The following is a 115,343-nucleotide window of genomic DNA, read 5'->3' as shown; positions in this document are numbered from 1 at the left end:
TAAATGTTTAATTAATTCACAGATTGTTTAAATATTTTTAATAGTCTACTAGATTAGTAGGCTTATATGATTTATCTCATACGCTCACTTGATTGAGTTCGTGAATAATTAAATACTTTTGACACAGTTAAAAAAAGTTAAAATTTATTCTCATGAATAAAAATTCGTTTAATCCTTACTTATGCATCAACAGAGCTGCATCCATTCAACAGAATTGTTGTGGAAGTGTATGCCTTTCACAACATCAACTTATCATTCACGATATGTGTTTTGACCTGATGATGGACAGAATGATGACCAAGGCATAAGCTTCAAAACACAGACATTACTGTAGGAATTAAAACGAAGTAATTTCAAAATTTCTTTAAGACAGGGAATTCTCCTGTCAGTTTCAACATTTTCTATCTGACAATCTCCCCGAAAAGGGAGAAGAGGATTCTTGTTCCTTGATCGGAAGGAAAAAACAGTAGTGCAGCCATTCAACTTTAAATCTAAAATTCATATAATGAGGAGAACACAATGTAAAATTGGTGCATTGGCCATGATTCTATTGGCAGAATTGGGCTTTGCACAGGAAAAAGACAGTATTTCGAAAGAACAAGCCATCAAGGAAGTGGTAGTTGTTGCTTTTGGAAAGCAGAAAAAAGAAGAAATAACAGGATCAGTACAATCCCTGAAAACCAAGGATCTGGCCAATCTTCAAAACGGAAATATTCTTCAGGGGCTTGGAGGGAAAGTAGCTGGAGTACAGGTGATATCATCCGGTCAACCGGGATCGCAGCCTGTCATTAGAATGAGGGGAATAGGTTCCATCAATGCATCAAGTGACCCACTCATTGTTCTTGATGGAATTCCTTACAACGGAAACCTGAACAGCATTCCAGGGTCGGATATCGAGAGTATTTCTTTTCTTGAAGATGCGTCTTCCAATGCCCTGTATGGTTCCAGAGGGGCAAACGGTGTCATCATCGTGAATACGAAAAGAGGAAAATCCAAAGGCCTTCACATCGAGGCAGATGTGAAAACAGGGGTGAATTTCAGATCCATTGAAGATTATTCGGTGTATACATCGCCACAGGATTATTATATGGCGTATTATAACCGCGCAAGAGTGGGTGAAGTGGCAAGATTAACGCAGCCGGGAGCAGTCCCTTCCGGAGCCAGCCCTCATGATGTAGGTCTTACAGCTTTGAATAAATTGGGGTATAATGCTTTTAGCGTGCCTTTTAGCCAACTGATAGGAAAGGATGGCGTTTTTAATCCTGATGCTAAATTATTATACCAGGACAACTGGAAAAAACTGATTTTTAAATCTGGACTACGAAGAGAAGCCAGTGTAGGAATCACAGCAAATGGGGATCAGGTAAAATCTTATACCTCATTAAATTACCTGGATGATAAGGGATATCTTATCGGGTCCGGGTTTGAAAGATTTGGAATAAGATCCAATCTTGATTATGCGATTACCCCAAAATTAAAACTAACCAGCAGTCTTTCCTATACTTACAGCAAACAGGATTTCGGTGAAACGGGAGGATTTTCCAATCCGTTTCAGTTTGCGAGAAATATAGCGCCTTTTTATCCTGTTTTTCTGAGGGATGACAGTTATAATGTTCTTTATGACAACAGCGGGCAAGTATTGTATGATTACGGAGATGGTCAGGGACCCAACGGAGCCACAAGATCTTATGCGGTTTTTGAAAATCCTGTTGGGAATCTTCAGTATGATAAATCTCAGACAACCAATAATATAACGAATATTAATTTAGGTCTGAATTATGAAATTATTAAAGGATTAGATTTCACGTATAATTTCGGAGGCTATCTGGAAAACACAAAAAACCTTCAGTTTGGAAACACATTGGGAGGAACTTCTTCATCGGTAGGAGGGAATATCAGCATGGGATCTGTTTTTAAATATACCTTAAACCATCAGCAATTGTTGACTTATCAGAAAAAATTTGATAAACACAGCTTCAATATTCTGGCGGGACATGAACTGAATAAAATAAAAAGTGATGGCTTTTCAGGAACCAAACAACAGCTTTTATTACCCAATTCGTTGTCTTTTGATAATGCTGTAAGAATCACCGACTTATCCGGAAACGGCTATGAATATGCTGTGGAAGGTTATTTTACGAGATTGCTCTATAATTATGACAGTAAATATTTCTTTAATGCCAATATCAGAAGAGATGGTTCTTCGGTGTTTTCTCCGGAGAGCAGATGGGGTAATTTTTATGGTTTGGGCGTAGCATGGAATGTGGCTAAGGAAGATTTCCTTAAAGATAATACAGTCATCAATTCATTAAGACTAAAAGCTTCTTACGGGCAGCAAGGAAATGATAATATTTTGCTGGATGGTTCTACAAGAGACTATTACGCCTATCAGGATATCTACGGAATCAACAATTTTGGAGATGACAAACCTGTTCTGTCCCTTAAAAAACAGGGAAATAAAGATCTGAAATGGGAAACTTCCAAAAACCTGAATGCCGGATTTGAAATCTCTCTTTTAAAAAACAGGATTAATCTGAATGCCGATTATTTTGAAAGGAAAGTATCAGATATGATCTATGCGCTTCCTTTGCCACCGTCCAACGCCGGTTCGTTTATAAAATACGGAAACATAGGAGATATGATCAACAAAGGGGTTCAGGCCAATCTGAGTCTGGAAATTCTCCGTTCAGATCAGCTCCAGTGGAATGTATACGGAAATGCAACCCATTACAAAAACAAAATCACCAAACTGCCTGCCGAACAAAGAAATACAGGTCTTGTAAGCGGTCTGTTTATTCTGTCGGAAGGCGGCGACAGATATACCTACTATCTGAAAGAATTTGCAGGCGTAAATCCTGAAAACGGGGATGCACAATGGTATAAAACTGCTTTTAACCCAGCCACACAGAAAGAGGAAAGAACGATTACCAATAATTATAAAGAGGCAACAGATTATAACACCGGAAAATCAGCGATTCCTAAAGTATATGGTGGTTTCGGGACCGATTTCGCGTATAAAGGAATCAGTCTGGCCGTTAATTTTGCCTATCAATTTGGAGGCTATGGATATGATGATATCTACAGATCTTTATTCCATTCCGATACGTATGCTTCCAATTATTCAACGGATTTAAGCAATACATGGACCCCGGAAAACCCGAATGCAGCCTTGCCAAGAGTAGATCTGACCTCAACCAATCAGAACGGGAATTCTACGCTTTATCTGATCAAATCTGATTACATCAGCCTTCAGGATGTTACTTTATCCTATCAGTTGCCGGAGAGTTTTGCACAACAGGCTGGCTTATCAGGTCTGAAAGTATATGTCACAGGAAACAATCTTTACTTATGGTCTAAAAGAAAAGGATATGATCCGAGAGCTTCATTAACCGGAGTATCAGATGCATACAGATATTCACTGCTGTCAAGCGTTTCTTTAGGCTTCAAATTAAACTTTTAAAAAACAGATGAAAACAATAAAATATTTTATAGCAGCTCTATCCATCAGCGTGATCACAAACAGCTGTGCCAATGATTTAAATACACTACCGGAAGGCGATATTTCCGGTGAACAGTTAAGTAACGACCAGTCCAAACCCGAAAAAATATTAGGCGGAATCTATCTGGATCTCCGTAGCAACGGGGCCGGAGGTTCTACAGCGCATTCTGACTTCGGAATTATGGCGATAAAAGGAGGTTCTGATCTGATGTCGAATGATGTGATACAGGCCACCAATCAGCATCTGGGAATGTTTTACAATTATGAAGCAACCAATGCGAGTAATTCTGCATCAGAATTTGTATGGACTACTTTTTATGCAAGGATATTTGTGATCAATAAACTCCTTGATGATTTAAAAAGCGACACTAAAAACAATAATGCAGCCATCAAAGGGCAGTTATTGGCACTGAGAGCATATTCTTATTTTTATCTGGTTCGTTTCTATGCTAAAAGCTACAAAGACAATCAGTCGGCTCCGGGACTTCCGCTGGTGCTGACGAGTAGTAACCAAAGTCAGGGTCTTGCAAGATCATCGGTGTCAGATGTTTATCAGCAGATTAAAAGAGATATTGAAGAATCTATCGTCCTTTTGGATACGTATGCACGTCCGTCCAGAGCTCAGATTGATCAAAGAACAGCGAAAGCCATTGCCTCTGAAATATACCTGGAAACGGGAGATTACACCAGAGCAGGAAAATACGCGAATGAAAGCAAGCAGGGAATTGCGTTGATGACTGAAAATGATTATACCACAACCGGATTCTCAAATATCAATAACCCTGAGGTTTTATGGGGTTTCCATAACACGGTATCTACCATGAGCATCGGAAACTACTATGCTTCCTTCTTCTCTATGTTTGATAATACCAATGAAGGTTATGCCGGTGCTGCAAAAATTTACAAGCTGATCGACAAACGTCTTTATGATGCGATACCCACCACCGATTACCGTAAAAAAGTGTTTAATGGAAGCCAAGGGGCTGCATATACTTTCAATGCCAAGACGAAAAACTATCCAGCTTATGTGAACTGGAAATTTAAAGATCCTACGCTTTTTGAAGGAGATTATATTTACATCAGGGCGTCCTCGCTTTATTATATAGAGGCGGAAGCATTGGCCAGACAGGGAAAAGAAGTAGAAGCGAGACAGGTTTTATATGAAATCACTTCTAAAAGAAACAGTGCATATACCTTATCCATCAAGACAGGAAACGAGCTGATCAACGAGATTCTTCTCCAAAAAAGAATTGAGCTTTGGGGCGAAGGTTACGCCTGGTTTGATATGAAAAGACTGGGAACACCACTGGAAAGAATATATCCGGGAACCAACCATACTTTCGGAAGGCTGAACCTTTCACCGGACAAATTTATATTTCAGATTCCTAACAAAGAGATTAATAACAATCCGCAGATTATACAGAATTGATAAAGCGGATCACAGATTTGTTTTAAAATGGATGGTGATTAAAAACATAAAAACCGGAGTCATTATATGCTCCGGTTTTTTTAATATCTTATTCTGAATCTTATCTTTTAGTTCTTAAAAAACAAATTCAAAGTAGCCTTTGCATTTAGTAGCGCTACCACCTTTGGAGACCAGGTATTCAGCAAAATACAAACCGTGGTTTTTTGTTTAGGGAAGTAGTATGCTCTACCTCCAAATCCGAATACATGGCCATCATGTCCAAGGGCAACTCCCTGATCAGTTTCCAGCTTCATCAGGCCAAGGCCATACTGTTTATTATACTTCAGATCAGGTTCAAGGTGGGTAGGATCATTATCAACGAAAGTTTCCAGCTGCTGCATGGATGCCGGAGAAAGGAGTTTGCCGGTGATCAAAGCTTCTACAAATCTGGTGATGTCCGATGCCGTAGAGATCATTCCGCCATCTAAGGCATCCTGGCCACCAATTCCGTTATTGTCTATTTGAGTGACGTCATTCAGGCTGTTTCCTGTAGGATCATCTGTATAATATGATCGGGTCAGTTTTTCCGGAAGTACAGTACTGGCAGAGGTATCAAGCAAACCAAGTGGATTGATAATCTTCTGATTTACGACCTCGTAAGAGGATTTGCCCGTGACCTTCGTGATAATTAAAGAGAGCAGAAGATAATTGGAGTTGCTGTAATATCCGCTTCCAACAGGGTCATCCGCCGGTTTATCGTAAATAAGACTAAGCGTTTGTGCTGCTGAATAATTCGCAATACTGCCATCAAAAACACCGGCTGAAATATCCTGCAGATAATTTCGGATACCTGATCTGTGATTGAGACATTGCTCGATGGTCACTTCATTAGCATTTGTAATATGGTCCGTGATACTTTTGGGAAGGTATTTATTAATTTTATCCTTGATGTTGAGCAGACCTTCCTCCTGTAATTTCAGAATTGTGGTTGCAGCAAACATCTTGGTCATACTCCCGATCCGTAGTTTCCTGTCGGGGCTCATGGCGATATTTTTTTCCCGGTCTGCCTTTCCTCCGGTTCCTGCCCAGGTTCCTTCAGGTGAAATGACAGCGATGCTTACGCCTACAGCTCCTGCAGCCATAAACTGATCTACAATTTTCTGATACTGATCAGAATTCGATGGGGTTGTAACAGATGGGACGGATGTGTTTTCGTCTTCACAGGAATTGGTTAATATAAAAACGGCCATTACGGCAGCGATAAACCTTAGTTTTTTCATAAGAAAATTTAATATTTTTTGATTAGGTGTTTAAATTTAAAGTCAAAATATTAATGATTAAAATGAGGATATGAACATGGTCGCTCAGTTTTTTATCTCGTTTTAAAGCTTTCTTATATAGGATTATTTTATGCTAATGTATTAAGAAAAACCCAACGCTGATCCATTGTTGTTTTAATAAATTTTTAATTCTATAAGAAGAGAATAAACGGTTTATATGGTATCGCTTTCTCAAAAGAATTTCTCCAAGTGTAATGATTCCGTTCACTCAAAACAGCTAGCCCCATTTCTTCTACACTTAATTAAAATCATGACACACTTAATAAGTCCTGATTGTGGGATTTTATAGCAAGAAGTAATTTCAGACAAAGAATATGTATATGAAACCAATTTTCAAAAAGCAGTATATGATGATACTGTGTTCGCTGTTTTTTCTCTGGAGTTGTGAAGATGAGCTTCAACAAAATAAGAAAACAGACAATGAGCTATTATTAAAAAACACCTCATCAAAGGTATCATTACCCTGTTCCAGCCCATCCATATACAACGGGATGCTGGAGTTTAACGATGAAAAGCAATTCAATTGTTACTACGACTATCTGGTAGATGTAGCTGCCACACCCAGTGAAGACATGAGTGAAAATGATTTTTTACTGGAAGTAGAACAAGTTTTGGGACTGAACTCCCTTAGAGCAGATGCTTTTACAAAATTTGAACAGAAAAATGCGATCGGTTGGAGTTCTTATAAGGAAATTCCTGAAGAACATTGGATTACTTCCAATATCCTCCGCTCTATTTTAAATGTAAACAGAGAAGTAAAAGTAGGGAACTATGTATTGAGGTATATCAATCCTGAATTTATAGTTTCTGTAAAGGCAGATCATCCAGAAGTACTGAAAAAAGTAGAAGCACTGGGGGATAATCCTTCATTGGAACAGCTATTAGAGCTCGATCTGGCCAGAGAAATTATATCAGTATCCTCGGCTAAAAATGTACAAAGGGAGTTCGGAACCGTTGATTTTGCAGATGCCAAAGGGATAAGAGGGACACCCATTCCTATTCAGATTTTCAGATTAAGCGGTACCGTTTATGAAAATTTTACCTGCGGAAGTCCCGGGAAAGTAAGATTTGAAGGATTTACATTAAGCCGTCTGTCGGTTCCCCAACAGGCCAGATACAGGATTGAATTTAATGATGGGACGAATGCTGCAGAGGAATTTATGCTCTTTCCTAATCAGTATATTTTACCGGTTATCGAGCACGTTTATCCAGCTACAAATACTACTTACCATCCTACAGTGAAAGTAAAGTCAATCAGCCCATACAGTAACGCAAGCGCATGGAATGTGGTTCAGACCTATAACGTTTATGTGAGGGCGATGGATCAATCCTGTTCTATGGCTACAAAGGGAGGATTACAGGATATGATCATTAACCAATCGAATGTATTGAGAGGAAAAATAGATTATTACAACTGGCATCCTTTTCCTATTGGTGGAAACAGGTCATCCCTGGCTGGCTGGACGGAATTGCATCATATTGACGGTAATGGCAACTGGAACAGAAGAAAGGATAAAAGCACAACTCTTTGTGTCAAATTTGTAGAGGGTACACTGTATCAGGGACAATTCAATTCTTCGTTCAGTTCCAGTTTTTGTTTGGATCCTATTTATCTGCCGAATGAGTACGAATGCAGATCAAATACCAATCAGAAGAGGGTAGAGAGACATATGGGAATGTACAATACGAATACCTACGCAACAGCAGCATTGTCTTCCTTTACGGTACAGCATGAAGTAGGAACATCGGATGGGGTAAACGGAAGTTTCAAGCAAACGATATACGGCTGCCCATAATCTGACCTGTTTTGATGTTTAATATAAAGACCTGACAATTGTCGGGTCTTTTTCAGTAAGATAGAGACAAAATAAAATATTCTTTCTATATTAATTCAAAATTTCTTCAGAATTGAGTATTTAGATTTGCATCATGAAGTTACTGATCATAGAAGACGAAACCGAGCTGGCGAAAAGTATCTCCGAATACCTTTCGGAAGAAAACTATTTGTGCGAATTTGCATCCACATTCAGTGAGGCGATGAGTAAAATTGAAGCCTTTCATTACGATTGCATTCTGTTGGATATCACATTACCGGATGGTAACGGGCTTACTATTTTAGAAGAACTCAAAAAGCAGAATAAGCAAGACGGAGTAATCATTATCTCTGCTAAAAATGCTTTGGACGACAAAATAAAAGGGCTGCAGCTGGGAGCAGATGATTATCTCACGAAACCCTTTCATCTCTCAGAATTGATGGCCAGGATTTACTCTATTATCCGCAGGAAGCAATTCAGCAACTCCAATATTATCAAGCAGAATGAATTACAGATCGATCTTCTGGCGAAAACAGTTTCCGTGAATGATCAGACCATTATTCTCACTAAAAAAGAATTTGATTTACTCATCTATTTTATTGGAAACAAAAACAGGGTGATTTCTAAAAGTACTTTAGCAGAAAATCTTTCAGGGGATTTTGCAGATATGCTGGACAATCATGATTTTGTATACGCCCATGTGAAAAATCTGAAGAAGAAATTATATGACGCGGGCTGCGACCATTATCTGAAAACGGTGTACGGAACAGGATATAAATGGGAAAGTAATTAAATAACGGACACATGAAACCATTATTAAGCAAAATCACGAAACCATTTCTGATCTATGTACTTTGTGTACTGGTCATCAGTATTCCTGTGTATTATCTGGTGGTGGATACCATCTGGAAAGCAGAACTGGATGAACACAATAAAATTATCGCTGAGAAAACAGCCTATGAACTGAACCGTTTAAAACTGACAGATCAGAAACTTGCTGAAAGTATAAAACTCTGGAACAGTATCCAACCCGGAACGGATATTCAAAATATAAAAAAAGAAGACCTGTTAAAAGACAGTATTTATACTTTTGAAAAACAGAAATCCTATACCAAAGAACCTAATATTGACCGTTTCAGAACACTTTCAACCGTTATTTACGTCAATAACAAACCATTCCGTTTTACCGTTGAAACCAATATCGAAGAATCTCAGGAAACCATTGTGGTCATTGCCATAACTACCGTTTTCTTCTTTATCATGATTGTTTTAGGACTTTTGTTCATCAACAGAAAGCTTTCGGATTCGGTATGGAAACCGTTCAGGGATACTTTGGAGAAATTAAAGAAATTTAACCTGAACAGTCAAACCAAAATTGAATTTAATCCTAGTGATACTACTGAATTTGAAGAATTAAATCAGTCATTGAGCAAATTGATAGAGCATACTATTTCGGCGTACAAAACCCAGAAAGAATTTACAGAAAATGCTTCTCACGAATTACAGACCCCATTAGCCATTCTGAAAAATAAATTAGATATTTTACTTCAGAGCGAAGATCTTACAGAAAAACAATACCGGATTGCTGAGGAAATGAATAAAGCTTTAACGAGAAGTTCCCGGATCAACAAAAATCTTTTACTCCTTGCCAAGATAGAAAACAACCAGTTTGATAACTCGGAGAAAATTCGGTTTGATGCCATCTTAGACCAAAGTATGGAGGCGGTACAGGAACACTTTGAACAGAAAAATATTTCGGTTGAGGAAGACAATTCATCACAAGTACAGGTGAATGGAAACAGCAGCCTTATTGAAATCCTGATCAATAATTTACTGTTGAATGCCATCCGTCATACGCCGGTTCATGGTTCAATTTCCGTGAAACTGACCAGCTCCGTTTTTGAAGTAGCCAATTCCGGGACAGAACCATTGAATGCAGATCTTTTGTTCAAAAGATTTTCAAAATTATCTTCGGAAAGTGGGGGAAGCGGCTTAGGATTGGCCATTATCAAAGAAATTTCTACATTCCACGGATGGAAAGTATCCTACAGATTTGAAAATGGTCACCATGTTTTTTCTGTAAAATTCTAAATTTCTTCTAAATCGGGTTGGAATTTTGTGTCATTAATTAATCTTAAAGACATCCACTCATGCAAAAAAAGAGTTTAGTTTTTACACTTTTTATTTCACTACTGTTTATCAATTTTTCTTTTGCACAGATATCTTCTGTCACTATTTCAGGTATCATTAAAGATAAAACAAACAAATCGGCTTTGGCCTATGTAAATATATTGGCAAAAACTGAAAAAGACACCGCATTTGTGGCGGGAACGATCACTAATGAAGAAGGCCGATTTTCCTTGGCCAATATAAAACCGGGAAATTACAAACTGGAAATATCGATTTCCGGATATCACACACAGAATCAGCCTCTTTTTATCGGAAGTCTTTCTGGATTTTTGGAAATTCCGCCCATTGAACTTGATCAGAATCAGGGAGGAACGGAAACGAAAATCGAAGAAGTGGTGGTGTCAGCTTCGAAAAAGAACGAAATAAGCAACCAGCTTGATAAAAAGACCTATTCCGTTGCGGATAATATCAGCCAGAGTGGAGGATCTGTGTTGCAGAGCATGCAGAATTTACCGGGAATTACCGTTCAGGACGGGAAAGTACAGCTACGCGGAAATGATAAGGTCACGGTTTTAATTGATGGCAAACAAACGGCATTAACGGGTTTCGGAAGTCAGACAGGGCTGGATAATATTCCATCCTCGGCCATTGATAAAATAGAGATCATCAACAATCCGTCTTCAAAATATGATGCGAACGGTAATGCGGGAATCATCAACATTATCATGAAGAAAAACAAGCAGAATGGCTGGAACGGTAAAGTAGGATTTACCGCCGGACTGGGCTCGCTTTGGGAAAGAAAGCAGAATCTGCCAACCATCAGACCACAATATACTTTAACGCCGAAAATCAATCCGTCGGTTTCGCTTAACTACAGAAAAGATAAGGTGAATGTCTTTTTGCAGGCAGATAATTTATATACCCAAACCCTTAATAAAAATGAATTTGTAACCAGAACTTATGATGATGGAACTGTTATTAATTCACAGTTAAAAAGAAACAGGAACACGAATTATCTTACCACCAAAGCAGGAATAGACTGGAATATTGACACTCAAAATACATTGACGGTTTCCGGGCTTTACGGAAGTGAAAAGATTATAGACCGTGGAGATCAGCCTTTTTTCAATGGCGATTATACTCAACGCCTACGCCTTTGGCAGTTTTTGGAAGATGAATTGAAAACGACGGTGATGGCTACGGCAGCCTATCAGCATAAATTTAAAGAAGCAGGACATTTGTTAAACGTAGGATTCAATTATACGTTCCACAGGGAAGATGAAAAATACTTTTATGACAATTATCTGCCGGCTTCTACGGGAACGGATGCTTTTAAACTGTTATCCGATGAACAAGTCTATGATTTCAATGTAGATTATGTAAAACCTTTGAAATATGGACGCATTGAGGCAGGAGTCAAACTTAGAAACAGAAGCATTCCTACCGATATGAATTTTATGCCGGGAACCAACTCCGTTCTGGATGTCAATGCAGGAGGAAAAGCAGCTTATAAAGAATTAATTCCCGCGGTCTATGGAAATTATATTTTCGAAAATGAAAAATGGGAAGCGGAACTTGGTGTACGACTGGAATATGTAAAAGTTCAGTATGATGTCAATCCAAACCATCCTACTTACAAAAGCGACAGTTATAATTATACACAGCCATTCCCCAATTTGAGATTAGCCTATAAACTAAATGATCATAATAAACTGTCTATATTTTATAACAGAAGAGTAGATCGCCCGAACGAAGTAGATATCAGGATTTTCCCGAAATACGACGATGCCGAAATTATTAAAGTAGGAAATCCAGGTCTGAGGCCCCAGTTTACCAACTCAATAGAGATGGGGCACAAATACAATTGGGATAACGGTTATCTGTACTCAGCTTTGTACCATCGTTTTGCAGATGGAACGATTACCAGGATTTCCAGTACGGCACCACAAAGTAATTTAATCTATGCTGTATTTCAGAATGCAGGAAAAAGCTACAATTCAGGTTTGGAAATGATCTGGAATCAGAAAGTGTCGAAGGTGTATTCATTCAATGTCAATGGAAATCTGTATCGTAATCAGATCAATGCTTTTTCGGTGGAAAATCTCTATCCACAGCCTGTTGTTTTCTCAGCGGACAGACAGACGGCGGTTTCCGGAAACTTAAAATTCAACAATACATTCAAATTTTCTAAAGGATTTGATGCTCAGGTTACTGCTGTTTATTTAGCTCCGGATATTATTCCGCAGGGGAAGATAAAATCAAGATTTTCAATAGATATGGGCGTGAAAAAATCTATTCAGAACGGAAAAGGAGAACTATTCCTGAACGCATCGGATCTTTTGAATACGATGGTGACTAAGAAACAGATTCAGGGCTCAGGATTTAAGTACACTAGCTATGATCATTACGAAACGCAAGTCGTAAGGCTGGGGTACAGCTATAAATTTTAATAACCAACTAATACTACTATCAAAATGTCAATTGTTCATCAGAAAATAACTGTCTGCTGTATTGTTTTATTGTCAGCATGTGGCAGACTCGCCGCTCAAAATGATTCGGTTCAGGTGCAGAAGCCTCAACAGGACAGTGCGGTTACACTGAATAAAAAGCCCGCTTTAAATTACAAAAGCTTGATCATCCCTGCCGCTTTTATCAGTTATGGAGTGGCCAGTTTAACGGTAAAAGACCTGAAGCAGCTCAACTTTTCTACCAGAGACGAGATCAATGAGCATAAGCCGGATCATATCAGGTTGGATAATTATACACAATATGCACCCGTAGTTCTGGTCTATGGCTTAAATGCAGCTGGAATTAAGGGGAAACATAATTTCAGAGACCGGACCATTATTTATGCTACATCGCAGATCATATCAGCAGCCATTACGCTTCCTCTGAAACATATTGTGAAAGAAGAAAGACCCGATCAGTCTAATAATCTTTCTTTTCCGTCCGGGCACACGGCGGCCGCTTTTTCTTCCGCCCAGTTTATGTTCCGGGAGTATAAAGACACCAATTTCTGGCTGAGTTTATCAGGTTATCCCATTGCTGTTTTTACAGGAGCCTACCGAATGCTGAATGATAAACACTGGGTAGGAGATGTCGTTGCAGGAGCAGGATTTGGTATTCTTTCCACAGAACTGGCTTACTGGCTTTTTCCTAAAATCGATACCCTGTTAAAAGGTAAAAACAAAAATACGGCGACCATGGTCATGCCTTTCTATCAGGATAAAAGCTTTGGAATAGGACTTGTTAAAACTTTTTAATATTGTAACCTGAGATTGGGGTAAAGATTAAAAATTCCATCTATACATTAATTGGGATAAGAACATTGAGATGATAAGATTGAAAAAATGCGGATTGGAATTATTTTTTTCCTTGCGACAATGCTCATCACCGTGATATACTGGTAGATATTTTCGGATGACTTTTTATATTCAATAGGGGCGGGCTTCAGCCCGCTTACAGGATATACGCACTGCAAAAGGCTTTAGCCAAAACTTACTGTCCAATAGTAACTTCCATCCTCCATCTTCCATCCTTTTTATCTCCTTCTTATCCCAGACTCAGGTTATTATACCAGATAAAGGCCCGGCAATTTGCCGGGCCTTACTAACAAGATTAAGTGTAAAATTTAGCCGTTAAGGCAAAAGGATAATTCAAATATTTTCAGATTTCTATTGAACTTAATCTATGTTCGGGGATTGATAGTATGAGGCATTTATTATTTGATATTTTTTGATGAGGTGAAAATTTTTCATCCTTCAAATTCAATACGGCAAAAGTAGGATAACAGGGTTCACTTCTTTATAAAAAAGCGGGTGATGTGACTGAATAAGGTGATGAAATGTATTTTTTTGATGATGAAACGTTGAGGTCATTCTAAACGGCTTATTGTACGTTTCACTGGCTCTTTTCGCGGGCTCGTTCAAAATAGAAAGATTTCCTATCAAATCAATTTTTATATTTACACTTACAAAGTCCCGAATATGAACAGGATTGCCACAATCAGAAAAAAAATAACCCGAAACAGGAAAATTATTTCCACCGCAAAAAGGAGGCTGGTGATCTGGCTGGTGGCCATCATTACCTTCTATATTTTTTCCTATCTGATCGACCCGTTTGATCCTGCGTGGATGGATTATCTAAACGGGCCGTGGCAGCTTATGGTAGAAGATTTGCTGTGGGTATTTCTTTTCTCTGTTCTTCTGTCAGAGGTGAGTATATTCATCGACAGGACCCTTAATAAACTCCTTCCCTGGAGCAACAGGACGGTTAAAAGACTTCTGATCCAATGCGTTATCCAGATTGTAGGAAGTGTACTGATCATCATCATCGTCAATTTTATCATAGAAAGCACCACAGAAAACCTGTCCAAACTGGATTATCGTAAGGAATTCACACTTTTAGGTCAATGGGTCGCGACGAATATCATGATATCACTTATTATCAGTGCTTTTAATACCGTTGAGTATTTGCTGGAAAACTGGAAAAAAACCGCAGAAGAAGCTGCCCAGCATAAACTCAGGGCTTCAAAACATAAGCAGGCCGCAATGGCTGCAGAACTTCAGGCGCTTAAACTACAGATAGATCCCCATTTTATTTTCAATAATCTCAGTGTACTTTCTGAACTCATTTTGGAAGATCAGCAGCTTGGCTATGAATATTCTGAGAAATTTGCCAGAGTCTATCGCTATCTTCTCGTCAATTCCGGGAAAGATGTCATCGCTGTAGAAGAAGAATTGAAATTTCTGGAATCCTATATTTTTCTGATTGAAAAGAGAATCGGCGACGGTGTTATATTTAAGATTGATGTCCGCGAAGAACATCGGAAAATGTACACCGTTCCGTTATCTCTTCAACTGTTGGTTGAAAATGCTATTAAACATAATCAAACCTCAAAAACAAATCCGCTGGAAATAGAAGTCTACACGCTTCCAACCGGAGAACTGGTGGTTGCGAATACCTTCCTGCCACTGATCAATAAACCGGATTCTTCGGGGGTCGGGTTGAGAAATATCAAAGCCAGATATGAGATTCTAGGCTACGGAAAGCCGGAAATAGAAAAGACAGAAAACAAATTCATTGTAAAACTTCCCCTGATATGAAGATTAATAAGATTTTAATCATCGAAGATGAAAAATTGAATGCAGACCGATTAAAAAGGCTTCTTTTAAAACTGAGGGTCCACGTGGAAATTATGTCGGTAGAAGAATCCATTACCTCAGCAGTAGAATGGCTGAATCATAATCCGGCTCCCGATATGATCATGATGGATGTGCGTCTGGCAGACGGCCTTAGCTTTGAAATCTTTAATAAATTTGAGATCCGCAGTCCGGTGATTTTTACAACAGCTTATGACGAATATGCCGTTCAGGCCTTTAAATATAACAGCATAGATTATCTTCTGAAACCCATAGACGAAGATGAGCTGGAAGCTGCACTGAGACGCTATGAAACCTTTATAGAAACCGTTCCGTTCGTAGGAACAGCGATTGAGGGGTTATTGAATTATATCCAACCCAAAGACTACAGAAAACGCTTCCTTCTTGCCCACCGCGACGGCTATAAAACCGTTTTGGCGGAAGACATTCTCTATTTCTACACAGAACTCGGAATAAGCAAAGCAGTATTGAATACGGGCACCATCGAAAATGTTCCTCAAACTCTCGAAGAACTGGAAAGACAGTTGGATCCGAAATTCTTTTTCCGTGCGAACAGGCAGTTCATTATTCACATAGACTCTGTAAAGCAGGTCTTGAATCACTTCAACGGAAAATTAAAACTGGAACTCCGAAAACAACAACCTGACATTGAAATCATCGTCAGCAGAGAAAAAGCCTCTGTCTTCAAGTCCTGGATGGATTATTAAAGCAGGTACGGGATACGGGTTTGAGAGTTTCGGGGTTCGGGTTCCGAGATACAGGTTTGAGAGTTTCAGGTCAGGAAGTTTGAGAGTCGGAGCGTTTGAGCGTTTCAGTATACGGGTTTTTGGCTGGTCTGAAATCTGATGTCTGACATCTAGTATCTGATATCTCCTCCAAAAATTCACCATTCACTTGCGAAGCAAAATTGACCATTCACTTTCCCCAATCTCTGCCTCAACCTAAAAATCTCATATCTGAAATCTTCTCCTGAGAGATTTTTTCATTTTCCTTAGCCTACGTTTCACCTGCGATTAATTACGTTTCACCGGATTTCTTCATCTGGATCCTTATTCTGTGCGCTTATTTTGCAAGTGTAAAATTTAAAAACAGATCATTATGAATTATAAAAAAGGATATTGGGTGCTGTCGTTAGCCGCTGTTGTCGGGCTTAGCTCCTGCAGCTCAGGAAACGGTCAGGAAACAGCTCAGCAGATGAGTGCGGTACCTACAGGTTTTATTCAGTTGAAATCCGGTGATGCAGATGTTTCTGCGGGATATCCGGGAAGTATTGAAGGGCAGGATAATGTAGATATTAAAGCTCAGGTCACAGGATATCTGGAAGCCGTTTATGTAAAAGAAGGTCAGTATGTGAATAAAGGTCAGACCCTTTTCAGAATCAATCCTTCCGTGTATAATGAGCAGGTGAATAATAATGAAGCTGCTTTGAAAGCCGCAATAGCCGCTCAGGAAACTGCAAGATTGGAGGTAGAAAAGCTAAAACCTCTGGTAGAAGGAAAAGTAGTTTCCGATATGCAGCTCAAAACCGCTCAGGCGAATTATAATGCAGCAGCGGCACAGGCGGCACAGGCCAGATCTTCATTAGGCTCATCACGAATCAATGCCAATTTCACTTACATCAAAGCGCCGGTAACCGGTTATATCGGGAGAATCCCGAACAGGGTAGGAAACCTCATCAGTCCTTCAGATGCAGCTCCGTTGACATCACTTTCGAATATCAATACGGTGAATGTCTACTTCTCAATGAATGAAGCTGATTTTATAACCTACACCAGAAAAACAGTATCAGGAGAAGAGACAGAAAATGTAGAACTGATCCTTGCTGATGGTTCAAAATATTCCTACAAAGGAAAAGTGGAAAATGCCAGCGGGAATTTTGACAAAAATACGGGAAGCATCCAGATGAAAGCCATTTTCCAGAATCCGGATAAATTATTGAGAGCAGGAGGAACAGCAAGAGTTTTATTACATCAGTCTCTGGACGGAATTGTAAAACTTCCCAAAACGGCAGTCAAAGATATTCAGGATAAATTCTTCGTATACAAACTGGAAGGGAAGGATAAAGTAAAAATGTCCCCGATTGAAATTTCAGGAAGCACATCTCAGGATTATTTCGTGAAAAACGGAGTCAAAGCCGGTGATAAAATCGCCGTGAACAGGATTGACGTGCTTACAGACGGAGCGCTGGTGTCAGCGGATGTGAAATAATAGATAATCATTCATTCTTAGAAAATTTAACATGTTAAAAAAGATAATAGACCGTCCGGTACTGGCAACGGTAATATCTCTGATCATTGTCATATTGGGGATTATAGGACTGAACCAGCTGGCGGTGACCAGATTTCCGGACATTTCGCCACCCACCATTACCGTTATGGGTTCTTATCCGGGTGGAAACAGTGAAACTGTAATACGTTCCGTGGTAACGCCTCTGGAAGAGCAGATCAATGGAGTGGAAGACATGGAATACATGAAATCGACTGCCAGTAACGACGGAAGTTTCTCCATTTCTATCATATTTAAACAGGGCGTTAATGCAGATCAGGCGGCCGTCAACGTACAAAACAGGGTTCAGCAGGCCACACCGATACTTCCTCAGGAAGTGGTAAGAATGGGACTGACGACTTCCAAGCAGCAGAACAGCATGGTGATGCTTTTCAATATTTATACCGATGATAACAGCAAATATGACGAAACGTTTCTGCAGAATTATGCCAATATCAACCTGATTCCACAGGTCAAAAGAGTAAAAGGAGTAGGACAGGCGCAGGTATTCGGAATTAAAGATTACTCCATGAGAATCTGGCTGAATCCTCAAAAAATGGCCTCGTATGGCCTTGATCCTGCTGATGTTTCCAATGCCATTGCAGATCACAGTTTAGAATCCGCTCCCGGAAAGCTGGGCGAGGAATCTGATGCAGCACTGGAATATGTGATCCGCTATAAAGGAAAAAAGAACAAACCGGAACAGTATGAAAATATCATCGTTAAAAACGACGGCACCAAGCTTATACGCCTGAAAGATGTCGCCCGCGTAGAATTCGGGTCGCTTTCTTACAGTGGAGACAATCTTTCCAATGGGAAAAATGCGGTGACCGTAGCGATTATGCAGACGACAGGTTCTAATGCCAACGCCATTGAAGTAGGGATCGACAAATCTATAGAACAGCTTTCGAAATCATTTCCTCCCGGGATAAAATATTCCAAGGTGATGAGTACAAAAGAAAGACTGGATGAAGCCACCGGACAGGTAAAATCTACTTTGATCGAAGCATTTATTCTCGTGTTTATTGTGGTATTTCTCTTTCTGCAGGACTTCAGATCTACCATCATTCCGGCAATAGCGGTTCCTGTTGCCATTATAGGAACCTTCTTTTTCCTTCTGGTATTAGGATTTACGATCAATGTACTGACGCTCTTCGCTTTGGTACTGGCCATCGGTATCGTGGTGGATGATGCCATTGTCGTCGTAGAAGCCGTTCATTCCAATATGGAAGGGACAGATCTTTCCGGAAGAGAAGCGACACATAAAGCGATGAGTGAAATTACTGGAGCAGTTATTTCCATTACACTGGTGATGTCTGCTGTATTTATTCCGATTGGGTTTATGTCCGGATCAGCGGGAATGTTTTATAAGCAGTTTGCCTATACATTGGCCATTGCCATCATTATTTCAGCAGTGAATGCCTTGACTTTAACACCTGCTTTATGCGCTGTATTCCTTAAAAACAACCATTCAGAGGGCGGAGAACATCCGAAGGGATTTGGGAAAAGATTTGCAGTAGCATTCAATGCCGGTTTTAATAATATGACCAACCGATATGTAAACGGTGTAAGATTTCTGATCGGACGTAAATGGATAGCAGGAGGTTTGGTAGTAGGCGTAATCGGTGTAGCAGCATGGCTGATGACCAGTACCCCAAAAAGTTTCGTTCCAATGGAGGATGACGGGCTTTTCATGTACACGTTAAGCATGCCGCCGGGAACAGGTTTGACCAAAACCACGGAAACAGCAGCCAAGATCAATGCTATCCTGAAAAATGTAGAAGGAATTCACGAAAATACATCCATCACAGGATACAATTTATTAAGTAACAGTGCCGGTCCTGCTTATGCGATGGGATTTGTGAAACTTAAACCTAAAAAAGAAAGAGGAAAAGTCCAGGATATTGATGAAATCTTAAACAGAGTGAATGAAAAGCTGGCTTCCATTAAAGAAGGAAGTGTAATGACCTTCAGAATGCCGCCTGTAGAAGGATACGGGATGACCAATGATGCGGAAATTGTGCTTCAGGACCGAATGGGAAGAGATCCACAGGCACTGAAAGCAAAAGCGGATGAGGTCATTGGGCAGCTGATGAAGGTACCGGAAGTAGGCTTCGCGTATACCATGTTCAGGGCAGATTATCCGCAGATGGAACTTGAAGTGGATGAAGATAAAGCCAAACAGTTGGGAGTAAGCATTTCTAACCTTTTGGGAACCGTTCAGACGTACTTTTCAGGAGATCAGTCTCAGAATTTTTCAAGATTCGGGAAATTTTACAGAGTCAATATCAAGGCGGATGGTATGTTCCGAATGGATGAGCAGGCTTTCAACGATATTTTTGTAAAAAATAACCAAGGTCAGATGGTTCCGGCCAACACCATGATCACCTTGCATAAAGTCTACGGACCTGAATCCACGCAACGATACAATCTTTATAATTCACTGAACATCAATGTGTCTCCAAAACCAGGCGTAAGTAACGGAGAACTGATGGGAAAACTGGAAAAAACACTGGATAAACTTCCTTCTGATTACAGCTATGAATGGACCGGATTAAGTCTGGAAGAAAAATCAGCCGGAAACCAAACGATTGCCATATTTGGATTGTGTCTGCTGTTTGTGTATCTGCTGCTTGCCGCACAGTACGAGAGCTACATCCTTCCTCTGGCAGTTATGCTGTCCATTCCCACAGGAGTTGTAGGAGCGTTTCTGGGAATAAAAGCAATTGGACTGGACAATAACATTTACGTGCAGGTAGGATTGATCATGCTGATTGGGCTTCTGGCGAAAAATGCCATCCTTATCGTAGAATTTGCGGTGCAGAGAAGAAAATCCGGGTTATCTATTCTGGAATCTGCATTAGACGGAGCAAAAGCAAGGCTACGACCGATCATTATGACTTCCCTGGCATTTATTGTAGGAATGATCCCCTTGATGATCTCGTCAGGAGGAATGGCTTCAGGAAACAGATCCATTAGTACAAGTGCGGCCATGGGAATGTTGAGCGGCGTGGTACTGGGTGTTTTTGTAATTCCAGTATTGTACATGTTTTTTCAATATCTGGATGAGAAGTTTTCATCAAAGAAATATAATGAGAAACCGGAAAATCAACCATCAAATGAAACGATTTAACATCAATAAAATATTTTTTTACGGCGCAATGGTATCTGTATTGACATCCTGCGCTGTAAGAAAACCTTATGCCGGAACGGATGCCAATATCCCGGCAGCATACAGAGATCCCGTAAAATTAACCGGAGATACCATCGTACTTCCCTGGAAAACGTTCTTCAAAGATCAGAAACTTCAGGGATTAATAGAAAAAGCACTGACTAAAAATAATGAAGTCTCCATAGCGCTTAAGAATATGGAACAGCTGGATCTTGCCTATAAACAGGCAAAAAATGCATTGCTACCAACCCTTGATTTTAGTGCGGGAGCCAACCGAAGCTGGGCCTCGAAAAACAGCCTTAATGGATCGCTTAATGAACAGTTCACCGGCAATAAATACATCGATGATTTCAGCGCCTCACTGAAACTGTCCTGGGAAGTAGATATCTGGGGGAAATCCAAAATGCAGAAAGAATCGGCTGCAGCTGGATATTTTGCACAGAAAGAAAATCTGGATGCCTTAAAAAGCAGGATTATTGTTCAGGTGGCACAGGCCTATTACAATTTAATAAGTCTGGATGAACAGCTGAAAATAGCGGAGAGAAATATTGAATTAAGCAATAACACGCTTCAGATGATGAATCTTCAGTTCAAGGCGGGGCAGATCAATTCATTGGCGGTACAGCAATCCGAAGCGCAGAAGAAAACGGCTGAGCTATTGATTCCATTGGCCAAACAGAATATTTCCGTTCAGGAAAATGCATTGAGTATTCTTTGCGGCGAATATCCCGGAAGCATTGAAAGAGAAGGTAATTTAGTAGAAATGATTCCTGAAAACAATCTGTCAGAAGGCATTCCTGCCCAATTATTGAGCCGTCGTCCGGATTTGAAAGCTGCAGAATTCAATGTAATCAGTCTGAATTCAAAAACAGGACTGGCAAAAGTAGCGATGTACCCAAGCATTAGCCTTTCCCCACAAATCGGGCTGAATTCGAATAAATTTAATACCTGGTTTGATCTGCCGGGATCGATTACCAAAACGCTGGCAGCCAATCTTGCCGTTCCTATTTTTCAAAAAAAAGAGATGAAAACGGCCTACGAAACGGCGGTGATAGAACAGGAAAAGGCTGTAATCACCTTTAAGCAATCCGTCATGACCGCTGTGGGAGAAGTTTCAGATGCTATGGCTAAATCCAGAGGGTCTTCCGAAAGGCTGGAATTGCTGGAGCAGAGAACGGCTATTTTAGATAAAGGCATCAACGATGCGCTGAAACTGTATAAAAGCGGGATGGCCACCTATCTGGAAGTCATCACAGCACAGAATAACAAACTTCAGAATGATCTGGAAGCCGTGAATGTTACTCTGGAAAAACTCAATGCCGAAGTTGATTTATACAGAGCATTAGGAGGAGGAACTCATTAATTTTACTTTTAAATAAATACAAACAAAAAAGAAGCTGCAAAATGTAGCTTCTTTTTTATTTTTTATACTTTAAATGTTTAAAAACGAAGTGTTTAGTTTTGAGTGGCTGTTGTCATGCCTGAATCTTTGAGAACTTTCTTTAAACTGTCTGAAAACAGCACCAGCCCGGCAGCCATCATGATAATATCTTTTACAACCAATCGTCCTGCTCCTGATAAATAAGGAAACCCGAATTGTGGAGTAGGAAAATCTCCACCCAGATCAGGAACATAGACCTCCGGAGTTGTCACAAGAAATGATAGCGTCACAAAAGACATGATGAACGTTAAAGCTCCACTCAAAGCTCCAATCTTGGGATACCATATGCCTAGTAGGACGAGAATAGCAATAATGACAATCATTGTTCCCAATCCGTATGAAAATATATAAGTTCCATTTTTAGTGTGCCAGTTGATGTTTTTCTTTACCGTTTTCCCTTCCGGATTTTTGTACAATGTATACTCTGAGACCAGTTTTTGGTCTTCGTTAAGTACTTTATGGCCAGCATTTTTATAAAAGAAACTCATAAAAGGACTGTTGGCCACGAAAGGAACAATTCCGTCAGCTTCATACTGAAAAGCTTTAAGCCCTCCGATCCAGGCCATCACGATGAATATGGAAATTCTTAAAAAATTAAGGAAATAAGAATCTAATCTAAGAAGCCGGGTGTAAAGTGTATTGGTTCGCATCTGATTTACTTTTTGACAAAGGTATATCGCTGCAGAATGTATAAAAATAGAGATATCAGGACATTACATGGACATTTTAGCCACAATGGAAATACCTACTTTCTCCCGGTACTTTTTGGGTGAGCAACCCACCGATTTCTTGAAATACCGACTGAAATAAAATTCATCACTAAATCCTAAGTCTGAAGCGATCTCCTTTACTGAACGGTAGGTCAAATGAAGAAGTCTTTTGGCTTCCAGGGTGATTCTTTCATTGATAAGCTTACTGGGACTTTTATCAAATTCTTTCTTAACGGCTTTGCTCAGGGTGCTGTTGGTAATATTCAGCTTTTCGCTGTAGAATGACAGTTCTTTTTCGTCCTTAAAATGAAGTTCCAGTAATTTTTGAAACTCAGTTGCGTTTTTATTGGGAAGTCTTCCGCTAGAAATTTTTTCCTCCATACGACCGCTTTTCTGTTTGCTGCAGATCGCCAGGATGAGTTGTATGTATGTTTTAATGATTGATTCCGAGAAAAGATGTTTTTCAGAAAGCTCATGTTGAATATGTTCAAAAATCCCAAGAATATATTGATAGCTATCTGAGGCCAGCTTAATACCTGGATTGAGATAAATATTATTGAACAGAAGTCCATTGCAGGCGACTTCCTCTTTATGATACTCTATGCAGTAATAATCGCCGTGAAAGAAGAGAATAAAAATTGGATCATCAGTTTCTGAAGCCAGCTTTAATTTCTGATAAGGAGTGAGAAAAAGAACAGTACAGCCTTCATAAGAATAATTAATCTGATCCACGGAAAAAACACCAGTTCCTTTCAATAAAACCACACCATAATTCTCAGTATTAAAATCTGAAGGAAAACCGGACGCGGGATAAGATTGTATTTGCACAGACATGGAATAAATATAGGGAATATTTTAGAAGTTATGAGTTTCGGGATGCGGGATGCGGGGTGCGGGTTTGAGAGTCGTAGTGTTTGAGAGTTTTGAGAGTTTATGAGTTATAAATTATGAGTGATGAGTTTTAGGATGTAGGTTTTGAATTGTCTGAAATCTGATGTCTGCTCAGAAATTCACTATTCACTTGCGAAGCAAAATTCACCATTGACGTTTCTCAACCTTAACCTTAGACTCAACTTAAAAATCTGACTCTTAATTTAATTTTTTTTTCAACACGTCAAGTTCTGTCGCTTCCGGTTCTGATATTTGCTTCAGAAAAACACACAAATGAAAACAGACTTTAAAACACAGGGTGGACATCTCCTGCCGGATACCACCTAAAAAAATAAGGCTCACTTAAGAAGTCATTATGATGCAAATGACATTCAATCTTATCAATTAATACAACCAAAATCAAATTACAAAATGAACAACATTGAAAACAATGCTGCCGGATTGCCGGTGGAAAACACACCCACGCAGACGCTTTTCAGATTCGTAAGCTTAAGAAGCCCACAACTGTCTGATGAAAATGAACAGGATAAAAGATTTGTACTTGCTCCTGAAGAATTAAAAAGCAGTCACTTTTATAAACATATTTTAGATAATCCGGGGCAGCCTAAGCAAAGATTATTAAGAGAGTATGCCGGGATTTTTCAGCAAAGTCCGGATTATGTTTCCGAAAAGGATTTTTTTAAAGAAAACTATACAAATTTGTATGAATTAGCTTCATGGATTGCAAAAAACAAAGAGACGTGTACAAATGATGAATTATTAGCAAAGATTGATGTCCACTTAGCTTTTACGGGTGATATTATGCAGTTGTGGAATAATCTTATTTATCAAGTCGTTGCTCAGAAAGATTTTTATATCAAAGAAACAGTTATGCAGATGCTTCTTGCAAAGCATATCCTTAATAATAAAGGAACGGAAGAGCGCAATAAAATTCTTCTTGGTGCAAGAATCGTTCTTCCTAAAAATTTAATGTTGGATGAAAATACCGTTTCAGGATCTCAAAGGCTTTCAAAAATAGCAGACAATGAGTTTAGGGCAACTCTTCCTAATGAGGAAATGAAGAAACAGCAACTGATCTCTGAAGGAAAGCTAAAGCTTGGCAGATATGAAAAACTGACCAAGAACTTTATTCTTTTGGAGAAGCAGTACCGTGATGATTATCAGAGAGAATATGAAATTCAGCACCAAAAATATCAGGAGGAGATCGCAAAAGCCATCGAAGAGTATAATGCAAAAGTTGCAGAAAACAGAGAAAAATACTGCCCGACAAGAACTCCAGGGATGCCCTATGATCCGAAAGATCCTTGCCAGCAAATTCCTGGTGTTCCCGAACCCGTATTACCTAAATTTAATTTTCAATTCCGTTCTGAAATTGAAGCAGAATATCTTACAAGGGCATTGAAACCTGAAAATATGGATACTTTATTGGATATTTTAGGCCACGATTTTCAACCCGAATCTACAGACAAAGAACGTGCGGAAATAAGTAGGGCACCTGATCTGAATCAGTTACTGGAAGGTAGAAATACGTTTTCAGAAATCAATTCTCTGATCACAGAATCCGGAGAAAAGAGCAACAAAATGATTGCTGAAAATACAGAAGCAAATACAGAAGTGTATACGAGTATCGGAGGTGTTATTGTTCCAATGGCAAAAGCTGCTGCTGTGCCATTTACTTTCCAGCTGTGTCCCAAAGGAATCTATAAGCTATTTGGACTTACCATGGCATTAAATGTTCCTGATGCTTCCTGGGATGTTTCAGACGTATATTATGAATTAGTTAGCGGAAGCCTACCCACTCAAACAGGATCTAATTTTGTAAAATCCAGAAACGGTAATACTATTTTCTTAAATGATCTTTTAGGACAGGGTGTAGAATTTGCCATGTTTGAGGGCGCTTCTTTTGATCTTAGAATATCTTTCACCAATGGTCGTGTAGCTCAGTTTAAGACACCCGGAATTACTATAAGAGGCTGTATTTCTTCCAAGTTTGAACTGGAAGTTGAAGAGACAGACAATCCTGTTGAGCCCATTAAGGAGGAAGAGAATTTTATTCCTTCAGGATTTGGCTTCAAACAGATAGGAATTGCAGATTATCTGAAAGTTGAGCAGAGCACCCATGCTTATGTAGAGGGGGAAGTGGCTCATATTGAGAATATCATGGCAAGAGAATACCGTGAGAAATCTACCCGAAAATTAAGACGAAGCGAAAATACGACCACTTCATCTTCTGATACCGAAAGAGAACAGCTTTCAGATACTACGACGGCTAACCGTTTTGAAATGCAGTCTGAAGTTTCCAAGGTCTTACAGGAATCCAATGATTTTGCGGGCTTTGTCAATGCAAGCTATGGTGGTAAAATGTTTTCCGTGAGCGCTGGCGCAAATTATGCCAACCACCGTTCGAAAGATGAAAGTACGAGGCAGGCTGTTACCCAGGCTCAGGATATTACAGCAAGAGCCATGGACAGGATCGTAACAAAAATCCATGAGGAAAGAATCGAAAAAATTATTGATGAATTTGAGGAAAACAATTCTCACGGATTTGATAACCGAAAAGGTGACAAAAATGTAGTAGGCGTTTACCGATGGGTAGATAAACTGATGAAAAATCAGATCTACAACTACGGTAAGCGAATGATGTTTGAATTTATGGTTCCTGAACCGGCTAAATTACATTTATTGGGAATGACGTCTCAGAAAGCCCCTGATCAGATCGACCTGATCAAGCCGGAAGATCCGAGAACATCGGTTGTCATGCCCATGAAAAACTATGACGCGCTCACGACAGATGCCGTTTTAAAATACTGGGTATCAAAATACAATGTGGAAGTTCCTGAAAAACCAGTAGAAAACTACAGCATAGGAAAACCATTAAGTGGACAATATACCAATGAAAATAATTCGATCCAGAATGTAGCTGTTAAAGATGAAATTCAGATTCCTGAAAATTATATTGCGGTAAGCTGCAGAGTAGGGTATAGTGCCGTGGGCGACAGCAGTGAGTCTGCAATGTGTATTCTGATAGGAGATATCCCATTCTATATGCGTGGTCGTTGGTCTCAGCTTGAAGTACGTCAAAGAGAAACTTTTGACAAGCCTTATTCCAAAACAGTTCCTATTTCAGCTACTTTTTATGAAATTTTTTCGGGAACAGCTAATTGTGTTGTTGATCTTAAATTGACACAGGATGCTAAAAATGCTTGGTATGAGAAAGTCTTTAAAGCCATTATTGACGCTTACGAAGATGCGTTGATAGAATATAACAATAAGCTTGCGGAAGAAAAGAGTAAGGCCGTAGAAATCAAAGGTTCAAACCCAACATTCTACCGTCAGATTGAAAATACGATTTTACGTAAAAACTGTATTTCTTATATGGCAGACAGAGCCTCAGGATCTACTCACGGATATGGTTTGGAAGGACTGACCAGTGGTTCTGCTTTCAGCAACTATGAAACCGTTTTAAATGGCAGTCTGGATAAATACACGGCTTTTGTTAAATTTATGGAACAGGCCTTTGAATGGGAAAACCTTTCATACAACCTATATCCATACTACTGGGGCAATAAGCAGAACTGGCTGAACCTTTACCAGTCAGAAGATACGGATCCTTTATTCAGAGCCTTCATGCAAAGTGGTATGGCCAGAGTAGTGGTAACGGTACGTCCGGGATTTGAAGAAACAGTACAGTTCTATTTGGCAACAGGAAAGATCTGGAATGGAGGAGAAGTTCCTGTCATTGGAGACGAGCTTTATCTATCTATTGCTGATGAAATGAAAGAGCCAAAGGGTCCGAAACAAGGAAAAGCATGGATCACAAGACTTCCTACTGCTCTGAATATTCTGCAGGCAGAAAGCATCGGGCTAAAAGTAAGACATGCGCTGCCGTTCAGTACAGAAAATCCGGATGATTTTGAAGTGCCTTCAGAAGTGATTACTGAGGAGAAATTCAATTTTGAGAAAGACAGCAGTTTATTAGGTGGTGGTACAGCAGAAAAATGGATTGAATTAAGTTTCAATCATATGGATTCATATCGATCAATTTCTGATATGGATTATGAAAAAATTTTCCCTAGAATTTATGAATGTTTAGGAAATACTATTAAAGTAGATAGAGATGCTTCATGGTCCGGAACAGAACATTCTACTATCTTCTATAAGGCTCTTGCAGACGAAATCTCTTCGGTTGAAGGAGTACAGGCAATACCTACGGGAGAGAATGGACTTACTTTTAGAATCAATATTTCTAAATTTAAAACATTCACATTCAGAAAGCCGGGTGGAGTAGATGACTTTGAATTACTAAAAATATCAACCGACGCGGAAACATATGTGAAAATTCATAATCCAACAGAATATAATACTGCGGATAGAATTCGAGATAAAGACGGAAAGGCTCTTTCTCAAGCCGACTTTACAAGCAGAGCTCCTCTTTCCAAATTTTTAGTTTAACCCTTAAATTTTAAAAATGAGCCGAGTAAAACTCGAGGCTATTTGGCAGCACGAAAAAGTGCTGCCTTATATCCTCACGACCTTAAAAGATAAGATCAGCGAGATTACTGCCGTAGAAAAGATTTTTCTTTTTGGAAGCAGAGGCCGGACTCCTTTTGAACAATGGAAGGATCTGGAAGGAAAAGACTGGGATGTTTTGGTTCAGGCAAAATGTAAACTTAAAAATGCCCATGTACTGGTAGACAAAGACTATTATCTGGATCTTCTTGTGCTGGATGAAGAACAGATCAAGAAATATTATTCTGAGGATAGACTGATGATGGTTTTTCCGGAGAATAAGTTAAAAATGAAACCATGAGTTTAGAAATATTAAGCAATCCTTCATTAAGGAATTCACAGAATTCCTTTTTTGAAAATGATGATTCTTCTTTTCCAGTTTTGGTCTCTCCTCCCGAGCTTAAACAGCTCACAGCAAAACAGATTGCTAATACCTATTATAGTGGCAAACCTGTAATGGAGGGCAATGGTTTTCAGATTTATTCAGACGAACCTGTATTCGGAGGAAATATAGAAGAAGTAGTTGTGTATAAAAGCAGGTTCAGTCAAATGATCGGAGGAATTGATGTTGTTCTTTTCGCTAGCAAAAATGGGGCATTCCTTCTTCAGCGCTATATGGAAGCCTTACCTGGCAGTAAACAGCTGATTCTTTTTCTTGAAATCAATGATGAATATAATTTCAATACAGTAATGCGCGTTGTGGCTGGAGCAGATGTTACAAAGAATAAAGACTTACTGTTCAATGATATACTTACTTTTACAAGAAAGCATGAAGTTACTGTTTCTCCAAAAGCACTTGAAGACCTGATAAAGAACGGGATATACCGAAATAAAGTGGGTTTCGTCAGCTGGCTTTTAGGTTTAAAAGATGCCAGTGTAGGAGAGATCTTCAGTTTTTTTAAACAGGAAATCCTGGAGGGAGCTGCTCATTTTTTTATTGAGGGTATCGCAGATAACGTTGCTAAGTTAAGAATTTCGGAAGATGGCTGGAACCCGGATGTGAAAGAAGGGGAATACGATCCTGCATTTATCCCTGATGTACTTTATGAAGAACTTAAAAAATTCTATGAACACAAGAGTTCTAGTAATCCATATGAAAATTTGGAAGGCCAGAAGAAAATAAATTCCAAACTAGTTAAATCCTTATTTGAAAGGATAAACGGAGTTAAAGCAGATTTTAATAACCTCCTGAATAATGCGGAGGATTTCTTCCCTGCTTTTATCTTTAAGAAAATAAAACAGTCTTTGAATTTATTTTTCAAGCAGATAGATAAGATGGAAGAATTTCTTATTGATCCGCTTACGGGAATGCAACATATCATCTATAGGAGCCATCAGATAGCGAATGCTTTTCTTTGTGGAATTTATAACAGTCTGATTGATATTATTGCCGGGATTTTTTCAATTATAGGCTTTATCTTCAAAGCGGTGGCTGCCATGGATAAAGTGAATGACCATAAAGTTGAATATGGTGAGATGTTTCTTGAACTGATGGAAGATCTGATGGAAGGAATCATGAAATTTGATTATCTTGATTTCTTTAAGCAATGCATCACATTTCAGATAAGAACTATTATTCGTCTTGTGATGTGGGTTGATCAAAAAGTACCTCAGTTTACTTTAGAGAAAGCGGCTTATTATTATGGCTATATCATTGGGATCATTATAGACATTATCGTTGAAACACTTCTTACTGGTGGAGCGGCAGCTGTGGCGAAGTTGGCTAAAACAGTGGAAAGTTTTATCTTAAACCCATTAGGAAAAATCTCCAAAGCGATTACACAGGCTGAAAACTTTCTGACAAGAATTATGGAGTTTATCAGTATGCTCCTTCGTGAATTTAAAAAAGGAACAAAAGAAATTTTTTCTAAATTAGAGAAATTTTTAGATGAAGTTTTTGGTTTTGGGGATGAAGTGGCGGATCATGCAGTGACGCCTGCGGAGAAAAGGGTGAAGGAGAAGAATGGGAGAAGACAGGAAAAACTTGATAGAAAGAATGATCCAACAAAAAGGAAGAGGACTAAGCAACACGAAGATTTTATCAAAAAATGGTCTGGAAAACCAATAAATGCTCTTGCCAAAACTGAAATAGCAAACGCTCTGAAAGGATTTACCGAGCAAGGGAATAAAATTGCAAAGCTTATTGAAGAAGAAAAAATAATTATTCATATTTTAGATGATGATGATTACATTAAATTATGTATGGAAGAATATGGAGACACTTTGAAACAGGCGACTAATACTCATGCTTTTGCTGATGGTGTAGATATGTATTTCAGATCTTCACGAAAACCAGATATATTCTTAAGTGAACTTATGCACGAAGGAACTCATGCTAAAGAGGCGTTTGAAATTATTAAAATGATTAAAAGTGGTAAAACTGAGACGGAAATTAGAAGTATTTTTGGAAATAACTGGTCCTCAGAAAAACGTGCATTTTTTCATGAACACGCTTGGCAGGAAGCTACTGGAAGAACAAAAGATTTCGATACAATAGAAGAAATGTTAGATAACATTTTTACAAACTATGATGAATATTAAAAATTATAAGATGAAAACAGATATAAAGGATTTGTTAGTAGAATTAACTTTGAATGGCAAACAACAATTTCAGTATAAAATATTAGTTAAGGCTGATGAAAAGATGGGAATAAGTGACACTGTCTCACTTACAAACTTGCTTATGCAATGGCATAAAAAGATAAAAAAAGGATTTCCCTTTGCACAATATCAAAATGATTATCTCCAGCTTTCTGAGTTAATGCAAGCAAAATATAAAATTTTATTTGAGAATTGTTCTGAGCTTTATGAGCTTTATGAGCTTAAAAATGATAAAATTTATTTTAACTCTTCCTTGACTGATGAAGAAAGACAGGAGATTTTAGATTATGTAGATGAAAATTATAAGATTATCAGGCATAGTTACGGAAGAAAATCATAGCAAGTACCGCCTTTTAAAGGGCGGTTTTTTCTTTCTAAATTAGAGAAAATTTTAGATGAGGTTTTTGGTTTTGTAGATGAAGAGGCTGATAATGTAGAGAGGTGCTTGAAAAGAAAAGATTATTTCAAGAATTGGGATATTAAAAAAGAGTTAGAACAAATTAAATATTAAAGTTATGATCTTAACGAAAGAACAAGCATTACATATTGCAAATGGAGTAATGAAATATATATCTAAAAAACTAAATTTAGAGATACTGGAAAATAAAGAGATTTTAGTTGAATATTCTGAAAATCTTTTAGAGTGGAAAAAGTTTAATATTGAGAGAGGATGGGATATCATTTTTCCTGCGTATAATTTTCAGTTCCAAAATGATGAGGGTTTTTATTCAATTACGATAAATGATGAAACACAACAGCCTATATATTTTATAAATAGCACAGGTGGAAGATCTTGCGTGGGATTTATTAAGAAAAGTAATGAAGAAAAATATTACATTGATTGGCAACCTTAAAGTAGTAAATGCTTCCAAGGAAACAATTCTTTTGGGCTAAAGAAAGGTTAAAAATAATTTATTCATACTAAATACCCCAAACCAGCGTGCATCCCACGCTGGTTTTTCATTTTCAAAAAAAAATCATGAAATTTTGTTCACAGTAAATCAATGTGTTATAATAAAATTTCATCCTTTTTTCAAAATCCCACGCAAGGTTTTCCAAAAAACGGATTTTATAGATGAGTACTCAATACAATAAATGTTTAATGTTAAAAAAATAATGAAATGAAGAATTTAATAGTACTTAAGGTTATTACCGCCGTTTTGATCATATCCATCATCTTCTCCCTGTTCTCATGCATGAATGAGGACAGGATAGAAGTACCACCGGTAAAACTGGAACATGTCAACGGAGATTATAAAGGAAGGCTAATTACCGCGCAGGGAGAGATCAGGGGTGAAAGAGTTGTGGATTTTAAAATAAAGAAAGACACCCTTACATTTCCGGAGTTTCCTATCAAAGAAATTGTGAAAGCGGTAGTGAAAGATCCGATAAAAACAGAAACTGCATTGGCTGCTATGGGAAAAGTGAAATATAAACTGAATTATACCTCGGTATTAAATGCTGATAAAAACTGGGTAGAACTTACTTTTGCACCCAAGGAGCTTGAGCTTCAGATCCCGGTAGACGGTGTCAATAAAAAGGCAGTAGTAACCCTTGCGAGCAAGCAGAAAGGTTATTTTATAGGATTGGATTATACACTGAGATTCGTTCTTGCGGCAGAAAAAATCACAGTAAACGGAACGGAACTGGCTCCTTTTGAAGCGATTTATTATAATTTTCCATACTGTATAAAGATTAATTAATAGATAGATTATATGAACAATAGATTGTGTTTTGCCGGATGCAGTCTATTTTTGCTTAAAATTTTAACCGGCTGCTAAACCGGACCTGACCCATACATGGAAGAAAACAAAGAGCAGATTTTGATAAGACGCCTTCTCACGAAGGAAGAAGCTGCCTGGAAAGAACTTTTCGGAACCTATTCCGGAAACCTTGCCGGGGTCTGCGCTCGTTATATTCCGGGAAAGGATGATGTTCATGACGTTCTTCAGAACAGTTTTATCAAAATGTTCCGGTCCATTGAAACATTCGAATACAGAGGCAGCGGTTCCCTTAAAGCATGGATGATGAGGATCACAGTCAATGAAGCTTTAAAACATATCAAGCAGCATTCCGGTATGACAACAGAGACGGATATGGCTGAGTTTCCCGATATCCCCAATGATGAAGAACCCGATCTGGAGGAAATTCCGCAGGCTGTCATTATGAAAATGATCAGGTCGCTCCCTGATGGTTACAGAACCGTTTTCAACCTGTTTGTTTTTGAGAAGAAAAGCCATAAGGAGATTGCAGGGCTTTTAGGTATAGCAGAAAATTCGTCCGCCTCCCAGTTTCACCGGGCGAAAGGGCTGCTTGTCCAGAAAATTAAAGAATATAAAATGTCAAAAAAAGCACAATATGAATAATCAGTGGCTAAATGACCTTCACAGGAAAATGGAAGACCACGAAGAGGATATTCCGGATGGGCTGTGGGAAGATATAAAAGACGAGCTTTTTTCTGAAGAGGAAGAAAACGGAATAGCTGGAGCTATGATATTTGGAGATGATGAAGAAAAAGAAAATATAAATCCTTCTACTCCAGGTAGAAGATCCCTGTGGTACCGTGTTGGAGGAATTGCGGCCGCTATTGCCATGCTGTTCTTTACCGGAAAATTATTACTGGACATGAATGCAGAGAAAGCCAATCCTCAGGTCACAAAAAGATCTGAAAACGTGGATAATACTAAGAAAACCGGAGAGGAAACTACAGATCCTGTATTGGCAGATACCCAAGATAAAACAAAAGCGGATCAAGTTGAAAAATACAGTACTATCGGAAATATACTGACTGGTAAAACAAACACTGAGCAAATTTTAAAAAATATATTAGGACAAGGAATTGATCATGATAAAGTGATTTCAGAATCTCAGGAAAAAGAAAAAGGAGCCGAACTTTTAACGAAAGAAACCCAACCCACGAATATCTTTCCTTCATCCAATGAGAATCCTGTACTGAAAGAGAAAAAAGAGGTTGAGGAAATCTTTAATACGACTGAAAATGAACTTCATGAAAAGATAGCTGCTACAGAAAAACCTAAACTTAAAGGCCGCCAGTCCAAAAAATGGATGCTGAGTATGCTTACCGGAAATGTTTCCTCAAACTCTTCCGAACAGAAGTTTCCGGGATACGCTTCCATCAGCGGAAGCCCGATGACTTTTAGTGATGTATGGATGTCAGGTACAGAAACGGATCCGCTTACGGAACTTCTGCTGGCCAATCAGAGTAAAGAAGTTGAAGCAAGAATCAGACATAAAATCCCTGTGACATTTGGATTGTCAATGTATTACAATATCGGGAAAAGATGGGGAATCGGAACCGGTGTCAATTATACGAAGCTTACCTCAGAGCTTCACTCCGGAAGCAATTCCAATTATATAAAAGGCGAACAAAGTGTCCACTATATCGGTATTCCTGTTCAGGTCAATTATAATGTGATTCAGAAAGGACGTTTTACGGGTTATGTAACTGGCGGAGTACTTGCAGAAAAAGCCGTGGCAGGAAAGCTTAGGACAAAATATATAGTTAATGATGAAGTGACGGAAACTCAGGAAGAACGCCTCGATGTTAAACCCGTACAGTTTTCAGTGAATTCTGCGGTAGGTCTTCAGGTGAAAATTATTGATAAAATCGGAATCTATGCTGAGCCGGGAATCGGGTATCATTTCAAAAACGACAGCCAGCTGAATACCATTTACAAAGAAAAACCTTTAAACTTTAATATGAAGTTCGGAATCAGGCTATTACTGAACTGACCGCTATAAAAAAACTAAATCCAACCATTAAATATTTAAATATGAAAACCAAACTGATTTTTTTGGCTTTACTATTCTTGACCCTAATGAATATGAAAGCACAGTGTAATCCTACCATTACAAGCCCGAGACTGGGCGTAAAATTCCCGGATAAAATCGTGTTCTGTAATACCGAAACAGAGACACTTTCTACCCAGACATTCGGGAATTATCAATGGTACAAACAGGAATGGACGTGGCAGACCCCCAACAACAACCCATGGACGGCAATTCCCGGAGCAACTTCACAAACATTGACGATCAATGGAAACGATGATCAGCTCTATTATTTTAAAGTGCAGGTTACGGAAGTTGACTGTATGGCACAAAGCCCGGCTGTGATGGCTGATGGATTTGCCTATGCTCTTCCCGCGATGCTAAGCACATTTACCCCCGGAACATACGAGGATTTGGGAGAAGGCGAGTACAATATTTGTGCGGGAGCATCCGTGAGATTTGATGATGTATTTCCTGATCTTTACGGGAACCATGTTTGGTACAGATGCATTCCCAGCAGCCCGCCGCCTTCACCGGGAGATCCTTGTGTGGTGAATGGAATAACCGGAGATTCCTATACAGCGGTAGATTCCGGATCATTCGGGTTCTATGCCTGTACCGAGTATTGCCCGGATCAGTGTGAATTTTTAGGAACAGGAAATTTTGTAAAGCTGAATTTCGGAAACTTTGAGTTCTGTACGCTGGCAACAGGCGAAACAAAACATAAAGACAACAGCCTGAAAATATACCCCAATCCTACGGCACAGTTCCTTTATATCGGGAAAGACTCCGACAAAACGTATAAGGAGATCACAATTATTGATATGTCCGGAAAAGTGGCCCTGCAGAAAAACAGCCATCGCTTTAGTGAACCCATTGACGTAAGCAGATTGGTTCCAGGAAATTATATTATTCTTTCCAAAGACACGGAAGGAAACACTTACAAGAACAAATTCATAAAAAAATAAATAGTACACATCCTGAGAGTTAGTTTTTTTAATCGCTGATAAGCCGGTATAGAGACAGTCTGTACCGGTTTGTCTTTTTATGGATTACAAAATTTTAGAAAAAATGTCTTATAAGATATTGAGATAAATACATATTAATTCTGCTTTATTACTCATATTTTGTTTTTATTCTATTAAATAATTAAATTGATAATCAGTGTGTTATGTGTTTTGTTAAATTTTTCAGGCAAGGATTTGAATTTGCTGCATTTATATAAATGAGTACTCAAAGAAAATATTTTTTAATCAACAATTAATTCAAATTTAAAATGAAAAAGTTCATACACTTCAAAACTTTATCCATGTTATTAATCTTGCTAAGTTTTACTTTTAGTGTCACAAGCTGTAGGGATGATGATGATAAAAAACCAAAACCTAATCCTGACACCCTTAAAGTTCAAGACGTAAATGGAGATTATTCAGGTAAAGTGGTTATATCAAAAGGAACTGTTACCGGTGAAACCAATCTGGTTTTCAGTGCCCAGAATAATATAATATCCTTTACGGAATTTCCGATAAAAGAGATCATTACAACGGTGATCACCGATCCTGTGAAAGCAAATCAAGCATTAACAGCTATTGGGAAGATTAAATATGAGCTGAATTATACGTCTGCTTTGAATAAAGAAAAAAAAGAAGTTGAACTTACTTTTTCTCCAAAGGAATTGACAATTCAGGTTCCGGTAGATGGGGTCAATAAAAAAGTAGTAGTAACATTTGTCCCGACAAAGAAAGGAGTGTTTAAAAAAGGAACAACGCAAAATCTAAACTTCGAACTGGAAGCAACTAAAATAACAGTTGAGGGAACGGTAATAACCCCATTCGAAAAAATAAAATATAATTTTCCAATGCTGAAGAAATAGCCGTAAGAAAGAATTGTTCAGGTGTGCTTGAGAGAGCACACCTTTTTACTCATATTAAATTTGGGATACGGTAAATGCCTGAAAAAGATAATCCAGAGATAAAACTGGTGACACGTTTGGTTAAAAAGGAACAATCGGCTTGGAAAGAATTCTATAATTCTTATTCAAGAGAGCTTACGTCTATATGCAGAAGATACCTGAAAGGAGATGATGACATTCATGATATACTTCAAAACAGCTTTATTAAAATGTTTCACCATATAGATTCTTTTAATTATATGGGACAAGGCTCCTTAAAAGCATGGATTGTACGTATTGTGATTAATGAAGTCCTGCAATACATAAGACGCTTTTCAAAGATGGAGTTTTCAACAATGGAAGAAGAAATAATAGTTAAGGAAGATGAAGAAGAGCCGGAGCTGTCAGATATTCCCCTGGAGGAACTTATGACCATGATAAAAATGCTTCCGGATGGATACAGGATTGTTTTTAATCTCTATGTGTTTGAGAATAAGTCTCATAAAGAGATTTCGCAATTGCTTTCCATAAGTGAAGGTTCTTCAGCGTCTCAACTGCATAAAGCTAAACGGAAACTTGTACATGAAATTAATATATACAAACAATTTAAAAAGGAGGCCCTATGAAAGATAAATGGTTAGCCGACCTGAAAAATAAGTTTGAAGGTCATGAGGATGATCCACCGGATGGCGTTTGGATGAGTATTGAAAAAGAATTGTTTCCGGAAGAAGAAGGCAATGTTTTTCCGTTGCTGCCTGCTGCTGACATTATAGAAAACAATGATGATAAAAAGCACAATAAAAAGAAGTTAGGCCGTATAATAGGGACATTTAGTATCGCAGCTGGAATTGCAGTTTTGGTTTCTGTAATATTTTTTCACGAAACGAAAGCTGATGCTGTTAAAAATCTTACAGAAAGCAGACAACAGAAAATAACTAAAGATAATTTGCTGTCATCTTCTTCACCGGATAGCGTAGATACAAACTCTATTGTTTTGAATAAAAGTCAGGCCGCTCTTGGAAATGAGTTGTTTAATGTCATTAAAGCCAATACAACAAATGTATCGCACAATGAACTTCATGACTATTTAAAAATACAGACTAAAGGGATCGAAACTGAGAATCGATATGAGCTTCAAAACAGTGTAGGCAACAGCTTAATGGCCGGAATGCTTGCTGCTTCAGAAAAAAATAGCAACAACTCTGATTCTATAGCCGCACTAGCATATTCAGGAGAAAACCTGGCTCAAATTGATATTTATAAGAAAAGTGAAAGATTGAATGCTGATCGCAAGTGGTCTCTAGGCCTTATTTCAGGGCCGCCCATATCCAGCTCTTCCCCTTCTTCCCATCAGCAGGAAGGTTATGTAATGATGAACGGAAATCAGCTGGAAATTCCGGCTGGCAGTGAAGAAGAAACGGAAGATGGTCCATTAGGGGCAATCTTTGCAGGCAACAGGGACGAAGATGTAAAAACAGACATCAGGCATCGGCTTCCTGTAAAACTCGGATTATCCGTTTTTTATCAGCTGGATGACCAATGGTCTGTCAGTACAGGAATAACATATGCGAGGCTTTCTTCAGATCTGTTATCAGGGACTGAAGCGAATATGATCAGAGGTGAGCAAACCGTGAAATATGTAGGAGTTCCTGTTCAGATCCATTATAAAATATGGCAGAAAGGAAATACATCTGTGTATGCCGGTGCCGGTGCTCAGATTGAAAAACCAATCTCCGGAAAAATGAAAACAAATTATATAGTCAACCATGAAGTAAAGGAGAGTTTTTCAGAGAGTTTTAAAGTAAACTCATTACAAATTTCTTTGAATGCAGGTGGAGGAGTTCAATATAAGATATTCAGAAACTTTGGGATCTATTTTGAACCCAGCCTGAGGTATAACTTTAAGGACGGAAGCGAGATCAGAACCCTCTACAGGGAAAAACCACTGAATCTGAACTTAGAATTTGGAGTAAGATATTCTATTCAATAAACATAAACTATTGAGCATGATGCAATTATGAACAAAAGAAATGATAAAAAATCAACCGAAATGCCTTTGATCTAGCCAATCTCAGATCACATCGCTGAGCTGTAAAATTATAGTTAATTAAACCCATATGTAATTAAATGAAGTTAAGTATTTAAGGATTTATTTTTTTTTGAGCCATTTCATTCCTTTTTGAAGTGGCTCTTTTTACCCAAAAAAGTTTCTTCCGAACTAAATGAGAGCGTGATGAAAAAAAACAGCAAAATAGAAAACTGTGCAAATAACCTATATAATGAATTTCCGAAAGCTGAAGTATTCATTAAATACGCTAAAAAGATCAACGTTAGCGAAGGAATATTATATGTTGCAGAACAGGAGGAATGTCATTGGTTTTTGGATATTATGGTTCAGAACTGCATCATGGTGAGTGAAATTAAATATCAAAAATGGAAGCTTTTAAAAAATCCGGATGGTGAAATTTTAGTGGTTGCATTAGACAGGAAGTGCAATAGATTGCTAGAGATCAATGTACCCGAAAAAGACTTTTATTTTTCAAGTCTGACGATCTGTAAAATAAGTAATAATCTGTTGATGCCCTGTGAACAATAAATGCGCTGGTTCATAAAGTAGTGCAAATCATGAGTTAGTTTTTTGTTAATCGCTGATAAGCCGGTATAGAGACAGTCTGTACCGGTTTGTCTTTTTTGTTGAAATTTTTTATAAAATGGATGAAGAAGCTTAAATCTGTCAATTTGAAAGAAGAAATTTTGAAAAATTATATTATTTATTTTTACAAAAAACACAATCATGCTGGTAAAAATTTATGGAAGTGCCATCCATGGAGTTGCGGCGCAGACCATTACTATTGAAGTGAATGTAGACACCGGAGGAGTAGGCTACCATCTGGTTGGCCTTCCCGATAATGCCATTAAAGAAAGCAGTTACAGGATCTCCGCTGCCTTAAGAAATGTAGGGTACAAAATCCCCGGAAAGAAAATTACCATCAATATGGCTCCCGCAGATCTCAGGAAAGAAGGTGCCGCGTACGACCTCAGCATAGCCATTGGAATTCTGGCCGCCTCAGACCAGATCCTTGCCGAACATATTCAGGACTACATCATCATGGGCGAGTTGTCATTAGACGGAAGCCTGCAGCCGATCAAAGGAGTGCTTCCTATCGCTATACAGGCTAGGGAAGAAGGTTTCAAAGGAATTATCCTTCCCATGCAGAATACACGGGAAGCGGCTATTGTAGATAGTCTTGAAGTATACGGCGCTGAAAATATTAAAGAAGTAATTGATTTCTTTAATGAAGGAAAACCGATTAAAAGAGTTGTATTAGACACGCGAAAAGAATTTCAGGAAAAAATCAACGATTTCCCGTTCGATTTTTCTGAAGTTAAAGGACAGGAAACTGCAAAAAGAGCCATGGAAGTCGCCGCGGCAGGAGGACATAACATCATCCTCATTGGTCCACCGGGCAGTGGAAAGACAATGCTGGCCAAAAGAGTTCCTGGGATTCTGCCTCCTCTTACCTTGAAGGAAGCTTTGGAAACCACTAAAATACATTCTGTGGCGGGCAAAATAGGAACAGAAACTTCACTCATGACCGTTCGCCCTTTCCGCTCACCTCATCACACGATATCTGATGTGGCGCTGGTTGGAGGCGGAAGTTATCCTCAGCCCGGAGAAATTTCATTGGCGCACAACGGAGTTTTATTTCTGGATGAAATGCCTGAGTTTAAAAGAACTGTTTTAGAAGTAATGAGGCAGCCGCTTGAAGATCGTGAAGTAACCATTTCACGAGCCAGATTTACCGTCAACTATCCTGCGAGTTTTATGCTCATTGCATCCATGAATCCTAGTCCCAGCGGCTTTTTTCCCGATGATCCGGGAAATACTTCGTCCGTTTACGAAATGCAGCGGTATATGAATAAACTGTCTGGACCTTTATTAGACAGGATCGATATCCACATTGAAGTACAGAAAGTTGAATTTGAACAGCTGGCCGAAAAAAGAAAAGGAGAGAAGAGTTCAGATATCCGGGACCGGGTTATGAAAGCACGCAGTATTCAGAATGAACGCTATAATGATCTTAATATCAGCTATAATGCTCAAATAGGGCCAAAAGAAATTGAGGCATTCTGTAGCCTGGATGAAACCTCACTTCACCTCATCAAGATGGCAATGGAAAAGCTGAATCTTTCTGCCAGAGCTTACGACAGGATCCTGAAAGTGGCCAGAACCGCCGCTGATCTGGAAGGATCTGAACAGATACTTTCCCATCACATTTCTGAAGCCATCCAATACAGAAGCCTGGATCGGGAATTTTGGAATATATAATTCTGAATTTTGCAATAAATAGCTAATCTGGAAAATTTTATTTTCTTTTTAATTTCCATTATTTTAAAGATTTTAATCCTGTTTAGTTTTGATAGTTTGATTTAATTTTCTTGTTTATATCTTTTTAAATGAATGATTTTAATATTTTAGTTTAATTCTCATATTTGGGAAAATTTATCTTTATTTAATCTGTGATGTAAAATATTATGTTAAATTTGATTACCAAATTTTTAAAAATATTGCATTATGGAAGAAAAATCAATTAACGGGACTTAAGATGACATAAGCTAAATAATAGTCCTGAAGAATTAATCATATTCTTTATCGATTGAATTATAATAAACTGTTTTTTTAACATGTTTAAGGTTCTGCTATACAAACAGATCACTCCGACCACTTATCATCAACCAAAACAAAAACTAATATGCCAAATACCCTATCAACACCATCGGGCCAACCCGCTGGTGCGCCGGTTCTTTTATCTTCAGAAGACCCTGAAAACCTTCTCAACGATTTCAATACGACAAGCTGGGATTATCCTAAGGAAGAAACATTGGTTTCCCTTTTCAGAAAGCAGGTATCCCTTCATCCTGAAAATACCGCTGCTGCCTATCAGGACGGACAGATCTCGTATCGGGAACTGGATCAGAAAAGCAACCAATTGGCCAACGCCCTTCTGGAAAAAGGAGTAAAAGAGGGAATGTATGTTCCGGTATGGCTGGATCGATCATTAGAATGGCTTGTCGCTATTCTGGGAGTCCTGAAAACCGGAGCCGCATATGTACCCGTAGATCCGGCCTATCCTGTAAAACGGGTTGAATATATTCTTACGGACACTTCAGCAAAAATAATAATTACCGATCAACCACGGGGAAATCTGCTGAAAAAAGGAATAAACATTGAAGTTCTTTATCTGGATCAAATGGAAAATTTTGCTCATTTATCTGCAGAGCAGCCAAAAATTAATCTTCATCAGGATGCTTTAGCCTATACGATCTACACCTCCGGTTCCACAGGAAATCCAAAAGGGGTAATGATTTCTCATCACAGCATTCAGCATCTTGTGACGTGGCACAATCATTATTTTCATGTTGATCATGCCTCACACCTTACCCTAGTTGCCGGATTGGCATTTGATATCTCTGTATGGGAAACCTGGTCTGCACTTACGGCCGGTGCTGTGATCTTTATCGCAGACAATGAAGATCGGGTAGAAGCTTCAGAATTGGTGAATTATTACCGCAAAAACCGCATTACACACGGATTCGTGCCATCTGTTCTTGCTCCCTCTGTCGTTGCTGAAACCAGAAAGTATACGGGTCTGGAACTTAAATATCTTTTTACAGGTGGAGAAAAATTAAAGCCTGTTCTCACAAGTGAATTGAGTTATGAACTGATCGATTATTACGGCCCAACGGAATGTACGGTTTATGCAACCTTTAAAAAAGTAAAAGATATCAATGGAGCCTATGTTTCTTCAATCGGAAAACCGGTTGCCAATGCAAAGGTGTATATTTTAGGGGGAAATAACGAACTTCTGCCTGTTGGAGCAGTCGGAGAATTATACATCGGAGGAAATATTCTTGCCAAAGGCTATCTTAATAATGAAGAGATGACCGCCTCCAAATTCATTGTCAGCCCATTCCGCGGAAACGAAAAACTGTACCGAACCGGAGATCTTGCCCGTTGGAAACCAGATGGAGATATTGAATTTTTGGGAAGAATAGACAATCAGGTGAAAATTCGTGGATTCCGTGTGGAACTTGGGGAAATAGAACGTACACTAGCCCGTTTGGAAGGGATACAGGAAGCGGCAGTGATCACCAAAGATAATGCGGGAAGCAATAAATACATCGTTGCTTTTATTGTATTTAAATCTGATTTAAAAGCAGATGCTGCATGGATAAGACAACAACTGAAAGAAGAATTGCCCGGATATATGATCCCTGCACAAATCGTAAGGGTAGATAAAATACCATTGACCGCCAATGGAAAAACCGACACCCATTTCCTGAAAGAACTTGCAGATAAAGAAGCAAAAGAACTTATTTCCACTGAACCTCCTACCAATGAGACCGAGAAAATTATCGCAGATATCTGGGCAGAAGAACTGGAACGTCCGGTGATTAATATTACGGATAATTTCTTTGATATAGGTGGAAATTCTCTGCTTGTGGCCATTGTTGCTACTGCGCTGAATTCAAAAATTGACACCAAAGTCTATATGCGGGATATTTATCAGTTTCCAGTGCTGAAGCAGTTAGCAGATGAATTGATTACCAGGGCCAAAGAAGCCCGTGAAGCCATTCCTGTAGAGGATGTTGAGCCATACGTCGCTCTTCAGCAGGATGTCTACCTGGCTCCAGGAACTGTTTTTGCAGGCGGCTTTGATCCGAAACAACTGGAAAATCCAAAGACGATCTTTTTAACAGGAGTCACCGGATTTGTAGGCATTCATCTGCTGCAGGAACTTTTAGACACGACTGATGCGGATATTTACTGTTTGGTAAGAGCTCAGGATGAATTTTATGCGGTGGAGAAAATAGACCGATGTTTTAAGCAATATCATATTGGCCGAAAAGAAGAACAGAAACCGAGAATCATTCCGGTAATAGGCGACCTTTCTCTTCCGTTACTGGGTCTTTCTGATGAGGTGTTCAAAAGTCTTGCGGGGATGCTGGATCTTATTTATCACTCCGGAAGTTCTGTGAATTTTATTGAGCCTTATTCCTATATGAAAGCGCCTAATGTAGAAGGATTAAGAGAGATTATTAAACTCGCAGGTGCAGAAAAGACCAAATGTCTTGCGCTGCTGTCCACTATTTCTGTTTACAGCTGGGGACATGTATTCACCGGTAAAACAGTGATGCTGGAAAGCGATGATATTGCCCAGAATCTGATGTCGGTAAGCAAAGATATTGGCTATGTAAGAAGCAAATGGGTGATGGAAGCCGTAGCTGATCTGGCTGCTAAAGACGGTCTTCCGTTGATCACTTACCGTCTTGGGTATGCCATGTGTCACAGTGAAACAGGTGCAAGTGCCCCTTATCAGTGGTGGTCCGGTTTGGTGAAAAACTGTGTGGAATTTAAATCCTATCCTTTGTTGACCGAGTTGAGAGAAGGATTGATCACAGTAGATTATATGACCAAAGCCATGGCGCATATCACAAAAAATAAAGAAGCAGTAGGGAAAAAGTTCAATCTGATCGCCAGACCTGAAACCAATCTTACCCTGGAAAGTTTCTTTGCTCTGCTGAAGAAATATTATCCGCTGACCCTCGAAGGGCTTCCTTATAAAGAATGGAGAAAACAGTGGGAAGATGACAGCAAAAACAGATTGTACCCATTGACCAGCCTCTTTAAGGACAATATGCATGAAGGACTTTCCACCGTGGAGCTGTATCAGAATACTTACGTCTGGGATTGCTCAAATGTGATAAAGTTCTTGGAAAATTCCGGAATTGAGGAACCTGCATTTGATAAGAATATGCTTGATGCTTACCTTACATATTTAGGAATTCCTATCTCATAGTTATTCTATTATTTAACATAAAATACCAGATAGCAAGACTGTCTGGTATTTTTTATGAGTTGAATTTAAAAGTCTTTAAATCGTTAATCGATCGTCACTTTGATAACATTCTGCACTGCAGTAACCGGGAAGATACTTCCCACTTTTGCAATAGGTTTGCTTTCGCTTTGCGGTGTTCCTCCGAATAAAGACTGTCTGTTTCCTGCACCGGGATATTGATCTACTCCCGTTCCGGAATCAAATAAGGTGGTTTTTGAAGTAAGATCACCTTTTGCATTGGCATCAATGCTTTGTTCATTAGCATAAAACCAGTCATTAGAGAAACCAAACATAGTAACATAAGCAATTTTATCTCCGGGAGAGGCTGTAAATTGAGTCATCACCTTACTGCCGGGAGCTACAGGTGCAGTTCCTGCCACATAAACACCTTTGACGTTCGGTAAAGCTTTTAGGCTGGTCTGAAGTTTTGAAACATTTCCAGACTGTGAAACCTCTTTCAAACCTTTTCCGGCATCCGTCTGCCCTAATTCATAGACAGGATTTTTATCACCGGTGTAAACAACTACCAAAGCTGGGGAGAGTCCCGTCATAATTCCCGTGTTTACATTAAGTTTCATCATCATTTTACTGATATTTCCCATCTGCGCTATATCTGTAATTTCAGGATTTGATAAAGCATTTGCGGTGAAAAATGGAGCACTGTTAAGAAGCTGAGATCCGTTGTAATTTGAAACCGCCCATACGCCTGGTGAAAATGGAGTTTCATTAGCTGTTCCTCCGGAATTGTTGCTGATGGTCAGGGTAAATTCAGAAGAAACGTCGTTGTACATGAGATTAAGTTTCATCAGTTGCGAGGCATTTACATTTGGAACCTGAGCAATAGGTTTGCTTTCCATCTGTCCCGAAGTATCATTTTTTGTTCCGTTGTCCCACAAGAGAACCTGTGAAGAAACGTCTCCAGTGACTGCATTTCCATTGTCATCAAAAAGTTTGATTCCAGGCTGCTTTGAAGCAAAAAACCAATCTTTAGAGGCGCCATACATCGTTGCCAACATCAGAGCCTGTGTTTTTCCCGCACTGAATGTAAAGGAAACCGACTGTCCAGGCAAAATCACTGGGCTACCTGTTCCCTGAAAACTTCCACTTTCCACAAAATCTTTTGGTGTGACCACATTTTCAAAGGTGATGGTTCTTTGGACAGCATTGTTGTCCATCATCATATTGTCATTGTCATCACAAGAGGTAAGAATAAACGCTGTCAGTATTCCCGCTGCTAACGACGCTGTTTTGAATAGGTTTTTTTTCATAAATAAAATTTTTGTTATTATTATTTGTTACACAAATACTGTCGGGGCGGTGGGTGAATCCTGACAGGGATTTTATTTATTTGTTTTTAATGTATTGAAAATCAGTGTATTTGTTTTTTTTAATTTTTAAAATATAACACGCCGAGTTCTGTCGCTGTGCGTGACGATATTTGCATCAGACAAAAAGAGAATATGGCCATATCATCTTTGTTCTGATCATTCACTTTAATCAAAAAATATTAACAAAATGAAATTTACGAACGATTTTTTTTCACCTACCTCTACAGATCCGGCAGATGATTTGGTACAGCTGGTAGACAGTTATTCTTTAGAAAATGTAAACTATCAGAAAGTGACTCACTGGTATCACGAAGCTAATCCGGTTGCTATGACAGACGCTTTATGTGACGGTATTATTTATAGAAAAAGAAACAGTGAATACTATGCACTGACAAGTTTCCTGGCCGGAAAACCTATTAATATTGAACTTTTTGGAGCAAAAGGAGATTCTACAACGGATGATACGCAGGCATTCTTAAAAGCCGCAGATTTTGTCAACAGACTTTATGATTTTGTGTCTGTGGATCCGAGTAATCCAAGTGAGCGGTTTTCTCTTGAACTGCAGTCTGTTACTTTAGTTGGAAACAGCCCGGTTGGATATAAAATCACAAATACGGTCTTATTTAAAAAGCCGGTAAACTTCATTGTAGATAGAATATTCTATAGAGGAACAAGTGATAAAACAGCACTGATCTTTCAGAATAGTTTTAAAAATACAATTACAACTAATATTTCAGGAACTCCTGTAGCCAATGCTTCTTCTGATAATTATGTAGGGATTTTACTTCAGGGTTCACAGCATTCTAAAATGTACCTGGGAGCTTCTTTCTTTACCAAAGGAATTGTTTGTGATGCCAATAATTCACCAGGCATATTTTCCGGTTTTGCCTGGAATGAAATTCAGCTAAAATCAATGCAGTCTAATCTTGATGCATTTGTAATCAGAAATAGTAATGATGGCTGGGCCAATGCAAACCGTGTTATTGGTGGTGAGTTTGGATCTTTTACAGGATTACTCGATGCCAGTACGGTGACCCGCAGAAGAACATTTGTGAAGTTTGAGAAAGATGCAGCGTCTAAAGGATGTAATTCCTGGCTTTTCCTTAATCAGGCTTTTGAATGGGGACATGACTTAGATCCTTGGGAAACCCTTTGTTTTGACTTTTCAGCAGCTCCATGCTATGGAATTTCTATTTCAGAACCAAGAATTGAAATTAAAACAGGAGAAAGAATTGGTATTTTCCACAGAGGTTCTGAGTTTAATTTTAATTCAAGTCAAATTCATTACCTTACTTATTTTACGGATCAGGACGGTGTTAAATACATTGGAGAAAAACCTGTTGTTTTATTAGACGAAGACTTAAGTGAAGACTTAAAGACCAATGGTTCAGACAGTCATTTTTATGTAAAGAACCTGGAGCCGTTTAATGAACTTACAGGCTTGTTCCCAAATGCTGATTATGATAATCAATTCTGTCAGGTTTTTAAAATCAATGATCACAATACCAACTTATGGGTACAATGGCACCGTTATCCGCAGTTTGTTCTTTTTGATGAAAATAGACAGATTATAACGGATATTACCTTATTGCAGGCTCAAAAAAATTTACTTGATTTTAGACCTCAGGATTATTGGATCGATGAGAATGGTCCAAGTCCGGAGGTGAGAATAATCAGAATCGGGGCCAAAGATGAAGGTGACTATGTAAATAATATGTATTTTATTCCGGAGGCAAAGTATGTAGGAATTATTCAGAGTCCTTTTGAAAATGCAAGACTGAAGGTGATGATCAACAGAGCGGACAGAGGAAAAATTGAGAAGGTGAAATTCCTTCAGATTCCTTCGGAAACCTATTCAACGGTTAATGATCCTTCAGATTCAAGTATGGTTGGATTCAACTTCAATACCGGCGAGAAATTCTACAATTTTAATACCCATAAAACTACGGTCATTAAAGAATCCGGAGTGGGAAGTGCATTGTCAGGATATACGGTAGATGCTGCTGTTGGATCAAGATCATTTATAGTAAAGACAGGAGATATGACTAAACTGTCTCTTGGAACAATATTCTACATCAATACAGCCGGAGGAACTGTTCGTTTTAAAATTGCATCAAAAGCAGGAAATGTGATCACCGCTAATATTCCTTCTCACGTCACAGTGACTGATGCGGATATTACTTTTCCGATCTGTACTTTTGATAGTTACTAAACCAATTCATTCAAAATAAACCCAAAGAGTTCAGGAAATCCTGAGCTCTTTTTATATGCCTTTCTTCCCCTCCAGAATCATTTCTATCATTTTAATTTTTCTGTTCTCTCTTGTTTCCGGTTTCTTAGCTTCTTCAATCCAGCGGATATATTCTTTCCGGTGCGTATAGCTCATCTTGTCAAACAGGGTTTTCGCATCACGATTTTCATTAAAGACAGAAGCAATATCATCAGCGATTTCCACTGTTCTTTCCTCCTTATCTTCAATTAAGGAAACAGAAACCTCATCTCCGAAACTTTTTCCAAGTTGCTTTCGTACTTCTTGTGTAAGTCCTAAAATATGACAATCGGTATTCATTTTAACAAGGCTTCCGCGGTATTCCACTTTATGATCAAATGTAGCTTTAATCCTAATTTGTCCTTTTTTGCTGAATAATTCCTCCGTAGAAAAAGGAAATTCCACAAAAGCAGCGTTGATTTCACCGTTTTGCTGTATAACTGCTGTAAATTCTGTAGGTTTCATAGGGAAAGATTTATAGTTCAAAAATAAAAAAACCGTGAACATACATTCACGGTTTTATATCCAAATCAAAAAAGATTATTTTTTGACCTTTGTTTTCTTAGGCATTTGAGTAGTCCCAGAATTTTTAGTCTTGGTATCAGCAGGAGTGTTTTCTCCTCTTACAAGCTTTAATTCGTCAACCAATCTTCTTGCACCGGCATATTTGTCGATAGTCCAAAGAACGAAACGTACATCTACGTTGATCGTTTTCTGCCACTCCTGTTCAAATACGATATCTCCGCTTAATGCTTCGCTGTTTCCATCGAATGCAATACCGATAAGGTTTCCGTCTCCGTCAATTACAGGAGAACCAGAGTTACCACCAGTAATATCATTGTTAGAAAGGAAGTTGACAGGCATATATCCTGCAGCATCAGCATACTGTCCGAAATCTTTAAGGTTATAAAGATCGATCACTCTTTGTGGAAGGTCGAATTCCTCATCACCTTTCTTGTATTTTCCAACAAGACCAGTCATATCAGTATAATAATTATCCGTAACACCGAAGTAGTTTCTGTCTTCTCTTACCGGAAGTTTATCTACAGTTCCGTATGTTAATCTCATCGTAGAGTTAGCATCCGGGTAGAATTTCTTTTCAGGCATAGCTTTCATTAATCCAGCTAAGAAAAGACGGTTGTTTTTGCTGAAATTGTCATCAACTTTAGCATATTTCTCAGTGCTCATTTTTTGGTCAGCAACGATTCCGTTTGCGATTTTCCAAAGTGGATCAGCATCCAGTTTCAATGCATCCGGGTTCAGTAAGAAGTTTGTAGCAGAAGTCTTATTCGCGAAGATTGAAGAATAAGCTACGTTAGAAAGCGTTTTAGCATCTAATCCTAAAATAGTAGCAGATGCCACTTCCTTGTTCTTTACTCTGGTTTGGTAAAGGTTAGCCATAGAAGCAAGCATTTCTCCTTCCAGAGATGGGTTGAAGTTTTCGTAAGCTCCTTTAAGTGCTGCTTCAGTCTTAGCTTTCATCGCAAGTCTTCCCTGCATGTCCTGAGCTGCGTAAGCTTTAAGGACAGATCCTACCTGCAAAGCAAGCGTGATATATTTTGCATTTCTTGAGAACTGGGAAGCATAGTTTCTTTCAACATTTCTTTCAGAAACCTGCTTGTAATACGTTTCAATATCTTCTAAGATACCGTCATAAGCCGTATTTCCTGGCATTGCAGACCATTTTCTGTAAGTATCCTCAATTTTTTGTTTGTCAGAGATCGTTCCGTTTTTATCTACGGCATCGATAGTTCCCTGTCTGTTTTTCCAGTAGTTCGCTACAGAAGCATATTGAGACGCATAGTTAAGCTGAGTCGCTTTATCTTTGTCCATATACTTTTTCATAACGTCCATAGCCAGTTTAGAAGATTCTACCCAAGCCGGATAGTCTTTGTTTACCATCTGCTGGATTCCGTAAGAAGTAAGGTAACGGTTGGTTCTGCCAGGATATCCAAGAATCATAGAGAAATCTCCAGGCTTAATTCCTTTAAGAGAAACCGGAAGGAAGTGCTTAGGCTTCAATGGAACGTTGGTTGGAGCAAATTCTGCAGGGTTTCCTGCTGCATCTCCATATACTCTGAATACTGTGAAGTCAGCCGTATGTCTTGGCCATTCCCAGTTATCTGTATCACCTCCGAATTTTCCTAATGATGATGGTGGTGCACCTACCAGTCTGATGTCTTTGTAATCCTGGTAAACGAAATAGTAGAATTCATTTCCGTTGAAGAAATCTCTTACCACTACAGTATATTTCCCGTTTTCAGAGTTTTCAGTCTGGATTACCTTTGTTTCAGCATCAATAACTGCTTTTCTCTCTGCCCCGGTCATATTGTTATTTAGCTTAGAATTGATTCTCTGCGTTGCATCATCCATTCTTACTAAAAATCTTACATAAAGATCTTTTGCATTAAATTCATCCTTCTGCTTCATTGCCCAGAATCCGTTTTTCAGATAATCTTTTTCCGGAGTAGAAGCGGCAGCTACCGCACCGTAACCACAGTGGTGATTGGTAAAAATTAGTCCTTTGTCAGAAACAATTTCCCCGGTACAGAAGCCTCCGAAGCTTACGATAGCATCTTTTAAGCTTGAATTGTTTACCGAATAAATTTCTTCAGGTGTCAAATGCAGTCCTTCTTTTTGCATATCGACCCCGTTAAGTCTTTTGATGAGCATTAACAGCCACATCCCCTCATCCGCTCTCATCTGAGCAAAGCCCAATAAGAAAGTGAACAGTAGAAATAGTCTTTTCATTTTATAAAATAATTTTTGTGTCGCTAATTTACTAATTTTTACGATATTCTGTCCCGGAATGGTATGAAAATGGAAGGATAATGCGCATGAAAAAAATACTCCTATCATTTTTTGCTGTTTTACTTCTCGGAGCCATTGCCAGTTGCTCTGTGGTCCCGGAAAAAAATCCAAGTCTCCAAAGACAGTGGATGCTCGTTTCTTTCGGTCAATTTTCCAGGGATGAACTGATTAAAAACAGAGCAGAAATCAATCTGACAGGGACAATGGAGAAAGGGAAAATAAAAGGGAGTGCTCATATGGGATGCAACGGAATGTTCTTTACTTCTGAATTTAAAAGCGGAGGAAAATTGAAGATTTCAGGAGTAGGAAGTACCATGAAAGCCTGCCAGAATATGGATCTGGAAACCGCATTTATTCAAAAGTTCGATAAAATGACCCAATATTCCGTAGAAGGACATTTTCTGACCTTATCGGATGACAGCGGAAATGTAATGAAATTTGTAGCAGCAGATTGGGATTAAGGAAGAAGTTTTGAATTAATAAAGTAAAGATTTTGAAAGCGAAACCTATAAGGTTTGAAAGGTTTCAATAAATAATATATAAAAAGTCCGCACTAGGCGGACTTTCTTTTTGAAATCTGGTTGGTTATCAGTTTTTTGGGATTGTTTTTTTTATTTCTTCCAAAGTTGCTGTATTGGGCAAACCTTGCACGTTTTTATTTGTGTTATTAGAAATCGGATGTGATGCCTGTCTGTTGGAAATTGAAGCTTTAATTTCAGCGAGACTTGCCGTATTGGGCAATAGTTTCCCTGAATTATTGGATGGAGCGGCCTGAGGTTTTGTCTCCTGCTTCTTCACTTCAAGTCCCTGTTCCGAAGCCAGAGTAGTTACAGTCTGCTTTTTTGGAGCATTTTCCTGAGCCGATTTGGCCACTTGAGCTTCCTGATCCCTAAGCTGTTTGACAACTTGAGCTTGATCTTCAGGTTCGGCAGCTTTCTTATTTTCCTGAGCATAAACACTTGCGCTTAATGCTAAAAATGCGATGATATATAGTGATTTCATGATATTTTATTTAATGTTTACCAGTACTTTAATTTTACCAACCGAGTTTTGGTCATAATCCTGAAGTGCTTTTCCTATCACCTGGCCGATTTTTACCTTTTTGGGATTTGCTTTCATGGCAGTTCCGGATATTGAAGAGGTCACCAAAAGATCTCCTCTCTTAATTTTTCCGCCTTCCAGACAGACTTTCGTAGGAATGACGCCGATGACACCCATCGGAACTTTTCCTGTTAATTCAGAATCTATATTTTCTTCCGTTAAAAGAACACCCGGTTTTGTTGCATAAACTCCGGCAACAAGCGTAGAATAGGGTTTTGATGATTTTTCTACGGTACGGTCGGAATCTGTTGAGATGATTAAGATATCTCCCGGTTCATATTCCGAAGTATGGCCTTCTACATCAAATGCTTCAGCAACGTCGGCTCCACTGCTTTGGGTTCCTCCATTGAAAAATCCACGTCCTGCAGAATTGATTCTCGCGACATTGACTGTTCCCGGAGTTCCGGACTTAAATATGGCCAAATTACCAGTACTGTGCGTTTCCACAGTAAGCACAGCATTCGTGTTGGCATCATTAAAATTAACAAACCTTGCCGCTTTACCATTACTGAAATTAGGAGTCCATGCAAAAATTGCGTTTCCTGTTCCGTCTGCAGTGGTTTCTATACCATCTCCTGTGTTTGTGGCATTAGCTGTTATACCATTGCCATTACCGTCAGCGATAGCGATCAGGGCAGGACCGTTTCCAGCCGGGTTGCTGGCGTGAAATAATCCGGCAAAACCACCGGTTCCTGAAGAAATACCGTAGATCCCGGCAGTTCCAAAATTGGAAAATTGTGAATTTACTTCTCCTTTTACAGCGGGAGAGGTACCAGTTACCCGGTCAACCTTAAAGTTTCCGGCAGTACCGTTACCCACAGTGGTTACCGTTATTACATCGCTCGTATTGGCGTCATTGAAGATATTAAACTTTCCAGCCCGGCCTGTAGCAAAAGTTGGCACCCATGCATAAAGAGCATTTCCTGCACCGTCGATATTGGTTTCAACACCGTTTCCGTCTTTACCGGCATTGGCGGTGATGGCATTTCCGTTTCCATCAGTTAAAGAAATTAATGCAGCTCCGTTTCCGGAAGGATTTGACGCATAGAATAATCCTGCGCGACCTCCTGTTCCTGAAGAAATCCCAAAAATAGCTGCGGCACCGAAGTTTCCGAAAATAGTATTTACTTCACCTCTTACCGCTGCTCCGACACTGTTGGTATTATCAACTAAGAAAGAAGCAGCATTACCCTGAGTGTTATCCGGAATATTTCCGTTACCGTTGGTTTCCACTTCAAATACATTATTGAGTTCATTGGAAGCATTAAAATTTTCAAAACGCCCAGCACGTCCTTTACTGTTATTCGATCCTACCTGTCCTAAAACCCCGACAGCTGTTCCTGTAGTATTTGTAGAGATAAAACCTCTTACCCCATAACCTCCACCATCGTTTCTTCCTACTACTGCTCCGGCAATATCACTGGTTGTTCTACCCACTACCGCTTCACCGGCTCCGGTATTGTCTCCGATAATACCTGCTGAAGTCTGTGCACTTGTGATACCATGTACCGCAAATCCGCTTCCTGTTGAACTGAAAACCCCTGTGCCGTTTCCTGATGAGGAAACATTGATGACTGTTCCGTTTCCAAGCGTATTGGCATTAAGCACATTATTACTGTTGGCATTGTTGAAAATAGATAGGCTGGCTGCAATTCCATTGTTACTGGTAGCAGTAAGACCTGTTCCGGTATTACTGTTGGCGTAAACACCTGTTCCGGAACCTGACGAATTTCCGTAAACTCCAAGACCTGTAGGAGTCACTCCATATATTCCCCATCCGCTTCCGGCCTGGCTTCCCCAGATTCCTATTCCAAGTCCGCCGGTTCCGTTATTGATACCTCTTACTGCACTGGAGAATCCTCCCGGTGCTACATTATTTACAATTCCACGTACAGCAGCTATGCTGGAAGATGTTGTATTGCTGATGCCTTCCACAGAAGTTCCATCCCCGTCATTGGTAAGGGAGAATAGAGTGGAAGCATTGTTGACCGTATTAGTGTAGGGGATGGCAAAGGTTCCACCGGTTCCGCCTGCAGATTTGGCGTACATAGCATAAGGCACACTTAATAGTTGGCTTGTTCCTGCTATGGTGTAGTTCGTACCACCGGCCGGATCAGTTTCTGTTTTTAGATAATAGCTGCCTGAAGGCCAGTTAATGGTAGAAAATGTTCCGGAAAGCACCGTCCCTGTTCCTATTTCCATGCTGATAAGTCCATTCGCGTTGGTAAGTCCGGTTAATCTTTCAGAATAGACCAGTGTCCCGGCAGGAGAGCCCTGTAACACACTTACTTTAACAGCGATATTTTGATTGACCAGAAGCTGGCCGGATCCGTTTCTCATGATAGCCTGGTAGCTCATTTTTTCCGGAGCCTGTGCATGCCCCATAAAGAGACCCAGCATGATCCCCAGCGAGAGTAATATTTTTTTCATGGCGTTATTTTTTTATGACTTTAAATGTTTTTAGGTTTTCTCCACTCTGATTGATCCGGATAATATATACTGCCGAAGGAAGAGAGGAAAAATCGAGTTCGGATTTTGACTGTGAGATCATGTCCTTTTTGATCAGCTTACCCTGAGCATCGAACACCTGGTATTCGGATCCTTTGTACGGAGCTGAATTAAAATCGATGTACAGATAATCTCTGACAGGATTAGGATAGAGTAGAATGCCTTCTTGCTTTGATGCGGTTTCACTGGCAGAGAGTGTCGTGATTTCGTAGGCCTGTTGTACCCCTTCCGTTACCTGGGAATTGATCCCCTTGTACAGATAGGTGGTTTGGCCGACACTGTAAGAAACCGAGCCGTTGCTTCCCGATGCATTTGTTCCCGTAGCCAGCACCACAGATTGGGCTTGTAACATACTGACGGAAAAGGAGAACAGGATGAGAAAGAAGCAGTGAATAGATGTTCTTTTCATGTAAATGGTTTTGTGGTTATTAATTGGTTTTCCAAGTTTTCAAAAGAAAATTTGTAGACACTAAATTACCACATATCACAACCGGATAGGAGGAAAATAGACTAACGGTAAAAAAAATCGACCAACGGCACTTTGTTGCAAAAATGTTGGTATTCAGGGGTTAAGGATCGAGAAAAGAGAGGCTTTCTTTGTAAGTTCTGCCTATAGGAAGCTTAATCTGATGGATCAGTTCAATTTCATGGCTGTTTTTTCCGCGGATGAAATGAAGGGGGACGGCATAGCTGCGGTGTATCCTTACAAAGGAGTCGAAAAAGCTTTTATGGAGCAGATTTCCCAGGGAATCCAGGATGCAGTGTTTCTTATCATGAGTAACGAGTAGGGTGTAATCTTTTAGGGCTTCAAGGTAGAGAATGTCAGTAAGCTTGATCTGAGAAATATGGCCACCTTCTTTTATTTTGATACAATTTTCACCAAGAAGAGCATCGAAGCAGTCACATTTTTCTTTTGTTTCAAAAAAATGGAAGACTTTCTGCATTGAAGTGTGAAAACGTTCGGGTTTAAGAGGTTTTGTGACGAAGTCAAGGGCATCAATTTCAAAAGCTTCTGCAGCCATTTCTGCGTGGGAACTTACAAAGATGCAGGCTGGGATTTTATGAGCCAGTTTCCTGAAATCCAGACCGCTCATGCCGGAAAGCCGGGTTTCGCAGATCAGAAGATCTATCGGGAACTCCAGATAGGGAACAGCCTTTTCCGCCGAATTAAAAGACGCAATAATTTCTATGTTGTCATATTGTCTGATGTGATGCTGAAGAACCAGTCTGTCCAGTTCATCATCATCAATGATCATACAGTTAATACGCGTAATCATGATTTGGATGTTAGTTTTTATAAGATTTACAATTTTTTATGTTTATCAATTATAAATCAGCTTTATAAAGTTATTGATTTTTTGCAAAAGAAAGTTATTGTAAACTTAAATTAACATTAAAAAATGGGGAATACTTAAAATTGATTTTGTTTTTTTTCCTGAAAATTGGTATCTTGTGAAAATCACAAACATAGACAGAAATTAATGCTAGATAAGAAAGAACATCATTACGAGAAGGCTATTTTGGTAGGGGTTGTCACCCAAAATCAGGATGAAGACAAGCTTACGGAATATATGGATGAATTGGAGTTTTTGGCGTTCACAGCAGGTGCAACGGTCCATAAACGATTTACACAAAAATTAACCCAGCCGGATTCCAAAACTTTTATCGGAAGTGGAAAAGCTCAGGAAATAAAAGAATATGTAAAGGAAAACGAGATCGGAACAGTCATTTTTGATGACGAATTATCTCCTTCCCAGCTTAAAAACCTTGAAAGAGAAATAGAAGTAAAAATTCTGGACAGAACCAATTTGATCCTCGATATTTTTGCACAGAGAGCACAGACTTCCTATGCGAGAACTCAGGTAGAACTGGCCCAATACCAATATCTTTTACCACGTCTGACAAGGATGTGGACTCACTTGGAGCGTCAGAAAGGGGGAATCGGGATGAGAGGTCCCGGAGAAACGGAGATTGAAACTGACCGTCGTATCATTCGTGACAGAATTTCCCTGTTAAAAGATAAACTCAAAACCATCGACAGACAGATGGCTACCCAGCGTAACAACCGCGGAAAAGTGGTGCGTGCAGCTTTGGTAGGGTATACCAACGTAGGAAAATCTACGCTGATGAATGCCCTTTCAAAGTCCGACGTTTTTGCAGAGAACAAATTATTTGCGACGCTGGATACTACGGTAAGAAAAGTGGTGATCGGAAATTTACCGTTCCTGCTTACGGATACGGTAGGATTTATCAGAAAACTTCCGACTCAGCTTGTAGAATCTTTTAAATCTACTTTGGATGAGGTTCGCGAGGCGGATCTGCTCATTCATGTGGTGGATATTTCCCATGAAAGCTTTGAAGACCAGGTAGAATCTGTGAATAATATTTTAATGGAGATCGATGCTCATCAGAAACCGATGATCATGGTGTTCAATAAAATCGATGATTTCAGCTACGATAAAAAAGATGAGGATGACCTTACGCCATCTACGAAAAAGAATGTTTCTTTAGAGGAATGGACTAAAACATGGATGGGTAAATCTAAATATCCTACAGTTTTCATCTCGGCCCTGACGAAAGAAAATTTCCCGGAAATGAAAAAAATGATCTACGATGAGGTGATGAAGATTCATATCTCCAGATTCCCATACAATGATTTCCTTTTCGAATATTTCGACAACGACGAGGTAGAAGAAAACAACGATTAATGAAGTGTCACTTTTTCCTGTTATTCGTTTTGTTTTCGGTTTTTGGATTCAGCCAGAAATCGAAAGTTGATTTGAAAGACATTGAAAAAAGCCTTACAAAAAAGGATTCTCCCTACAATTACGAGAAACTGATTTTTAAATACAAAGGATATCCGAAATCTCTGGACAGCATTGAAGCCCAGTACCTGTACTATGGCAGAAACTTCAGAAATGATAAAATTTCGACGTCTGATGACCGGTTTAAGAGTCTTGCGGATGCTTTTAAAGAAAGTAATTTTGAAGAATGCATCAAGCAGGGAAAGGTTCTCTATAATCAAGATCCTACGAATCTGGATATCCTTCTTGTCCTTCTCAGGGCATATGATTCTCAGAAAGACGGGAGCAATTTCATCCATCACCTGAACCAGTTCCGTTCATTGACGGAAGGCATGAAGAATTCCGGAGACGGAACTTCTGAAAAAACGGCCTATCTGGTGAATTCCGTAGGAGACGAATACATCCTTCTGAATATCCTGAATATCGGGAAAGATTATGTAAGAGGATCAAAGTCAACCAAGGAAGGGATGTTTGATATCTGGGAGAAAGATGGACATCAGTTATTTATTAAAATACTTTATTTAGACCTATAAATTAATTAAAAAAAACACTTAGTGGAGTTATATTATTCATTTTCAGCCTTAATAGTATTAGCATCAATTTTCGCCTATCTTAATTACAGATTTCTGAAACTTCCGAGCACGATCGGGATTATGGTGATTGCCATTGTCGTTTCTATTTTTCTGGTTATGTTTGGAGAAGCCGTGCTTCCACGTACTTTCGGGCATCTTAATAATTTAATGAATAGTATTGACTTCACGGAAGTTCTGATGGGCGCCATGCTTAATTTCCTGCTCTTTGCGGGAGGAATCCATATCAATATCAACGATCTCAAGGAACAGTTCCGGCCGGTCCTTATATTTTCTACGGCGGGCGTGGTTATTTCCACTTTTGTTGTAGGGTTCGGGATGTTTTATTTGCTGCCGTTTTTAGGAATTCAGTTGCCATTTATTTACTGTCTGGTTTTTGGAGCACTTATCTCGCCTACCGATCCGGTTGCGGTTTTAAGTATCCTGAAGCAAGCGAATGTATCCAAATCGCTGGAAACAAAAGTAGCCGGAGAATCTCTGTTCAACGATGGGATGGCCGTAGTGGTGTTTACCGTAGTGCTGCAGCTGGCCATCGGAAAAGAAGTGGATCTTGGTGTTGAAAGCATAGGATTACTCCTGATGAAAGAAGCCGGTGGAGGGATTCTTCTCGGTGTCGTATTGGGTTGGATTACTTCCAGACTGATGCGTGAGGTGGATGATTATATTATTTCCGTTCTGGTAACGCTTTCTGTGGTGATGGGAGGTTATCTTATCGCCAGACAGATGCATATTTCCGGACCGTTGACGATGGTTGCCGCAGGTTTATTTATGGGTAATTTTAATGTCAGGTTTAAAATGAAGTCTGTCACTCAGGATTATCTTATTAAATTCTGGGAGCTGATTGACGAAATTCTGAATGCCGTTTTATTCCTGTTCATTGGATTTGAATTATTGATGATCAAAGACTTAAAGCACTTTATGGTTCCAGGTCTTTTGGCCATCGCAGTCGTTCTGATTGCCCGATTGATTTCGATCTGGGTACCTACAAGATTCATGTCTTTAAGAACAAGATTTAGTCCGCAGACGATTAAAGTTCTGGTTTGGGGAGGAATCCGTGGAGGAGTTTCCATTGCACTGGCGATGTCTATCCCAAAAAGTGAATACAGCGAAATTATCTTAAGCATCACCTATTGTGTTGTTGTATTCTCCATTATTGTTCAGGGACTTACCATTGCTAAAGTCGCCAATCCGAAAGCGATTGCAAAAGAAGAGGAGGCGCAGGAGACCGTTGCTTTGGATGAGCATGCGTAATGGAAGATTATTTATATTTGTTTAAAATTTAATTAACTTCCATCCAACCAGGTTGCATCATATGGGCAATATCATCAAAGAAATACAGGAAGCTCTGGCCGTACTGTCCATTCCTGAAAAAGCTGAATTCTTTCCAAGGTTCTTCAAAACGGGAAAAGGAGAATATGGCGAGGGAGATTTGTTTCTGGGCGTAACCGTTCCGGATCAGAGATCGGTAGCCAAAGCATATTATTCCAAAATAAACTTAGAAGACTTAAGTATTATACTGTCTTCAAAATTCCACGAACACAGACTTACCGCGCTTTTCATGCTGATCTCCAAGTTTGAAAAAACAAAGGATAAAGCTCTCCAAGAAGAAATTATTCAATTTTATCTGAATCATCTTCCGTATGTCAATAACTGGGATCTTGTAGATTCAAGCTGTTATAAAATCCTGGGCCGATATGCCTTTGAAAACGGAAAGGAAGACCTGTTGAGAAACCTTTCAGACTCTGATGAAATGTGGCATAAGAGAATCGCTGTAGTAGGGACGATGCATTACGTGAAAAAAGGATCTTTTGAACTGACGAAAGAATTCGTGACCAAAAATCTGAAACATCCCCATGATCTGATGCACAAAGCCAACGGTTGGCTGCTACGCGAAATGGGTCAGAAAAATGAAACGGAGCTGATTTCTTTTTTGAACAAACACTATCAGGAGATGCCGAGAACCTGCCTGAGATACGCCATTGAAAAGCTTGATGAAGACCTGAGACAAGACTATCTGAAAGGCAGAATTTAAAAAAAATGGTTGTTTTCAGTGAAATAAGAGCGTCTATAAAGTATTTTCAAACGGAATTAAGTAGTTTTGTGTTTTAAAACTCAATTATGAAAAATTTTCTGAAGCTGTTGGCGCTGCTTCTGCCTTTATTATTCCTGAGCAGTTGTTTTGATATTCTGGATAAAGTGAATGTCAAGGCCGATGGAACCGGGGAATACACCATCATTCTTAATGCCAGTAAAAGCAAAACAAGGTTAGCTTCCATCTCTAAAATGGAAACCATTAACGGAAAAAAAGTTCCAAAAAAGTCTGAAATTGAGAATAAAATCAATGAAGCGGCTAAAATTTTTAAAGGAACGCCTGGAATCAGCAATGTAAAAACTTCCATGGATTTCGATAATTACATCATCAAATTAAGCTGTAATTTTAAAAAAATTGAAAATATCAATGCCGGACTGGAACAGCTGAAAGCTAAAAAGATCCTCGGCAAGATGATTCCTAGCCAAATTTACAGCCATAGCCTTGAGAAAAAATCACTGACCAGAAACAAGGTGAATACCTTCAAAGCAGATTACGACAAGATGGGCAAGGCAGACAGGGAAGTCTTCAATGATGCAAAATATACTTCCATCATGCAGTTTGAAAATATGGTAAAATCTCAAACCAATTCTTCTTATGTATTGGCGCCGAACAAAAAAGCGGTGAAGCTGGAAGCGGATATTTTAGACCTTATTTTTCAAAAGAAACAATTACAAAACACGATATTATTTCAATAAACTCTAACATTCAACCATGAAATCGATAGTATTAAAAACACAGATAATTACTTCCGTACTTTTTGGTTTTATGCTTGTTTTCGGACAGAAAAGCATGAAACTTCCAAGTGATGCCGTATTTTATATGGAAATCAACGGAAAGCAACTTAATCAGAAAATCAATTGGCAGAAGCTTAATCCATTGTTGCACGAACTAAGCAAGAAGGACAAAGAAAAGTTTTCGTGGAACGACTATTCCAAAACGGGAATTAAATATGATGCTACCCAGTATCATTATGCCAGTTTTAATGACTCTATACAAACCTACACGACTCATTTTATTGTAGATAATAAAGAGAAGTTTCAGGAATTCATCAATTCTACCAAGAAAAAAGGACTGGAAATTTCTAAGAAAAAGAATTATTCCTATGTAGACATAGATGATAATATTTTTGTAGCCTGGAGCAATGACCGTGCTGTTTTGAGTATGGTGAACTATACCAAACCTTATAAAGATATCTGGGCTGATACTGCTGTGGACAGTGCTGCAACTGTTGCGGACAGCGCTGCCGTAGTTGTGGATACTGCTTACGCCATAGAGCCGGAGAAACCTTTCGATTACAAGGAAGAAATAATCAGTCTGAAAGGAGATATCAAATATTTAAAAGAGAATATCAGAGAAAATAATAAGGAGATCACCAGAATTCAGAAGGATATCAAATATCTGGAAAAGAATCATAAATATCCGAAAGAAAACGTAGATACCCAGCATTCTGAAGGGGAAGCTGAAGTGTACCCGAAAGAGGAGGAGTATGAGGCGCCTGCAATAGATTCTGCATATCAGAAAGAGCTGGATTCTATGAATATTGAGAATTTCAAAATAGTCAAGAAAATTGCGGAAGACCGTTTCGATCTGTATTTCAGTTCTAACTTAGAGCTTGAAGTTCCTAAAGCGATGCTGAGCTTCAGAGATCCCAATTCGGATGCATACGTCTACACAGATTATGGAAAAATGGTGAATGACGGAATCTATGGGAAAATGATGAAGCGTTTTGAATTTGGACAGTTTTTCAGAAATGCATACGATTCCAATTCGTACTACAACTTATATTTTGATAAAGACAAAGTAAGGCTGGTGAACAATTATCAGCATAAAAATCCTGGTATTCAGAAGACTATTTCATCTGTTTATAAGGGGAAGAAAAACAAAAAACTGGCAGAGCTTATCAATGACAAAAGCATCGGTTATTACGTAATGAATGTCAATGGAGCGAAATCTTTTGATATGATGTACGACCTGCTTCAGGATACGGGAGATGGTGAATACAAAAAGGAAATGGAGCTGATGATGGAAACGATGAAAATTGTTCTGGATGAAGAAGCCATCACCAAAATTGCCCCGGGGAACGGAATTTTTGTTCTGAATGAATTAAAATCTAAAAAAGTAGACTACACAGACTACGAATATGATGCTGATTACAATGAAAAGGAAGTGAAGAAAACCAAAGATGTAGCTGTTCCTAATTTTACGTTTGCTTTTGCAACAGAGAATGAAGGCTATTGGAACCGTGTTTTCAATGTAATGGCTACCAATAAACATCTGTCTAAAAAATTCTCAAAAATTGGAAATTTCTACTCATTTAAGGATGAAAAAGGGGACGGATATATGGATCAGCTGTATATGACAGTAAAAGACGGAATCGTTTATCTGACGAGCGCTACAGAGAATGTCAATCCTCAAAGTCAGTCTGATATTTCTAAGCAGTGGGCCAAAGATTCTTCTAAATATCCGTTATCCGGAAGATTGGATATTCAGAGATTGGTAACCGGTTTGGAGAAAGAATTTAAAACCCCTTCCGAAAGAAAAACATTGGATTTGTTCAGAAAAAATGTGGGTGAAATGTATTTTAAGACTGAAGTAAAAGGAGAAAGTATAGAAACAGAAATGGATTATAAGATTAAAAATTCTTCAGAAAACAGCCTGATGTATTTCTTCGATTTGTTTGATGAGATTTATAAAATTAAAGAAGCAGACAAAAAGCCTCAAATATTATAGATGAATAAAAAGAAACTTATTGTCCCGTTAATTCTTGTACTCGCAGTTGCGCTCTATTTTGTGTGTTTTTATAAAGACAAAACATTAAAATTTGTCCCTAAAAATGCAGATGCAGTCGTTTTAATCGATGTGAAAAAATTAACGGGACAGTATATTTCAAGCTTTATTGTCCATCCCTCAAAATGGTCAGGAAGCAAAACCAAAGATAAAAAGGAGATTTCATTAAAAGACTCAGGGATCAGGATTCCGGATTTTTTACAGATTTTCCATCTCAAAGACACCAGATTTTCAGAATGGTACAGTGTGGTTGAACTCAAAGACCCGCAACAATTCTCAGCTTTTTTAAAGAGCCATCAGTTTATCAGCAAAGGAAAAGATCTCTTCCGCAAAGATCAGGTTTTCATTAAAATAGAAGGTAAAAATGCACTCATAGGAACTTCCGATCAGGCTTTTCCCGCTATTAATAAGCTCCTTTTTCAGTCTTCCGAAAAAAATACGCTGACAGCAGATCAGTTGATCAATCATGGTGTAGGAAGTATCTCATTCATTTCAGGACCGAAAATCCAGAACTTTTCCATTGAATTAAAAGCATATGAAATTGAGATAAAGAACACTTCAGAAACAGGAACTTTAGCTTCTATCATAGCCGATATTCAGAAAAATAATCACTTTTTAGACGTTGAACTGGATGCCCGGAATGTGAAACATTACGCCCGCCTTTTCGATAAAAACCTCGCAGATTCGGCTCAGATCAGTTATTTTAAAGCAACTGCCGATCTTGAACAGGTGAATGATACCATCATCAGCTATGAATATGACGATAATTTTAATGAAGTGGAGAAAAAGACCTTTCAGAAAATTATTCAGCCCAATTATGTGATGGATCTTCAAAGCCCAACATCTGAAAAGATCTGGGAATACTTTCAGCATAAAAAATGGATCAATGCTCAGGATCAGTTTACGGCCATTCCATTTCAGCCCAATCATATCGCAAGAAATAATGACGGACTTATTATAAAGTCTACCAGAAAACCGATACACTTATCCCCAAAACTCAAAGAAAACTATATCTTCATCAGAAACAGTCCGTTGCTGCTCTCTTCATTAAGTACTTTAACGCCTAAGGAAAAGGATGTACTTTCAGACCTAGAGTATATATTCTATGGGAATAAAGCACAAAACTATTGGGTGAAGATCAAAGCGAAGAAAGGAAAACTGCCTTTAATTTTAAGATGGTAGAAATTCTTCAGTTTTAAATATAAAAAATATTCATGAACCCATCTGACATTGCACTGCTGAAAACTTGTACCCATTATTTTTTACATCTGGTTTTTCCGGTTTTTATTGCCCTGATCTTTTTTCGCAAAAACTGGAAAAAGGCGTACTGCATTATGCTGGCTACTATGCTGGTAGATCTGGACCATCTTTTTGCCAATCCTGTTTTTGATCCATCAAGAAATAGCATTGGTTTTCACTTTTTACATTCCTATTATGCCATTGCGGTGTATTTTTTGCTGCTATTTTTCAAAGGAAATATCAGAATTATTGCCATCGGTCTTCTGTTTCATATGCTGACGGACTTTCTGGATTTTAACCTGTGGATGCACTAAGAGGAAGAAAGATGGAAGAGGGAGGCTGGAAGTTAATGTCTGGCTTCAATATCAATCGTGTTGTAATAAAGTAATAAAGTAGGATTTATAAGATTAAGAGTGGTGGTCTTCGTCGTTGATGACTTCGATAACTTCCTTCATCGAGCTTCTGACTTCCCTCTTTATTACATTAAAATATGATTAATATTTTCTTTTGGTATTTCAAATTTGATAGATTTTTTGTATTTTGTAGACACTTTATGAGATTAAAAGAACTTTTACATTATACGTATATTTTCCCTGTTCTGGCGGTGGGGTATTACTTTTCCGGCCTGATGGGAGGTGGAGTTATCAATGACATCATTGCAGGACTTCTGCTTACCGGAAGTGTGTTATCCGCAGTACATCACGCAGAAGTGGTAGCTCATAAAGTAGGAGAGCCGTTCGGAACCATTATCCTTGCTCTTTGTATTACCATTATTGAAGTCGCGCTTATCATCTCGCTCATGGTGGCCGGCGGAGATCAGGCGATCACGCTGGCCAGAGATACCGTTTTTGCGGCCGTCATGATTATTCTTAACGGAATTCTGGGGATTTGTATCCTTGTGGGTGGTGTGAAATACCACGAACAGTTCTTTGCAAGAACTTCTGCAACCACTTATCTGGTCAGTATTGTTTCCATTCTGGTGCTTACTCTTGTTCTTCCTAATTTTACTTCAAGTGTCAACGGACCTTTCTATAACGAAGCTCAACTTATATTTATTTCCATTGCCTGTCTCGTGATTTATGGAGTCTTCCTGATGGTACAGACGGTGCGTCACAGAAGCTACTTTATCGTTCCCGATGAACATCCGGAAGGACATTATATTCCTTCCCTGAACAAAACGCTGATCAGCTTCGGTTTCCTGGTGGTATGCCTTGTGATTGTAGTGTTGATGGCGAAAGGGCTTTCCGGAACCATTGAAGGCATGGTACAGAGCATAGGGGCTCCGAAATCTTTGGTTGGGGTGATTATTGCGGGCGTAGTACTTCTTCCTGAAGGCGTGGCTGCCATCCGTGCGGCGAGAAGCAATCAGATACAGTCCAGTTTAAATCTGGCGTTGGGATCTGCATTGGCTAGTATCGGACTTACGATTCCGGCGGTATCTGCCGTTTGTATCATGTATGATATTCCTTTGGTATTGGGACTTGATAAAAAAGATATTATCCTTCTTTCATTATCTGTATTTATTGTGATGCTTTCTTTAAGCCGGGGAAAAACGAATGTCCTGTACGGAACAGTTTTATTAGTGAATCTTGCCGCCTACATCTTTACGGTCATTGTTCCATAATTAGAGGTTAGAAATTAGAGTTTAGAAAAAGTCAGGTTTTCTGGAGTTTTCGTTTTTTTAATCCAAAATCTATAACTCGAATCCAAAAATATCGTATCCCGCACCTCGAAAACCCACATTCCGAAACTCTCAAACCCAAAACGCTCCGACTCTCAAACTTGTCTCACAGCCTCCTCGCCAGCTCCATTTTAAAAGCCATCAGCTTAGCGATATTTTCAGACTTATAAATAGCCATGTCCGCATTTTCTCCGACGAAATTTTCTTCAATGGTAGTGCTCCAGAGCTTAAGCCAGCGGTCAAAGTGTTGCTGTTCCATGGCCTGGATTTCATTGATTGGAAAATGAACGCCCATCGGGTTTCCTTTGTAGCTCATCTGCCCAAACAGAATAGACTCCCAGAATGAATACATTTTAGGAAGGTGTTTGTTCCAGTCTACTTTCGCTACATCAGTAAAGAAAAAACCAATCGTCTCATCTTTAACGACTTTTGCGTAAAATGAATTCACAAGATGCTCAATATCCTCTCTTGATTCCAATTTTTTCATATTTCAAATGTACTGTAAAATCAAATTAAAAACTGAATAGGCAGCTTGATAAATTTCATAAAAACAATATTTTATCTTTGCAGTGGGAACGGTGAAATAAGAGATTGAAAAATCATTTAATTCGCTTACTTTTAAAAGATAAATAGTATAAAAATGGCAAGAGGCTTCGGACAGAAAATCCGTCAGAAAAACACCGAAAACAGCGGTTTTGGAAGCAATTCATCCGGAAGGTTCATCAATAAAGACGGACTTCCGAATGTAAAGCGGAGAGGCGTGAATGTTTTCAACAGACTTAGCTGGTATCACACCATGTTGAACCTGTCGACTTTCCGGTTCTTAACCTATCTGGTGGTCGCCTATATTCTGATCAATCTCGTATTCGCAATGATTTATTATCTGATCGGAGTAGAGCATCTTACCGGAATTGATAAAAGTGATCCTCTGAACGAGTTCATTGATGTATTTTTCTTCAGTTCGCAGACCTTTACGACTGTAGGTTACGGAAGAATTGCACCTGTAGGATTTACAGCAAGTCTTGTGGCTACTTTTGAGGCTTTTCTGGGATTGCTTACCTTTGCCATTGCAACCGGTCTTTTTTACGGAAGATTTTCAAGGCCGAGAGCTTATCTCAGATTTTCGGATATCGCTGTAATTGCTCCGTTTAAACATTCACGGGCCCTGATGTTCAGACTGGCACCTTTTAAAAATAATGCTTTAACAGATGCGGATGTCATTGTTTCTACAGCGATTGAAGTGATCGAGAATGGAGTTCCGAAAAGTAATTTCTACTCTTTAAAGACCCATTTAAGTAAGATCAATACACTGGCACTGAACTGGACAGTTGTTCATGAAATCAAGGAGGATTCACCGTTTTACGGCTTTTCTGAGGATGATTTTAAGAATACGGATATTGAGATTATTGTTCAGGTGCGTGCATTTGACGAAGTCTTTTCCAATACGGTGGTTCAGAGATCTTCATATGTCTCGGCAGAAATTGTGTACGGAGCTAAATTTGCCCCGATGTACTATCCCGACCAGCATGATCTGACCACGATACTGGATCTGGATAAAATTAACGAATATCAAAAAACAGATCTTCCGGCTACGGCTGGAAATAACGAATAAATGAATTTAGACCTCTATAAAAAGCAGGCTTTACAGAAGCAAAAGGAACACAAAAAGTTTCTGGACGGATTGAAAAAGAAACCGCCCAAAAACCTCGATTATGTCGTTCAGGAGACTCATGATGAAGTTTTTGATGAAGTAGACTGCCTTCAGTGCGCCAACTGCTGCAAAACTACAGGACCTTTATACACCGAGAAAGACATCGAGCGTATTTCAAAGCATCTGAGGATGAAGCAGGCCGATTTTGAAGCTAAATTTCTAAGGGTAGATGAAGATAACGATAAGGTGCTACAGAATCTTCCGTGTTATTTCCTGAATAATGACAATACCTGCTCCATTTATGAAGTAAGGCCAAAAGCCTGCCGGGAATATCCACACACAGACCGTAAAAAGATCTATCAGATCAATGATTTGATGTTGAAAAATACCGTTATCTGTCCCGCTGCATTTGAATTCGTGGAAAGGATGATGAAGAATATCACAAGGTAAGGCAAACCTTGTAAAAACTCTTAAATAATGATAAAGTACGTTAAATAAGACTATTACGCATAATTTAATATCCTATGAGTCGTTTAATTTAAACAACCATTTAAAATATTGTATTATGAAAAAGTTAGTTTTAACAGCAGCGTTTACTTTAGTCGGCGTAATCGCAGTATCGGCACAGACCCAGACCCAACAGCAGAAGCCAGCCGAGACACCTAATAACCAGACCACTCAAACCAAACAGCAGACTACACCGGGAAATTCAACCCAAAAACAAAATACTCCGGTAACGACAACGACTACAGCTACGGTAGATGCAGCTGCCACTCCGGCTGCAACAGTTGATGCAGCCACCGTAAATGCGGAGACCACCGCCGATGCTACGAAACCATCAGAGGTAACAAAGGCAGAAAAAAAAGCTAAGAAAAAAGCAAAGTCATCTAAGTAAATATTGAACAAAGCAGAAAGGAAATCCTGAGACATCATGTTTCAGGATTTTTTTGATCTATTTCAAGGCTTCTGAACTGTAGCATTTTCATCAGCGGTTCCAACGGAATAGCTTTTTGTGCAGGAAACAAAAAGAAGTTACTCGTTAATATTTATGGCGAAATTTTATTCTATTAAAATAAAAAAGCGCTGTACAGGTACAGCGCTTTCTCCTTTCACTTTTTACTTTTTTCCCATTATCCCGGGAACAGGCTGTATCAAAAAAGGCTGGGAATTTACCCAACCTTTGTTTATTTTTATACCACTCCCTGAGCTAGCATTGCTTCCGCTACTTTCACGAAGCCGGCAATGTTTGCCCCTTTCACGTAGTTTACGTAGCCATCTTCATCTTTTCCGTAGTCTCTACAAGCCTTGTGGATTCCGATCATAATTTCTTTCAGTCTTGCGTCAACTTCCTCAGAAGTCCAGTTAAGACGGATAGAGTTCTGTGTCATCTCAAGACCTGAAGTGGCAACACCTCCTGCATTGGAAGCCTTACCAGGTGAGAATAAGATTTTATTGTCTAAGAAATAGTTAATTGCATCTAAAGTAGAAGGCATATTCGCAGCCTCAGTAACGCAAAGACATCCGTTTCCTACCAAAACTTTAGCATCTTCAAGATCCAGTTCGTTTTGAGTTGCAGATGGGAATGCTACATCACATTTGATTTCCCAAGGACGTTTTCCAGCGTGGAATTCAGCAGAAGGATATTTTTTAGCATAGTCTTCAGCTCTGTTGTTTCCAGAAGATCTAAGTTCTAATAAATAATCGATTTTGTCTCCACTGATACCATCTTTATCATAGATATAACCGTCCGGACCAGAGATTGTCACTACTTTAGCGCCAAGCTCAGTTGCCTTTTTGATTACTCCCCAGGCTACGTTTCCGAAACCTGATACACTTACCGTTTTGCCTTTGAAAGTTTCGTTGATCGTCTTAAGCATCTGCTCGGCGAAGTAAACTACACCGTATCCTGTAGCTTCAGGACGGATGAGTGAACCACCATAAGCAAGACCTTTTCCTGTAAGTACTCCGGTAAATTCGTTTCTTACTTTTTTGTACTGTCCGAAAAGATATCCGATTTCTCTTGCTCCTACACCGATGTCTCCTGCAGGGACGTCTGTTTCAGGACCGATATGCTTGCATAATTCAGTCATGAATGCCTGGCAGAAACGCATTACTTCCATGTCAGATTTTCCTTGTGGGTCAAAATCTGATCCTCCTTTACCTCCTCCCATTGGAAGAGTAGTCAATGAGTTTTTAAATACCTGCTCGAAAGCTAGGAACTTAAGAACTGAAAGGTTTACAGTAGGATGGAAACGAATTCCTCCTTTGTATGGTCCGATCGCAGAGTTCATTTGGATTCTGAAACCTCTGTTTACCTGGATCTCTCCTTTATCATCAACCCATGGAACTCTGAAAATTATAACTCTTTCAGGTTCAGCCATTCTCTCTAGAAGCTTCATTCCTGTGTATTCCTTTTTGGTCATAATAAACGGAATTACAGTCACAGCTACTTCTTTTACGGCTTGTAAAAATTCTGGTTCATTAGGATTTTTTGCTTCAATCTTGGCAATAAACTCCTGGATTTTCTGGTCAATATTATATTGTTCCATATATTAGGGTTGAATATTATTGTCAACAAATTTAATTTTTTTTTCAAGATTCACAATACTCTATTTCAACATTGTTAAAAATTAAATAATAATGTCCCGAAATATTATTAAATTGATAATTTATGTTCAAATTTTGTTGAAAATTAAAAGTAACGTCTCAAATAATGCAATATTAAGAAATCGTTAATTCTCAAATTGCCCTAAATTGCCTCCCGGAAAATGATTTTACTTTCCCCAAAAGCTCCAATTCTAAAATTATAGGAAGAATTTTGTAAGAGGCCATTGAAATCATCTGCGCAAGATCGTCCAGAGATACCTGCGGATGGGCCTTGATCGATTGGTAAACCGTTTCCTGACTGTCAGTAAGTTGGATATTTAATTCACTATACGGGAACAGTTCTGCCGCTTTCTCTTTGGAAGCGTTGAATCCCAATGAATCCATGAGGTCTTTTATCGTGGAAATGGATGATGCTTTATTCTGGAAAATCAGCTGATTACACCCTTGGCTGTATGGATCTGTGATCTTTCCCGGCAATGCAAAAACTTCACGGTTATAGTCGTTGGCAAATGAAGCAGTACTTACAGATCCGCCACCAAATCCGGTCTCCACGACAATGGTTGAGGGAGAAAGTCCGGCTATAATTCTGTTTCTCTGAATGAAGTTTTCACGGTCAGGTTTTCTGGAAGAATTGAATTCGGTAACCAATGCGCCGTTATCTTCCAGAATTTTCTCGGACAGTTTTTTATTTTTGGAAGGGTACAGGGTATGAAATCCGTGGGCAAGAACAGCAATTGTCGGAATTTTATGTTGAATTGATTGTTCATGAATTTCTTTATCAACTCCAAGTGCTAATCCACTGACAGATACGCATTTGTAGCCTTTTGTTACCTCGAAGAAGTCACTGATAAACTGCTTCCCATAAGAAGTCATATTCCGCGTTCCGACAAGACTGATCTTCGGTAATGCATCCTCAAAACTTCCTTTCTGATAAAGAATGGCTGGTGCGTCATCACATTCGTTGAGCAAATAGGGAAGTTCATTAAGGTGTCTCAGTCTGACCATAATCTGATTCTTTTCACAGAATTTTATTTCCTTTTCCGCAAATTTCAGATAATCTTCATTTCCGATATCGGCGACTGTTTTTCTTCCAACGCCGTCGGCTTTGCTGTACTCTTTTTTTGCTCTTTTCCAGGCTTCTTCAGCACTTCCAAAGGTTCTTACAAGTTTGTGAAAATTAATGTCGCCTACCAGGCTGCACTCGCGCAAGGCGATGGCATAGAGATATTCTTCAGAAATCATTGTGTGTTTTTCCCCAAATGTAATAAAATAACCTGAGTTGTTTGTGTTGGAGAGTAATTGAGTTTGAGAGTTTTAGAGTTGGGTTGCCGGTTCTAACCACGAAACCCGCATCCCGGAATTTTATTTCCTTCTCAATTCCTCCAGATGATCCCAGATATCATCTCTCTTTTTATAGGGCAGCTCCAGAAAGTCATCAGGATGGTTTTCCTTGTATTCCTGCCACAGTTTATCGTCTTTTTCGCTGTAGTAATTTGGAAATTCCCAGATATACTTTTTTTTTCTTTCGCCTACATTTTTAAACGCAAAAGCAATGATACTTCCTACGACAGCTCCTGAAAGATGGGCTTGCCATGAGATTTTACTTGGCTCCTGAAGATTATAGAAGAGTTCCTCAGGAAACATCCCCCAAATTAAACTTCCATAATATAGAACGACAAGGAGTGATATCGTCAGCAGCTTCATATTCCATTTGAAAACACCGCTGAAGAACAGGAAGAAGGCGAGGACGTAGACTACACCACTGGCACCAATGGTACAGGTGTACATATAATCGCCGGTGAGAATGTCTATAGGGGGCAGCATCCAGACTAAAAGACCGGTTGCGAGCCATCCAATAATAAATACTTTATTGGCGACTAAAGGATAGAATTGGTATAAAAGAAAAAGAAGAATCGCTATCGGAATAGAGTTCCCTACAATATGATCAATATTTCCATGCAGAAGAGGAGCGGTGATGATTCCCAGCAAACCTTCCGGCAATAACGGTATAATGGCCCCAAAACAGCTTTGGAAAAAGCCCTGCATCTGCAGAAAGTAGCCGAACCACATAGCCGAAAGCATCAGCAATGGGGTGATAACAGCCCTTTTGGAAATTATATTTTTAAACATGTGGAGGGTACGTCAAATCAAAAGCCAATGATAAATTTCGGAAAATTTGGCGATGTATGGTGTGGAGATCTGTTTATTTTCAGACAAAAGGTTTCAATTTTAAAATGTTAAGCTTAATATTTTGACATTGAACGTATTAAACTGGCCTGTTTTTGGTTGCTTGAAGAGAATTTAGCGTGTTTAAGGCTTTTTATGGGGTAAGATTTGCTTTAAAAAAAATTATATTAATATTTTTGTAATGAAAATCATGTAAAAGAATGAAGAAGTTTTTATTGATTCTTTCCTTTTCTATAGGGATTTATGCAAGTGCACAAGAAGAATTGAAAAGAGATTCAGTAGTCGTGGATACGGTAAAATACTGGGCGGTATTAGGAAAAAACAGTTTAATGATCAATCAGGCGGCCTTTTCAAACTGGGTTGGTGGAGGAGCCAACAATGTGGGATGGCTTGCCGGAGTGAATTACAACCTTACTTATGAAAAAGACAATGATCTTTGGGAAAACATTATTGTCCTGGATTATGGGCAGAATGACACCAAAGGTCTTGGTATAAGGAAAACACAGGACGTTATCAATGTTTCTACCAATTACGGGCGTAAATTTTCCAAAAGCTGGTATTTCTCACTAGGAGCAGGCCTACAGTCGCAGTTTGCAGCCGGATACGAGGACGGAAATAATCCTGCTGCCAAAAAGATCTCCAATTTCATGGCTCCCGGGTACCTCAATCTCGGTATGGGTATCACGTACAGGCCTAATGATAATCTGACGGTTACACTTCGCCCTACCAACGGCAGGTGGACTTTTGTCTTAGATAAAGATCTTCAGTTTGCAGGAAGCTATGGTCTTAAAAATGATGGGGACACTTCACTATTACAGTTTGGTTTTCTGGGAACGGCACAGTACAAAGTGAAATTAATGGACAATGTTCACATCACCAATACCGCTTCTGTATTTTCGAATTATCTGGATCATCCTGAAAGACTGGTACTTGCTTACGGAGCTTTGATCAACTTTAAAGTGAATAAATTTATTTCATCCAATATCACGGTGGATCTTCTGTATGATCATAACCAGATCCAGAAAACGCAGCTTAAACAGACCCTTGGAATAGGATTTGCCTATACGCTGAATAATGGGGTGAAACGCTCCGACCGTAAAGACAGCCAATGGTGGATCAAAAAATAAAGACTCAATTATAATAGCAATATAAAATCACTTCCATCCGAGGTGATTTTTTCGTTTTGAGTAATTTGGATAAATATTTTAAACAGCATTTTCTTATTTGACGGTTTTTATTCTTTTATTTTGGGGATTTAAGTGACTGTTTAATGCATTAAATAACAATTAACATATTTCATAAATGAGTGATTAGTTTTTTACCAAAAAATATATGTATATTTTTGTAACGAAAAATCCTTACTTATGAAAAAACTTTTATTAGCCTTTTCCATATCTATTGGAATAAGCACGGTGGCTCAGGAGGCCAAAGCAGACGCTGCTACGACGGATACTGTAAAAGCCTGGTCTATTCAGGGGCAAAATACATTAATGCTCAATCAGGCCGCGTTCTCGAACTGGGTCGGAGGTGGAGCCAATAATGTAGGATGGCTTGCCGGAGTGAATTACAACCTTACCTATGAAAAAGGGAAAGACCTTTGGGAAAATGTCATTATTCTGGGCTATGGACAGAATAATACAAAAGGGATCGGAACCAGAAAAACACAGGATGTGATCAACATTTCTACGAACTACGGACGTGAATTTGCCAAGAACTGGTATCTTTCCGGAGGTATAGGTCTTCAGACCCAGTTTGCCGGCGGTTATGAGGATGGCAATAATCCTGATGCCAAGAAGATTTCCAATTTTATGGCTCCTGGATACCTTAATGTGGGTGTGGGTGTTACTTATCGTCCAAATGACAATTTTACAGCGACGCTGCGCCCAGCTAATGCCAGAGTGACCTTTGTTCTGGATGAAGCTCTTCAGACGGCAGGAACTTATGGACTGAAAAATAACGGAGATTCTTCTCTGTTCCAGTTCGGTTTCCTGGGGACGGCGATATACAAAATCAAGATCATGGATAACATCAACCTGACGAATACGGCTTCCGTATTTTCAAACTATCTTGATAAACCTGACCATCTGGTGCTTGGATACAGCGGAATTCTTAATATGAAGATCAATAAGTTTATCTCAACAAATATTACACTGGATCTGATGTATGACCATAACCAGATTCAGAAAACACAGCTTAAACAGACTCTGGGAGTAGGATTCGCGTATAATATCGATAACGGTAAGAAGCGTTCCGATAAGAAGGAGAATCAATCCTGGTTGAAATAGTTATAAGGCTGGAAGCTGGAAGAGGGAGGCTGGAAGTTACTAGTAGACCTATGATTTCTGACAGTTATAGTAAGAAGTCGTCTCAAAAAACAATAGAGTCTAGATTTGGACTCAATAAGTTTCTTCTTCCAGCTTCGGGCTTCCATTCCTGATAGGATATCAATAAAAAAGCACTTCGAGAAGAAGTGCTTTTTTTGGTATCAATTTATATTAGTCTTAAAATTCTAAATCCACCTGTAGCTTTTCAGCTAAAAGTTTCGAAATTTTTTCTTTAAGCGGTTCAATATCGATGTTCTGCATCGCATCATTAGCAAAAGCATATAAAAGCAAAGCCTGAGCTTTTTTCTTAGAAATACCTCTTGCTCTTAGATAAAACAGCGCATCTTCATTCAGCTGACCTACGGTACAGCCGTGAGAACATTTTACATCATCAGCAAAGATTTCCAACTGAGGTTTGGTATCAATGCTGGCACCCTCACTTAGCAATACATTATTGTTCTGCTGGTAAGCATTTGTTTTCTGGGCAATTTTATCTACGAAAACCTTCCCGTTGAAAACACCATGAGCATTTCCATCGAAAATACCTTTGTAGTTCTGGTAGCTTTCACAGTTAGGGAAATTGTGGTGAACCGCCGTGTGGTGGTCTACCAGCTGATCTTTTCCAATAATTGTGATTCCGTTCATAAACGAATTGATATTGCTTCCATTATGAATGAAGTCCAGGTTGTTTCTTATCAGTTTTCCTCCAAAAGAGAAGGTGTTTACAGTCGTTAAACTGTCTTTTTCCTGTCTTGCGAAAGTACTGTCGATAAGATACGACGTGTTGTTGTCGTTCTGAAGTTTATGCCAGTCTGCCTTTGCATTTGGATAAGTAAAGATCTCCGTTACAGAATTCGTCAGCACATAAGTACTGTCGAAATTGTGGTGACTTTCTATAACCTCTACTTTTGCTCCTTCCTCTACAATCAGCAAATTTCTTGTATTGTAGAATGTATTTTCTTCCTGATTCTGAGAAATATAAAAAACGTGAATCGGTTTCTCGATCACTACATTTTTAGGAACTTTCAGAAAGAAACCGTATTTGCAGTAAGCAAGGTTTAAGTTCGTGAAAGCAGTATCTTTAGAAGCAATGGTATTGAAATACTTTTCAAATACTTCTTTGTGTTTCTCATCATTCAAAGCATAGTTGAATGAAAGAAATTCTACGTTTTCAATAGAAACTTTTGAAAGTTCTTTATGAAGTTTACCATTCACAAAAACGATCCAGTCAAAATTTTCTTCCCCTAAGTGCAACTGATCCAGCTGTTCTTTGGTGATATTATGACTTTCTTTCGGAAAAAAATTATAGTTTTTCTCCGTGATTTCTTTGATGCTGGTATATTTATATTCTTCGTCTTTTTTTGTCGGAAAACCTAAGTTTTCGAAATTCTGAAGAGCAGATTTTCTTTCTTCATCCAGAAATCTGTGACGAAGGCTCTCCAAAAATTCACCGTGATTGTCAATAATCTGATCGTATAAAGCCATTACTGATATTTCGGCCATCACACCTTATTTTATATATTTAAAAATAATATTATGTATTGCGGGTTTTCCGCATCTTCAGAAAGGATTGATAAAATCCCTGCTGAAATAGTTTCTTCTTAGTTAAGAAGCCAGTCGTATCCTTTTGCTTCCAGTTCTAAAGCAAGAGATTTATCACCTGTTTTGATGATTTTTCCATTAGCAAGAACGTGAACAAAGTCAGGCTGAATATAGTTAAGCAATCTCTGATAGTGAGTAATCAGAAGTACTGCATTCCCTTCGTTTTTAAAATGGTTCACACCGTCTGCAACAATTCTTAGGGCATCGATATCAAGACCTGAATCGGTTTCATCAAGAATAGCCAGTTTCGGATTAAGCATCATCATCTGGAAGATCTCGTTTCTTTTCTTTTCACCTCCGGAGAATCCTTCGTTCAGTGATCTTGAGAGGAAGTCTTTTTTTATACCTAATTGCTCAGACTTTTCACGGATAAGGGCAAGCATTTCTTTTGCCGGCATTTCCTCAAGTCCGTTTGCTTTTCTTGTTTCGTTTAAAGCAGCTTTAATAAAGTTGGTTACAGAAACTCCCGGAATTTCCACTGGGTACTGGAAAGAAAGGAATATTCCTTTATGTGCTCTTTCTTCAGGAGTATCTTCACTGATGTTTTCCCCCTGGAAAAGAATTTCTCCGTCCGTTACTTCATAATCTTCTTTTCCTGCAATTACAGAAGAAAGAGTAGATTTTCCAGCTCCGTTCGGTCCCATGATAGCATGAACTTCGCCCGGCTTTATTTCAAGATTAATACCTTTTAAAATTTCTGCGCCGTCTTCAATTTTGGCGTGCAAGTTTTTTATCTCTAACATATATTTTAGTTTATCGCAAGATCAGACTGACATTTTTGTCTTTTGTAATCCTAAACCACTAATCACAAATGTTCCGGGGCCCGCGAATGAAATACTATTTTTAATTTATTTTAAACATTAAGAAGTTAAGTTTTTCTTAATGTATTATTTTTTTTAAGCAAACCAATACAATTGATTTGAATGAAGGACTTTAAGGTTTGCAAATCTACTTAATTCCACAATGCTTTATTCTTATTCTGCAAGTTTTGTAAAATATTCATTTATTAAAGGAACCATAGATTTGGTAATATTATCCGTATAAAAATTAATTAGAAGACCTTGAGGCTTTTTCAAAATTTTCATATAAGTCATCAATTGAGCCTGATGAACCGGTAATAAACTTTCAACCGTTTTGATTTCTATAATAATTGTGTTATTCACAAGCAGATCAACTTTCAATGGAGTTTCAATCTCAATTTTTCCATAATTGATTTTGGCACTAATTTGCTGATCAACTAAAAATCCCCTTTCTTTTAATTCATAAGCCAAACACAATTCGTAAACACTCTCCAGCAGACCAGGCCCCAATTCTTTGTGGACTTTGATTGCACATCCTATGATGTCATAAGAAAGCTGTGTTACTTCTGCTTTGGTCATCTTTAATTTTCTTCAAAAATTGATTTATCAATTCCTTAATTCTTTAACATTAAGATTTTAAGAAAGCAAAATACTTAACTTCTTAATGTTTAAATTATTATCCTACACTTCCCTCAAGAGAGATCTCCAATAATTTTTGAGCTTCAATGGCAAATTCCATTGGAAGTTTATTCAATACTTCTTTACTGAAACCGTTCACGATTAAAGCAATTGCTTTTTCTGTACTGATCCCTCTCTGGTTACAGTAGAAGATCTGATCTTCCCCGATTTTTGAAGTCGTTGCTTCGTGCTCCAGCTGAGCAGTTGGATCTTTGATTTCAATATATGGGAAGGTATGTGCACCACATTCATTACCCATCAACAGAGAGTCACACTGTGAAAAGTTTCTTGCTCCCTTTGCAGAAGGCATTACTTTCACCTGACCTCTGTATGAATTCTGAGATTTTCCTGCGGAAATACCTTTTGAAATAATCGTTGATCTTGTATTCTTTCCGATGTGGATCATTTTTGTCCCTGTATCTGCATATTGGTGATTGTTGGTCACTGCGATAGAGTAGAACTCTCCGATTGATCCGTCACCTTTTAAGATACAAGAAGGATATTTCCATGTTACTGCAGAACCTGTTTCCACCTGTGTCCATGAGATTTTTGCTTTCTTTTCACATAATCCTCTTTTGGTTACGAAATTGAAAACGCCTCCTTTTCCTTCTTCATTTCCCGGATACCAGTTCTGAACAGTTGAGTATTTAATCTCAGCGTTGTCCATGGCAATCAGTTCCACAACAGCTGCGTGAAGCTGATTTTCATCTCTTGAAGGGGCTGTACATCCCTCAAGATAAGATACATAACTTCCTTCATCTGCGATCACAAGCGTTCTTTCAAACTGTCCTGTTCCTGCCTGATTGATACGGAAGTAAGTGGAAAGTTCCATCGGGCATCTTACGCCTTTTGGAATATAGCAGAAACTTCCGTCAGAAAATACTGCGGAATTCAGTGCTGAATAAAAATTATCTCCTCTCGGAACTACTTTTCCAAGATATTTTCTTACCAAATCAGGATGGTTTTTAATCGCCTCCGAAATAGAACAGAAAATAATTCCTTTCTCCATTAAGGTATCCTGAAAAGTTGTTTTTACGGAAACCGAATCTATTACGATGTCTACAGCAACTCCTGAAAGTCTTTTCTGCTCCTCGATATTGATTCCCAGTTTTGCAAAAGTCTTTAATAATTCAGGGTCTACCTCGTCAAGGCTTTCCAGTTCCGGCTTCGTTTTTGGCGCAGCATAGTAACGGATCGCTTGAAAATCAGGCTTTTGATATTTAATGTTAGCCCAGGTAGGTTCTGTCATTTTCAGCCAGATTCTGAAAGATTCCAAACGCCATTCTGTCATCCATTCCGGCTCCTCTTTTTTAGCAGAGATCGCACGAACGATATCTTCATTTAAACCGATTGGAAACTCTTCATATTCTAGTTTCGTTTCCCACCCGAATTCATATTTTTTATTTTCTAGATCGACTCTTAAATCGTCTTCAGTATATTTACTCATTGTTTTTTTTGATTTCAGATATCAGACTACAGATCTCAGAAACAGATCTGACATCTACTATCTAATGTCTTTTCTATAAAGAAAAACTCTCTCCACAACCACACGTTCTGGATGCATTAGGATTGTTGAAAACAAACCCCTTTCCGTTTAATCCTCCTGAATATTCAAGGACTGTTCCTGCTAAATAAAGGATAGATTTTTTCTCAACAATAATTTTCACATTATTGTCTTCAAAAACTTGATCTGTGTCTGTTTTTTGATTGTCAAACCCCAAAACATACTCTAAACCAGAACATCCTCCACTTTTTACCCCTACTCTTATATAATCTTCAGCAGGGTTGAAGCCATCTTCCGACATAAGTTGGATGGCTTTTGCCTTTGCTTGGTCCGATACTTTTATCATTGTATTTATTTAGAATGATTTAATGATGCAAAAATACGAACTAATTTCCGCAATCTCAAATTGAAGATATCTATTTTAATGATTCCGATGTTATTAACGTCATTATCGATATGATTGTGAATGTTAAATTTAGATAAATTCGACCCTGTAAATTCTAAAATTCTGTTTTTGGTTTAACTTTGAGCAGGTTTTATGATCTATAAAAGAAATAATAATGAGAAACAAATTTCTTATTTTTTTTGGATTGTTTTTATTAACAATGTACCATGGGCAGACGATAAGATACATTTATCAGACTTCAGTAAATCCGGATTCAATTAATCTGGTAAGCATGAAAAGTGAAAAAACTTTTTTGGATGTCCGAGGAAAGCAGTCTTTATTCATCAGTGAAAATAAATTAATTAAAGATTCTTTATGGAGTGCGAATAAAGGAGAAGAAATAAAAAAAGAAAAAAAAGATATTTCAAAGTCAGGCATAAGAAAACATCCCGAACCTACTTTTTTTGACTATTATATCACTAAAAACATTCCTGAGCAGAAAGTTTATTTTTATGACAGAGTATTTGGAAAACAGATTTACTATCAGGAAGACAGGCCAGTGAAGTGGGAAATAACAGATGTTACTGAAGTGCAAAATGGTTATAAGGCTCAAAAGGCTCTTACAAATTTTGGAGGCAGAATCTGGACCGCATGGTTTACAAAAGATATTAATGTTTCTGACGGACCTTATAAATTCTCAGGATTACCGGGGCTTATTGTAAAGCTGGAAGATGATAAAGGAGATTATAAGTTTGATCTTGTAAAACAAATGATGATTAAAAATTCTTTTGAAGAACCAATCAACTCCGATGCAAGGCAAAGCACGAGAGTTAATTTTAATGGAGATAAAGTAGCCCTTGAACTGGAGTTTTCAAAAAACCGGAGAATAGCACCGGGCAGTGATGGAGGAATGCAGAATTTTGGCAGTGGTGGAAAACATGGTGGCGGAATGGGCGGAATGAGAGGAGGAAATCACTCAGGCAACGGGATGTCGCCCAGAGGAATGGATGGAATTGATATGTCTGGGCCAAGTTCCGGAATGAGCAGTAATTCTTCTTTTAAAAATGAAGTCAGTCAGAACCCAATTGAATTAAAATAAAATTTAAAAATGAAAAAAATAGGCATTCTTGCTTTAGCGCTGTTGATGCAGCATATTTCCGCACAAAACAACAGATTTGTGTACCAGGTAACCATGAAACCTGATGCGGAAAATAAAACGGATATTAAAACTGAAAATGCATATTTAGATATTTCCGGTGAAAAGTCTCTTTTTTATTCCGAAAACAGATACAAGAGAGATTCTATCCTGCAAAAGGCCTTTCAGGGGGGCGTTGGAAGAGCTTCAATCAATAGAGAACAGATGGAAGGATTGAGGAGCAATATCAATTATTCGGTGGAAAAAGATAAATCCAGTCAGGCCATCTCCTTTAAAGACAGGATCGGAAGAGATATTTATGTGTATGAGGAAGATCGTCCTCTGAATTGGAAAATGTCTTCTGAAACAACGAAGATAGGAGAGTATAAGGTTCAAAAGGCGACAACGGATTTTGCAGGAAGGAAATGGACCGCGTGGTTTACAACGGATCTTCCTTACCAGGACGGACCGTATAAATTTGGAGGACTTCCAGGCCTGATCGTTAAAGTAGAAGATGATAAGGGAGAATATTCTTTTGACCTGATGAAAAATTATAAAATTGCTGAACTCGTTACTTTAAACCAGTTTGGAAATACGATAAAAGTAAAAAGGGCAGATTATGTAAAGCAGCAGGAAAAATTTAAAAAAGATCCGATGTCATTTATGCAGAGTGGCGGGGGAGGAGGTTTCCCGAGCCCACCCAGATCATCCGGTGGTGGAGGAAATCAAAATCCGGCAGACATGAGAAAGAGAATGGAAGAGAGAGCAAAAGAGGAAGCTAAAAGAAACAGCAATCCTATCGAATTACAATAAAAAATAAACCCTGAAGAAGCTCTTCAGGGTTTATTTTTGTTTTATAAGACTTGTTTATTTCAAAAGCTGGTTGAACGTATCTCCCTGCTTAATATCTCCTGTATTATAGCCTTTCATAAACCATTCCTTACGCTGGGCAGAGGAGCCATGAGTAAAGCTTTCCTGATTAACATAGCCTTGCGATCTTTTTTGAATATTGTCATCGCCTACAGCTTCAGCCGCTTCTATCGCTGACTGAATATCGCCGGGTTCCAGAATCTGTTCTCTGCTGTCGGTCTGTTTAGCCCAAACCCCGGCGTAGAAATCCGCCTGTAATTCTGTAGCTACAGAAACACGGTTCATATCTGCTTCGGAATATCTTCCGCTTCTTCTTAAAGCATCTACTTTCTGGGTAGTTCCCAAAAGAGTCTGCACATGGTGTCCCATTTCGTGGGCCATGACATAAGCAATTGAAAATTCTGTCACTTTTGCTCCAAATTGCTGTTCCAGCTCTTTAAAGAAACTCATGTCCATATATACCTTATGATCTGCAGGGCAGTAAAAAGGACCCATAGCAGATTGTGCTGTTCCGCAGTCGGAGTGTGTGGTATTGTCAAATAAAACAACCTCTGCAGGCTGATACTGCATTCCATTTTCAGCAAAAATTTTAGTCCAGGTCTGCTCATTTTCGGCGGTCACCATTCGCACAAACTCACGTATTTTAAGCTCACCGGGACTTAACTCTCTCTGTTCAGTTTGAGCAGAACTGTTTCCGCCCGAAGAAGAAAGTAGTGATGACGGGTCGCCTCCTAAAAAAAATATGATTGCGGCGATGATCAGTGTTCCCAACCCGCCACCTACAATAGCTCCGCCTCCGCCAGATCCACGTCTGTCATCTACATTGTCGCTTCTATCGTCTGTCCATTTCATAATAAAAATTTTTGCCTTGTAAATTTAAAATAATATCATTACTAAATTACTACTTTTGTGAAAAATTACTGCCCGCGTGAAAAAAATTAAACTTTGCCTGTTATCAGTTGGGATAATGGCATTTACAGCCTGTAAAAAAGAAAAAGAAGATGAAGTAAACAGCGTAGACAAGACTGGTTCTATTGAAACAGAACTTTCCGTTGAACATATCGATAACGCTGATATTCTTATTACCAAACACAAGATATGGAAGGATAAACAGCTGTTCAAAGAAATTGTAAAAAAGGATACCATTCCAAGTCTTGGAGATACTCTTGTAGGTGGAGAAGACAGTGATGGCAACGACCATATTGCCAAAACGAAAAAAGACTATCAATTTTTTATAACGGTTCAATAATGAAAAAGTCCAGTTCTATCAAATTACTTTTCGTCACAAGTATATTGGCTGCCTGCTCTCAGGAAAAACCTAAAGATAAAGCCGAAAAGAAAGTCTATATGAGGTCGGATACTACGGCTTCTTATTCCAGGTCGCATGGTTTTATGGCAGGAATTCTCCTCTACCATGCCTTCAGACCATATGGGGCTTACAGCTATGGATCTTATCAGAAAGCCGGCTATTACAGTGATGCGATAAGCACCAAATCCAATGTCGGAAGAAATAATTACAAAGGAAATGTAGTAAGAGGCCAATTGGGAAGAAGCGGTTTCAGTGCATCATCATAAGCTATGGAAAGAATTCAATCACAGTTCAGGAAGGACTGGCAGCATAAGCTTGAAAATCTAGGGTTCGGATATCATTCTCTGGATGGGCTTTATTGGGATGAAAGCCATTATTACCAATTTACCACAGAAGAGATTAATACTATAGAAACAGCCACTGCCGAGCTTTGGCAGATGTGTCTGGAAGCGGTAGATTATATTATTGCAAAAAATCTTTGGGATAAATTTAATATTCCTGAATGGTTTAGGAATTATATCATCACAAGCTGGGAAGAAGATCATCCTTCTATTTACGGAAGATTTGATTTCGGTTTTGATGGTAAAAACCTGAAGTTACTTGAATTTAATGCTGATACACCGACATCGCTTTACGAAGGGTCTGTCATTCAATGGTATTGGCTTCAGGAATTGTATCCTTATAAAGATCAGTTTAATTCGATCCACGAGAAACTGGTGGGCTACTGGAAACATCTGAAAAATTATATGAATCCGCATCATATTTATTTTGCATCCCTTACCAATATTGAAGATGTCACCAATGTGGAATATATGCGTGATTGTGCTTCACAGGCGGGTTTTGATACGGAATTTATTCCCGTTCAGGACATCGGCTGGGCGGAGGATATTTCAGAGTTTGTGGCTGGAGACCGCTCGGTGATGGAATATATTTTCAAGTTGTATCCTTATGAATGGATTCTTGCAGACGGTTTTGGAGAAAAACTTGTGAAAAACGGCTTCAGATCTCAATGGATAGAACCTGCGTGGAAAATTTTACTTTCATCCAAAGCGCTTCTGCCGATCCTTTGGGAAATGTATCCTAATCATCCGTATCTGCTGGAATCTTATTTTGACCCCAGACACCTGAAAGATTTTGCTAAAAAACCAATTTATTCGAGAGAGGGAGCAAATGTGATCCTTCACAAAAATAATATTCCGGTTGAGCAGAACGATGGCATATATGGGAAAGAGGGTTTTATTTATCAGCAGTTATTTGACCTTCCCAATTTTAACGGGAATTATCCAGTCATAGGCAGCTGGGTTATCGGGCAGGAGCCTGCGGGCATTGGGATCAGAGAGAGTGTTCACCTGATCACCAATAACCAGAGCCGTTTTGTTCCTCACCTTATCGGTTAAGTTTCTTTTCTTTTAACCAGAATGAAGTGGACTGATAGGCAGAAACAGCGTCATTGACCAGTTTCTGATCAGGATCCTTCATCAGTTTTTCATCATAATGCAGTTTGAATTCAGGAGCCAGGCTGCTGGATTCCAGCTGTAAAGAATACTGTTTTACCTTTTTAACAGGTGAAATGATCGTCAGACGTCCGTCTTTTACCAATCCAAGGTCCTGGTAAGTTGCGATATAAGCTTTTGGCTGGAATTCTTTTTTGAAGACATCCTGGCCAAGGAATTTAGATTGATAATTGAAATTCAATAGTCCGAACAGGGTAGGCATCAAATCGATCTGTGACATCAGCTTATCAAATTTCTGAGGCTCAATAAATCCTTCAGAGAAGATCATCGCAGGAATTCTGTATTTGTCCATTGGAAGCTCTGTTTTCCCTGCACTGGATGCGCAGTGATCGGCAATGATGACGAAGACTGTATTTTTGTACCAATCCTGTTTTTTAGCCATTTCAAAGAACATTCTGAGTGAATAATCGGTGTATTTTACACCGCCATCACGTGATTTTGCTGTTCCCGGAATATCAATCCTTCCGTCAGGATAAGTAAAAGGTCTGTGGTTGGAAACAGTCATCCAATGGTTGAAAAACGGTTTCCCGGATTTAGCTTCAGCATTCATCGTCTGGATCGCTTTTTTAGCCATATCTTCATCGGCAACGCCCCAAACATTAGCGAAAGTGATTTCTTCAGGTTTGAAATTATTTCTGTCAACAATTCCGTAGCCGTTTCCAGCGAAAAAGTCCTGCATATTATCGAAATAGCTGTAGCCTCCGTACAGGAATTTCACATCGTATCCTTTAGATTTAAATACACTTCCTGTTGTGAATTTATTTTTATTGTCATCTCTTTTGATCACGCTTTCCCCTGCAGTAGGAGGAATACAAAGCGTTAATGCCTCCAATCCTCTTACGGTTCTGTTTCCGGTCGCATAAAGATTTGTGAACATCATGGAACGATCAGCAAGACTATCCAGGAAAGGAGTAATCTTTAAAGTTCCCCCATAATGTGCCATGAAGTCTGCGGATAAGCTTTCAATAGAGATGAGAACTACATTTTTCTTCAGTTCAGGCTGTTCTGAAACAATATTTCTGGATAATGAAGGTTCAGAATACTGGCTTAGAAATTTCTTTTCAGCTTCCTGCTGCCCGATCTGCGGATAAAACTGGAAATAATCCAGTTCATTGTGAGTAAAAGCCCAGTAGAATTTAGGAAGTCCGTTGTTTTCAATTTCGTCGGCAAAAACATTGTCCGATCTGAGCTGCATTAATGAAGATAACCCGAAAAGACTGATGCCCGCAAGAACCACGAAAGATCCCAGAAGGATCATTTTCTGTTTGAAATTCGGAAGCTCTAAAAGCTCGTCTTTTGTTTTTTTATAGATAAACCATGTCACGGCTAACGTAACGATAAGGATTGCCGAAAATAAAGGAACAACCGGATAGCTTTCCATAATGTTTCCGATGACCTCATTGGTATAGATCAGATAATCTACAGCGATAAAGTTGTAGCGCACTCCAAATTCATTATAGAAGAAATACTCACTTACCGCATTGAAGATGATCAGAAGGACATATAACAATAACGTAATGAAGTACAGTATATTTCTGATTTTGATCCTTTTTGAAGGAAGGAAAAGCATTAATCCAAAGAAAATAGTCTTGATTCCTACGAATGCAAGTGCCACTTCAGAAATGGAACCTCCATATTGGTTAAAGATATTATTCGGAATGAGCAGAATGTACAGGAAAAACAATACCAGCGCTCCAAAAATAATAGAGCCGTAGGGCTTTTTGTATTTAGAATTTGAGAGAAATAAAAAGTACACCGCCAAAAGGGTACTGGCTAGCGTAAAAGCAAAAATGTCATTCAAAAGACCGATAGACAGAACTTTGATGACTTCAAAAAATCCAAAGCTGGCCGTAGTGATCGGATGAAAAAAGAATACAATCCGGATGATCAGTGAGATAATCAGATAAAAAATCCCTAGATACAAGAATGGTTTTATTTTACTTGGAAACATGCACGTAATGTATAAGTTAATTTCCGCAAAGATAGTTTTTGTATATAACTTACAGTTAAAAAAAATAGAAACATGACATTTCTTATCGTTTTTTTGAATTATTAATGAAGGATTAACTTATTATATAGTTAAAAGAATGCATAAAAAGAATAATAGAAAAAGGATGTTCATAAAAAAGGACTATTAAAAAATAGTCCTGTATATTGTTAAGATGTATTAAAATTAAGAGTGTCCGAAACCGATGTTTCCTTTTTTGTCAGAAAGATTCTTTTTAAAATCAATCATTCTCAAAGCGGTTACGGCTGCTTCTACACCTTTGTTTCCTAAATCACCGCCGCTTCTGGCAATAGACTGTTCCTTGGTATCATCTGTCAAAACGCAGAAAATAGTGGGCGTGTCCGTTAAGATATTGCAGTCTTTGATTCCCTGTGCTACTGCTGAGCATACAAAGTCGAAGTGAGGAGTCTCACCACGGATTACGCATCCGATAGCAATCACTGCATCATATTTTCTTTCTTTGCAAAGCTGCATGCTTGCGTAGTTCAGCTCAAATGCACCCGGAACCGGGAATAGTCTGATGTTTTCTGGTTTTACCCCTTCTTTTTCAAGAATTTCCAGGGCTGCATCACGAAGATTGTAAGTTACAAAATCATTCCACTCAGAAAAAACAATGCCGATAGAAAAATCTTCGGCATTTGTTATATGAAGTGGCTTGTAATCGGATAGATTAACTGTTGCCATTTTTTAAAAATATTTAGTCATTTCAATATAAGAATCAGACATTCCGTTATCGTAGTCCTGATATTTCTCGTCAATTGCTGAGAAGTATTTCTTAGCTTCTGCATTTTTCTTTAAACCTAATGCTACTAGACCTGCTTTTCTTGTGAAATAGTAAGTGGTGTAAGCATCGTTAGAAGCAGTTGATGCTTTGTCTAATAAAGACAACGCTTCATCGTTTTTGTTAAGACCTGATTTTGCATCTGCCATAGCACCGAATTTCAATGCCATTAATGTTTTGTTGTCAGATGAAAATTTGTCTAAAAGATCGTAAGCTTCCTGGAATTTTCCTGCTTTGAATTTCAGTAAACCTGCATTGTAAGCAGAAAGTTCACCAATCTTCGTACTTGAATATTCGTTATATGTTCCTACAAAACCTGGATTAGCTGCAGAATTTCCACCTAAGGCTTCTTTATCTTTACCAGATGTTTGGTTCTTCTGAGCAGCAAGGAAACCTTTTACGGCTTCAACGTTCTTAGGAGCCACTACAAACTGTTTGTAAGCAAAGAATCCTAAAACACCCAAAACCAATACCCCGAATACAATACCCAATTGTTTTGAATATTTCTCAAGGAATCTCTCAGTGTTTAAAGCCTCTCTGTCAAGGTCTTTAAAGAACTCAACTGTTTCTTTACCTTCTTGCTCGTTCTGAGCATTGTTTCCCAATTTTGCCATAAATTCTTAAAAATTGAACTGCAAATTTAATTGTTTCTGAATGATTTACAAAATACTTTGAAGTATTATTGTGAAAATGTTGTGAATTGTCAGATGTTAATGGTAAAAACGCTTCGACTCCGCTCAGCGTGACATCTCTAATACCAATCTTTTTTAGTTTTAGATCAGAGTTTAATATTCCAGGATGCTGTAAACTTCTGCCCCGAATTTACTAAGCTTTTCCGTTCCGTTAAGATCTTTTAATCCGATAAGGAAGCTGAACTGTGAAACGGTTGCGCCTTGTTTTTCTACCAATTTAGCAGCAGCTTCTGTAGTTCCTCCGGTTGCCAGAAGATCGTCATGAATGAGGATTCTCTGTCCTTTTTTGATCTGTCCGTCACGGGTTTCTATGATGGCACTTCCGTATTCAAGATCATATTTTTCTGAAATGACCGGTGGGGGAAGTTTTCCTGCTTTTCTGATTAAAATAAACGGAACCTCCAAAGCAACAGCGATGGCAATCCCGAAGAGATAACCACGGCTTTCTATTCCGCATACGGCATCTATTTTCCCTTTGCTGAAAGCGGCCAGTTCTGTGATGACGTCCTCATAAAGCTTCGGGTCCAGGAAAATAGGTGAAATATCCTTGAATTGGATTCCCGGGATGGGAAAATCAGGAATATTTTCAATAGTTTGTTCGAGTCTTTTGATCAGTTCTTGTGAAGCCATTAAGGGTTTATTTTATAGCTGGAAATTTTCCAGTCTCCATTTACATTTTTAAGTCCGAAGGTTACTTTTAAAGAAGTTGTTTTTCCGTTCTTATCCGTTACATCATACGTTGCGTTTACGCTGGCACCGCTGGAGTTGGTCGCATTGGTTGTAATGTTTTTTACACTTACATTTTTCACCGATCCAAAACCTGAAGTAGGGTTGGAGAATGATTCATAGCTTCCCCAGCTTGGATTACTTGAATTATCGTACGCCGCTTTAAGGTTCTGAGAGCTTACACTGCTTAAAAACTTACTCACTGTATTTTTTGGATCTGCAGCCGGTTGTTTTGGTCCAGCCGGAGTAGTTGTCGTTGCGTTTGGATCTGTAGGCGTTGGTGTTGCTGCAGGATTATTTGGATCGATGGCAGCACTTGGATCCTGTGTTACAGATGTGGAATCCGTTTTTGGTGGAGCAGGAACTTTCAGAGCTGATGGGTTTACATCAAGTCCGATTTTAGACATTTTGAATGTCTTTGCTGTCGTTTTTACTGAAACCGTAATATCGATTTTGTTGTCTACCACTTTTGCCGCAGGAATAGAAGAGAATTTTAAATTAAATCCTTTGAAATTATTATCCTGCATCAGGTTTTTTGCGGTAGAAAGTTTTACTCCGTTGCTGAAGACCTCCAAAGTAGCTTCCAGACCTGCACCGGTAAATGAAACAGGATTTCCTGCAGCATCTACAAGTCTCGGAACGATCTGAATAGAAGTAGGAGCGCCATTTCCATCGTCGCCTGTAGGTCTGGTAACAATGCTTAATGAGTTTGCTTTTACATCATTGGCATCGGTTTCTTTGGCTTTGTCATCCCCGAAAATGTTCATTTCTCCAAGAGAAGGGGGAGATGTACTGGCCCATTCGATTCCGTTTTTCTGTGCCACCTGATCGGCAAGGGTAAGGATCTCAGGAACTTTTTTTCCGTCGATAAGCTTTCCAAGGGCTTTCAGTTCTTCTACATCACCTTCTGCATCCACACCAAAAGTCTTTAGGATATAAAGAGCTTCACTGAATTTGATCTGTTTAATTGTTGAAAGGCTGGAAGTCATATCGTTGATACTGGACTGCAGCGTTTTAGTATTCGTAGCATCTACGTGATCCTTCCTGCATGCCGTAAAAAGCAACAGACTGAGAACAAGTAGAAAAGAAAACTTTTTCATTTTATTTTGTTTACTGCAAATTTAGTAAAACCTTTAATAATAGCTGGTTTTTATTTTTATTTTGTGTTTTTTAGAATTTTACTTTTTTTTCAGAAGATTTTTCTTTTTATAAAATTAAAATAGGAGTCCTGTAAATAAGTATTCATGATGGTCTTTCATCAGAATTATGATCTATAGGACTCACTTTAATGTCTTGTTCAGAAGCTTAATAGGAGAAAGCTGCTTGTTTTAGGAAATTTTTCTTATTTCTCGTTAATTGCTTTCTGTAGTTTCTGTTTTGAATTTTCTCCATCAATGAGTTTATGGGTAATAATCCCGTTTTTAATCACGAAATGAGTGGGGTATGCCGCAATATTGTATTTTTTTGAGATATCCAAAGCATTTGGAACAATATGATAAGAAAACTGATGTTTTCCGAGGAACTTCTTCAGCTTGTCTGCTTTGTCTGTAGCAAATGCAATAAAAACGACATCAGGATTCGCTTTAACGAGTTCGTTGAGCTCCGGAATTTCTTTGACACAAGGCAGGCAGTTGGTAAACCAGAAATTTAATACTACAGTTTTATTTTTAAGTTTGGATAACTGATGTTTTTTTCCTTTGATATCAGTGACTGTAAAATCGATGGCCGGTCTTGGCTTATAATCCAGAGTTTCAATCAGCTGTTGTATTCCCTCGGGAACTTTATAGGCAATTTCTTCTGGACCCATGGGTTTAAGTTTAACTTCTGTTATTTGGTCATTCTTGATGACCGGATCGAAGATGTATTTTAAGGTGTACAAAGAATCTGTAAATTGTGCAGTGGTAAGAACATTTCCTTTCTGATCTTTTTTAATACTTTCTGCTGGGATTTGTAACAGATCCAATAAGGTTTTTTTTGCGCTCCCTTCCTGTTGAGCAGACAATCCAATGCTACCAAGTAGCAAAAAATAAAGGATAATAAATTTAGATTTCATAAGTGTGTTTTTTTATTATTTATGGTTTAGAAAAATTCAAATGAGGGTAAAGTATTGTTAAAGGGTTGTTTTATGTTTTTCATATCATTTAATTCTTAATTTTATTGATCACATCTTATTTCTTATTTTCCTGTTCCTTCAGATCATCTTTGAAAAACGAGCTGAAAATGGTTTGCATATTAGGAAATGAAGAGTCTTGCCAATATTTTGTGGTATAATTGCTGTTATCCTTGTCAAATTTTACTTTTTCAATATCGTTGTCATTGCTGAAGTTGAATTCTGTAGGATAAAAATTATTGTAGAGGATAATCTGATTGTACTCCGGTTCACTTTTGTGTTTCAGTTTTACGAATGCTACTTCATTGTATTCAAGGAAGTCTTTCAGGGTTTTGTCTGATCCTTTTTCAAAAGACATATTCAGAATGGTTCTGATATCAAAGAATCTAAACCCAAATAGTGAAAACTCTTTCTCCTGAAGAGCAGCACCGGTTACTTCTATCTGATCTTTGCGGTCTCCTTTTAATTCTTTGATCGTGTTTCTTTTTGTTTTGTATTCTTCTGGATTTCCGACATTTTTAAGTTTGGGAAGCTGTAAAGAATTACCATAATTCCATGATGAAGTTTCTTTTTTCTCAATTTTCTGTTCCGCGATTCTGAAAACTCTGTATTGTTCCACGTTGGTGCTTTTCAGTTTTTTGGATTTATTGTCGAAAATGTAAGTTACTATTCCGTCAGTATAAGCATTCAGTTTATTATTGACGGTTACATAAGCATTGAAATTTCCTTTAATGAAGATGTATTTTGCCGGTTTTGAATTTTTAATGACAACCGTTTCTATTTCCTTTACCTGATCGTTTATTTTAATTACGTCCTGGTTGAAGTCGGAGTAAGAGAGTGTAGCTACAGAAAAGTTATTGTAAACCAGCTGGAATTTTTCCTGAGAAGGGATGATGGCCTGTTTGTCTATTTTTCCGTCAATATCAGAAAAAGCCAGGATACTTCCATCTTTTCCGAAAACGGAAACTTTAGGGAGAGGCTTGTTCGTGCGTTCAGAAATAAAAGTTATAGTTTGTGCCTGAATAAAGCTGAACAGAAAAATGAACAACGTGAAGAGCAGATAATTTCGTTTCATAATGATATTTTGTTTTGTTGGTTTATTGAAATCATACATCAATCTCATTATATAGACACACAAAATTCAAAATGGTTGCCTGAGCAGATTAAAATGTTCAGTTGTCTGCATAAAAAAAGACTGATCATTACAATCAGTCTTTTTTATTTTATTTCTGTTACAAGTTCTTAGAAAGGATACTCATAAATTTCAGATTCGTGAAGGTAAGGGTTACCTGTAGGGATCAGTTTCAGTTTAGACAATGCTGTCAGTACTGTGAACATGAATAATCCAACTACAAAAAGAAGCGCACCTAATATTAAGATGAATACTTCAGGAGTTTTCCAGTATGGACCTACCGTTCCCGGCATTACCATGTTGAAGTAGTCTAAGATGTGTCCTAAAATAACCACAACAGCCATAACGGTTACTACTTTGTAATTTCTCTTGATGCTGCTGCTCACTAATACCAATAGTGGTAATAAGAAGTTTACGATCAGCATTGGTAAGAAAGTAATTCCGTAGTGTTGGAATCTTCCGAAGAAGTAGTTCACCTCTTCCGGAACGTTCGCATACCAGTAAAGCATGAACTGAGCAAACCATGTATATGTCCAAAGCATACTTGTAGCGAAAAGGAATACTCCTAAATCGTGTAAGTGGTTGTCATTGAACTGAGGTAGGAATCCGTTTTTCTTCAGGTAAACACTTAGAAGGATAATCACAGCGATTCCACTTGAAAGACAGCTTACCATTGAATACCAGATATACATTGTAGAATACCAGTGAGGGTCAATAGACATCAACCAGTCCCAAGCCCAGGCTGCAGAAGCAAATCCGAAGAATGCGATATATCCTACTGCCCATCTGTAAAGGAACTGATACTCAACCAAAGATTTTGTATCGTCCACTTTTTTAGACTGTGCTTTCAGTTTCCATGCAAAGAATGAAGCTCCTACTACATAGATTAATGTTCTGATCGCATAGAAAGGGATGTTTAAGAATCTTTTCTTTTCGAATAAGATCACGTCGAAATGTGCAGAATTAGGATCTGTCAAATCCGGATCCATCCAGTGGAAAATATGACCCTGGTGGAAGATATTCAGTAACATTAATATTACTAAAATAGCACCTCCATAAGGAATATAAGAAGCAATAGCTTCCATTACTCTTGTAATAATGATTGGCCATCCTGCATGAGCTGCATGCTGAATACAGTAGAAAAATAATACTGCACAACTTACTCCGAAGAAAAATACAGCTACGAAATGTATTGATGCTAAAGGCGAATTATGAATCTGCATTGTCGCATGCTCTAAATGAGAAGCTTCATCCTGAGGTCCTACCATTTCACTAGAGTGAGTAGGTGCTGTGTGACCTGCAGAGTGAACTGCCTCCATCATTTCTTTAATTCTCTCTGTACTGATTCCATGATTCATGAAATAACCAATACCAAACAGAACTAAACCTGCAACAAGAAGTATTAGAGAAGTTGATTTTAATTTTGGTGAAAAACTATACATTTCTTTTCTTATTTTTTAGTTTCGGTAGTCGTCTCTGTTGCTGCTGCAGCGGGTGTAGCTGTAGCTGTTGTAGCTGCTGCGGGTGCTGCTGCTCCTTTTTTGAAGGCGCTCATCACATACATTGCTACTCTCCATCTGTCACCAGCATTAAGCTGACCAGCATAAGATCCCATTGCATTTCTACCGTTAGTTAATACATAATGAACAGATCCTACAGTAATTTCTCTGTCAGCATAGTTAGGTACACCAGAGAAAGCTCCGCTTTGTACAATTGGACCTTGCCCATCACCACCAGTTCCGTGGCATGCAGCACAAGTATGATCGAACAACATTTTTCCTCTTTCAATATCCTTAGCTGCATTAGCCGGATTAAGAGGTGATCCTGTCATCTTTTTGGATGCATCGTAACCAGCGTTATATTCGTCTACATTTTTAGGAAGAAGACTTTCTTCGAAAATTCCGTCTTTATTCTGAGCAACTGAACCTTCTACAGGAGCAAGACCTGTTGCAAAACTATTTTTAACGAAAGCGGGGATTTCATTTTCATGATCTGAATAAGCATCCTGAGCTTTCATCAATGGATCGTAAGCTACCGGAAAATACATATCCGGGAAATATACCAATGGTGTATTTTCTTTTGGTCCGCAAGAATTAAGTAAAACCGTTGCTAAACCTAAAATAGCTGTAATTTTTAATACATTCTTTTTCATTTTAAGCGTCTTTAACAGTTATTTCTTCAACTCCAGTTTCAATAAGTAACTGCTTTACAGACTCTACGTCTTCAGTTACAAATTCCATAAGGAATTTATCATCAGTAGTTCTTGGATCTGGGTTCTGAGCCGGAGCTCCCGGATACATTTTGTTTTTAACCAAGAAAGTTAAAGACATCATGTGAGCGGCACAGAATACCATTAATTCGAACATAGGTACCACGAATGCAGGCATGTTGTGTGCCCAGTCAAAAGCTGGTTTACCACCAATATTCTGAGGCCAGTCATGATTCATCACATACCACGTTACCGTAGCACCGATGGTCACTCCATAAAGAGCATAGAAGAATGCAGCATCCGAAATTCTGGTTTTCTTTAAACCTAGAGCTTTGTCAAGTCCGTGAACCGGAAACGGAGTATACACTTCGTTGATCGCAATTCCTTTATCGTTGAATGCCTTAACGCCGTTCATTAAATCGTCGTCATCGGCATAAAGTCCGTATACAATTTTAGTGGTGCTCATCTCCTTCTTTTGATTTATAAGTTTCACCTGAAATTTTCAGAATCGATTTTAATTCAGCCTGTGCAATTACAGGGAACGTTCTTGCGTATAGTAAGAATAAAACAGAGAAGAATCCGATTGTTCCTAAATATACACCCACATCAATGATCGTTGGCTTAAACATAGTCCAAGATCCTGGTAAGTAATCTCTTGAAAGGTTGATAACGATGATATCAAAACGCTCAAACCACATACCGATGTTGATAATTAATGCAATAACAAATGTTGCAATAATGTTTGTTCTTACTCTCTTGAACCAGAATAATGCCGGAACAATCAAGTTACAAGTAATTAGCGCCCAGAATGCCCACCAGTAAGGTCCTACTGCAGCACCCGGAGAAAGATATGTAAAGTCTTCAAATCTTGATCCTGAATACCATCCGATGAAATATTCAGTAGCATAAGCTACCGTTACCATACCCCCTGTAAGAACGATTACGATGTTCATAATTTCAATATGATACATTGTGATGTATTCTTCTAAGTGACATACTTTTCTGGCAATCAACAATAGTGTCTGTACCATCGCGAACCCTGAGAAGATCGCACCGGCTACGAAGTAAGGAGGGTAGATTGTAGAGTGCCATCCTTTAATAACCGACGTTGCGAAGTCAAATGATACCGTGGTGTGTACCGAGAATACAAGTGGAGTCGCTAAACCTGCAAGAACCAAAGAAAGTTCTTCGAATCTCTGCCAGTGTTTTGCTTTACCACCCCATCCAAATGCTAGGAATGTATAAATTTTCTTAGTCCAAGGTGTTTTAGCTCTATCTCTGATCATTGCAAAGTCAGGGATAAGTCCCATGAACCAGAATACAGTTGATACTGAGAAATACGTTGAGATCGCAAATACGTCCCAAAGTAGAGGAGAGTTAAAGTTCCCCCAAAGAGAACCGAACTGGTTCGGTAATGGGAATACCCAGTATCCTACCCAAACTCTACCCATGTGGATTACAGGGAAGATCGCTGCCTGTACAACCGCAAAGATCGTCATCGCCTCTGCAGATCTGTTTACAGACATTCTCCAACGCTGTCTAAATAATAATAATACTGCGGAGATAAGTGTTCCGGCGTGACCGATACCTACCCACCATACGAAGTTGGTAATATCCCAACCCCAGTTAATAGTTCTGTTAAGCCCCCATGCTCCAATACCTGTCCCGATAGTGTAGGCGATACAGCCGAATCCGTATAGAAATAGAACTAAGGCTGCGTATAGTGAGATCCACCATAATTTACCTGCTCTTTCTTCGATAGGTCGTGCGATATCTTCCGTAATATCGTGATAAGTTTTGTGACCAATAATTAGAGGTTCCCTTATCGGAGCTTCGTAATGTCCTGACATTTTTTACCTATTTATTATTTAAACTTTATTTTTCTACTCTGTTTCTTACTTTAGTGTGATAGAACACGTTTGGTTTTGTGCCGATCTCCTCTAGTAAATAATATCTTCTGTTGCTAGAATATAATTCTCTCACTTCAGATTCTTTGTCATTCATGTCTCCAAACGTCATTGCTCCAGTAGAACAAGCAGCAGCACAAGCACAAGAATTTTTAAATTCAGTGTCAGATACTTTTCTGTTTTCTCTCTTAGCAGCTAAGATTGTAGCTTGAGTTTCCTGGATACACATTGAACATTTCTCCATTACCCCTCTCGTTCTTACCACAACATCCGGGTTAAGCACCATTCTTCCTAAATCGTTATTTTGATTAAAGTCGAATTTATCATTCAGGTTATAAGTAAACCAGTTGAAACGTCTTACTTTGTATGGACAGTTGTTTGCACAATATCTGGTACCGATACATCTGTTGTAAGCCATATGGTTCTGACCTTGCTTACCGTGTGAAGTAGCCGCTACCGGACATACAGTTTCACAAGGAGCGTGGTTACAGTGCTGGCACATCACCGGCTGGAAGATTACATCTGGATTGTCTGCAGGGTGGTTTAATGCACCTCCGTCTCCGAATGCTGTACCGTACAATTCAGGTACTGCCATTCCTTCTTTCAATCCTTCGTATACTTCTACTTTCTGTCTAGAAGAATAGTAACGGTCAATTCTTAACCAATACATATCTCTGGACATTCTGATCTCTTCTTTACCTACTACAGGAACGTTGTTTTCTGCCTGACAAGCAATGATACATGCTCCACAACCAGTACAAGAGTTCAAGTCGATTGATAAGTTGAAGTGAGGTCCGTCTGTATCATCGAAAGCATCCCAAAGGTCAATCTTTCTTGCTGGAAGAGCTCCACTGATCGTGTGATATTCCAAAGGCTTGTTCCATCCTTTATGTTCGTCATCGAAAGCTACGTTGATGAATTCAGCCAAAGGAACTTCCTTAGCGATTTCGTAACGTCCCATTAATGTATTCTGAAGCTGGATACCTGCGAATTCGTGATCTTCTCCTGTTTTTTCGATCTTAACTCCTGAAACAGTTAAGTTAGTACCGTCGAATAATGGATAAGCGTTTACCCCAGTATCAGCAGTCGTTCCGGAATCTTTTTTACCGTATCCAAGCGCAAGACCTACTGATCCTTCTGCCTGTCCCGGTTGAACGAATACAGGAACGTCTTTTATTGTTACTCCGTTTACAGTAAGGTTTACAATAGAACCATCCAGCTGCATTCTTGCATTAAGATCGTTATCAATCGCAAATTTTTCTGCATCTTTTGGAGAAATAGTCAGATAGTTATCCCAAGACATTCTTGTGATAGGATCCGGTAATTCCTGAAGCCAAGGGTTGTTGGCCTGAGTACCGTCACCCATTGAAGGCTTGGTATATAATACTAATTCTAATTCGGAAGCCTTGAAGTTTCCTAATTCAGCAATAGCCTGAGTAGCATTTCCTCCTGAATAAGATAATGCAGTGGCATTATTGGAAGTCGTGATACCGTTATATAAAGCTTTGTTGAATGAAGTAGCGCCTAAGATAGATGCTGCACTTCCTTTCAGATAGTCGTAGTAATTGTTTGCAGCGTTGTTTTTACCATTTTTCCAAACCAATAGAGATTCTTCAATCTGTCTTGATTTGTAGATCTTCTGGATCGTAGGCTGCATTAATGAATATACGCCGGTCTGAGGTTCGATATCACCCCAAGACTCCAGCCAGTTTGCTACCGGGATTACAGCTTTCGCTGCTTTGTACATTTCATTTTTCTTATCCGCTACGGCTACTACACAAGCAACTTTAGCTAAAGATTTTTTGAAATCTTCTCCTTTCGGATGAGAGTAGATAGGGTCTACGTTGTTTGCGATCAATACGCCAACCTGACCTGCATTTACCCATCCTAAGAATTCCTGGTATCTTGCTTTATCAAATTCTTTCAGGAAGTTCGCTTTACCTGTGAAAGCTACTGAACCTAATTTTTGGTTGATTAAGTGTGCTAAAACCTGTGCTCCTTTAGAACCGTCAGCTAAAACAACAGCTTTGCTGCCTTTCGCTTTAAGTTCTGTTGCAATTTCAGTAGCGGTCTTATCAGAAGTACCACCACCTACGATTGCATTGTAAACTTCAACTAGAGTTTTGTTTACTGCACTTGGCTTTAATCTGTATCTTGAGTCAGCATTAGCACCAGTTAATGACATGTTTGATTCCACCTGAATGTGTCTCAACATGTTGGGTCCTGGCTTTCTTGCTGCTGCGAAAGATGTTTCTAAACTTGCTCCGTTGTAATCTCCTAAGAAATCAGCCTGGAAAGAAACGACCAATTCTGAACCTTTAAGGTCATAAACCGGCAATGCTCTCTGTCCGAATACTTCCTGAGCGGCATCTAAAGCTGCAGAGTGAGGATACGCATCATACGTTACCAGTTCCGCAGTTGGATATTTAGCTTTGAATTCTGCAAATAGCTTTTTGAAAGTAGGAGAAGGGAAAGAGTGTGACAAAAGCACGATCTTTTTACCTGCTGCACTTGCATCTGCCAGACCTTTAAGAACAAAACTATCTACTTTATCGAAAGTTTCGTCTTTACCGTCCAGTTTAGGCTGCTTTACTTTATCGTTATCATAAAGAGAAAGTACACTTGCCTGAGCTCTTGCATTAGTTGTTCCTAAATCACCTGCTGCCGGGTTCGGATCTATTTTGATAGGTCTTCCTTCACGGGTCTTTACTAAAACACTGGCGAAGTCGAATCCGTCAAAATAAGTTGAAGCGTAATAATTCGGAACCCCTGGAATAATGTCGTGTGGCTTTACCACATAAGGAATCGTTTTAATTACCGGTGCTTCACAGGCAGCCAATGTTACGGCTGCTGTAGAGAATCCTAATATTTTTAAGAAATCTCTTCTTGAAGTACTGGATCCGTTCTGTTCAGCATCTCCAAGGAAATCTTCTACCGGAATTTCTTCCTGAAACTCTTTCTGAGCCAGCTTATTATTCAAAGCTGGGTCTTTAAGTTCATGAATACTTCTAAATTGTATTTTGTTTGAAGCCATTTATACTTCTAATTTTTTAGTTATTAATAATGACATTTACCACACTCAAGACCTCCAATTGCATCTACAGTGATCTTACCGCCATCCTGAGGATATTGTTTTTTCAACTTGTCATGTAGATTCTTGAAGTATTCTTTATTATAACCGTTGTTCATATCAACCTCAGTAGTTCTGTGACATTCGATACACCATCCCATGGTGAAGTCGTTAGCCATTTGAACAACATTCATTGTATCAATTTTTCCGTGACAAGCTTTACATACAACATCAATTTTGTTGTTAGGATTCTTTTTGTTGAAAGAATTAATGATCGCTTGTTCACCCGCTACTACGTGTTGAGAGTGGTTGAAGTACACGAAGTCTGGCATGTTGTGGATTCTGGTCCATTCTACCGGCTGTGTTTTTCCAGTGTATACCTGTTTGGCAGGATCCCAGCCTGTAGCGGCATAGATCTTCTGGATTTCACCGTCGTAGAATGCTTTATCTTTTCCTGGCTCCATGTAGTGGTCTGCATTGTACTCAGAAATTGTTCTGTGACAGTTCATACAAACGTTCATCGATGGAATCTCAGATACTTTACCATACTTGGCACTAGAGTGACATAACTGACAGTCGATTTTTTGTTCTCCCGCGTGAATTTTGTGAGAGAAGTAGATAGGCTGCTCAGGCTTGTACCCTTTGTAAACACCGATCCACATGATCCAGTTCCAAACTCCGTAAGCGGCAAGAAGGGCAAGGATACCCAATACTGCTTTACCTACGTAGTGGTACTTCTCATAAATTTCGCTGAAAGATTTAACTCTTGTTGCGTTAAGTCCCGCTAAGTCTTCAGATTGACCTAATTTAACCAATTGTCTCAGTTTAATTAAGATCCAAACCAATAGAGCTGCTATGGCAAGAAGCGAGATAATAACAACACTGGAAGTGGTCTTATCTGCTGGAGCTGCTGCTCCATCTGTAGCGGTAGCCTTATCTGCTTTTGGCGGTTCTGGCGCCGGCGGATTAGTTGTGAATGCTAAAATGTCATCAATGTCCTTATCCGTAAGATTAGGAAACTGCAACATTTCAGTCTTATTAAATTTTTCGAAAATCTCATTGGCGTATTTATCCCCAGAAGCTCTTAGAGCTTTGTTGTCTTTGATCCACTTGTGAAGCCAATCTTTGTCTACACCACCCTCTGTCTTTACACGTTCTACAACACCCTTTAGAGGTGGTCCTATTACCTGTTTGTCCAGCGCGTGACATGCAGTACAATTTGCTTTGAAAAGTTTCTCTCCGTTTTTAGGATCGCCGTCTTGCCCGTAAATTGAAGCACTTGTCGATAGCAATAAGCCTATTGCGATCAACGTTTGTTTATAATGCTTTCTCCAACTAATCATTTAAATTATCTTATGTTAGTAAAATATTGAACCAATCAATTCCGCAAAAATAATATTTTTAACAGGAATTTAACGGTATATGGAAAAGGGAAAATATCATTTACGTTTAATTTGTATTGATTCTAAATAGTGTTGTTTGGTATAATTTTTTAATTTTAATAGATTTGCAGAAACAAGTTTAAATGAGAAATTTAATCAAAATATTTTCAATAATATCTTTATTTGGGTTTTATAGTATTGAAGCCCAACAGGTTGTTCAAAAAGATACGCTGTCCGGTACAGAGCTAATTATGACCATGGATTCCAAAGTAAGTGCTGCTTTGGGAGGAATTGAAGATAAGTGTTCCCGAACTACTGGAGGTCCTTCGGGTTCTTCCGTAAGAGAAAATAATACCGATAGTGGAATGGTAAATACCACAAAACCTCCCAAAATCTATATTCCGAGCAGAGAATTGAGCAATGCGGAGATTTGCAGAAAGAATCCGAGGATCTTAGGTTTCAAAATTCAGATCACTACCGTTAAAAGTAATGAAGAGGCCAACGAGGTGAAATCTTACTTCAGAAAAAGATTCCCGAACCTGAAAGTGGAAACGGATGCTTCTTTAAGACCGAATTATAAAATTTTAGCGGGAAGCTATTTCACTAAACAAAGTGCATCATCTGATCTTGCAAAAATCAGAGAATACTTTAAATCGGCTCTTGCGGTACAGTATAGAATTTTCTGTTCAGAAGCGAGATAAGTCTTCAAGAAATATAAAAGTAAAGCCGGGAATTTTCCCGGCTTTTTTATTGGTAGTACGTTTCTAAAAATTGGAAAAAGTCTGACATTCGGAACAGGTTATTGGCTAGAAGAAAAACAAACAGAATAACCATGGTTGTCGTCAAAAAGGATAAGGTCTTAGGTTGTAATTTATAGGCGTAAAACAACCATCCTAAAAGCAATGGATAGACAAAAACAAAGTGCCCTCCGTAGATGTAAGACGTATGGAGTCCAAACCGCATCACGCAGTGAATGACAATGTCAACAAGAAATGAAATGACTACAATCTGGACCAGTTTGTTTTTGAAATTTTTAATATAACTCCACAAAACCAATGCTAATAAAACTGTGATAAAAGCATAGCAAAAAGGAGATGAATAAGGTTCCATTAAAAGCCCTTTAAAGTCAAAACCCTTCATATTATGTTTGTCCGTTGTCATGAAACTCGGGAACAGAATACTGCCACCAAAAAAGTAAGAAAGCATCATGTCCCAATCCGGAATAGATTCTACATTGGAGAATTTTTCATACTGCTGGTTGGTTTTTGAGAAGATGTTTTCATACTTAAAATCAATTCTCAGCAAATAAAGAAAGACAAAACAGAAAGTGGTAAGAATCACTCGGAAAGCTGCATTTCCAAATTTTTTCCAGCTTCTGAAAAGTCCCTTCTCAAATAATACAGGAATAAAAACCTTGACAAGGTTGGTGATGGTAAGCCCGCCAATGGTAATTCCGGCAAGTGTAAGTGCAGATCCGGGTATTTTTTCATCTTTTCTGAGTTTTACAGCTGCATAATAATTGTAAATACTTAGCAAGAGTAGGGTATAAGTGAAATTCTCAGGGGTAAAAGATAGAATGATACTGGTAGAGAACAAACCGAAGAACAGAATAATAAGCAGGCTGATCTTTAGCGGAAGTCTGATGATGTTTTTCAGATATTTGAAAATCTGTACCATACACAGGCTTATAGCGGTGTTGCTGAGCCAGGCAAGGGTAATTCTGAAGGTCATATCCATTTTTCCTCCTGAGATCAGTAGTGAGAACTCTCTGACCCAGTTGAAAAAGTAGTAGGCTAACGGATGTCTTTCAAAGCTGCCGCCGGTCATTACGATTGCTTTATTGTCAAAGCTGAAATAAGCATCCCAGGGAATTCTGCTGTCAAAAATAATCCGGTAATGAATCGCAATATAAGTGCCCAACGTTCCGTAACAGATCAGAAAGAAGATAAATACTGCTAATTCTGTGTAAGAAGAAGGGAAGACCTGTTTTAAGAGGTAGATGAGTTTTGTTTTAATAAAAGACACGTGTCAGCTTTTTGCAAAAATAAAATAAAAAAACTCACCATGGTTGGTGAGTTTTAATCTTTATGATAATCTGATTATTGCTTGATTACTTTTCTGGTAGAAGTACTTCCGTCCGCAAAACTGATTTTAACTAAATAAGTTCCTTTTGGAAGTGAAGAAATATCCGCTTTTTCAGTGTCGTTCTGCAATAGAGATTTACCTGTCATGTCAAAAACTGTAGTCGATTTAATCTTCTGGTCAGTTTTGATATTGATTTCTCCTTTTGTAGGGTTAGGGTAAAGTGCTACTGATTCTTTAGATTTGGAGGCCGCTTCTTGTGTAGACAATGAAGGGCTTGCCAAAACTTGAACGTCATCTACGGAAACCGCATCTGCATTGGTGGCAACATATTGAAATCTAATTTTAACGTTAGCCTGTCCGATATAAGCAGTAAGGGATTTTTGTACATTTACTGTATTATACAGGTCTGTTTCAGTATTACCGTCATTATCATCTGTAAATCCTGGCTCTGCATCTTCATTCCACAATGTGGTCCAGATTGTCCCTCCATCAGTTGAGATTTGGGTCAAAAGGTTTCCAGCGTTTGAGCTGATCATGTATGACCAGCCTACTTTGACTTTAAACTTTAAAACAGGATTCGTAGTGCCTGCTAGACTAAATGCGGGACTTACTAAGTTTGCGGTATTGGCTCCTGCGACCCAATCAATAGTAGCTGAGTTATTTCCTGCAAGAGTAAATCTTGCTTTTAATTCAGGAGAAGGAGCTGTTGTTCCCGGGAAAACGTTAGCTGTAAGGTCCCATGTTCTGGAAGCATTCGTATTGGTTTTTGTCCATCCTGTCGGAGGAAATGTTGTTCCTTCAAAACTTTCAGAAATTAAAGTCTGGGCATTTGTTGCTGTTATTCCAAGCAATAAACTTAGAGAAAAGAGAGCTTTCTTCATAATATTATTTTTTTCTAAAATTAGTGAAAAAATAATAACACGGTGTGGAAAATTCAATAAAATTCGGCAAATGTTGTAATTTATCCGGTAATAATTGCATGAAATTGTAGAGTATTTAGCTATTCAGTCATCGGCAGGTATCTTCTTTAGGCGATATTCGGAATATAATTCTTCTTAAGGAGTTTCAGGAATCCGTACCGGTTTTCCAGGCTCCCGTTGTTTGTTTCTTTGATTCATCAGGGAGGGAAAATAGTCTTAAAGATGATTTTAGGATGAGTATATTTGTTTCAAAATGCTGTTGGGCTTGTTTTAAAAGAAAAAACTCACCAGAAGTGGTGAGTTTTAGATAGATATTTAAAATAGGATCATTATTGTTTGATCACTTTTTCATTTATTGATGTACCGTCGTTAAGTTCTGCCTTAATTATGTAGATGCCTTTTGGTAATGAAGATAAATCCGTTTTTCCTGAATCTGTCTTAATAACTGTTCTTCCGGACATGTCTACGACTGAAATCATTTTTATCTTTTGATCTGTTTTAATATTGATTTCACCTTTTGTCGGATTAGGATAAACTGAGGTTTGTTTTGCCTTGTTTATGGCTTCAGATGTTGCAAGAACCTGCGTAGACTTAAACATTCCTCCCACAGTAGCAGATGTATTGAACCCTCCTGAATAACAGGTGTTCACGTCAGAACATCTTACAGTTAGATGCTGTATTCCGGTGTCTATGGCAGTCCATGTTGTTCCATTGTTGCTTTTCCACGATCCTCCGCTTGTGTTGGCTGAGCTTGTTGCGACCAAAATAGTGGTTCCGGGTATATAAGTGATATCGCTGATGTTATTGGCAGCCGTAATTCCGGTATAGGTAACTTGTGCCCATGTTGTACCTCCGTCTGTTGTTCTATGGATCTGTAGCCCGGTAGGAGTTGCACCTGAAAAAGTTTTTCTTAGAATTATTCCTGTGTTTGCATCACTCCATGCCATGTCTCCGGCTATGGTAGTTCCTCCAAAATCACTAATGATGGAGTTAGTTGCCAATACCGTCCATGTTAAACCTTTATCTGTTGATTTATAAATTCTTCCCTTTCCTGTATAGAAGAATATATTATTGGCTACAGCATAAAATCCGCCATTATAGCCATATTCATCTGTAAGAGGGTCGGGAATGCTGGTACCTGGAACTCTTGTCCATGTTGTTCCTCCGTTGGATGTGGTATAAATTTCAAACTCGCCGCTCTCAGGATCACCACCGATAATACCGTTATTGGCATCAAAAAAATGAACGTAATTGGTCCAGGATTGTCCTGCGGTGGTTAGCATATGCTGGTTGGTCCATGTAGCACCTCCATCCGAAGTTTTCCATACACCTCCCAATCCGGCTGTATTGTCAAAAGCTCCTACCCATGCTGTCGTAGCACTTACGCCAGAGATGTTAGTGATTTTCAAAGCGGTATTGCCCACATTGATACTTCCAGATGTCCAGGTAGTACCGCCATTAGATGTTTTTGTAAATTCCTGAACGTTCGTGGTTGTAATTAGTCCATTGTAGGCAAAAGCCCAAACAGTATTAGCATCATAGACTTGCATGCCGCTGATTCCTCTTGAAGGGGCGGCAAATCCTGAGTTTTGAGTGCTCCAATACTGAGCGAATGAAGCAGAGCTGATTAATAATGCTGTAATGGAAAATAGAATTCTTTTCATAATGATTTTTTTTCTAAAAATAATAAAAAAAACGTCAGTATGATGAAAATAATTTAGCTAAATAACATAAATACTGTGTTTTATGCATTACGAGCTGCAGGAAAGTGTAGAGCATCCCGCTGTATCATCATAGGCAGCGGGCCTCTTTACAGAGTATTCCGGATATAATTCTTCATAAGGATTTTCCAAAGCCCGCGTTAGTTTTTCAAGCATTTCCGTATTTCCGATATTGATTTCCTCGATGCATTCATAAAGAAGATAATTTCTTAACGTAAACTTCGGATTCGACTGTTTCATCAGTAATAATGATGTTTCCCTTGAAATGGTATTTGATAAAAGCCTTTCTTCATATTTTTTAGCGAAATCTTCCAGTTTTCTGACCCTCTGATCTGATAGAATCACATAGGAGACATTTTCAAAAAGAGATTTCATGTCACTTTCAGGATTTAGTTTTTCAAGCTGGTTAAAAAATAGGGTATAGTCCAGCTGAAGTTCCTGCATCAGTCCCTGCCAGTTGGTGAAAAATTCCTCATCACTCTCTCTGAGTTCGTCGAAACCAAATTTTTTACAGAGCATTTCATCGTGAGCCTTCCAGAAGTAAGTTCCGTAATGGTTTAAAGTATCCTCCAAAAACTTTTCATCTTTGATCAGGGGGTGAAGGGAATTGGCAAGCTGCCAGAGGTTCCACTGTGAAATCTGCCCCTGTTTCCCAAAAGCATATCTTCTTCCCGGAAGATCAGTCGTGTTTGGGGTGAAATTCAGATCGTACTCATCCATCATTGAATATGGACCGTAATCTATCGTTAATCCTAAAACAGACATATTATCCGTATTCATTACCCCATGAACGAATCCTACGCGGAACCATTCCGTCATAAGGTCTGCGGTTCTGGTGCAAATATTTTCAAAGAATTCTTTGTATTTCTGAATGCCGTCTGCTTTGATTTCCCGATAATAATTATCAATGGTGAAATCAACCAGATCCTGCAGGGTATCATATTCTCTTTGTGCAGACATCAGTTCAAAATGCCCGAAGCGCAGAAAACTTTCGGCAGTTCTTACTACTACAGCTCCTTTTTCCAGTTGCGGATTTCCGCTGTACATGATATCTCTTACTACATCTTCCCCGGTAAAGGCCAGACTCAAAGCTCTGGTTGTAGGAACTCCAAGGTGAAACATAGCCTCACTCATAAGGTATTCGCGTACGGAAGACCTCAGCACGGCTCTTCCGTCTGCATGTCTTGAATAAGGAGTGGCACCGGCCCCTTTCCATTGGATTTCTGTCTTTTTACCGTGTTTATTGATGATTTCCCCGGCAAGGATTGCTCTTCCGTCTCCAAGCTGTCCCGCCCAGTTTCCAAACTGATGTCCTGCATAAGCAGTGGCATAGGTTTTTACATTGTCGGGAAGATTGTTTCCTACGAGAAAATCCAGATCTTTTTCTTCATAAGGTCCAAGGCCTATTTCTTCCGACAGGGTTTGATTAAAAGCAATAAGTTTCGGTCCGTCAAAACCCGCAGGCTTTGCGCTGGCAAATAAAACTTTTGGGGTATTTCTTTGCATTGGGTTGTCAGAAAGATCCCCTGGAAATATATCGGTGAAAGGCTGTTTGATCTGTTCAATATTCATAGATCAAAGGTATTAATTATAAAAGACAAGACCTTCCAAATTATTGAAAGGTCTTGTGTATATCTAAAAGAGAATTTATTTATTGAAATCTACCTCATCGGTAGAGTGAAGATTGTCATTGATGTTTTCTTCTTTCTTGTCTGTATTGTTTTTAGGAGTAGGATCTGGGGCTTTTGGATTTTTGATCTCGTCAATCGTCTGAAGTCCTCCGTCATCTCCATATCCTTCACCCAGGCCTTTCAGATTTGAACATCCATCTTTCCAGTCCGATGGTCTGATAAACTTGTCATCAGGGCTAATTCCCAGCGACTTGTCTGCCCAGACTTTCTTCATAAAGATCGCCCAGATCGGCAATGCCATTTTCGCACCCTGACCCTCGCCGGTTCCAAAGAAGTGGGTTGCCCTGTCTTCCCATCCTACCCAAGCTCCTGTTGCCAGTTTGGGAGTGATTCCCATAAACCAACCATCAGAGTTGTTCTGTGTAGTACCTGTTTTAGCGGCAATTTCCACAGCTTTCGAAATTCCTCTTCTTCCTAATTCTCCGGAAGCCGTACCATATTGAGCAACACCTTTCATCAGTTCAATCATGGTGTATGCATACATTGGGTTCATAACTTCTTTCGGCTCTACATTCACTTCCTTGATCACTCTTCCGTTGGCATCTTCAATTCTCCAGATCATCTCCGGTTTGTTGTGGTTTCCATAGTTGGCGAACGTACTGTAGGCTCCTAGCATTTCGTAGATAGTGATATCTGATGAACCTAAGGCAATGGTATTATTTCTTGGAATATCTTCTGTTACTCCCAAATCTCTTGCAGTCTGGATAACGGCATCTACACCTGTCATTTCAATAAGACGTGCAGCTACGGGGTTTTGAGAGTGAGCTAATGCATCTTTTAGCGTCAGCATTCCGCCTCTTCCCGGAACGTGCCATCCTTTGTGATCGTAAGTTCCGTTGGAAACTGTTGAACATGGAGTCATACCCAGTTTCATAATCGCGGTGGCATAAACGAAAGGTTTGAATGTAGATCCTACCTGTCTTTTACCCTGTTTGATGTGGTCATACTGGAAATGTTGCCAGTCTATACCCCCTACCCATGCTTTGATCTCTCCACTTCCAGGGACCATAGACATTAAGCCTGCCTGTGCAATCTGTTTGTGGTATCTGATAGAATCCCAAGGTGACATTTCCACCTCTTCCTCTCCACTCCACGTAAAACGGGAAGTTTTGATGGGTTTATGGAATTCCATTAAAATAGAATCTTCGGGAACTCCGGCAGCTTTCAGTTGCTTGTAACGGCCGGTTCTCTTCATGGCCTGATTCATCACACTCGTTACCTGCTTGTCTGTAAGGTAGTAGAATGGTCTGTTTTTTCTGCCTCTTTGTTCTGCATCAAATCTTTTTTGAAGGTCTGTTAAGTGCTCCTTGATAGCCTGTTCTGCATATTTTTGCATTTTTGAATCAAGAGTCACATATATTTTTAAACCGTCTTTGTAAAGATTAAGTTTCTTACCGTTTTCTTTTTCGTAATCAGCAAGATATTTGTCGATTTCTTTTCTTAAATAAAACTTATAATAAGCAGAGTAGTCATCACTAATGTTTTTGATTGGGTGATAATCTGTCTCAACTGGTGTCCCTACTGCTTTGTCATAAGTCGCCTGATCTATATACCCGGTTTCAAACATTTGCTGTAAAACGACATCTCTTCTACGCTTCGCACGTTCAGGATTTCTCATAGGGTTATTGGCTATCGGAGCTTCTAACATCGCTACAAAAACTGCTGTTTCCGGAAGAGTAAGTTCTGAAGTGGTTTTATTAAAATAAATCTTGGAAGCCATTTCAATACCGTTCGCATTATAAGTAAAATCGAACTTATTGAAATAGAGGGTAATGATTTCTTCTTTGGTATATCGTTTCTCTAAACTTACCGCAACAGACCATTCCTTTAATTTTTGGATCACCCTTTTGATCGGGTTTTTAGAAGGCTCTTTGGTAAATAATAGTTTAGCTAGCTGCTGCGTGATCGTAGAACCTCCACCTCTGTCTCCTCCGTATCGGACAGCTCTCAAAATAGATTTTAAATCAATTCCCGAGTGCTCTTTGAAACGCTCATCTTCCTTTGCCTGTAAAGCATAGATAAGATAAGGCGGAAGCTGTTTATAGGTGATAGGCTGCGTTTTTTCTTTCTCAAATTTTCCAAGCAAAACTCCGTCTGATGAAATGATTTCAGAAGCCACATAGATATCAGGGTTTTCCAATTCCTTTACATCCGGCATTTCTCCAAGAAAGCCCTGGGAAACGGCAAAGAAAAGTCCTGAAATACCTAAAACGACCGCAATGAGTCCAATCCAAATAAATTTAGCCCATCTTTTCCAAGAGGTATTTTTGTTCTTTTTGGGAGGAAGAGGGAAGGTTTTTCCCTTATTTCCTACGTTTTTTCTGTTGTCTTCCATTGATGGTTACGGTTTAGCCGTTTCTAGTTTTACTCCAACATCTTCAATTCCCGGAAGGTTGTCATTCCTCATCGCCTGTGTCAGGCTGATTTCATACTTTCCCTTTCCCGGAAATTTATAGTTCAATTTATACTGAAATAATGCTTCCTTCGTATCACCAAAACCTGTACCAAGCCATTCGCCGTTTGGTTTTGCCAGAACGTAATTCAGGGTGTCTGTTTCCTTCTTTTTGTTCTGTAGATTGGTGAAGTTTACAATAAATCTTATATTGCTGTAAGGATACGTATTGTTATTTCTTACGACAAATATAATATTTTTAGGATTCTGCGGATCTGAAACTTCAAGATTAAATTTTTGCTCACTTTTCTTATTCCATTTGTTGTTAACGGAATTCATGATGATGTTTTCTTCCGAGGAAGATTGGCAGCTAAAGAAAAGGATAAGAGGTAATAATCCTAAAATTTTACGCATTTTTATCTTTTTTTGGAGGATATTTCTTTTTAAAATTTTTCTTGTTCGGACTCTGCTGTTTTTTATCAGGATCAGAAGAGGCATCTGTTTTTTCCGCCTGTGCTTTAGGCTGCTGCGGTTTAGGCTGTGGCTTCTGTTGAGGCCTTGGCTGATTTCCGGAGTTAGAATTGGCATTAGGGTTTTCTGTTCTTTCCGGTCTGTCAGGTCGCTCGGATCTTTCAGGCCTTTCCGGTCTGCCTTTCTTTGGTCCCTGGCCTTGTGCCTGTTGTCCTCCCTGGTTTTGCCCGTTGTTATTCGGTCTGCTTTGGTTTTGGTTTTGGCTTCTGTTCCTATTGTTTCCCCTGTTTTTCTTTTCGAATCTGTCCATGTTGTTTTCCTGGATCAGATCGATGGATGGAGCCGGAGTATCAGGTTGTTTCAGATCCTCCAGAGGAGGAGTTCTTTCGCCTTTTTTATTTTTTGCGATTAATTTCTTAACAAGATCAATGTCAAAGTCATACCATGCCATTGAACTGTCTACATAAGCAAACCACATTTTCTTTTTGAAAACGTCTATTTTGATACAGAATGCTCTTCCTTTTTCCGTATCCAATGTTGTGGATGAAGAAGGGAAATGGCTTAATGCATCAAGGTAGCTGTCCAGTTCGTAATTAAGACAACATTTCAACTTACCGCACTGTCCTGCAAGTTTTTGCGGGTTAATGCTCAGCTGCTGATATCTGGCGACATTGGTGTTTACAGATCTGAAATCGGTAAGCCATGTTGAACAGCAAAGTTCTCTTCCGCATGATCCGATACCTCCAACTTTTGCAGCTTCCTGCCTGAAGCCGATTTGTTTCATATCAATCTTTGTTCTGAAAGCACCGGCAAATTCTTTAATCAACTGTCTGAAATCCACTCTGTTATCAGCAGTGTAATAGAAGGTGATCTTTGACGAGTCTCCCTGATATTCTACATCAGTGACTTTCATTTCGAGACCGATTCTATGGGCAATCTTTCTTGCTTCAAGCTTTACGGCATCTTCTTTTTTTCTCGCTTCCTGCCAGACCTCAAGGTCCTTCTGGTTAGCTTGTCTGTATATTTTGAGTATAGATTCTTCAGGAAATTTTTTCTTTTTCATCTGAATCTTTACTAATTCTCCGGTGAGGCTTACAACGCCTACATCGTGTCCGGGACTCGATTCTACTGTTACTACGCTACCTATATGTAAAGGGATATTATTTACATTTTTATAAAACGATTTTCTGTCATTTTTAAATCTAACTTCCACAAGGTCGCACCTGTTCGATGCGGGGTTGGTGATGTTAGAAAGCCAATCGAAAACACTTAATTTATAACTATTACCACAGGTATTTACACTTTCACAACCATTCGCGGTTTTCTTGGGTCCGCAAGAATGGGCAGAATCGCCGGATGTTTTGCATCCACAACTCATATAACTATTTTTTATAATCTTGCAAATTTATGTAAATTTATCTTTATGCAATTCTAAAATACTTAAATATTCAATATCGCTGTTGTTTAACATTAAACGTGAAAAATATGCGACCCATAAAAAGTTGATAAGTTACTATGGAGTATGAGTTTAAGTGAATGTATTTCTAAAGTGCTATTTTAAACATAATTTTCTTTTAGGATATTGTTTAAAATATTAAGAAATATTAACAGGCGTATTCAAAATAATTTTATATTTGGGTTATATAATAACAGTCTATGAAAAAAATATTAGTATCAACTGCTTTATTGGCGGGTGTTTTATCTTACGCAGGAGGCTTCAGGGTATCTCTGCAGGGAGTGAAACAATTGGCAATGGCGCATACTAGTGCTCATGCCGAAGATGCAAGTGTGGCATTCTTTAACCCAGCGGGTATGTCATTCATTCCTTCTAAACTGAGTATAGTGGCAGGAGGGTTTGGTGCAAGTAATAAAGTTACTTTTCAAAACTTGAATACACTACAGAGTACGTCAACAGATAACCCTATGGGTACTCCGTTGTACGCTGCAGTGGCTTATAGACCGATAGAGAACCTTTCTGTTGGTTTCAGTTTCAGTACACCTTTCGGAAGTACGATCGAGTGGCCAAGCGACTGGGAAGGAAGAGAACTGGTGCAGAAGCTAGAACTGAAAAGTTTCTATTTCCAACCGATGGTCTCTGTAAAACTGGCTCCTTGGGTATCTTTTGGGGCAAGTTATATTTATGCTAAAGGTAAAGTAGACTGGGACAAAGCCGTGACACAGTTTGGTGGTGAGTTGAACATTAAAGACGAAAAAGCAAGCGGAAGCGGGTACGGATTCGGGTTCTATTTCAGACCAGATCCAAAATTAGATGTAAGTATCGCTTACCGTTCCCCTATAGATATGAAGGCGAAAAAAGGAACAGCTACGTTTCAGTTCCCTTCAGCAGCTATCTATCCTCTGTTAGGTCTTGATCCAAGTACAGGACAGGATAAATTTACAGCAACACTTCCTTTGGTAGAAGAATATACCATTGGTTTAACGTATAAAGTGACCCCAAAATGGTTGATTTCAGCTGACTTTAACTACCACGGGTGGGAAAGATACAGTAAGCTGACTCTGGATTTTGCTAATGCACCAGTTGGGAATCAGCCGGATCCTACCGTATTGGTTGCTCCTAAAAACTTCAGAAATTCCAAAACATTCAGATTGGGTACTCAGTATGCATTCACAGATATGATCTTCGGACGTCTGGGTGCTTATTATGACGAGTCTCCATATACGGATGACCACTTTATTCCGGAAACTCCTTCATTCAATACCTATGTAATTACAGGAGGTGTTGGGTTTAAATTAAAGCAATTTGGAGTGGATTTAGCAGGTGGATATGCATTGCCTCAGTCCAGAGATGTAAGAAATGCAGCCATTGGATTTAATGGGCAGGCAAAAGCTCAGGCATTCTACTTTGGTTTAGGTTTATCGTACAACCCTTTTTAATTGAAAGACTATGAAAAAAATTATAATATCAACACTTGCCGTTTCCGCACTTCTTTTTACAACAAGCTGTGAGACTGATTTTGATACTGATGTAAAAGATATTCAGGTAACAAGCGGAGAAGCTAACTTTTCCAATTATGTTTCTTTGGGGAACTCTCTGACTTCCGGTTATAGAGACGGAGCTCTTTACAGCAGTGGACAAAACGAATCATATCCAAGTATCATTGCCATGCAGATGAAACTGGCTGGTGGCGGTGCATTTAAACAGCCTTTGATGCCAAATGATGTAGGTGGATTTATTGGATTACCTGGTTTTCCCGGTAAACTGAATCTTACGGTGACTGCCAGCGGAAGTTTGAGTCCGGTTCCAAGCAGTCCTGCTGCGGCACTGGATAATGTGACGGCTGGTGGACCTTACCAGAATATGGGAGTTCCGGGAGCGAAATCTTTCCACTTGGTTGCACCAGGTTACGGAAGTGCTGCTAACCTTGCCTTGGGAGCTGCCAATCCATATTTTGTGAGATTTGCTACTTCTGCAACAACTTCTGTTTTAGAGGATGCCAAAGCTCAAAAACCTACATTCTTCTCTCTTTGGATCGGAAATAATGATGTATTATCTTATGCTACCAATGGAGGAACGAATTCTCAGACTGTAGGAGGAGTTACTACTTACACTCCGGCAACAGTGCAGAGTGGAAATGTAAATCCATTAACTTATAAATCAAATGACATCTCTGATCCTAATCTTGTAGCAGGATCTATTAAAAGTGTACTGGATGGTCTTAAAAGTGTAGGAACAACAAAAGGGGTTATTGGAAATATTCCTTACGTGACTTCTATTCCTTTCTTTACGACGGTTCCTTACAATCCTTTAACGCCTACCACTTTAGGAGCGAATTTAGCAACTCTTAATGCAAGTTTATACGGACCATTGAAGCAGGCGCTTACGGCTTTCGGAGCTGGAGACAGAATTAATTTACTTTCTTCTACTTCTTCCAACCCTGTTTTAATCAAGGATGTTGCACTTACGGATCTGGCTCCACAGCTTACTGCTGCCCTGACGCCTTCTTTAGGATTACCTACGGCAACGGCATTTGGACAAATCTTTGGACAGGCTAGACAAGCTACATCAGATGATTATGTTCTTCTTACAACAAGTTCTCTGATCGGAACTACTGCACCTGGAGCACCGGCACCTGTAAATGTGTATGGGATTTCTTATCCACTGCAAAATCAGCATGTATTAACAAAAACAGAAGCTTCTTATGTGAAAACTGCAGTAGATGCTTATAACACTTCTATAAAATCACTTGCTGATTCTTATGGACTGGCTTTTGTAGACGGGAATGCTAAAATGGTTGAGCTTAATGGGAAGTCTGGAATTACTTTCGATGGGGTAAAATATACTGCCAAATTCGTGACTGGAGGAGCTTTCTCTCTTGATGGAGTTCACCTTACAGGAAGAGGGTATGCGGTTATTGCCAATGAATTTATCAAATCTATTAACGGAAAGTATAAATCTACGTTACCACAGGTAGATCCTAATAAATATTCAGGAGTAAAATTCCCGTAATAATACAGGAAAATAAAAAGTTAGAAACCACAAGAGTAATTCTTGTGGTTTTTTTTTAAATTTGCAAAATCTTTAAAAAGTAAAAATGGCCGATCAGTTAAGTTATCTATTTTGTACAAGAACCAGCAGGGACTTGGCAGAAAAAATTTCCCAGCATTATGGGAAAGAGTTAGGGAAAATCAACTTTCAGGAGTTCAGCGACGGGGAATTCGAGCCTGTTCTGGATGAATCTGTAAGAGGAGGAAGAGTTTTCCTAATCGGATCTACCTTCCCGCCAGCAGACAATCTTTTAGAACTTCTACTAATGATTGATGCAGCGAAAAGAGCTTCCGCTAAAAGCATTACTGTTGTAATTCCTTATTTCGGACTTGCAAGACAGGACAGAAAAGACAAGCCAAGAGCTCCGATAGGTGCTAAACTGGTAGCTAATCTTTTGACAGCAGCAGGAGCAACAAGAATCATGACGATGGATCTTCATGCAGATCAGATTCAGGGATTCTTTGAAATTCCGGTAGATCATCTTTATGCTTCAAGTGTTTTCGTAGATTATATCAGAGCATTGAACCTGGATAACCTTACGATTGCTTCTCCGGATATGGGAGGTGCGAAAAGAGCGAAAAACTATGCAGGTCACCTGGGTGCTGAAGTAGTAATTGCTTACAAAGAAAGAAAAAAAGCCAATGTTGTAGAAGAGATGTTCCTTATCGGAGATGTAGAAGGGAAGAATGTAATCCTTATTGATGATATGATCGATACAGCGGGTACGCTTTGCAAAGCTGCGGATATTTTAATGGAAAAAGGAGCAAAATCAGTAAGAGCGATGGCGACTCACGGAGTACTTTCCGGAAAAGCATACGAAAATATTGAGAACTCTAAATTGCTGGAAGTTATTGTAACTGACTCAATTCCTGTTAAAAATAATTTGTCATCTAAAATAAAAGTGCTATCTTGCGCCCCATTATTTGCAGACGTTATGAAGATGGTTCATGAGCACCAATCAATCAGCAGTAAGTTTATTATCTAATTGATTTTTAGCGAATTGCAAAATTAAACTGAACAAATTTTTAAATTTTTTATAAAATGAAATCTATTACAATTCAAGGTACAAAAAGAGAAAGCGTGGGCAAAAAGTCTACAAAAGCTTTACGTGATGCTGAATTAGTTCCTTGTGTTGTTTATGGAGGTGAAACACCTTTGAACTTCTCTGCAGAAGAGAGAGCTTTCAAAGGTCTAGTATATACTCCTGAAGCACACACGGTATCTATTGAACTAGACGGAAAAA

General features: G+C 38.8%; 94 protein-coding genes (1 of these 94 only partly in view). 54 read left to right on the top strand and 40 right to left on the bottom strand.

The window, feature by feature from the left end; translation table 11 throughout:
• Positions 1-152 precede the first annotated feature (152 nt).
• The 3 genes from N0B48_RS16050 to N0B48_RS16040 all read left to right on the top strand — a co-directional run bounded on the left by N0B48_RS16050 (position 153) and on the right by N0B48_RS16040 (position 4,928).
• Positions 153-308 carry a hypothetical protein gene (locus N0B48_RS16050; RefSeq protein WP_259839854.1) on the top strand — a complete coding sequence of 52 codons (156 nt, stop codon included), beginning with the start codon at positions 153-155 and terminating at the stop codon, positions 306-308.
• A 197-nt stretch (positions 309-505) separates the two neighbouring features.
• Positions 506-3,460, top strand: a complete 2,955-nt coding sequence (locus N0B48_RS16045) for a SusC/RagA family TonB-linked outer membrane protein (RefSeq protein WP_259839852.1) — start codon at positions 506-508, stop codon at positions 3,458-3,460.
• A gap of 7 nt (positions 3,461-3,467) precedes the next feature.
• Positions 3,468-4,928: a RagB/SusD family nutrient uptake outer membrane protein gene (locus N0B48_RS16040; protein ID WP_259839851.1), complete on the top strand. Its 1,461-nt coding sequence runs from the start codon at positions 3,468-3,470 to the stop codon at positions 4,926-4,928.
• A 107-nt stretch (positions 4,929-5,035) separates the two neighbouring features.
• Here the strand turns inward: N0B48_RS16040 and N0B48_RS16035 are convergent, their stop codons facing one another.
• The gene (locus N0B48_RS16035; protein WP_259839849.1) at positions 5,036-6,187 is read right to left on the bottom strand and encodes a serine hydrolase domain-containing protein; all 1,152 of its coding nucleotides are present in this window, start codon (positions 6,185-6,187) and stop codon (positions 5,036-5,038) included.
• A 380-nt stretch (positions 6,188-6,567) separates the two neighbouring features.
• Between N0B48_RS16035 and N0B48_RS16030 the strand changes: the two genes are divergently transcribed.
• From N0B48_RS16030 to N0B48_RS15985, 10 genes are all read left to right on the top strand, one after another.
• Positions 6,568-8,043: a hypothetical protein gene (locus tag N0B48_RS16030; RefSeq protein ID WP_259839847.1), complete on the top strand. Its 1,476-nt coding sequence runs from the start codon at positions 6,568-6,570 to the stop codon at positions 8,041-8,043.
• Positions 8,044-8,176: 133 nt separating this feature from the next.
• Positions 8,177-8,854, top strand: coding sequence for a response regulator transcription factor (locus tag N0B48_RS16025; protein ID WP_259839846.1), 678 nt, complete (start codon positions 8,177-8,179; stop codon positions 8,852-8,854).
• A gap of 11 nt (positions 8,855-8,865) precedes the next feature.
• A complete protein-coding gene (locus tag N0B48_RS16020; RefSeq protein ID WP_259839842.1) occupies positions 8,866-10,152 on the top strand; it encodes a sensor histidine kinase in 1,287 nt (428 codons plus the stop codon).
• 59 nt (positions 10,153-10,211) lie between these two features.
• A complete protein-coding gene (locus N0B48_RS16015) occupies positions 10,212-12,641 on the top strand; it encodes a TonB-dependent receptor domain-containing protein (protein WP_259839840.1) in 2,430 nt (809 codons plus the stop codon).
• A gap of 24 nt (positions 12,642-12,665) precedes the next feature.
• A complete protein-coding gene (locus tag N0B48_RS16010; RefSeq protein WP_259839837.1) occupies positions 12,666-13,454 on the top strand; it encodes a phosphatase PAP2 family protein in 789 nt (262 codons plus the stop codon).
• A gap of 723 nt (positions 13,455-14,177) precedes the next feature.
• Positions 14,178-15,296, top strand: a complete 1,119-nt coding sequence (locus N0B48_RS16005; protein WP_259839836.1) for a sensor histidine kinase — start codon at positions 14,178-14,180, stop codon at positions 15,294-15,296.
• Positions 15,293-16,060: a LytR/AlgR family response regulator transcription factor gene (locus N0B48_RS16000; protein ID WP_259839834.1), complete on the top strand. Its 768-nt coding sequence runs from the start codon at positions 15,293-15,295 to the stop codon at positions 16,058-16,060. Before N0B48_RS16005 ends, N0B48_RS16000 begins: the two co-directional genes overlap by 4 nt.
• Before the next feature lie 391 nt (positions 16,061-16,451).
• Positions 16,452-17,561, top strand: a complete 1,110-nt coding sequence (locus N0B48_RS15995; protein WP_259839832.1) for an efflux RND transporter periplasmic adaptor subunit — start codon at positions 16,452-16,454, stop codon at positions 17,559-17,561.
• A gap of 31 nt (positions 17,562-17,592) precedes the next feature.
• Entirely contained in the window at positions 17,593-20,751 is a 3,159-nt protein-coding gene (locus N0B48_RS15990; RefSeq protein ID WP_259839831.1) for an efflux RND transporter permease subunit, read from the top strand.
• Positions 20,738-22,153: an efflux transporter outer membrane subunit gene (locus tag N0B48_RS15985; protein WP_259839829.1), complete on the top strand. Its 1,416-nt coding sequence runs from the start codon at positions 20,738-20,740 to the stop codon at positions 22,151-22,153. Before N0B48_RS15990 ends, N0B48_RS15985 begins: the two co-directional genes overlap by 14 nt.
• A gap of 92 nt (positions 22,154-22,245) precedes the next feature.
• Here the strand turns inward: N0B48_RS15985 and N0B48_RS15980 are convergent, their stop codons facing one another.
• The gene (locus N0B48_RS15980) at positions 22,246-22,881 is read right to left on the bottom strand and encodes a DUF417 family protein (RefSeq protein WP_259839828.1); all 636 of its coding nucleotides are present in this window, start codon (positions 22,879-22,881) and stop codon (positions 22,246-22,248) included.
• A 63-nt stretch (positions 22,882-22,944) separates the two neighbouring features.
• Positions 22,945-23,775: an AraC family transcriptional regulator gene (locus N0B48_RS15975; RefSeq protein ID WP_259839827.1), complete on the bottom strand. Its 831-nt coding sequence runs from the start codon at positions 23,773-23,775 to the stop codon at positions 22,945-22,947.
• A gap of 468 nt (positions 23,776-24,243) precedes the next feature.
• Between N0B48_RS15975 and N0B48_RS15970 the strand changes: the two genes are divergently transcribed.
• The 15 genes from N0B48_RS15970 (at position 24,244) to N0B48_RS15900 (ending at position 44,481) form a co-directional block, all read left to right on the top strand.
• Complete coding sequence (locus tag N0B48_RS15970) at positions 24,244-28,284, top strand: hypothetical protein (RefSeq protein WP_259839825.1); 4,041 nt, start codon at positions 24,244-24,246, stop codon at positions 28,282-28,284.
• A 16-nt stretch (positions 28,285-28,300) separates the two neighbouring features.
• Positions 28,301-28,642 carry a hypothetical protein gene (locus N0B48_RS15965; RefSeq protein ID WP_259839823.1) on the top strand — a complete coding sequence of 114 codons (342 nt, stop codon included), beginning with the start codon at positions 28,301-28,303 and terminating at the stop codon, positions 28,640-28,642.
• Positions 28,639-30,882: a hypothetical protein gene (locus tag N0B48_RS15960; RefSeq protein WP_259839822.1), complete on the top strand. Its 2,244-nt coding sequence runs from the start codon at positions 28,639-28,641 to the stop codon at positions 30,880-30,882. Before N0B48_RS15965 ends, N0B48_RS15960 begins: the two co-directional genes overlap by 4 nt.
• 10 nt (positions 30,883-30,892) lie before the next feature.
• Positions 30,893-31,282, top strand: coding sequence for a hypothetical protein (locus N0B48_RS15955; RefSeq protein ID WP_259839819.1), 390 nt, complete (start codon positions 30,893-30,895; stop codon positions 31,280-31,282).
• Positions 31,283-31,457: 175 nt separating this feature from the next.
• Positions 31,458-31,796: a hypothetical protein gene (locus N0B48_RS15950; RefSeq protein WP_259839817.1), complete on the top strand. Its 339-nt coding sequence runs from the start codon at positions 31,458-31,460 to the stop codon at positions 31,794-31,796.
• 267 nt (positions 31,797-32,063) lie between these two features.
• The gene (locus tag N0B48_RS15945; RefSeq protein WP_259839814.1) at positions 32,064-32,645 is read left to right on the top strand and encodes a DUF4840 domain-containing protein; all 582 of its coding nucleotides are present in this window, start codon (positions 32,064-32,066) and stop codon (positions 32,643-32,645) included.
• Between the two features lie 96 nt (positions 32,646-32,741).
• Positions 32,742-33,308, top strand: coding sequence for an RNA polymerase sigma factor (locus N0B48_RS15940; protein WP_259839812.1), 567 nt, complete (start codon positions 32,742-32,744; stop codon positions 33,306-33,308).
• On the top strand, positions 33,301-34,695 hold the full coding sequence (locus N0B48_RS15935; protein WP_259839810.1) for an outer membrane beta-barrel protein: 1,395 nt from the start codon (positions 33,301-33,303) through the stop codon (positions 34,693-34,695). Before N0B48_RS15940 ends, N0B48_RS15935 begins: the two co-directional genes overlap by 8 nt.
• 41 nt (positions 34,696-34,736) lie before the next feature.
• On the top strand, positions 34,737-35,699 hold the full coding sequence (locus tag N0B48_RS15930) for a T9SS type A sorting domain-containing protein (RefSeq protein ID WP_259839809.1): 963 nt from the start codon (positions 34,737-34,739) through the stop codon (positions 35,697-35,699).
• A gap of 341 nt (positions 35,700-36,040) precedes the next feature.
• Complete coding sequence (locus N0B48_RS15925) at positions 36,041-36,601, top strand: DUF4840 domain-containing protein (protein WP_259839807.1); 561 nt, start codon at positions 36,041-36,043, stop codon at positions 36,599-36,601.
• Between the two features lie 74 nt (positions 36,602-36,675).
• Positions 36,676-37,245 (top strand): RNA polymerase sigma factor, encoded by a 570-nt coding sequence (locus tag N0B48_RS15920; protein WP_259839806.1) that lies wholly within the window; start codon positions 36,676-36,678, stop codon positions 37,243-37,245.
• Positions 37,242-38,609, top strand: coding sequence for an outer membrane beta-barrel protein (locus tag N0B48_RS15915; RefSeq protein ID WP_259839804.1), 1,368 nt, complete (start codon positions 37,242-37,244; stop codon positions 38,607-38,609). The genes N0B48_RS15920 and N0B48_RS15915 overlap by 4 nt, the downstream gene beginning before the upstream one ends.
• 243 nt (positions 38,610-38,852) lie before the next feature.
• Complete coding sequence (locus tag N0B48_RS15910; protein WP_259839803.1) at positions 38,853-39,215, top strand: DUF6876 family protein; 363 nt, start codon at positions 38,853-38,855, stop codon at positions 39,213-39,215.
• Between the two features lie 198 nt (positions 39,216-39,413).
• A complete protein-coding gene (locus N0B48_RS15905; RefSeq protein ID WP_259839801.1) occupies positions 39,414-40,949 on the top strand; it encodes a YifB family Mg chelatase-like AAA ATPase in 1,536 nt (511 codons plus the stop codon).
• A gap of 424 nt (positions 40,950-41,373) precedes the next feature.
• Positions 41,374-44,481, top strand: a complete 3,108-nt coding sequence (locus N0B48_RS15900; protein WP_259839799.1) for a non-ribosomal peptide synthetase family protein — start codon at positions 41,374-41,376, stop codon at positions 44,479-44,481.
• 83 nt (positions 44,482-44,564) lie between these two features.
• Here the strand turns inward: N0B48_RS15900 and N0B48_RS15895 are convergent, their stop codons facing one another.
• On the bottom strand, positions 44,565-45,788 hold the full coding sequence (locus tag N0B48_RS15895; RefSeq protein WP_259839797.1) for a spondin domain-containing protein: 1,224 nt from the start codon (positions 45,786-45,788) through the stop codon (positions 44,565-44,567).
• 247 nt (positions 45,789-46,035) lie between these two features.
• On the opposite strand from N0B48_RS15895, the gene N0B48_RS15890 reads away from it, so the two are divergent.
• Positions 46,036-48,060 (top strand): hypothetical protein, encoded by a 2,025-nt coding sequence (locus N0B48_RS15890; protein WP_259839795.1) that lies wholly within the window; start codon positions 46,036-46,038, stop codon positions 48,058-48,060.
• Positions 48,061-48,111: 51 nt separating this feature from the next.
• On the opposite strand, the gene N0B48_RS15885 is transcribed toward N0B48_RS15890, so the two are convergent.
• Together N0B48_RS15885 and N0B48_RS15880 are read right to left on the bottom strand one after the other, a co-directional pair.
• Positions 48,112-48,582, bottom strand: a complete 471-nt coding sequence (locus N0B48_RS15885) for a YdeI/OmpD-associated family protein (RefSeq protein ID WP_259839794.1) — start codon at positions 48,580-48,582, stop codon at positions 48,112-48,114.
• A 75-nt stretch (positions 48,583-48,657) separates the two neighbouring features.
• The gene (locus N0B48_RS15880; RefSeq protein WP_259839793.1) at positions 48,658-50,868 is read right to left on the bottom strand and encodes a S46 family peptidase; all 2,211 of its coding nucleotides are present in this window, start codon (positions 50,866-50,868) and stop codon (positions 48,658-48,660) included.
• 86 nt (positions 50,869-50,954) lie between these two features.
• Between N0B48_RS15880 and N0B48_RS15875 the strand changes: the two genes are divergently transcribed.
• On the top strand, positions 50,955-51,389 hold the full coding sequence (locus N0B48_RS15875) for an META domain-containing protein (protein ID WP_259839792.1): 435 nt from the start codon (positions 50,955-50,957) through the stop codon (positions 51,387-51,389).
• A gap of 127 nt (positions 51,390-51,516) precedes the next feature.
• On the opposite strand, the gene N0B48_RS15870 is transcribed toward N0B48_RS15875, so the two are convergent.
• The 4 genes from N0B48_RS15870 to N0B48_RS15855 all read right to left on the bottom strand — a co-directional run bounded on the left by N0B48_RS15870 (position 51,517) and on the right by N0B48_RS15855 (position 55,814).
• Complete coding sequence (locus N0B48_RS15870) at positions 51,517-51,930, bottom strand: hypothetical protein (protein ID WP_259839791.1); 414 nt, start codon at positions 51,928-51,930, stop codon at positions 51,517-51,519.
• A 6-nt stretch (positions 51,931-51,936) separates the two neighbouring features.
• Positions 51,937-54,459, bottom strand: coding sequence for a beta strand repeat-containing protein (locus tag N0B48_RS15865; protein ID WP_259839789.1), 2,523 nt, complete (start codon positions 54,457-54,459; stop codon positions 51,937-51,939).
• A gap of 4 nt (positions 54,460-54,463) precedes the next feature.
• The gene (locus tag N0B48_RS15860; protein ID WP_259839788.1) at positions 54,464-54,946 is read right to left on the bottom strand and encodes a T9SS type A sorting domain-containing protein; all 483 of its coding nucleotides are present in this window, start codon (positions 54,944-54,946) and stop codon (positions 54,464-54,466) included.
• A 160-nt stretch (positions 54,947-55,106) separates the two neighbouring features.
• Positions 55,107-55,814, bottom strand: coding sequence for a LytR/AlgR family response regulator transcription factor (locus tag N0B48_RS15855; RefSeq protein ID WP_259839786.1), 708 nt, complete (start codon positions 55,812-55,814; stop codon positions 55,107-55,109).
• Positions 55,815-56,018: 204 nt separating this feature from the next.
• On the opposite strand from N0B48_RS15855, the gene hflX reads away from it, so the two are divergent.
• From hflX to N0B48_RS15810, 9 genes are all read left to right on the top strand, one after another.
• Positions 56,019-57,245: a GTPase HflX gene (gene hflX, locus N0B48_RS15850; RefSeq protein ID WP_259839785.1), complete on the top strand. Its 1,227-nt coding sequence runs from the start codon at positions 56,019-56,021 to the stop codon at positions 57,243-57,245.
• Positions 57,245-57,874, top strand: a complete 630-nt coding sequence (locus tag N0B48_RS15845) for a DUF4919 domain-containing protein (protein WP_259839784.1) — start codon at positions 57,245-57,247, stop codon at positions 57,872-57,874. The genes hflX and N0B48_RS15845 overlap by 1 nt, the downstream gene beginning before the upstream one ends.
• A 21-nt stretch (positions 57,875-57,895) precedes the next feature.
• The gene (locus N0B48_RS15840; protein WP_259839782.1) at positions 57,896-59,182 is read left to right on the top strand and encodes a cation:proton antiporter; all 1,287 of its coding nucleotides are present in this window, start codon (positions 57,896-57,898) and stop codon (positions 59,180-59,182) included.
• A 61-nt stretch (positions 59,183-59,243) separates the two neighbouring features.
• Positions 59,244-59,963 (top strand): DNA alkylation repair protein, encoded by a 720-nt coding sequence (locus N0B48_RS15835; protein WP_259839779.1) that lies wholly within the window; start codon positions 59,244-59,246, stop codon positions 59,961-59,963.
• 86 nt (positions 59,964-60,049) lie between these two features.
• Positions 60,050-60,718 (top strand): hypothetical protein, encoded by a 669-nt coding sequence (locus tag N0B48_RS15830; protein ID WP_259839778.1) that lies wholly within the window; start codon positions 60,050-60,052, stop codon positions 60,716-60,718.
• Positions 60,719-60,734: 16 nt separating this feature from the next.
• Entirely contained in the window at positions 60,735-62,753 is a 2,019-nt protein-coding gene (locus tag N0B48_RS15825; RefSeq protein WP_259839777.1) for a hypothetical protein, read from the top strand.
• Complete coding sequence (locus N0B48_RS15820; RefSeq protein WP_259839776.1) at positions 62,754-63,992, top strand: hypothetical protein; 1,239 nt, start codon at positions 62,754-62,756, stop codon at positions 63,990-63,992.
• A 32-nt stretch (positions 63,993-64,024) separates the two neighbouring features.
• Entirely contained in the window at positions 64,025-64,363 is a 339-nt protein-coding gene (locus tag N0B48_RS15815; protein ID WP_259839775.1) for a DUF6122 family protein, read from the top strand.
• A gap of 239 nt (positions 64,364-64,602) precedes the next feature.
• Positions 64,603-65,673 (top strand): calcium:cation antiporter, encoded by a 1,071-nt coding sequence (locus N0B48_RS15810; protein ID WP_259839774.1) that lies wholly within the window; start codon positions 64,603-64,605, stop codon positions 65,671-65,673.
• Positions 65,674-65,836: 163 nt separating this feature from the next.
• Here the strand turns inward: N0B48_RS15810 and N0B48_RS15805 are convergent, their stop codons facing one another.
• Positions 65,837-66,217, bottom strand: a complete 381-nt coding sequence (locus N0B48_RS15805) for a group III truncated hemoglobin (RefSeq protein ID WP_259839772.1) — start codon at positions 66,215-66,217, stop codon at positions 65,837-65,839.
• Between the two features lie 153 nt (positions 66,218-66,370).
• Between N0B48_RS15805 and N0B48_RS15800 the strand changes: the two genes are divergently transcribed.
• The 3 genes from N0B48_RS15800 (at position 66,371) to N0B48_RS15790 (ending at position 68,276) form a co-directional block, all read left to right on the top strand.
• Positions 66,371-67,342: an ion channel gene (locus N0B48_RS15800; protein WP_259839771.1), complete on the top strand. Its 972-nt coding sequence runs from the start codon at positions 66,371-66,373 to the stop codon at positions 67,340-67,342.
• Entirely contained in the window at positions 67,343-67,831 is a 489-nt protein-coding gene (locus tag N0B48_RS15795) for a YkgJ family cysteine cluster protein (protein ID WP_259839770.1), read from the top strand. It abuts the gene before it with no gap.
• A gap of 115 nt (positions 67,832-67,946) precedes the next feature.
• Entirely contained in the window at positions 67,947-68,276 is a 330-nt protein-coding gene (locus tag N0B48_RS15790; protein WP_259839768.1) for a hypothetical protein, read from the top strand.
• Positions 68,277-68,571: 295 nt separating this feature from the next.
• Here the strand turns inward: N0B48_RS15790 and gdhA are convergent, their stop codons facing one another.
• The 3 genes from gdhA to N0B48_RS15775 form a co-directional block, all read right to left on the bottom strand.
• On the bottom strand, positions 68,572-69,930 hold the full coding sequence (gdhA, locus tag N0B48_RS15785; protein WP_259839767.1) for an NADP-specific glutamate dehydrogenase: 1,359 nt from the start codon (positions 69,928-69,930) through the stop codon (positions 68,572-68,574).
• A 190-nt stretch (positions 69,931-70,120) separates the two neighbouring features.
• Positions 70,121-71,230, bottom strand: coding sequence for a DNA-processing protein DprA (gene dprA / locus N0B48_RS15780; protein WP_259839765.1), 1,110 nt, complete (start codon positions 71,228-71,230; stop codon positions 70,121-70,123).
• Positions 71,231-71,350: 120 nt separating this feature from the next.
• Positions 71,351-72,118 (bottom strand): rhomboid family intramembrane serine protease, encoded by a 768-nt coding sequence (locus N0B48_RS15775; protein ID WP_259839763.1) that lies wholly within the window; start codon positions 72,116-72,118, stop codon positions 71,351-71,353.
• Positions 72,119-72,375: 257 nt separating this feature from the next.
• Here N0B48_RS15775 and N0B48_RS15770 point away from each other — a divergent pair, with 257 nt between their 5' ends.
• Positions 72,376-73,302, top strand: a complete 927-nt coding sequence (locus tag N0B48_RS15770) for a DUF3078 domain-containing protein (protein WP_259839761.1) — start codon at positions 72,376-72,378, stop codon at positions 73,300-73,302.
• A 237-nt stretch (positions 73,303-73,539) separates the two neighbouring features.
• Positions 73,540-74,460, top strand: coding sequence for a DUF3078 domain-containing protein (locus N0B48_RS15765; RefSeq protein ID WP_259839760.1), 921 nt, complete (start codon positions 73,540-73,542; stop codon positions 74,458-74,460).
• A 216-nt stretch (positions 74,461-74,676) separates the two neighbouring features.
• Here the strand turns inward: N0B48_RS15765 and sufD are convergent, their stop codons facing one another.
• The 5 genes from sufD to N0B48_RS15740 form a co-directional block, all read right to left on the bottom strand.
• On the bottom strand, positions 74,677-75,984 hold the full coding sequence (sufD, locus tag N0B48_RS15760; protein ID WP_259840166.1) for a Fe-S cluster assembly protein SufD: 1,308 nt from the start codon (positions 75,982-75,984) through the stop codon (positions 74,677-74,679).
• A gap of 116 nt (positions 75,985-76,100) precedes the next feature.
• Positions 76,101-76,844, bottom strand: coding sequence for a Fe-S cluster assembly ATPase SufC (gene sufC / locus N0B48_RS15755; protein WP_259839759.1), 744 nt, complete (start codon positions 76,842-76,844; stop codon positions 76,101-76,103).
• A gap of 231 nt (positions 76,845-77,075) precedes the next feature.
• On the bottom strand, positions 77,076-77,480 hold the full coding sequence (locus tag N0B48_RS15750; RefSeq protein WP_259839757.1) for a GxxExxY protein: 405 nt from the start codon (positions 77,478-77,480) through the stop codon (positions 77,076-77,078).
• Positions 77,481-77,577: 97 nt separating this feature from the next.
• A complete protein-coding gene (gene sufB, locus N0B48_RS15745; RefSeq protein WP_259839755.1) occupies positions 77,578-79,026 on the bottom strand; it encodes a Fe-S cluster assembly protein SufB in 1,449 nt (482 codons plus the stop codon).
• Between the two features lie 73 nt (positions 79,027-79,099).
• Positions 79,100-79,429 (bottom strand): HesB/IscA family protein, encoded by a 330-nt coding sequence (locus N0B48_RS15740; protein ID WP_259839754.1) that lies wholly within the window; start codon positions 79,427-79,429, stop codon positions 79,100-79,102.
• A 214-nt stretch (positions 79,430-79,643) separates the two neighbouring features.
• Here N0B48_RS15740 and N0B48_RS15735 point away from each other — a divergent pair, with 214 nt between their 5' ends.
• Positions 79,644-80,567, top strand: coding sequence for a GLPGLI family protein (locus tag N0B48_RS15735; RefSeq protein WP_259839753.1), 924 nt, complete (start codon positions 79,644-79,646; stop codon positions 80,565-80,567).
• 9 nt (positions 80,568-80,576) lie between these two features.
• A complete protein-coding gene (locus N0B48_RS15730) occupies positions 80,577-81,416 on the top strand; it encodes a GLPGLI family protein (protein ID WP_259839752.1) in 840 nt (279 codons plus the stop codon).
• 54 nt (positions 81,417-81,470) lie between these two features.
• Here the strand turns inward: N0B48_RS15730 and ypfJ are convergent, their stop codons facing one another.
• On the bottom strand, positions 81,471-82,325 hold the full coding sequence (ypfJ, locus tag N0B48_RS15725; protein WP_259839750.1) for a KPN_02809 family neutral zinc metallopeptidase: 855 nt from the start codon (positions 82,323-82,325) through the stop codon (positions 81,471-81,473).
• A 76-nt stretch (positions 82,326-82,401) separates the two neighbouring features.
• On the opposite strand from ypfJ, the gene N0B48_RS15720 reads away from it, so the two are divergent.
• Genes N0B48_RS15720 through N0B48_RS15710 form a run of 3 tightly spaced genes read left to right on the top strand, consistent with a single transcriptional unit; the run spans position 82,402 to position 84,179 of the window.
• A complete protein-coding gene (locus tag N0B48_RS15720; RefSeq protein WP_259839747.1) occupies positions 82,402-82,722 on the top strand; it encodes a hypothetical protein in 321 nt (106 codons plus the stop codon).
• Positions 82,722-83,048 carry a hypothetical protein gene (locus N0B48_RS15715; RefSeq protein ID WP_090026049.1) on the top strand — a complete coding sequence of 109 codons (327 nt, stop codon included), beginning with the start codon at positions 82,722-82,724 and terminating at the stop codon, positions 83,046-83,048. Before N0B48_RS15720 ends, N0B48_RS15715 begins: the two co-directional genes overlap by 1 nt.
• Before the next feature lie 3 nt (positions 83,049-83,051).
• Positions 83,052-84,179, top strand: a complete 1,128-nt coding sequence (locus tag N0B48_RS15710; RefSeq protein ID WP_259839745.1) for a glutathionylspermidine synthase family protein — start codon at positions 83,052-83,054, stop codon at positions 84,177-84,179.
• On the opposite strand, the gene N0B48_RS15705 is transcribed toward N0B48_RS15710, so the two are convergent.
• The 13 genes from N0B48_RS15705 to N0B48_RS15645 form a co-directional block, all read right to left on the bottom strand.
• On the bottom strand, positions 84,169-86,247 hold the full coding sequence (locus N0B48_RS15705) for an LTA synthase family protein (protein ID WP_259839743.1): 2,079 nt from the start codon (positions 86,245-86,247) through the stop codon (positions 84,169-84,171). The genes N0B48_RS15710 and N0B48_RS15705 overlap by 11 nt on opposite strands.
• Positions 86,248-86,469: 222 nt before the next feature.
• Complete coding sequence (ribH, locus tag N0B48_RS15700) at positions 86,470-86,988, bottom strand: 6,7-dimethyl-8-ribityllumazine synthase (protein WP_223608534.1); 519 nt, start codon at positions 86,986-86,988, stop codon at positions 86,470-86,472.
• A gap of 3 nt (positions 86,989-86,991) precedes the next feature.
• On the bottom strand, positions 86,992-87,699 hold the full coding sequence (locus N0B48_RS15695; RefSeq protein ID WP_259839738.1) for a YfgM family protein: 708 nt from the start codon (positions 87,697-87,699) through the stop codon (positions 86,992-86,994).
• 171 nt (positions 87,700-87,870) lie between these two features.
• Entirely contained in the window at positions 87,871-88,407 is a 537-nt protein-coding gene (locus tag N0B48_RS15690; protein WP_090026043.1) for an adenine phosphoribosyltransferase, read from the bottom strand.
• A complete protein-coding gene (locus N0B48_RS15685) occupies positions 88,407-89,603 on the bottom strand; it encodes a hypothetical protein (RefSeq protein ID WP_259839736.1) in 1,197 nt (398 codons plus the stop codon). Before N0B48_RS15685 ends, N0B48_RS15690 begins: the two co-directional genes overlap by 1 nt.
• Positions 89,604-89,845: 242 nt before the next feature.
• Entirely contained in the window at positions 89,846-90,556 is a 711-nt protein-coding gene (locus N0B48_RS15680) for a TlpA family protein disulfide reductase (RefSeq protein ID WP_259839735.1), read from the bottom strand.
• 115 nt (positions 90,557-90,671) lie between these two features.
• Complete coding sequence (locus N0B48_RS15675) at positions 90,672-91,688, bottom strand: hypothetical protein (protein ID WP_259839733.1); 1,017 nt, start codon at positions 91,686-91,688, stop codon at positions 90,672-90,674.
• Between the two features lie 167 nt (positions 91,689-91,855).
• On the bottom strand, positions 91,856-93,187 hold the full coding sequence (locus N0B48_RS15670; protein WP_259839732.1) for a quinol:cytochrome C oxidoreductase: 1,332 nt from the start codon (positions 93,185-93,187) through the stop codon (positions 91,856-91,858).
• Positions 93,188-93,195: 8 nt separating this feature from the next.
• Entirely contained in the window at positions 93,196-93,897 is a 702-nt protein-coding gene (locus tag N0B48_RS15665; RefSeq protein ID WP_259839731.1) for a c-type cytochrome, read from the bottom strand.
• 1 nt (position 93,898) lies between these two features.
• Positions 93,899-94,420 carry a DUF3341 domain-containing protein gene (locus N0B48_RS15660; RefSeq protein ID WP_259839730.1) on the bottom strand — a complete coding sequence of 174 codons (522 nt, stop codon included), beginning with the start codon at positions 94,418-94,420 and terminating at the stop codon, positions 93,899-93,901.
• Positions 94,407-95,804, bottom strand: a complete 1,398-nt coding sequence (nrfD, locus tag N0B48_RS15655; RefSeq protein WP_259839728.1) for an NrfD/PsrC family molybdoenzyme membrane anchor subunit — start codon at positions 95,802-95,804, stop codon at positions 94,407-94,409. The genes N0B48_RS15660 and nrfD overlap by 14 nt, the downstream gene beginning before the upstream one ends.
• Before the next feature lie 25 nt (positions 95,805-95,829).
• Positions 95,830-98,895 carry a TAT-variant-translocated molybdopterin oxidoreductase gene (locus N0B48_RS15650; protein WP_259839727.1) on the bottom strand — a complete coding sequence of 1,022 codons (3,066 nt, stop codon included), beginning with the start codon at positions 98,893-98,895 and terminating at the stop codon, positions 95,830-95,832.
• A 23-nt stretch (positions 98,896-98,918) separates the two neighbouring features.
• On the bottom strand, positions 98,919-100,274 hold the full coding sequence (locus N0B48_RS15645) for a c-type cytochrome (protein WP_259839726.1): 1,356 nt from the start codon (positions 100,272-100,274) through the stop codon (positions 98,919-98,921).
• Positions 100,275-100,456: 182 nt separating this feature from the next.
• Here N0B48_RS15645 and N0B48_RS15640 point away from each other — a divergent pair, with 182 nt between their 5' ends.
• A complete protein-coding gene (locus tag N0B48_RS15640) occupies positions 100,457-101,014 on the top strand; it encodes an SPOR domain-containing protein (protein WP_259839725.1) in 558 nt (185 codons plus the stop codon).
• 46 nt (positions 101,015-101,060) lie between these two features.
• On the opposite strand, the gene N0B48_RS15635 is transcribed toward N0B48_RS15640, so the two are convergent.
• The 7 genes from N0B48_RS15635 to N0B48_RS15605 all read right to left on the bottom strand — a co-directional run bounded on the left by N0B48_RS15635 (position 101,061) and on the right by N0B48_RS15605 (position 110,971).
• Entirely contained in the window at positions 101,061-102,338 is a 1,278-nt protein-coding gene (locus N0B48_RS15635; RefSeq protein WP_259839724.1) for a DUF6080 domain-containing protein, read from the bottom strand.
• A gap of 74 nt (positions 102,339-102,412) precedes the next feature.
• Complete coding sequence (locus N0B48_RS15630) at positions 102,413-103,279, bottom strand: T9SS type A sorting domain-containing protein (protein WP_259839723.1); 867 nt, start codon at positions 103,277-103,279, stop codon at positions 102,413-102,415.
• Between the two features lie 368 nt (positions 103,280-103,647).
• On the bottom strand, positions 103,648-104,982 hold the full coding sequence (locus N0B48_RS15625; protein ID WP_259839722.1) for a T9SS type A sorting domain-containing protein: 1,335 nt from the start codon (positions 104,980-104,982) through the stop codon (positions 103,648-103,650).
• Between the two features lie 87 nt (positions 104,983-105,069).
• Positions 105,070-106,611 carry a protein adenylyltransferase SelO gene (locus N0B48_RS15620; RefSeq protein ID WP_259839721.1) on the bottom strand — a complete coding sequence of 514 codons (1,542 nt, stop codon included), beginning with the start codon at positions 106,609-106,611 and terminating at the stop codon, positions 105,070-105,072.
• Between the two features lie 75 nt (positions 106,612-106,686).
• A complete protein-coding gene (locus N0B48_RS15615) occupies positions 106,687-109,065 on the bottom strand; it encodes a penicillin-binding protein 1A (protein ID WP_259839720.1) in 2,379 nt (792 codons plus the stop codon).
• 6 nt (positions 109,066-109,071) lie between these two features.
• Positions 109,072-109,536 (bottom strand): gliding motility lipoprotein GldH, encoded by a 465-nt coding sequence (locus tag N0B48_RS15610; protein WP_259839719.1) that lies wholly within the window; start codon positions 109,534-109,536, stop codon positions 109,072-109,074.
• The gene (locus tag N0B48_RS15605) at positions 109,529-110,971 is read right to left on the bottom strand and encodes a PSP1 domain-containing protein (RefSeq protein ID WP_259839717.1); all 1,443 of its coding nucleotides are present in this window, start codon (positions 110,969-110,971) and stop codon (positions 109,529-109,531) included. The genes N0B48_RS15610 and N0B48_RS15605 overlap by 8 nt, the downstream gene beginning before the upstream one ends.
• Before the next feature lie 278 nt (positions 110,972-111,249).
• Here N0B48_RS15605 and N0B48_RS15600 point away from each other — a divergent pair, with 278 nt between their 5' ends.
• The 4 genes from N0B48_RS15600 to N0B48_RS15585 all read left to right on the top strand — a co-directional run.
• Positions 111,250-112,488: an OmpP1/FadL family transporter gene (locus tag N0B48_RS15600; protein WP_259839716.1), complete on the top strand. Its 1,239-nt coding sequence runs from the start codon at positions 111,250-111,252 to the stop codon at positions 112,486-112,488.
• Between the two features lie 10 nt (positions 112,489-112,498).
• The gene (locus N0B48_RS15595) at positions 112,499-114,061 is read left to right on the top strand and encodes an SGNH/GDSL hydrolase family protein (protein WP_259839714.1); all 1,563 of its coding nucleotides are present in this window, start codon (positions 112,499-112,501) and stop codon (positions 114,059-114,061) included.
• Between the two features lie 85 nt (positions 114,062-114,146).
• Positions 114,147-115,085: a ribose-phosphate pyrophosphokinase gene (locus tag N0B48_RS15590; protein WP_259839713.1), complete on the top strand. Its 939-nt coding sequence runs from the start codon at positions 114,147-114,149 to the stop codon at positions 115,083-115,085.
• Between the two features lie 56 nt (positions 115,086-115,141).
• Positions 115,142-115,343, top strand: partial view of a 50S ribosomal protein L25/general stress protein Ctc gene (locus tag N0B48_RS15585; protein WP_259839712.1) — the 5' portion only. It continues 452 nt past the right edge of the window; the window shows 202 of its 654 coding nt (coding positions 1-202); the start codon lies at positions 115,142-115,144; its stop codon lies beyond the right edge, outside the window.

Source organism: Chryseobacterium herbae (assembly GCF_025154075.1).
Taxonomy (GTDB): Bacteria; Bacteroidota; Bacteroidia; order Flavobacteriales; family Weeksellaceae; genus Chryseobacterium; species Chryseobacterium herbae.
The sequence above is the reverse complement of the archived record's forward strand: the minus strand, read 5'-3'. Positions and strand labels throughout refer to the sequence as shown.

Excerpts from the sequence above, each read along its gene's own strand:
- N0B48_RS16050 (WP_259839854.1), top strand. The coding sequence starts at position 153 with ATGAATAAAAATTCGTTTAATCCTTACTTATGCATCAACAGAGCTGCA.
- N0B48_RS16045 (WP_259839852.1), top strand. The coding sequence starts at position 506 with ATGAGGAGAACACAATGTAAAATTGGTGCATTGGCCATGATTCTATTG.
- N0B48_RS16040 (WP_259839851.1), top strand. The coding sequence starts at position 3,468 with ATGAAAACAATAAAATATTTTATAGCAGCTCTATCCATCAGCGTGATC.
- N0B48_RS16035 (WP_259839849.1), bottom strand. The coding sequence starts at position 6,187 with ATGAAAAAACTAAGGTTTATCGCTGCCGTAATGGCCGTTTTTATATTA.
- N0B48_RS16030 (WP_259839847.1), top strand. The coding sequence starts at position 6,568 with ATGAAACCAATTTTCAAAAAGCAGTATATGATGATACTGTGTTCGCTG.
- N0B48_RS16025 (WP_259839846.1), top strand. The coding sequence starts at position 8,177 with ATGAAGTTACTGATCATAGAAGACGAAACCGAGCTGGCGAAAAGTATC.
- N0B48_RS16020 (WP_259839842.1), top strand. The coding sequence starts at position 8,866 with ATGAAACCATTATTAAGCAAAATCACGAAACCATTTCTGATCTATGTA.
- N0B48_RS16015 (WP_259839840.1), top strand. The coding sequence starts at position 10,212 with ATGCAAAAAAAGAGTTTAGTTTTTACACTTTTTATTTCACTACTGTTT.
- N0B48_RS16010 (WP_259839837.1), top strand. The coding sequence starts at position 12,666 with ATGTCAATTGTTCATCAGAAAATAACTGTCTGCTGTATTGTTTTATTG.
- N0B48_RS16005 (WP_259839836.1), top strand. The coding sequence starts at position 14,178 with ATGAACAGGATTGCCACAATCAGAAAAAAAATAACCCGAAACAGGAAA.
- N0B48_RS16000 (WP_259839834.1), top strand. The coding sequence starts at position 15,293 with ATGAAGATTAATAAGATTTTAATCATCGAAGATGAAAAATTGAATGCA.
- N0B48_RS15995 (WP_259839832.1), top strand. The coding sequence starts at position 16,452 with ATGAATTATAAAAAAGGATATTGGGTGCTGTCGTTAGCCGCTGTTGTC.
- N0B48_RS15990 (WP_259839831.1), top strand. The coding sequence starts at position 17,593 with ATGTTAAAAAAGATAATAGACCGTCCGGTACTGGCAACGGTAATATCT.
- N0B48_RS15985 (WP_259839829.1), top strand. The coding sequence starts at position 20,738 with ATGAAACGATTTAACATCAATAAAATATTTTTTTACGGCGCAATGGTA.
- N0B48_RS15980 (WP_259839828.1), bottom strand. The coding sequence starts at position 22,881 with ATGCGAACCAATACACTTTACACCCGGCTTCTTAGATTAGATTCTTAT.
- N0B48_RS15975 (WP_259839827.1), bottom strand. The coding sequence starts at position 23,775 with ATGTCTGTGCAAATACAATCTTATCCCGCGTCCGGTTTTCCTTCAGAT.
- N0B48_RS15970 (WP_259839825.1), top strand. The coding sequence starts at position 24,244 with ATGAACAACATTGAAAACAATGCTGCCGGATTGCCGGTGGAAAACACA.
- N0B48_RS15965 (WP_259839823.1), top strand. The coding sequence starts at position 28,301 with ATGAGCCGAGTAAAACTCGAGGCTATTTGGCAGCACGAAAAAGTGCTG.
- N0B48_RS15960 (WP_259839822.1), top strand. The coding sequence starts at position 28,639 with ATGAGTTTAGAAATATTAAGCAATCCTTCATTAAGGAATTCACAGAAT.
- N0B48_RS15955 (WP_259839819.1), top strand. The coding sequence starts at position 30,893 with ATGAAAACAGATATAAAGGATTTGTTAGTAGAATTAACTTTGAATGGC.
- N0B48_RS15950 (WP_259839817.1), top strand. The coding sequence starts at position 31,458 with ATGATCTTAACGAAAGAACAAGCATTACATATTGCAAATGGAGTAATG.
- N0B48_RS15945 (WP_259839814.1), top strand. The coding sequence starts at position 32,064 with ATGAAGAATTTAATAGTACTTAAGGTTATTACCGCCGTTTTGATCATA.
- N0B48_RS15940 (WP_259839812.1), top strand. The coding sequence starts at position 32,742 with ATGGAAGAAAACAAAGAGCAGATTTTGATAAGACGCCTTCTCACGAAG.
- N0B48_RS15935 (WP_259839810.1), top strand. The coding sequence starts at position 33,301 with ATGAATAATCAGTGGCTAAATGACCTTCACAGGAAAATGGAAGACCAC.
- N0B48_RS15930 (WP_259839809.1), top strand. The coding sequence starts at position 34,737 with ATGAAAACCAAACTGATTTTTTTGGCTTTACTATTCTTGACCCTAATG.
- N0B48_RS15925 (WP_259839807.1), top strand. The coding sequence starts at position 36,041 with ATGTTATTAATCTTGCTAAGTTTTACTTTTAGTGTCACAAGCTGTAGG.
- N0B48_RS15920 (WP_259839806.1), top strand. The coding sequence starts at position 36,676 with ATGCCTGAAAAAGATAATCCAGAGATAAAACTGGTGACACGTTTGGTT.
- N0B48_RS15915 (WP_259839804.1), top strand. The coding sequence starts at position 37,242 with ATGAAAGATAAATGGTTAGCCGACCTGAAAAATAAGTTTGAAGGTCAT.
- N0B48_RS15910 (WP_259839803.1), top strand. The coding sequence starts at position 38,853 with ATGAAAAAAAACAGCAAAATAGAAAACTGTGCAAATAACCTATATAAT.
- N0B48_RS15905 (WP_259839801.1), top strand. The coding sequence starts at position 39,414 with ATGCTGGTAAAAATTTATGGAAGTGCCATCCATGGAGTTGCGGCGCAG.
- N0B48_RS15900 (WP_259839799.1), top strand. The coding sequence starts at position 41,374 with ATGCCAAATACCCTATCAACACCATCGGGCCAACCCGCTGGTGCGCCG.
- N0B48_RS15895 (WP_259839797.1), bottom strand. The coding sequence starts at position 45,788 with ATGAAAAAAAACCTATTCAAAACAGCGTCGTTAGCAGCGGGAATACTG.
- N0B48_RS15890 (WP_259839795.1), top strand. The coding sequence starts at position 46,036 with ATGAAATTTACGAACGATTTTTTTTCACCTACCTCTACAGATCCGGCA.
- N0B48_RS15885 (WP_259839794.1), bottom strand. The coding sequence starts at position 48,582 with ATGAAACCTACAGAATTTACAGCAGTTATACAGCAAAACGGTGAAATC.
- N0B48_RS15880 (WP_259839793.1), bottom strand. The coding sequence starts at position 50,868 with ATGAAAAGACTATTTCTACTGTTCACTTTCTTATTGGGCTTTGCTCAG.
- N0B48_RS15875 (WP_259839792.1), top strand. The coding sequence starts at position 50,955 with ATGAAAAAAATACTCCTATCATTTTTTGCTGTTTTACTTCTCGGAGCC.
- N0B48_RS15870 (WP_259839791.1), bottom strand. The coding sequence starts at position 51,930 with ATGAAATCACTATATATCATCGCATTTTTAGCATTAAGCGCAAGTGTT.
- N0B48_RS15865 (WP_259839789.1), bottom strand. The coding sequence starts at position 54,459 with ATGAAAAAAATATTACTCTCGCTGGGGATCATGCTGGGTCTCTTTATG.
- N0B48_RS15860 (WP_259839788.1), bottom strand. The coding sequence starts at position 54,946 with ATGAAAAGAACATCTATTCACTGCTTCTTTCTCATCCTGTTCTCCTTT.
- N0B48_RS15855 (WP_259839786.1), bottom strand. The coding sequence starts at position 55,814 with ATGATTACGCGTATTAACTGTATGATCATTGATGATGATGAACTGGAC.
- hflX (WP_259839785.1), top strand. The coding sequence starts at position 56,019 with ATGCTAGATAAGAAAGAACATCATTACGAGAAGGCTATTTTGGTAGGG.
- N0B48_RS15845 (WP_259839784.1), top strand. The coding sequence starts at position 57,245 with ATGAAGTGTCACTTTTTCCTGTTATTCGTTTTGTTTTCGGTTTTTGGA.
- N0B48_RS15835 (WP_259839779.1), top strand. The coding sequence starts at position 59,244 with ATGGGCAATATCATCAAAGAAATACAGGAAGCTCTGGCCGTACTGTCC.
- N0B48_RS15830 (WP_259839778.1), top strand. The coding sequence starts at position 60,050 with ATGAAAAATTTTCTGAAGCTGTTGGCGCTGCTTCTGCCTTTATTATTC.
- N0B48_RS15825 (WP_259839777.1), top strand. The coding sequence starts at position 60,735 with ATGAAATCGATAGTATTAAAAACACAGATAATTACTTCCGTACTTTTT.
- N0B48_RS15820 (WP_259839776.1), top strand. The coding sequence starts at position 62,754 with ATGAATAAAAAGAAACTTATTGTCCCGTTAATTCTTGTACTCGCAGTT.
- N0B48_RS15815 (WP_259839775.1), top strand. The coding sequence starts at position 64,025 with ATGAACCCATCTGACATTGCACTGCTGAAAACTTGTACCCATTATTTT.
- N0B48_RS15810 (WP_259839774.1), top strand. The coding sequence starts at position 64,603 with ATGAGATTAAAAGAACTTTTACATTATACGTATATTTTCCCTGTTCTG.
- N0B48_RS15805 (WP_259839772.1), bottom strand. The coding sequence starts at position 66,217 with ATGAAAAAATTGGAATCAAGAGAGGATATTGAGCATCTTGTGAATTCA.
- N0B48_RS15800 (WP_259839771.1), top strand. The coding sequence starts at position 66,371 with ATGGCAAGAGGCTTCGGACAGAAAATCCGTCAGAAAAACACCGAAAAC.
- N0B48_RS15795 (WP_259839770.1), top strand. The coding sequence starts at position 67,343 with ATGAATTTAGACCTCTATAAAAAGCAGGCTTTACAGAAGCAAAAGGAA.
- N0B48_RS15790 (WP_259839768.1), top strand. The coding sequence starts at position 67,947 with ATGAAAAAGTTAGTTTTAACAGCAGCGTTTACTTTAGTCGGCGTAATC.
- gdhA (WP_259839767.1), bottom strand. The coding sequence starts at position 69,930 with ATGGAACAATATAATATTGACCAGAAAATCCAGGAGTTTATTGCCAAG.
- dprA (WP_259839765.1), bottom strand. The coding sequence starts at position 71,230 with ATGATTTCTGAAGAATATCTCTATGCCATCGCCTTGCGCGAGTGCAGC.
- N0B48_RS15775 (WP_259839763.1), bottom strand. The coding sequence starts at position 72,118 with ATGTTTAAAAATATAATTTCCAAAAGGGCTGTTATCACCCCATTGCTG.
- N0B48_RS15770 (WP_259839761.1), top strand. The coding sequence starts at position 72,376 with ATGAAGAAGTTTTTATTGATTCTTTCCTTTTCTATAGGGATTTATGCA.
- N0B48_RS15765 (WP_259839760.1), top strand. The coding sequence starts at position 73,540 with ATGAAAAAACTTTTATTAGCCTTTTCCATATCTATTGGAATAAGCACG.
- sufD (WP_259840166.1), bottom strand. The coding sequence starts at position 75,984 with ATGGCTTTATACGATCAGATTATTGACAATCACGGTGAATTTTTGGAG.
- sufC (WP_259839759.1), bottom strand. The coding sequence starts at position 76,844 with ATGTTAGAGATAAAAAACTTGCACGCCAAAATTGAAGACGGCGCAGAA.
- N0B48_RS15750 (WP_259839757.1), bottom strand. The coding sequence starts at position 77,480 with ATGACCAAAGCAGAAGTAACACAGCTTTCTTATGACATCATAGGATGT.
- sufB (WP_259839755.1), bottom strand. The coding sequence starts at position 79,026 with ATGAGTAAATATACTGAAGACGATTTAAGAGTCGATCTAGAAAATAAA.
- N0B48_RS15740 (WP_259839754.1), bottom strand. The coding sequence starts at position 79,429 with ATGATAAAAGTATCGGACCAAGCAAAGGCAAAAGCCATCCAACTTATG.
- N0B48_RS15735 (WP_259839753.1), top strand. The coding sequence starts at position 79,644 with ATGAGAAACAAATTTCTTATTTTTTTTGGATTGTTTTTATTAACAATG.
- N0B48_RS15730 (WP_259839752.1), top strand. The coding sequence starts at position 80,577 with ATGAAAAAAATAGGCATTCTTGCTTTAGCGCTGTTGATGCAGCATATT.
- ypfJ (WP_259839750.1), bottom strand. The coding sequence starts at position 82,325 with ATGAAATGGACAGACGATAGAAGCGACAATGTAGATGACAGACGTGGA.
- N0B48_RS15715 (WP_090026049.1), top strand. The coding sequence starts at position 82,722 with ATGAAAAAGTCCAGTTCTATCAAATTACTTTTCGTCACAAGTATATTG.
- N0B48_RS15710 (WP_259839745.1), top strand. The coding sequence starts at position 83,052 with ATGGAAAGAATTCAATCACAGTTCAGGAAGGACTGGCAGCATAAGCTT.
- N0B48_RS15705 (WP_259839743.1), bottom strand. The coding sequence starts at position 86,247 with ATGTTTCCAAGTAAAATAAAACCATTCTTGTATCTAGGGATTTTTTAT.
- ribH (WP_223608534.1), bottom strand. The coding sequence starts at position 86,988 with ATGGCAACAGTTAATCTATCCGATTACAAGCCACTTCATATAACAAAT.
- N0B48_RS15695 (WP_259839738.1), bottom strand. The coding sequence starts at position 87,699 with ATGGCAAAATTGGGAAACAATGCTCAGAACGAGCAAGAAGGTAAAGAA.
- N0B48_RS15690 (WP_090026043.1), bottom strand. The coding sequence starts at position 88,407 with ATGGCTTCACAAGAACTGATCAAAAGACTCGAACAAACTATTGAAAAT.
- N0B48_RS15685 (WP_259839736.1), bottom strand. The coding sequence starts at position 89,603 with ATGAAAAAGTTTTCTTTTCTACTTGTTCTCAGTCTGTTGCTTTTTACG.
- N0B48_RS15680 (WP_259839735.1), bottom strand. The coding sequence starts at position 90,556 with ATGAAATCTAAATTTATTATCCTTTATTTTTTGCTACTTGGTAGCATT.
- N0B48_RS15675 (WP_259839733.1), bottom strand. The coding sequence starts at position 91,688 with ATGAAACGAAATTATCTGCTCTTCACGTTGTTCATTTTTCTGTTCAGC.
- N0B48_RS15670 (WP_259839732.1), bottom strand. The coding sequence starts at position 93,187 with ATGTATAGTTTTTCACCAAAATTAAAATCAACTTCTCTAATACTTCTT.
- N0B48_RS15665 (WP_259839731.1), bottom strand. The coding sequence starts at position 93,897 with ATGAAAAAGAATGTATTAAAAATTACAGCTATTTTAGGTTTAGCAACG.
- N0B48_RS15660 (WP_259839730.1), bottom strand. The coding sequence starts at position 94,420 with ATGAGCACCACTAAAATTGTATACGGACTTTATGCCGATGACGACGAT.
- nrfD (WP_259839728.1), bottom strand. The coding sequence starts at position 95,804 with ATGTCAGGACATTACGAAGCTCCGATAAGGGAACCTCTAATTATTGGT.
- N0B48_RS15650 (WP_259839727.1), bottom strand. The coding sequence starts at position 98,895 with ATGGCTTCAAACAAAATACAATTTAGAAGTATTCATGAACTTAAAGAC.
- N0B48_RS15645 (WP_259839726.1), bottom strand. The coding sequence starts at position 100,274 with ATGATTAGTTGGAGAAAGCATTATAAACAAACGTTGATCGCAATAGGC.
- N0B48_RS15640 (WP_259839725.1), top strand. The coding sequence starts at position 100,457 with ATGAGAAATTTAATCAAAATATTTTCAATAATATCTTTATTTGGGTTT.
- N0B48_RS15630 (WP_259839723.1), bottom strand. The coding sequence starts at position 103,279 with ATGAAGAAAGCTCTCTTTTCTCTAAGTTTATTGCTTGGAATAACAGCA.
- N0B48_RS15625 (WP_259839722.1), bottom strand. The coding sequence starts at position 104,982 with ATGAAAAGAATTCTATTTTCCATTACAGCATTATTAATCAGCTCTGCT.
- N0B48_RS15620 (WP_259839721.1), bottom strand. The coding sequence starts at position 106,611 with ATGAATATTGAACAGATCAAACAGCCTTTCACCGATATATTTCCAGGG.
- N0B48_RS15615 (WP_259839720.1), bottom strand. The coding sequence starts at position 109,065 with ATGGAAGACAACAGAAAAAACGTAGGAAATAAGGGAAAAACCTTCCCT.
- N0B48_RS15610 (WP_259839719.1), bottom strand. The coding sequence starts at position 109,536 with ATGCGTAAAATTTTAGGATTATTACCTCTTATCCTTTTCTTTAGCTGC.
- N0B48_RS15605 (WP_259839717.1), bottom strand. The coding sequence starts at position 110,971 with ATGAGTTGTGGATGCAAAACATCCGGCGATTCTGCCCATTCTTGCGGA.
- N0B48_RS15600 (WP_259839716.1), top strand. The coding sequence starts at position 111,250 with ATGAAAAAAATATTAGTATCAACTGCTTTATTGGCGGGTGTTTTATCT.
- N0B48_RS15595 (WP_259839714.1), top strand. The coding sequence starts at position 112,499 with ATGAAAAAAATTATAATATCAACACTTGCCGTTTCCGCACTTCTTTTT.
- N0B48_RS15590 (WP_259839713.1), top strand. The coding sequence starts at position 114,147 with ATGGCCGATCAGTTAAGTTATCTATTTTGTACAAGAACCAGCAGGGAC.